Here is a 111,063-nt window from a genome sequence, read left to right on the forward strand (position 1 = left end):
ACGGCACCAGCCTCACGGCGGGCCTCCGGGAACCAGTCTTGGTCGCGCTCGTCCATACGTGCGGCGGCGGTTTCAAGAACGGAGTAGGCCTCGCGGGACTTTTCCTCGCGGTAGTCCTGGAAACGGTTCCACAGGGAGGAGGCCACCTGGACGGTGGTGGACAAAGCGGTGGAGTTCATCGGGAGTGGTTCTCCTTTTCGTAGCGTGTGTTAGGGGAGGAGCGGTGTTATTTCGCTGGGTACTCCCTTTCAGCGTAGTGGCGCTGGCCATGCCCCGCCACTGGGTGTGGGGAGCGCCAAGCAGTACGGCCAAAATAGACAGCTTTGTACGGATCGGGAATATTTTATTCACCTTGGGTTGCGGCTAACGGTGCAGCTGGCCGGGCTGTAAAGGTATGACTAATAGGCAAATGCTTCCCGTCAAAATGGACAGCTTGGTACGTTTTCATCAACAGCAACGATGACTTACCCCGATAACCTGCAGAGGAGGTGACCATGTCCCCGCGACTCTCCGCGTCCGCGCCACTAGACCAAATCAGCGAAGATACACCAAAGCGCCTCGAGCGCACCGCGCTTTCCTTCGAAGTGATCCCGCCGCGTCACGACGCCGATGCCGCCAAAATCGACCGCCTGCTCGCCACGCTGTCCGCGTATAAGCCGGACTACATCGCTGTGACCAGCTCCCAGCGCTCCGGCTGGCTCAAGGGAACCGCAGCCTTCATTGAGAAGATTTCCCGCGATACCGCGATGCGTCCACTGGCTCACCTGGCCTGCACGGCCGGTACTGAGGAGGAGCTCATTGGCTGGATCGACACGCTTGTCGATGCCGGCGTGCGCGGCCTCCTTGCCCTGCGCGGTGACCTCCCCGAGGAGGGCATGCCCGAAGGCCACCTACCGCATGCAGACTCCCTCGTCCGCCTCATCCGCCGCTGGGAATCCGCCCGCGTGGCGCGCTTAGCCGCGGGCCGCTTGGCCGTAGGTGTGGCCTGCTATCCCAACGGCCACGCCGAGTCCGCCACACCGGACGAGGACATCGACGTCCTTTTGGCCAAGCAGCGCCTCGGCGCGGACTTCGCCATTACCCAGCTCTTCTTCGACGCGGAGGACTACGTCCGCTTTGCCCAGCGCGCCCGGCTGGCGGGTGTGCGCATTCCGCTCATCCCCGGGATCATGCCTATGACTAGTCGTGCTCGGGTGGAGCGAATGTGCCAGCTGTCCGGGCTGGATGGGCCGACAAAGGTCCTTGACCGGCTCGCGGCAGCGACCTCACCCGAGGAAGAACAAGAAATAGGCATGCAGATTACAGCCTCATTGGCGCAATCCGTGCTGAACGCCGGCGCCGATGGACTGCACATCTACACGCACAACAATCCTGACATTACGACTGACCTGCTGAATCGAATTGGAGTCACCCCATGACCGCTTCTTTCCCGAAGGCCACAATTGAGGGCTACCCCCGCGTTGGCGCTCACCGCGAACTCAAGCGCGCGCTGGAGTCCTACTGGTCCGGCAAGATTGACGCTGAGACTTTCGAGTCCGCAGCACACTCCCTGCGCCTCGATACCTACGCTCGACTCAAGGAGCTGGGTCTCACCGAGGATTACGCCATCCCGGCCGACGTCGCCTACTACGACCACGTCCTCGAGACCGCGCTGACCGTGGGTGCGGTCGAGGGCGAGAGCCTCGATGACGAGTTCACCCTGGCCCGTGGCAACAAGGACACCGCGCCGCTGGAGATGACCAAGTGGTTCGACACCAACTACCACTACATCGTTCCGGAAATCACCGATGACCAGCCCTTCACCGCCCGTCCGCAGCGAGTGCTGAAGATCGTGGAGGAGGCCCGCGCGGCTGGCCACACCGTGCGCCCGGTCCTCGTCGGACCGGTGACCCTGCTGGCCCTGTCCAAGCAGGCCGAGGGCGCGACCCAGCAGCCGCTCGACCGCCTCGATGAGCTGGTGGAGTCCTACCTCACTGTGCTGGAGCAGCTTGCCGACGCCAACGTGGAGTGGATCCAGTTGGCCGAGCCGGCCCTCGTTGCCGACCTCGTAGCGGCTGACGACGTCACCCTGGCCGCTGCCCTCAGGACCGCTTATGGCCGCATCTTGGGCGCAGAGAAGCGCCCGCAGGTCTACCTGACTTCGCCTTATGGCTCCCTCAACGCTGGCCTCGACGCCATCGCTGAGCTCAAGCCGGAGGCCGCCCAGGTGGATCTCTCCGTGGGCACCTTGGCACTGGACAACTCCTACCTCGAGCGCGTGAAGAAGCTCGCCGAGGCAACCCACCTCGCCGCCGGCCTCATCGACGGCCGTAACGTCTGGGCCGCGAACCTCCGCGACCTGCGCGAGAAGCTCGAGACCCTGGATGAGGGTGTTACCGTAACCACCTCCGTCTCTCTGCAGCACGTCCCGCACACCGTTGAGGCAGAGACCTCCCTGCCGGTCGATGTTGCTACGTGGTTCGCCTTCGCTGACGAGAAAATCCGTGAGGTCGTAGCACTCGCCGCCGGCCCGCTGGACGCCCCGGAGGCCTACGCACAGGCCGACCGCGCTGTGCGTACTCGCGCCGAGTCCGCCCGTACCCACAACCAGGCTGTGCAGGATCGCACCGCGCAATTGCCGGAGGGCCAGGTCCAGCGCCAGCCGGAGTTCGCCGAGCGCACCAAGGCTCAAGAAGCCCTCGGCCTGCCGCAGCTGCCGACCACCACCATCGGTTCCTTCCCGCAGACCTCTGAGATTCGTGCTGCGCGTGCCGCTCACCGTAAGGGCGAGCTGTCGGACGCCGACTACACCGAAGCCCTGCGCAACGAGGTGAAGTCCGTCATCGAACTGCAAGAACGTCTCGGCCTCGACGTCCTCGTCCACGGTGAGCCGGAGCGCAACGACATGGTGCAGTACTTCGCCGAGCTTCTCGACGGCTTCGTCGTCACCGAGAACGGCTGGGTCCAGTCCTACGGCTCTCGCTGCACCCGTCCGCCAATCGTCGTTGGCGACATCTCTCGCCCGAAGGCCATGACTACCGAGTGGGCGAAGTTTGCCCAGTCCCAGTCCGAGAAGCACGTCAAGGGCATGCTTACTGGCCCGGTGACCATCCTGGCCTGGTCCTTCGTGCGCGATGACGTCCACCAGTCTGTCTCCGCGGACCAGCTCGGCGTGGCGCTGGCCGACGAAGTCCGCGACCTCGAGGAAGCTGGCATTGACATCATCCAGATCGACGAGCCCGCCCTGCGCGAGCTGTTGCCGCTGCGCGAGCAGGACCGCAAGGCCTACCTCGACTGGGCAGTTCGTTCCTTCCGCCTCGTAGCACTTGAGGCCAAGCCGACCACTCAGATCCACACGCACCTCTGCTACTCGGAGTTCGGCCAGATTATTGACGCCGTCGCCGGCCTCGACGCCGACGTCACCTCCATCGAGGCCGCCCGTTCCCGCATGGAGCTCCTCGAGGACATCGATGAGAAGTTCCACTCCGAGATCGGCCCGGGCATCTACGACATCCACTCGCCGCGCATCCCGTCCGTGGCGGAGATGGCTGAGCTCATCCGCGCCGCTCTGAAAAACGTGCCGGCCGAGCGCCTGTGGGTCAACCCGGACTGCGGTCTGAAGACCCGCGGTTACGAGGAGACCGAGGCCTCCCTGCGCAACCTGGTCCTCGCCCGCGACGAGGTCCGCTCTAGCCTGTAGGCTCAAATCCTCTGGTTTAAACCTCCGAAGAGGTTTAAACGAAGTTCATCGCCGTGAGCTCACTGAGCGCGGCGATGTCTCCGTTTCCACTCCTATCGAAGTGCAACGCCGTGAGACCCGCCGCCCGTGCGCCCACCACATCGTTGGCGAGCGAATCTCCCACCATGAGAGTGGAGCTGGGCTCCACATTCAAACGGCGACAAGCTTCGAGATAGGCCTCTCGGTGCGGCTTTGGCTTAGTCATCTCCACAGTGGGGAAGAGCTCGATCCCAGGCAGGTCGAGCCCGCCTGCGCGTAGTTTGCTTTCCTGCATGTCCCGCGCACCGTTCGTCAGAATGCCGACGTTGAGACCTAAATCCAAGACGTATTCCAGTGCTTCCCGTGCGCCGTCCACCGCGCACCAGTGCTTCTCGTACGCAGCCAGGTACGTGCCATATTCTGCGAGCGCCTCCTGCTCCGTCATCTCTGGCCGACCGAGAAACTCGCGGCAGCGCTCTACCCGCTGACCTTGGTGGGTGACCTCCCCGCGTTCGTAGGCGGCGAACCATTTCTTTTCTATCTCGGCGAAGCGCTCGTGATGCCCGCCCGGAAGCCAGTCCTCCACCGCCGCATGCATCGCGGCGGTGTGGTCCATAAGGGTGTCATCGAGGTCGAAGAGAACAGCGCGGATCATGCTTGACACACTACGCAGATCGCTGACAGCGTCGCGCCGGAACGACGCGTTGGGCGAAATTTCCATACAATGGCAGGCATGACTCAGAAGACCGCAACTGCAACGATGCACACCAACTACGGTGACATTGTTATCGACCTGTTCGGTAACCACGCACCGGTAACCGTTGAGAACTTCATTGGCCTGGCTAAGGGCGAGAAGGACTACACTACCCAGAACGCAAAGGGCGAGCAGTCCGGCCCGTTCTACGATGGCGCCATTTTCCACCGCGTCATTGACCAGTTCATGATCCAGGGCGGCGACCCGACCGGCACCGGTCGTGGCGGCCCTGGCTACCAGTTCCAGGACGAGTTCCACCCGGAGCTGCAGTTCGACCGTCCGTTCCTGCTGGCCATGGCTAATGCCGGCCCAGGTACCAACGGCTCCCAGTTCTTCATCACCGTGGCGCCGACCCCGCACCTGAACAACCACCACACCATCTTTGGTGAGGTTACCGATGCCGCCTCCCAGGAGGTCGTGTCCAAGATTGCGAAGGTCTCCACCGACCGCATGGACCGCCCGGCTGAGGACGTTGTTATCGAGTCCATCGAGATCGCCTAAGCGCTTTCAGTTTTCAAACCCGAGCCCGCTGCCACAAGATGTGGTGGCGGGCTTGGTGCGTATAAGGAGCTTGTGTGAAGAACTATTTGAAATCAGCACCGGCCACCCTGGTGCTCATGGTGCTGTGCATCGGTGCTTGGTGTGCCACGGCCATTCAAGGCTCGTCCCTCTCTACGCCTTACTATCGCAGCATGCTGGCCCAAGACTGGACGCTGTGGGGCCCTGAAGTGTCCGAGCACCCCACAACTGTCATCACTGCGGGCTTTATGCACCTGGACGCCGGGCACCTCTTGGTCAACATGGTGATGTTGTTCTTTGTGGGCAGGGAAGTAGAACGCGCCCTCGGAAGTGCGCTGTATGTGGCGGCTTATCTCATCTCCATTGTGGGCTCTTCCGCCGCAGTGCTGTGGATGGACTTCGGTACGCCCACGGTGGGCGCCTCTGGTGCTCTCTTCGCGCTCATGGGCTTGCTGATTGGCGTGTACCGCAGCCGCGGTCTGGATCTGCGAGCACCCATCGTCCTCGTGGTGGCCAATGTGATCTACAGCTTCGTGGCGGAGAACGTGTCCGTGTGGGGGCACTTGGGCGGTTTGCTCACAGGTCTGCTGTTGGCACCATTCCTCTTTCGCAAACGCACGTGGCTGCGCTGGCTGGGCATTTGGTTGATCAGTGTCGTGGCGGCCGTGTTGGTGGCGCTGCGAGCTGGGCTTTGGGGATAACTCGGGCGTGTTATCCACCAAAACCTTTGTGCGAAAGAATTCCACATAAGTTATCCACACTGTGGATAACTACATTTTTGTAATTTACCGAACGTGTGCACCAAGATTTGCCCAGATCAGCAGGTGAATCGCGTTCGATTGCAGTTTTTAATCGCCCTGTGGGGAGCGTGAAAACCCTTATCCACAGGCTGTGGACAAGGGTTGTGAAATTCGATTTTCACAGAGTTATCCCCACCCTGTGGATAACTTTGTACCCACCGTGTTAACAGCTCTCCGGTTACGGGGTGGGTGGTGGCAAAAGGCCTCAAAATAGAGAGCGAAAAGGCAGGAGCGTGTACTAGATTCTGAGTACTAGTCGAGCAGAGCGCGGTACTGCTTGCGGGCCTTCATGGAATGAATGATGGTCTCGGTCCCGTCGTCCCAGATAAGAACAACGAGCTCAAGTAATCTCATTGAGCCGTCGAATCCGAGGCGAAGCTCTCGCTGTGGGTTCTCGTCGTCGAGTGGCGCTTTAAAAACACAAGTTGATGTTGCTGCGGTTACGGAATCCTCCGGCTTGATGCCGTGTTTTGTGGCGCTCCGGCGAACCTCCATTTAAATGGCTTTTCTTAGTGCTTCACGGATTGCCTGTGACCTAGACCATCCATGCGCTGTAGCATACTTATCCAGGTCTGCAATTTCATTGGGCGAAAGGCGAATCGAGACAATCTTTGCGGCTTGGTTGTCGCGGGGTTTCCGCCCCCGAGTGCGAAGGGTCTCCACGTCATAACCATTTTCGGCTTCCATTACCCATTCATCAATTTGCTCTTCGCTGATCGGCTGTCCATTGATAGTCTTCATAACCGTAATCGTATTACGAAAAGGGGTTCTGTCGCTAGAGTGAAATTCGGACTAGGAGCCAGCGCCGCCCAGAATCTTGGTCACTAGGTTCAAACGTGTAGTGGCCCCAAAGACGGTGATGAGGCGGGAGACGTGCTTTTTCACGGCGGACTCGGAGTAGCCGGTAGCAGTTGCGATTTCAGAGTTCGAATTACCTGCTAGAAGCAACTTGAGAACGGCAACCTCTGCCTCATGGAGATCGTGGCCCTCAATGGCGGCAGCAACGGGATCGCGTGGGGTGCTGGGTTCACCGATGTAGTCCACCAAGCGATGCATGGCGGCGGGTGCCACGACGGTGCCGCCCTCCACAGCCGAGCGAACAGCCTCGATGATGGAGCGGGGGCGCTGGTTCTTCAAGATGTAGCCAGCACCGCCCGCGCGCAGGATTTTGAGCATCGTGTCATCCGAGTCGAACGCGGTCACCGCCAAGAATGTGGGCGGGTTCGGCGCGGAGTTAAGGTGCTTCAGAAGGGTAATGCCATCCATCTGAGGCATGTGAATATCAGCCAGCACGAGGTCCGGCTTGGTTTCCTCAATCTGGGCCAAGCAATCCGCACCATTGGTGGCCTCACCGACGACCGAGATGTCGTCGGTGGTCTGGAAGTAGACGCGGAAAGTCGAGCGGACGAGCTCGTCATCGTCGACGAGGAAGACCCGAATGCTCATGGGAGATACGTAGTCAGAAGGAACAGGAGCGTGGTCTTAGCCCCCGCACCACCAGCGCTCCGGGCTGGTGGAGCAACGGAAGTGGTCGGCGAATTCGGCGCCGTAAGACCTGTAGAAGGTGAATCCGGTGGACTCGGAAGCGGTGGTGCTTTCGGTGGTTGCGGTAGGTTCAGACGCACCAGCTACTGGTGCGGAGAAAAGGGCCAGCGTTGCGGCGGCCGCGGCGAGGGAAGTGCGCATGTTTTACCTTTAGTATTCAAAGATCGGTGATTACCGGGCCACTTTACTATATTTTTCTCAGGCAGGCAGCAGGAAGCGATAGGCGTGTGACCCACTTATCAGCTTCTTTTCCGCTGCCGAAGGTGCCATGAATCCTCCGCACCCGGCGGGCGATCTCACTCAAACCTAAGCTGGTCGTCATAAATTGACGCGATTGCTGCGAGGCAATGGAAGACGTGATGTGCACATCAATATTCTTAGAAGTGCTGCTGGCTTCGATGGTCACGCGTGATTCGGGTTGGGCGTATTTGAGTATGTTCACGGCGAGTTCGGAAAATACGAGTGAGAGCTTCTGCGGTAGAGCGAGCTGACCCGTTTTTCCTAGCTTGATGTCTGGCTCGCACACAAAGCCATGGCTCGATAGGAAACTCACCATCGTGTCGAGATCTTCTTCCAGCGACTTCACTCCTTGCGTTACGCTTTCATTCTTCATCACACGCAGAAGATCCCGGACTTCACCCATTGCCCGGCGGGCGTCGTCGGCGATAGCTTCCGCGGAGTCAGCTGCGGAAGGATCCGTTTGGGTCAGCGCTAAGGTCTCCGAGCGCATGACCACGGAGGTCAAGGTCGCAGCTACCGAATCGTGAAGGGCAGTCATGAGAGCCTCGCGCTGCTCGGCGGCGCGCTGCTCGGAGGCAAGACGCTGGTCTCGGTTTCTGCGCAGTGCGGCGCCAATGCCGATGGCCACCGCATATAAGAGAAGCGGAAGCGAAAGGTTAAATGGATCGAAGTCAGGGAGATAGTTGTTCGACGGATCTGTAGTGATGAAGTACGTGTACACCACCGCCAGGGGAACTGCCCACAACCAGCGCTTCTGAAACGCCACAATGCCCACAATGACGGGGCTCCACGCTAGGAATAGGAACGACCGCCAGTCGGGGCACCACATGGCGAACGCAAAAAGCGCACCGTACCCGCAGGCCGCCACGAAGGGACGTCGGATAGCCAGCGGCGTCAAGCTGACGCCGAGGCCTGCGAGTAGGAGTGCGCCGGGAGTAAGGAAGTTTTTGTCCACCGTGACGGTGAGCATCACTAAAATGATGCAGCCGACACCGGCGACGCTATAGAACCGCGAGGAGTTCATCGCTTCCGTGTTTCAAGCGTGTAAAACTAACGCCAACCCATCGTCATGAGCAGACCGATGATGGCTAGGCCGAAGCCGATGCCGTAGTTCCACGGACCCAGCTCCTGCATGAACGGGATGGACTCGCCGGCCAGGTAGTTCACCACGAGCCACAGCAGGCCAATAAGCATGAGGCCGAGCATGATGGCGATGTACCACTTCGGGGTGCCCTCAGAGTTGATCTTGACCGGAGTGCGGTTGGTAGCAGAGCTGGAGGACTGTGGGAGTGCGGAGCCCTCCGTCGTGATCTTGGACTTTGGCATTTCTACACCTTTAGGTAGGGGGTTTTAATCTGTGGGATACCTTAGCAGCTACGGCAAAAAGAGCTATTGCGGAATCAACGCGGACGGCTCGAATTCCCAGAAGCGGACGTCGATGGTGGCGTCCTTGCGGATGGCATCGCCGCGCTTGACGGATGCCCACCCAATCTTGTCGCTGTCGATCGGGTTAGACGTAGGAATGCGGTCGCCCACCTCAAGGGTGCCGGACCAGCCCTTCGCACGCAGCGCGGACTCGGCTTCACCCTGAGTGGAGTGCACCAGGTCCGGTGCCTGAATCAGCATGCCGTTAGAGACCTCAACGGTGACCGTGCTGCCCTTGGGGAGCTTTTGACCCTTTTCGGAGACCTTGATGACTTGATTCTCCGGCAGTTCAGAATCCACCGAATTAACGTTCACCTCAAAGTCCATGGAGCTGAGCATCTCGACGGCGCGGTCGCGGTCCATGCCGGACACGTCCGGGACGCTGACATCCTTCTGGCCCTTGGACACCGTGATGTGGACCTTTGAACCCTTGGACAGCTGCGAGCCGCCGGCCGGGTTCTGCGAGATGATTTCGCCCGTAGGTGCATCATCGTTGACCTGCTCGATGTCTTCCTTGAGTTCCAGGGAAGCCTCCTCAAGCGCCTGCGTGGCCTCTTCCACGGTCATACCGGTGAGGTCAGGGACCTCAGTAATCTCCTTACCGGAAGACACTGTCAGCGTGACCGAGGACTTCTTCTGCAGCTCAGAGCCTTCCGCTGGGTTGATACGGATGGCCTTGCCGCGCGGAACGTCAGGACTAGGCTCCTCATTGACTGTGACGAAGAGACCGAGCTTCTCCAGCTCCTCCACGACCTCGTTGCGTGGGCGGTCCTTCACCTGAGGAACGACGACCATGTTGGCGCGCTGCGCGGCTTCGTGCTGTGCCTGCTCACGCTCGCGGGCTTCCTGCTGGGAGCTCTGCCAGAAGTCCCAGGCAAAGTAGCCGACGATGGCGATAAGCGCCGCCGCGAGCAGGGCCGCGAGCCACTTCAAGCCGCCGCCCTCATCGTCTTCGCTCGGCCTTGTCGACGCCACCGGAGCGCGGTGCTGCGCTGATACCGGAGCCACCATCGTGGTCGGGTGATCTTCATCGTTGACGTGCGAGCGTGCCGCCTCCGGCAGCTGGCCCTGCGCCAAACGCTCCAGGTCATCGCCCATTTCCCAGGCGGACTGGTACCGGTCCGCTGGGTGCTTAGCCATGGCAGTGAGCACCACGGCATCGAGGCCAAGGCGCTGCTTGTCCGATAAATCTTCCTCGATGAACTCTGAGGGAGGGGTCGGGTCCTCCTGCACGTGCTGGTAGGCCACCGCGAAGGGAGTCTCGCCCTCAAACGGGGTGCGGCCGGTCACCGTTTCATACATGACGCAGCCGAGGGCGTAGACGTCGGAGCGGGCGTCGGCCGGCTTGCCACGGGCTTGTTCCGGGGAAAGGTATTGCGCGGTGCCAATGACCGCAGAAGTCTGCGTCATCGCGGACGTGGAATCATCGAGGGCCCGGGCGATGCCGAAGTCCATGACCTTCACCTGGCCGGTGTTGGTGAGCATGATGTTCGCCGGCTTGATATCGCGGTGAATAATGCCTGCTTCGTGGGAGGATTGCAGGGCATCTGCCACGGGTTTAAGGACGCGCGCGGCTTCGCCCACCGGCAACGGCCCGTCCTCACGAACGATATCGCGCAGCGTGCGTCCTTGGACGTATTCCATGACGATGTAGGGCACCATCATGCCGTCGACGTCCTTCTCACCGGTGTCGAACACGGCCACGATATTGGGGTGGTTGAGCTTACCGGAATTCTGGGCTTCGCGGCGGAAACGTTCACGGAAGTTGACGTCGCGCGCCATGTCGGGGCGCAGCATTTTGACGGCGACGGTGCGTCCCAAGACGGTGTCTTCAGCCTCGTAGACTTCAGACATGCCGCCGGTGCCGATGGACTGGCGGAGGTGGTACCGATCACTGACCATGGTGGGTTACTGGCCTCCCTGTAGCGCGGATTCTTCGGTGGGGTTGCCCTGTGATTCTAGTTCGGCTGTGGCGGTTGGTCCGTCATTGACCTGCGGTTGTGTCTCCTCAGGTAAGAGTTCTTCGTCTGTGGGTTGCTGCGGGGAGACCTCCTGGGTGGGCGGCGGCAGCACTGAGTGTGTCGTCGTGACGGTGACGGGGGCCGGGGGCTCTTCCTCCACCGTGGTGGTTTCCACGGTGTTGAGGGTAGTCGAGGCCTCAGTGGTGGGCTCCTCCGTGGTCTCCGGCGTGACGGTTTCGGTCACGATGATCTCCGTCGGCTGCTCCGTAGTCGTGGGTGCAGGTTCGCTGGAGTTCTCGGTGAAGAATTTATATCCCGCGAGCCCGATGCCCACGAGCGCAGCGATCGCTACTGCAATGAGCAGGCCGGTGCCGAATCCACCCTTCTTCGTCGGCGGTTCCGCTGTCGGCGGCTGTGTTGCCGGGCGCACCGTCGTGGGGTGGGCCATGTTGCCCAGCATCTCCGTCGAGGCGGAGGGGGAAGGTTCGGCGGCTAGCGGAGCGAGTGCGGCAGATTTCGGCTGCGGCGGGCGCTGGCCCTGGCGCACGGCCGAGATGGCGTTGGTGAACTCATTGCCGTCGGCAAAGCGGGTGTTAGGGTCCTTGCGCAGGGCAAGGCCGATCAGTTCACGCGTGGGCGCGCTTATCGACGTCGACAAGGGCTCCGGCGCCTGACTAATATGCGCCAGCGCTACCGATACCGAGGAATCACCGCTGAAGGGGCGATTGCCGGCGAGCATTTCATAGCCAACCACACCAAGCGAGTACACGTCCGAAGCTGGGCCGACCTCGTAACCTTGGGCCTGCTCCGGCGAGACGTACTGGGCGGTGCCGACCACCATGCCGGTGCGCGTCAGCGGCACGGCGGCGGCGGCCTTGGCGATGCCAAAGTCAGTGATCTTGACCTGCCCGTTTTGGGTAATCATGAGGTTGCCCGGCTTAATATCGCGGTGCACCAGGCCCATGTGGTGGATGACGGACAGGCCGTGGGAAGCCTGCTCCATGACGTCGAGCGTCAGTGTTTCCGGCAGTGCGCCTTCGCGGGCCAGCAGGTCCGCCAAGGATTCACCGCGAATGTATTCCAGGGCCATGAAACAGAAGGTGCGGCCGTTGTCCTCAAGCTCGCGGTAGTCGTAGGTGGCCACGACGTTCTCGGAGTCAATGGACTCTGCCGCCTTGGCCTCGTTGCGGAAGCGCGAGAGGAATTCGTTGTTATCGGAGAATTCCGGACGCAGCACCTTAATGGCTACCTCGCGGTCGTTGTGGACATCATCGGCAAGCCACACGGTGGACATACCGCCGTGGCCGACGATCCACTGCAGCTGGTAGTCCTCACCGATGAGTGCTTGTAGGTGTTCTTTGTTATCAGCGCTGTTCACTACTGCTCACCTCCGTATGCGCGCAGGATGGCGCGTCCAATCGGTCCGGAGACCTGTCCACCAGTAGCGCCTTCTCCCAGGTTGCCGCCGTCCTTGACCACGACGCCGACCGCAATGTCCTTTTCCGGGTCAAAGGCCACGTACCACACGTGCGGGGCAAGGCCCTCACCGTGCTCGGCGGTACCCGTCTTGGAGGCAAAGCCATTGCCGTCATAGCCCCAGGTGGAACGCTCAGAAGCGAACATGAGGTCCGTCAAGGTGTGGGCGGTGTCCTCGTCGATGGCCTCAGCGGCCTGACGTGGTTGAGTCGTGCGAAGCTCATTCATCTGGGCATCGGTGATGCGATTGATGAGGTAGGGCTCCATGCGCTTGCCTTTGTTGGCCACGGTGGCGGCCATGACCGCTGCCTGGAGGGCGGACATGGTGACGTCGCGCTGGCCGATGGCCGATTGGGCGACCTGCGCGCCGTCGCTTAGCTCGCCCAGCGCACCCGAAGAGGTCTCCACACCGAGCGAGTACTTCTCACCCACGCCGAAGCCTTCGGCGTACTTGCGCAGCTCATCGGCACCGATACCTTCGGACATCTCCACGAATGCCGTGTTGCACGAGAGCGCAAACGCGGTCTGGAGCGTGACGCTGTCCGCGCCACCGCAGGCCTGGTTGCCGTAGTTCGTGAGCTCCGTGACGGTATCCGGCAACGTGATAGACGCCGCGCCGGTCAGCGTGGAATTCGGATTGAAACCGTTGTTGAGGCCGGCAGCCGTGGTGATGATCTTAAAAATCGAACCCGGCGGCAGGGTCTCCTGCGTGGCATGGTTGATGAGCGGATTGCCCTCTTGATTCTGCAGCTGATCCCACGTTTCGGCCGCGTTGCCCCCGACGAGGTCGGAGACGTTGAAGCTGGGGCTCGACGCCATAGCCAGTACTTTCCCCGTGGAGGGCTGAATGGCAACGGCCGCGCCTTTGTAGCCTGGCCCGGCCAGCTGGTCATAGGCAGCCTGCTGCAGCGCTGGATCGATGGTGACCTCCACGTTGGCACCCTTCTGCGGCTTGCCGGAGAGCATATCGAGCCAGTTGTGTGCCAGCAGAGAATCATCTTTGCTGTTGAGGATGTCATTCTGCGAGGCTTCCAGCTGGGAGGCGCCGAAGCGCTCCGAGAGGTAGCCGGTGACATCAGCGAAGGCCGGGGAATCGGTGGGGTAGGAGCGCGAGTAATTGCCGTTCTCATCCGCGGTGGACTGCGCCAGAACCGTATCGCCGGCGAAGATCTGGCCGCGCGGGGTAGTGCGCATTTCCAGATAGCCGCGAACGTTCTTGGGATTGTGCGCGTATTTATCCGTCGAAAACGCCTGCACCACCGTGAGGTTCACGAGGAGGACGGCGGTGAGGAGGAGGGCAAAGAGGGAGACGAGGCGAATCGATCTATTCATCGGGTGGTCTCCTGGATGGCGGGGAACATGGACGTATCACTCGGAGCATTCGAGGTGAGCTCTCGCGCTGGGCGACGAGCCGCGTTGGAAATACGCAGCAGCACGGCCAGCAGCATGTAGTTGGCCATGAGCGAGGAGCCGCCGGCGGACATAAACGGCGTGGTCAAACCCGTCATGGGAAGCAGGGCAGAAATACCGCCGGTGACGACGAAAACCTGGACCGCGAGGGTGAGTGCCAAGCCCGAGGCCACCAGCTTGCCATAGGTATCACGGCAGGTCAGCGCCGTGCGGAAACCGCGGGAGACGAGCATGGCAAAGAGGATGAGTACCGCAGCCAGGCCCACCAAACCGAATTCCTCGCCGATACCAGCCAGGATGAAGTCCGAATGCGCCACCGGCACCATGTCCGGATGGCCCTGGCCCAAACCGGAACCAGTAATGCCGCCGGAGGACATGCCAAACAGCGCCTGGGACAGCTGGAAGCCGGTGGTGTCATAGTTGGCCAGCGGGTCAATGAAGTTGGAGAAGCGCTGCTGAATCTTGTCCGAGACCTGGTAGATGCCGAACCCGCCGATGCCCACGAGAATGACACCAATGATGAGCCAGCTCACGCGGTTGGTGGCCATGAAGAGCATGCCGAGCACCGTGCTAAACAGCAGCAATGCCGGGCCGAAGTCATTCGAGATGCCCATAATGACAATGGCGATGCCCCAAATCACGAGGATGGGGGCCAGGTCACGCAGGCGGGGCAGGGACAGACCCAGGAACTTAAAGCCCGCCACGGTGAACAGGGAGCGCTTCTGGGTAAGCAGCATGGCGAAGAACAAGATCAGCAAGATCTTGGAGAATTCGCCCGGCTGGATGGAAAAGGGTCCGAGCCACAACCAAATGCGGGCTTCCACTCCTGGCGGCTGCGGCCATACCAGCGGCAGCGCCAAGAGAATGAGGCCGAGCGCGCCCAAGATATAGGAATAGCGCGTCAGCGAGCGGTGATCCCGCAAAAGAACAAGTACCAGCGCAAAGAGGATAAGACCGACGACGGTCCACATCACCTGTCGCACCGCGAGTTCACCGCCACTGGCCAAGTCAAGGCGCTGCAACATGATAAGCCCCGTGCCGTTGAGCACCGCGACGATAGGCAGCATGATCTGGTCCGCGTAGGGCGCTAAGAAACACAGGAAGAGATGCGCTACAGCGAAGACTCCGATGAAGCCACCGATGAGGTAGAGCACGTCGAGGGTCAGCACGTTGCCTTGGGAGAGCTCGAGGCTCACCAAGGTGATGGCGAAAACTACCGTGGCGAAGACGAGCAGGCCGAACTCAGTTCCACGGGAAAAGAGCTTGCTCACCTACTTCACCTCCCGGCAGTTGCCCTGTGAGGGCTTGTCCGCATCCTTCTTGGCGTCCTTTTTCGCCTCATCCGCGGCGTCTTTGTCCTTATCCTTCGCGGCGTCTTTCGACGTGGCGCACGGCTTCAAGGCCTTCTCCGACAGGCGCGTTAGTTGTGTCTGCACCTCGTCATAGGAGCCTGCGGGCAGGTTGCCCACGGCTGCTCGTTCTGACTCGGGAAGATCCGTGAGCCTAAACGGCGCATACTCGCCTGTGCATTCACCGGTGCTCAGCTTGAGTGAATTGTCCTTGTTCAAGCACGCATGCTGATAGGTGTGGTGCAGGGAGCGGCCAAAGACCTCAAAATCCGCGCCTTGTTGGATGGTGAGGACCTCCTCCTCATCCGTAGTCACGTAATAGTTGCTGGCCAAGTGATTCTTCATCCACAGCCCGCCGCTCACCACAATCACCAACACGAGGACGAGGGAGGCGATAACCTTCCACCCCACCCGGCTGCGTCGCGGCGGCCGCTGCGGCTCATCCTCGGTGACCTCCCGGGGTTTTACCTCAGCGGCTTGTGCTTTTGGGGGCGAGATCAGCTTCGCAGCACGGCTGGCTGAAGAATCCGGATGCGTCGGCTCCGGCACGACGCCTTGGATGGCGCCGACGGTGATGGGGGAGACGTCGTCAAGCTCTGCGTCCACGACCTCCGCCACCACGATGGTGACGTTATCCGGACCGCCTGAACGCAATGCGAGATCGCGCAGCATAATAGCGGCCTCATCCACCGAACCTTGGTTCAGCGCCTGCTCGATGGTCGACGCCGTCACCGGATCCGATAGTCCATCCGAGCACAGCAGGATACGGTCGCCCACCTGGGCATCTAGCGTAAAGAGCGTCGGCTCCACCGGGCGGCCGGTGTAGGCCTTAAGGATCAGAGACTTTTGCGGGTGGGACGAGACATCTGCCGGGTCGAGCTTGCCCTCATCCACAAGTGACTGCACGTAGGTATCATCTTTTGTCACCTGAGAAAGCTTGCCGTCACGCAGGCGGTAGCCGCGGGAATCACCCACGTGGCACACGCCGAACTGAGAGCCATTGAACATCATGGCAGTCAGCGTGGTGCCCATGCCTTCGGTTTCCGGATGCTCATCCACATGGTCGCGGATTGCCGCGTTGGCATCTTCCGCCGCCGCGCCCAGCAGGGCCAGCATGTCGTTATCGCCCGGATCGCGCTCGAGGGGCGCCATGTGCTCCACCATCGTCGTGGACGCGACTTCGCCGGCGGCGTGGCCACCCATGCCGTCGGCAAGCACGAGCAGGTGAGGTCCCGCGTGGGCGGAATCCTCGTTATTGTCGCGGACCAAACCGCGGTCCGTCACTGCAGTAAATTTCAGGCTCAACGTCATGCCATCAACCTCACGGTCGTCCGACCAAGTTTGATATCCGAACCCACGCCAACGCGTTCCGGCTGGTCAATACGGGCACCACCCACGAAGGTGCCGTTGCGGGATTCCAAATCCTCCACAAACCACTCGCTGCCCCGACGGAACAGACGAGCGTGGTGGCCAGAGGAAAAATCATCACCAGTGACAAAATCACAGTCCTGCGCGCGGCCCATCGTACAGTCCTCGAGGGTGCCCAGTTCCATGTGGGAACCGCGCAGGGGACCCTCCACGATGGCGATTTCACGCGGCGCTTCTCGACGCCTCTGTGACCCCTTCACCGGGGCCGATGCCTGGTACACGCCGGCCGCCTTATTGGCGTCGCGGCGCATAGCGTTGAGCGCGACCAGAATAAACAGCCACAACAACACCAGCAGGCCGATGCGCAGCGACAGCAGCACGATCGAGTCCATGGACGGTCCTTACTTTAGGGGGAGTGGGGCTTAGTAATTCTGATTCTCAAGGCCCGTAATGCGGACCTCGATGTGGGAGTGGCCGAGGGTAATCACGTCACCATCAGCCAGCAGCCAGTTGTCAATCGGGGTGTCATTGACCGTGGTGCCGTTGGTGGATTGCAGGTCGACGAGCACAGCGTCCTGACCGTTCCACGTGATCTCAGCGTGCTGGCGGGAGACACCCGTATCCGGCAGGCGCAAGTCTGCGTCGGTGCTTCGGCCGAGGATATTGGAGCCTTCGCGCACGTGGTAGACGCGGGAGGAACCATCCTGCAGCATGAGCGTTACCGCTGGGCCGTGTGGCGTTGGTGCCGGCTCATTCGGGTTCGGCACCATGAAAGCGGTGGTTTTGGCCTCATCGGCGTTGTGCGGCTGGGTCATAGAGTCCTCCTGACCATGGTCGTCGTGGAAAATCGCATCGAATCCGGTTTCCTCTGTGGGCTCGTGGTCCAGGAAGGACGACACGCGCAGCTGGCCTGTACGCAGGCCTGACTCCTCCGCAATCCGCACGATGACCGGCCCCGCGAGGGACCAACCACTGTTGCGAATAAAACGAGTGAGTTGATCAGATAGATCCGTAGGAATATCTCGATTTTGGGAGAGGTTCTCAATGTCCTTGGAGGACACACCGACGGTCATGACGTTGGGGCTGTACAGCTTGCCGTCATCACCGCGGGACAGGTTGTCCTGCGCCTCCTGCTTGAGCAGCTCTTCAATCTCTGCGGGGACGACCTTGCCGCCAAAGACAAAGGCCATGCCGTTGTCCAATCCGCGCTGCAGGGAAGAATCCAGCTTGGCGAGTTTATCTAGCAATGCCATGGGGAAGTGCCGCCCTCCTTTCAAGAGTATTCCAGGGAACTATCTCACTGCGATGGTGGAATACAGCGATATAGCAGCGATCAGTATAGGTGTCTTTCCCCCTCTTAACGTAGACGCGCGCGGCAAAGTTCCCTGTGTATTCAGTAAAAAGCTCGGGTTTGCCAGCGGATTTGTCGATTCATTAGGGCGGCGTGCTAAAGTTAGCTGGTCGCCAAGACATCAATACCCTGCCCGGGTGGCGGAATTGGCAGACGCGCTGGCTTCAGGTGCCAGTGTCCTTATAGGACGTGCGGGTTCAAGTCCCGCCCCGGGCACGCTCAGACGGCCCCGTTCTCTTGTTGAGAGTACGGGGCTGTCGTCGTTTCGGGAAGGCCGGCGTTCAGGTCGTCGTTCACGGTAATTAGCGGCCAGAAATTCGAAATTTTTCGCCCTTATCTACCGTGAACGACAGCGGGTATCCGCAACGTCCCGAGTTCTCCGAGGGACAGGCAGCTGTGCGGGCCAAGATCGTGTCCCGTTTGCGGGCTTTCAACACAATAGCCGGGACCTAGTTCCGGCCTCAGTTGTCGTTAGGTGTTAGCGACACCCACCTAGAACTGCTCCTGAAGGTGCTAGCAGCACCAGCGCTGGGCCTCGCACGAGCATACTCTTAGAGCCCCCCACTTCGGTGTGGGAAGCCACAGAGGATCGATGTCTCGAGACATTGCTTTTCGTTGTATCTGGGCAGTTTTAGCTTCCGGGTTTTCTACCGGATCGATTTGGTGAGACATTGGTGCTGGTTGGACCGGAACGATCTCATGAGACATGCGGAACGATGTCTCCGAACCAGACACCGCCCCGGGCACGCTGTGAAGTCTCGAGACATCGTTCCGGTCGGTGTCTCGAGATTTTCTGTTTTTGGTTGCCCCAGAAACTCGCAATTCGACTCTCTGGGGCGTGTCTCGGAAGCTCAAGGCACCACATGATGTCCGCGTCGTTGTGATCGGCGGAGATCTCCCCGTCCGCCTCAGTCGTCGCCGTGGTGGTCTCGGTCGTCTCTGCGGTAGTCGTCGCAGTGCTGGTGGCCGAGGCGGTGGCGTCGGTGTTGCCTGACTCAGTGGCCTCACCGCAGGCGGCCAGCGCCAGGGTGGAGCCTTTCAGGGTCATATGGGGGCAGTGGAGAGAAAGTGGTGGATCAGTGGGCGGCGGTGGATGCCGGAGTAGGCGTGGTGTGTTCCTCCTTCGACTCGGTCGGAGCCAGGTGAGCCGGATCCAGATCAATGCGGCGCAACAGCTGGGCGTTCAGGGCCACCACGATGGTCGAGGCAGACATCAAGATCGCGCCCACGGCCGGGGACAGCACGAACCCGATCGAGGCGAGCACTCCGGCGGCCAGCGGCACGGCGAGGATGTTGTAGCCAGAGGCCCAGATCAGGTTCTGGATCATCTTGCGGTAGCTGGCCTGGGACAGCTCAATCATCGACAGCACTGCCCGCGGGTCATCGCTGGCTAGGACCACTCCGGCAGATTCCATGGCCACATCCGTGCCGGCACCGATGGCGATACCGACGTCCGCGCGGGTCAGAGCGGGGGCGTCATTGACACCGTCACCGACCATGGCCACGCTCAAACCTCGGTCCTGCAGCTGCGTGACCTTGGTGTCTTTGTCCTGGGGCAGGACCTCGGCGAAGACCTCATCAATGCCTAGGTCCTGACCAACCGCCTGGGCCACCTGCTGGGCGTCGCCGGTGATCATCGCGACCTTCACCCCGCGGTCCTGCAGGGCTTTCACGGCGGCGCGGGATTCGGGGCGGATCTTGTCCTCGACGGCCACCGCACCGATGATCTGACCGTCGCGGACAATATGGAGCACACCGGCCCCACGCCCGGTCCAGGCGCTGGTGGTGTCGGTGAGCTCGGCCGGGGTGGTGAGGTTGAACTCGCGCAGCATGTTCGGCCCGCCCACGAGGATCTCAGCGCCATCGACAGTGGCCCGGACCCCCCGGCCGGAGGCGGCGCTGAAACCAGTTGCACGGATTTGCCGACGGGAGGCCTCGGGATGGGCGGCCGCGGCCGCCACGATGGCGCGGGCCACGGGGTGCTCGCTGTCGGCCTCTGCGGCGGCGGCCAGGGCCAGCAGCTCGCCCTCGGTGACGCCGTCAGCTGTCGCGACACCGGTGACCGCGTGCGCACCCTCGGTCAGGGTGCCGGTTTTGTCGAAGAGCACCACGTCGATGGTGCGCATCCGCTCGAGCGCCATCCGGTCCTTGATGAGCACCCCGGATTTCGCGGCCCGCTCGCTGGAGATCGCAATGACTAGCGGAATCGCCAGGCCCAGGGCATGCGGGCAGGCGATGACCAGCACCGTGACCGTGCGCACCACGGCATCGTCCGGGCTGCCGATAATGGTCCACACCACCGCGGTGATCAGAGCGGAGATCAGCGCGAACCAGAACAACAACGCCGCCGCCCGATCCGCCAGGGCCTGGGCCCGGGAGGAGGACTCCTGGGCGTCGGCAACCATGCGTTGGATCCCGGCCAGGGCGGTGTCCCCGCCGGTAGCCTCCACCCGGATGCGGACGGTGTTGTCGGTGGCCACGGTGCCGGCGACCACCTTGTCACCGGTGTCGCGGAAGACGGGACGGGATTCGCCGGTGATCATTGCCTCATCGAATTCGGCGGCTCCGTCGAGGATGGTTCCGTCGGCCGGCACCCGGGCACCGGCCCTCACCAGCACGACGTCGTCGATGACCAGCTCGGAGATGGCCACGGTGCGGGTGGTCCCGTCGATGACTTTCTCGGCCTCATCTGGCAGCAGGGCAGCCAGCGCGTCAAGCGCGGAGGACGCGGCCCCGAGAGCGGACATCTCCAGCCAGTGGCCCAGCAGCATGATGGTCACCAGCAGGGCCAGCTCCCACCAGAAGTCCAGCTCAAAACCGCCCAGCCCCAGAGTGGTGACCCAGGAGGCGACAAACGCCACGGTGATGGCCATGGCGATCAGGAGCATCATCCTGGGTTGGCGGGATTTCAGTTCTTTCCATCCGCCCTTGAGGAAAGGCGTTCCGCCGTAGACGAAGATGATCGTGCCCAGCACCGGGGGGATCCAGGTGGATCCGGGGAATGCCGGGAGGTGGTAGCCAAGCAGGTTGGCGACCATGGGGCTGAAAGTAACGACGGGAATGGACAGAATCAGCGACCACCAGAAGCGGTCCCGAAACATTGCGGTGCTGTGTCCGGCGTGTTCGCCGTGACCATGAACGTGGTGGTCATCGTCCAGGGCGGAGTGCGGGTGATCGTGGGGCATCGCCTGGCCGTGGGTGTCGGCATCTGCGTGGTGTTCGTGGCTGGCATGATCCGGGTGGTAGGTGTGGTCTGTTTCCGGAGCGGGGTGATCACCATGGTGATCGCCGGAATGGTGGGGAGTGCTCATGACGTTCCTTTCCACTCAACCCGGTCGGGGTCGAGATGATGGGTAAAACTGATCAGGATAAGACGGTGTAGCCGGCGTTCTCGATGGCCCGGCGAACCATCTCCGGAGGTGCGACACCGGTGACCGTGACGGTGGAAACTCCACCAGCAGCGAGATCAATCTGGACGTCGTCGACCTGGGGGAGGGCCTGAAGGGCCTGGGTCACGCTTTTCGCGCAGTGCCCGCAGGTCAGGCCGGTGACCTGGTAGCTAGGGGACGACCCTCCGGCTGACGAGTCGCCGGCGGCAGGGATGGAGGCGGTGTCGGAAGGTGAGGCAGGCCCGCAACAGCTGCAGCCGTGGGAGGCCATCGGCAAGAGGCGGGGCGGGGAGGTGATCATGGGAAAGCTCCTTCGGTTCGGTGGGGTGCGGCGATGCCGCTCTCTAGCGTATACCCCCCTGGGGTATATTTTCAGTATACCCCCTGGGGGTATATTCTCAATGGGTGGAGGGCACGGCCCTCACGAGGGCCGGGTCCTCACCTGCGCCTGTCTCCCGTGTCACTGAAATCTTTTACCAAGGAAGGTTAAATCATGACGAACGCGTTTTCCCGACGACAGTTTCTGCTCGGCGGGCTCGTCCTCGCCGGCACCGGGGCCGTGGCCGCCTGCACCAGCGACCCTGGACCCGCTACCTCGGCACCAGGGCCCTCCCTTCGCCCCACTCCCACCCCCACTGCGCTCGGTGAGCCGACGGTGCGCCGGACACTGACCGCCCGGCCCCTCTCTCTGGATATCGGCGGCATCGAAGCCAAGACGTGGGGATACGTCTCTGACACCGGGGATGCGGCCATTGAGGCCACCGCCGGCGACGTCCTCCAGGTCGATATCACCAATGAACTGCCTGAGAGCACCTCCATCCACTGGCATGGCATCGCACTCCACAACGCAGCCGACGGTGTGCCCGGCATGACCCAGGACCCCATTGAACCTGGCGAGTCTTTCTCCTACGTTTTTGAAGTCCCCCACGGTGGCACCTACTTTTACCATTCCCACACCGGCCTGCAGCTTGATCGCGGCCTCCACGCCCCACTGATCATCCGTGACCCGCAAGACGCTGAGGACCAGGACGTCGAGTGGACCATCGTGCTCGACGACTGGGTCGATGGCATTCAGGGCACTCCCGACGATGAGCTCGACAAGCTCACCGGAATGGGTTCGGGCGACCATAACGGGAGGATGAGAACTGGAGGTCACGGCCATATGATGCACGGCACCCCGGACCGGGTACTGGGCGGGGATGCCGGCGATGTGATGTATCCGCACTACCTCATCAACGGACGTATCCCCCGTGCTCACCGGACCTTCGAGGCTCGCCCGGGCGACAAGGCCCGCCTGCGGTTTATCAACTCCGGCGGTGACACCATCTTCAAGGTGGCCCTCGGTGGTCACCGCATGACCGTCACCCACACCGACGGCTTCCCTGTCCAGCCCTGGGAGACCGAATCGATCTACCTGTCGATGGGCGAGCGTGTCGACGTCGAGGTCATCCTCGGCGACGGCATCTTCCCGCTCACGGCTTTGGCGGTGGGTAAGGACGACCGCGCCTTCGCCGTCATCCGCACCGCCGGCGGCCAGGCCCCCCACCCCGATGTCGACTTCCCCGAGTTGTCGTCCACCGGACTGCTTCTGTCCTCCCTGAAACCAGCAGACCGTGCACTCCTGCCCGAGGGCACATCAGACCGAGAAGTCAGCATCGACCTGGGCGGGCAGATGATGCCGTATGAATGGAGCATTCTCACCGACGGCCAATCCTCCTCCGCGACCGTGCAGGAGGGCCAGCGCCTGCGGATGGTCATGCGCAACAGGACCATGATGCCCCATCCCATGCACATCCACGGCCACACGTGGGCGCTGCCCGGCAGCGGCGGACTACGCAAGGACACCGTCCTTCTCCGCCACGGTGAAACCATGATCGCCGACCTGATCGCTGACAACCCCGGTGAGTGGGCATTTCACTGCCATAACGCCTATCACATGGAAACCGGGATGCTCAGCTCGCTTCGCTACGAGTAACCTCCACAGCAGGGTGGAGTGCCGAGGTGGGCGGGGGTGTCCCCCGAGTAGTGGACACGGCGTTGGTGTCAGGGTTGAGCAGTGTGTGTCAGGAGTCGACGGGATTGAAGTATGCGTCAGCGCGCACGGCAGCAAGTTCAATGATGCGGTCGTAGCGCTTGTTAAAGCCGACGTTTTTGGCGCTATTTACCGTGAGCGTCATTGTTCGTGAGCCGAGTTAGGGAATCGGCACGCTGTGTAGGCGTGCCAGGCCGGTGGTGAGGACCCACACGGAGCCGGTGGCTACGAGTGCGCCGGAGAAGGCGACGGCCGGGGCCACGCCGAGCAGTTGGCCTGCGAAGCCGCCAAGGAGCGCGCCGACCGGCATGATGCCCCATTCCACAAAGCGCATCGTGCCTAGTACGCGGCCGCGAATTTCTTCAGGGGCAAAGGCTTGGCGCAGGCCGGCGGCAAGAGCTTGGCTGGTCATGATGCCCCAGCCGCACAAGCCTGCCCCGAGGTAGATGAGGAGCAGCGGGGTCGTGACGTGGCCAGCAAGCGCCATGCACACCAGTCCCATGGCTGCTATCACCGGGCCACACAGGAGCACCCGTCCAGCGCCCACAGCCTTGGCCAGGTGGTTTGCTGTCAGCGCGCCGGTGGCGCCGAGAAGAGCGATGGCGAGGAAAACCAGCCCGATGCCGATCGTGCTGACGTGCAGCTCACGCGCGAGGAACACCATGAGAACCGAGAAAGCCGCGTTCATACCCAGCGAGACGGCGGCGCCCGTGCCGGTGAGGCCGAGCAAGCGGTTATCGCGAACGACGGAGCTCACGCCGGTTTTTACGTCTTCCCACACGGTGGCGTCGGCGGTGGCGGTAGAGGAATCGGGCCCAATCATGCGGAGGCTGGCGGCGGAGATGAGGTAGGAGAAGGCGTCGATAAGCATGGCGAGGGGCGCACCTACCGTGGAGATAAAGACTCCCACGAGGCCCGGGGCGGTGAGTGAGGCGATGCCGGAGGTGGTCTGCAGCGCGCCGTTGGCCTGCACAAGGTCGCCGTCGTCACCGACGATGTCCGGCATCTGCGCCTGGCAGGCCACGTCAAAGACGAGGTTGCCCAGGCCAACGACGAAAGCGACAAGGCACAGGTGGGTAAACGTGATGCCATCGACAAGGAATGCCACCGGAATCGTGAGAACGGCCAGCGCACGAAGGAGGTCGGAGGCGATCATGAGCGGGCGGCGCCGGCGGCGGTCCACGAGCGATCCGACGAACAGGCCGAAGAGTAGGTAGGGCAGGTTATCCAGGGCGCCGAGGATGCCCATGTGGAGGGGGTTAGAATCAAGAAGCGTGACTGCAATGAGCGGCAGTGCCATGAACGTAACCTGGGAACCGAGTGCGGATATGGCTTGGCCGCCGAGCAGCCAGCGAAACGGGTGCTTCATGTCCCTTCTCCCTTACACTGTAAGTTTCACCTTTTATCGTAGTCCAGCGGCCGCCCAGAAGGAGGTCACGTGTCACAAATCATTACGCGCGATGCCATCGTCGAGGCAGCCATCGCCATTGGTGATGAAAAGGGCCTCGAGCGTGTGTCCATGCGTGCCGTCGCCGGCCGTCTGGGCGTGCAGGCGATGTCCCTCTACCACCACGTGCGCAACAAGGCCGAGCTTCTCGACGCCATCCATGAACACCTCATCCTCGAACTCACCCTCCCCGCGGAGTCCCCAACCTGGGAGGCAGCATTGCGCAGCGCTGCCGGTGCCTACCGCGCCCTTGCCCTGCGCCACCCCAATCTCTTCGTGCTCGTGGCTACCCGTCCGATTTCCACACCGGCGGAAATCGCGCACATCGCGCCGACATTGATGGTCTTCGACGAGGCCGGAATCCCTCCCGAGCAGCAGCTTTTTAGCGTCCAGTCATTCTTCTGCGCGCTCAACGGCTACCTCTTGGCGGAGGTTGCCCCCACGCCCGGCCACCCCGAGGTTCCCGATTCCCCCATCCCCGTTCCACCAGAAGGTGCCCCTTCCGTCTTGACTCTCCTCGCTTCCCTCGACGGCCAGCAGCCTTCTGGCACTGCGGGCGAGAACTTCCTCACCGCTTCCTTCGACACCTTCGTCGATGTCTTCCTCACCGGACTGGCCGAACGCCTAGGTGTGCAGTAGCGCGCTGCGCTTCTGTGGTGCCGCTGATAAAGTAACGCCTTGTGTTCTCAGGTTTCCTCGCATCTGTTCTGTCTGTCCTCACCGCAGTAGCGTCCATGTTCGGCATTAATCACGCTGCCGCCGACGATTCCGGCGCGCGTGAGGTTCTGCAAGCCACGAGCAACATTGACGCGAAGGACGATCGAGTCGCCGCACTGTGGCAGAACGAGTCACGGGAATGCTCGGCAGGCTACATCGGCAATGACTGGTGGCTCACCGCTACGCACTGCTTGGGCCGCAACCTGCGCCTTACCCAGGCAGACGGTGATAGCGCCAAAGTTGTCGCCTCCACCCCGGTGGCGGAGAAGTCAGACATTGCTTTGCTCAAGGCGGAACCCATGGAGGCTGAAGCCTTCGAGCTGCCCAACCGCCCTCTGCGTGTGAACGAAAAGCTCCTCCTCGTGGGCTTCGGCGGGTCCCACACGTTTTCCTCGGAGGCCGTGTCCCGCATTGAGGAGACTGGTGTAACGCACGAAATCGAAGGCCACGAATTTGAGAACCTGCTCAAATCGCACTCTTTGTTCTCCTCACGCTCCTGCAGCGGTGACTCCGGCGCCCCGCTCTACCAGGACACCACGATCTTTGCGGTGCATACCGGCGGTGAAGAGAATGAGTCTTGCGCAGACGGCACGCGCCGCCGCATGTGGCATAGTGAAATCTACCCTCACGTCGCGACGCTCACTGCGCTCATGGAGAGCTATGACGAGGAGGAGGCAGTCGCCCAACGCGAGGAGGCTGAAGCCGAGAGCGTGCGCCAAGCTCGCGCCCAAGAGCGCCGCCAGGCCCCCGCGGAAAAGCCCTCCGAACAGCGCACCGAGCAGCCGAAGAAAGACCGCAGCAGCAGCCTAAGCAACCTCTCTTCCTGGTAATAGCGCCCATACAGCAAGCGCTCAGATTCAGGCGCTAAGCTCGCTCCTTATGAAAAACGGCTTCTTGCAGCGCGCTTTCCTCGCCATCCTCCTCGGCACCGCTGCCCCCATCCCAGCGCACGCTGAGACCATGGAGACCTCAGCTGCACAGGACCTGGGTATAAATGATCCGGACTGCCAACCCACTGGCCCCGTCACCGAACCCGTCGTCCTCCTCCACGGCACGTCGGCAAACTCGGCCGAATGGAATGATCTCATCCCAAAACTCACCGAGCAGGGCATGTGCGTGTGGGCCTTCGACTATGGTGCGGATGACCTGGCCTTCCAAAACGCCTACCCGTACATGAAGGGCATTGCGGATTTAGAGTCCTCCGGGCGTGAAATCGCCCAGCATATCGAGTACATCCGCGGCGTTACCGGGGCAGAGAAAGTAAACCTCGTGGGCTTTTCCCAGGGTGGGCTGCACACGAAGTCGCTCACGCAGCTGTATGGCTCGCCCGATGAGGTGCGCCGCGTGGTCACAGTGGGGGCGAATTTTCACGGGACGACGTGGGGTGGAAGGGCAGCGTCGCTCAGCGCGGCGGCGAAAGTTGCACCTGACGTGACCACGTTCTTTGGCACCACCGCGGGCATCGAGCAGCTGCAGGGTTCGGACTTTATGGAGAAGCTGAACCAGCAGCCGGACACCGCGCCGGGAATCACCTACACGTCCATTTACTCGCCCGTGGACAACACCGTGACTCCGAATGAGACCTCGCAACTGACTGCAGTGCCGGGCGCGGACGTGGCCAACGTGGAGTCAGTGCCGGTTGAGCATGGAAAACTGCCCCATGATCCGCGCGTACACGAGCAGATCGTGTGGGGCTTGACGCGCTCATGACACAGATTCAAGGAGCCATCGACGCGGAAGGGCGGTGCCGGCACTGGCACACGCTTGTCGACGTCGTCGCCAACAAGTGCAGCACCTGTACCGGTTGGTTCGCGTGTTCCTTGTGTCATGCGGAGCTCACCGATCACGAGTTCGGCGCCATGCCGAAAGATGAGCTGTGCGTCATGTGTGGCGCGTGCGGCCATCAGATGACCTTCGCGGAGTATTCGGCATATAAATGCCCCGCGTGCGGGCATGCCTTCAATACTGGTTGCGCGCTGCACGCGGGGACGTATTTTCGCTAGTTGCTTAAGGCAAAAGAGGGGCCAGCGGGGTGCCCTCGACGAGAGTCTTGAGGTACGCCACGATGTCCGGGACGTAGATGGTGAAGGAGCCGAAGGTCACCGGAATCGTCGGGAAAGCATTGTTGGCTGGGGCTGGGGCTTGTGTGCCACCAGATTTGCTGCCATTTCCGTTCTTAGCTGGGGCCGGCTGCTTGTCGTGGGCCGGTGCGCCTTGGTTGTTGCCATTATTATTTGTGGGGGCGGTCTTGTCCCCGCCGCCGTTGTTAGCGGGGGCAGCATTGCCGCCGCCGTTGAGGCCGCAGCGAGCGATGGCCTCGTCGGCGCGGGCGATAGCGTCACGGATTTCGCCGCCGCGCGGGTGGAAGTTCGCAGCAGCAAGGGCCTGGGACTTCTTGCTGTTGTAGTCGGACGGGTTGGTGTAGTACTTCGATGCCTGCTCGCAGGAGATCTGACCAGCCGGCACCTTGGCCAGGTAGTCATCGACCATATCGGCCGAGGCAGCAGGGCTAGCAAGGCCGACGGTGACGGCTGCAGCAGCGGAACACAGGACAAGCTTGTTTCTCATGCGCCACATTGTGCCACACCTTTTACACTTTCGCGCTAGTGCTCCTGCCCCAGGAAGCGATTTACCAGCGAAGAATACGCTTTCACAGTGAGATCTAAGTCTTCTAGGTAGAGGTGCTCATCGTGGCTGTGCAGCTGCGAGTTCGCGCTGGCCATGTCCCGATCCTCCGCATGCAGCGCAAAGCCATAGGCGTTGCCGCCGCGGTGTCGCGCCACGCGCAGATCCGAGCCACCCGTGGCCAACACTGGCAGCACCTTCTTATCGGGGAAGAACTCGTGCGCGGTGTCCTCAATGCAGCGCCACAGCTCAGTATCGGTAGAAGACTGCGTGGCATCCTCAGTAATAAGGTGCTCAATTTCTACTTCGTCGGCCATATCGCCCAGCGCCTCACGCAGGAACTCGTCGAGCTCCTCCTGCGTCTGGCCAGAGAAGGGGCGAATGTCCATCTCCAGGTAGGCGTGGGAGGGCAGAACGTTAATCGCCCCGCCGGCGCGCAGCACGGTCTGGGACATCGTTGTGTGCGAGAACGCATGGGCATAGGCGGCCAAATCACCGAACTTTTCGTAGTCGGTGGCGGTAGCGGAGCCGTCGAGAAGCGCTGCTTCCGTTGCGGGGTCAAAACGGAAGGTCTTGACGAATCCCTGCCACACCTCATCCATCGCGATGGGCGGCTCAGCAGCGGCGATGCGGCGGGCCACCTCGCCAATCTTGACGATGGCAAAATCCTTCCCAAACGGCGTCGAGCCATGGCCGGCATCGCCATGCACGTGCAGGCGGCGCTGGCCCGCACCTTTCTCACCCACGTTGAAGCCCAGCGCGCCGGGCAGGTGGCTGCCGCCGGTCTCCGAGAGGCAGTTGCGCACCGAGTAGGCCTCAGGGTGGTGCTTATCCATCCAGATGGAACCCAGGCCGCCGCGGGCCTCCTCGTCAGCCATGCCGACAAACGCTAAGGTGCCGCCGGGGTTGCCGCGCTTGGCGACGTCCCTCGTTACCGCCGCCATCGTCGCCGTAATAAAAAGCATGTCCACCGCGCCACGGCCGTAGAGCTTGCCGTCCTCAATGACGGCGTCGAAAGGCGGCTTCGTCCACTTCGGCTCGTCCACGGGCACGACATCCGTGTGGCCCATGAGGGTCAGCGGCTCCTTGTCGGGGTCTCCCGGAACGGTCACCACGATGGTCACGCGGCCCGGATGGGACTCGTAGCGCTGAATCTCCACCGCGGTGCCGTCGAAAAACTTCTCCAAGGTGTCGGCGTTGCGGACCTCGTGGCCGGAATCCGGTGTGAGATCGTTAACGCAGGCATTGCGGATGAGTTCCTGAAGAAGGCCGAGGGTGTCGTCGTAGAGAGTCATGGCCATCAAGGGTAGTCCGCGGAAGGAAAAGGCGGAGATTTTCCACAACTTGAACGCCGTTCAAGTAAGGTTTCTGCCATGAGCATCGTAGATATCGCACGCGAGAAGGCCCTCGAGCAGGGTATTGGCCTCAACGAAGAGGAACTCCTTCAGGTCCTCCAGATCCCCGATGAGCAGCTGGAAGAGATCGCTGACATCGCCCACAAGACCCGCCTCAAGTGGTGCGGCCCAGACGTGTCCGTCGAAGGCATCATCTCCATTAAGACGGGCGGCTGCCCGGAGGATTGCCACTTCTGCTCGCAGTCCGGCCTCTTCGAGTCCCCCGTGCGGGCGGCCCGCCTTAACATCCCTGAGTTGGTCGAAGCCGCCAAGAAGACCGCCAAGACCGGCGCGACGGAGTTCTGCATCGTCGCCGCGGTGAAGTCCCCGGACGAGAACCTCTTGAGTCAGGTCGCGGAAGCTATCCCGGCCATCCTCGATGAAGTGGACATCGAGATCTCCTTGTCCCTCGGCACGCTGACCCTGGAGCAGGCGCAGCGTCTCAAGGACATGGGCGCCCAGCGCTACAACCACAACCTGGAGACCTCTAAGTCCTTCTTCCCCAACGTGGTCACGACCCACTCCTGGGAAGAGCGCAAGGAGACCCTTGACAACGTCCGTGCCGTGGGCATGGAGGTCTGCTCGGGCGGCATCATCGGTATGGGTGAGTCCCTCGAGGACCGCGCCGAATTTGCCTACCAGCTGGCCCAGATTGAGCCCTGCGAGGTTCCGATGAACTTCCTCGACCCGCGCCCGGGCACCCCGTTTGCGGATCGCCCGCTCGTCCCGCTCGGTGAGGCGCTGCGCGCGGTGGCCGCCTTCCGTTTGGCCATGCCGTCGGTAACGCTGCGCTTTGCCGGTGGCCGCGAGCTCTCCCTCGGTGACGACGGCACGGAGAAGGGCCTGCTGGGCGGCATCAACGCCATCATCGCCGGCAACTACCTCACTACGCTGGGCAAGCAGATTGAGAAGGACGTCGACATGCTCGGCCGCATCGACCTGCCCATCAAGGCCCTCTAATGGCCGCTTCGCAGGGCGAATCGACGGAGCTTGTGGCCGCCGTCCTCGCCGGGGAGGAGCCGCAGTTCCACCCCAACACTGGCAAGCCGCTCAGTGAGAACTTTCCCCTCCACCCGGCGGCCGCGGCCGGCCTCGACGTGCCACGCTATTGCCAGCTGTGCGGACGCCGCATGGTGGTCCAGGTCCGCCCGGACGGCTGGAGCGCGCGCTGCTCGCGCCACGGCGAGCTTGACTCGGAGGATATCTACGAGGAAACCTTTGGCTAACTAGAGTGGGCGCCATGGATCCCGCCGTCGCCCACGCCCACCAGTCCGCGCTGCGCTCGATTTCCCGCGTTGTCACGGAAATCGCGTCACCTACGCCAGCGGAGCAGGCGCTTGCCGACGTCTCCCGCCAACTCCGCAACGGCAACGTCATGGTCCTCACGGGCGCAGGCGTCTCAACGGAATCCGGTGTGCCGGACTACCGCGGGCCGAAAGGATCGCTCAGCCGCCACCGGCCCATGACGTACCAGGAGTTTCTCCATGATCCGGACGCGTCGCACCGTTATTGGGCCCGCGCCTTCGTTGGCTGGCGCGTCATGCAGGCCGCACGTCCCAACCGCACGCACTATGCGCTGGTGGAACTTGAGCGCGCCGGGCTGCTGACGGGTGTGGTGACCCAGAACGTTGATGGCCTTCACGAGGAGGCAGGTCAGCGCAACCTCATTGCCCTGCACGGCGATATGCAGCAGGTGGTGTGCTTGAGCTGTGGGTATGAGGAAAAGCGAGCGGATTATGATGCCCGCGCGGCCGCGGCCAACCCGGGATTTCTCGAGCGCTGGGTGGTGGACACGGCGGATGTGAACCCGGATGGCGACGTGGCGTTGAGCCAGGAAGCGGTCGCGGAGTTCCGCATGCCCGGCTGTGTGCGCTGCGGCTCGCCGCGGCTCAAGCCAGACGTGGTCTACTTTGGCGAGCCCGTGCCCACGGTGAAGAAGGACGCGGCCTATGAGATGGTGGCGGCCGCCGAGTCTCTGCTGGTTGCTGGGTCCTCACTGGCAGTGATGAGTGGTTTCCGTTTCGTGCTCGAGGCGCAGAAGCAGGGCAAGCGCGTGGCCACCATCAATGGCGGGCCCGGTCGCGCTGACGACCGCGTGGATACCCTGTGGCGCACCCAGGTGGGTCCTGCATTCGATGCGCTTCTCGACGCCCTCGACCTTTAAACGCTTCGTCTGGCCCCTTAGCTCGCCGAAGCTCTAGCTTCGGCGAGCTGATCGAGGTCATCAGAAATCAACTGGCACACCCGTTTATCCATGGGCATGTCCTCGTGCCGAATGAGGGCGCGGCGGTCGATGTCTTGGATAAAGATGTTGCGCACCTTCTGGCCGTTGAGGAAGCACGTGGTGGGAGGGACGACGACGGCGTCGGATCGCGTGGCGATGCACGTGTAGCTCACATCGTCTTCGACCTCGCTGCCGCGATTAGTGGCCTCGACGATGTCGCTGCCGGAGACTTGTTGCATGCCGGCGGGGCCAAACCAGCCGTCGATAAGCGAGCGCACCACGTCTTCTTGGCGCTCGCTGCGGAAAAGGGGACTGGCAATTCCTCCCTGCGTCGTCCCGTGATTCGGGGAGCTAATACACACCAGGTGGTGGACGCGATCCGCACGATCGTGCATCCGCATCCAATACCGCGCAAGCAGCCCGCCCTGCGAATGGCCCACGAGGATGGCCTGTTCTGCCCCGGTAACGGTGAGGACGGCGTCGATGTACGCATCCAGCTGACGTGCCGATTCCTGAATCGGGCCGGTAGCGCGGTTGCCATAATCCGGGGCAAAGACCGCCCAGCCGTTCTCACGCAACAGACCGGCGAGGACCTGCCACACGCCTTTGGTGTCGCACGTTCCGTGGATGAGGATGACAGGCCAGGGTCGTTCGGTCGTGGGGCGCGCGGACCAGTCGTCTTCACACACGCCGCGGGTACGCAATCGGGCACCGAGGGGAAGCGGGGGAGTGGACATGGCGCCACAGTTTACGCCGTGTGCCCTACCGCCAACGGCGGCATAAACGCCGACCGTATGGTTGCCGCGGCCGTCGTGCAAAGAATAATCATTAAGGTATCCTCGCTGTCATGTCTCTCCACCTTGAAGACCAGCTGTGCTTTTCGCTGTACCGAGCCGCGCGTTCGGTGATCCGTTCTTACGCCCCGTTGCTCGAGGAGCTTGGCATCACCTACCAGCAGTACCTCATGCTCATGATCCTGTGGGATAGCGAGGAGCCGGTGACCCTGGAATCCATGGAGAAGCGCCTCCAGCCAGAGTCTGGCACCTTTGAGGGCCTGGTGAAGGGCTTGGAAGAATCCGGTCTCGCCACCGTCGAGAACGGCACGGTCACCATCACTCAAAAGGGTATTGACTTGAAGCCGCGCGCCGTGTGCATCCCAGAGACCATCCTCAACGAGTACCGCAAGTCCGGAGTGGACCTCGTGGAGTTCCGCGAGTCCTTGGAAATCGTGCGCGAAGCCGGTGAGGCTTCCAAGATGGAGTATCCCAACTAGACTGGCCGGCATGACCGACCTGCAGCATGCCCACTCCGTCACCGAGGCGGTTAACCGCCTCTGCGAGCTCTATGAAAGCTCCTGTGAGCTGGCGCGCGAAGCGCTGGCCTCGGGGGACCATGACGCCTACCGCCACGTGGTCTACCCCAAGATCATCGTGCAGGTCCGCGAATGGACCCCCATCGACCGTTCCGAGCCCTTCGGTTACGTGGATCAAGAGGGGCGCTATTCGGCGGTTATTTCTAAACCGTGGCTCATACGCGGCTACCTGCTTGAGCAGCTCACCAGGCTGACCAGCAATTATCCGTGCGATATATACGTGGGCCAGTCGGACGAGCGCATCCCGCCGGAGTACATCCGGGGCGCCGGCCCCTTGCCTGAGAATCGTGGAGAGATTCCCCGCCCTACCTTGGATGCGGTGCATGATGGCATCGTCGACGGCGCGTGGAAGGCTTTCCACGGCAAGGAGAAGCCGCTTTTCCACTTCGGCCCGCAGCGCTTCGACATTGCATGCGCCCGCATTGAGCACTACACGGGCATCGAGGTGAATTCGGTCCAGAAGTACATCCTGTTCACCAACTACGCCATGCACACCACGGAGTTCGTCAAGTTTGGCTTGCGCGAGCTGGCGCGGGAGGATTCGCGCTACACGGCGCTGGTGTTGCCGACAGGTGAGACGATTCATCCTAATGACGCCGTGCTTCTCGACGTCGACGAGCTTACTCTCACCTCGCGCTTCCAGATGCCCCGCTTCGACCTCATCACCGCGGGCGGCGATGGCATCACGATGATCAATATCGGCGTCGGCCCCTCGAATGCGAAGACCATCACGGATTGCCTCGCGGTGCTGCGCCCTGAGGCGTGGATCATGATCGGCCACTGCGCAGGGCTCGATGGCCGCATGCGCATCGGCGACCTCATCCTGGGCAACGCCTACCAGCGCGAGGACCACATCCTCGACGGCATCGTCGCGGCCGGCAACCCGATTCCCGCCATCCCGGAGATCCAGCGCATGCTGGAAGCCTCGGTGGAGGAAGTGTACGGCGAAGATAATTCGCTCATGCGCACCGGAACGGTGCTCTCCACCGATGACCGCAACTGGGAATGGCGCACCTCCCGCGATTTGTGGGAGTGGCTGCGCCACTCCACCGCCGTGGCCGTGGACATGGAATCCTGCACTCTGGCTGCTAACGGCTACCGCTACCGTATCCCGTACGGCACGCTGCTATCCGTGTCCGATCTGCCTTTGCACGCCGTGCCCAAGCTTCCCGCCCAAGCGCAGGCTTTTTACTCCAATTCCAAGGAGGCACACGTGATGTGCGCGGTGCGCGCGGTGGAGGCCTTGGCGGAGAATCCGGAACGCCTGCGCACCCGCAAGTTGCGCCGAACGGTAGCGGAGGTTCCGTTCCGCTGAGGTAGATGATTAAACTGAGGGAAATACAAAATCTGGCGAAGGAGACCTAGACAATGAGCACCCCGGAATGGTGGAACCCGGAACGCGAAAACCTAACGTGGGAGGTCTTCGGCGAGGCTAGCCGCTACCTGTCCCAGGAGATTGTGGATTCGGGCTGGTTTCCGGACCTCATCGTTGGCGTTGCCCGTGGTGGCCTCATCCCGGCCGGAGCCATTGGCTACGCCATCGGCGTGAAGGAAATGGGCGCTATCAACGTGGAGTTCTACACCGATATCGGTGAAACCCTCCCAGAGCCCATCCTGCTCAACCCGCAGCTGGATACGGACTCGCTCAAGGATAAGAAGGTTCTCGTCGTCGATGACGTGGCTGACTCCGGCAAGACCCTCGACCTTGTGGTCAACCTCCTGGAGCAAACGGCCTCCGAGGTCAAGTCCGCCGTTATCTACACCAAGCCCACCACCATCTTCGAGCCGGACTTTTCCTGGAAGAAGACCGACCAGTGGATTAACTTCGCCTGGTCCGTCCTTCCGGTCATCACGCGCGATGGCTCTTACAAGGAAGGTCATTAATGCCAGAAGCCTCCGCCGGAACTTTCCGCGCGGCCTTCACCTCGCCCGCCCGCTTCCGCAAGGAAGTGTTTGGCGGGCTTGCTGTTGCGCTAGCCCTCATTCCGGAAGTCCTAAGTTTCTCCATCCTCGCCGGCCTTGACCCCAAAGTGGGCCTATTCGCCTCCGTCATCATGGCGATGTCGATCGCAATCACCGGTGGCCGCCCCGCCATGGTCTCGGCCGCGGCGGGGTCCGTCGCCGTGGTCATCGCGCCCCTGGCACATGAGCATGGCCTGCACTACGTCCTCGTCACCATCTGGATGGCGGGAATTCTGCAGGTGGTGATGGCGCTGCTGGGCGTCGCTAAGCTCATGCGTTTCATTCCACGCAGCGTCATGTTGGGATTCGTCAACGCCCTGGGCATCCTCATGTTTACCGCGCAGCTGTCCCACCTGTGGAATGTGCCGTGGCTGGTCTATGTGCTCGTGGCGCTGGGCCTGGTCATCATGGTGCTGTGGCCGCGGGTGACGACGGCCGTGCCCGCCCCGCTCGTGGCGATTCTCGTGGTCAGCGTGCTTACCGTGGCGTTCGGCTGGGACGTGCCCGACGTGGCGGACCAGGGCGAGCTGCCTACGTCGCTGCCTGGGTTCATCATCCCGGACGTGCCGTGGACGATGGACACGCTCATGCTGTGTCTGCCCTACGCCCTCGGCGTGGCGCTGGTGGGACTCATGGAGTCCCTGCTCACCGCCAAGCTTGTCGACGACCTCACCGATACCCACTCCGATAAAACCCGCGAATCCGTGGGCCAGGGCATCGGTAATATGCTGGCGGCCGCGATTGGCGGCATGGGCGTGTGCGCGATGATTGGGCAGACCATGATCAACGTCAAGGAATCCCAGGCACGCACGCGCTTGTCGACGTTCCTCGCCGGCGTCTTCCTCCTCATCCTCATGCTCGTGCTGGGCGATACGGTGGGGCGTATTCCTATGGCCGCGCTCGTGGCGGTCATGTTCATGGTGTCGTTCCACACGGTGGATTGGCACTCGGTGCGCACGCTGCGCCGCATGCCGTTGAGTGAGACCGTCGTCATGCTCGTTACGGTGGTGGGAACGTTGGCCACGAATAACTTAGCCGTCGGTGTCATCCTCGGCGTCCTCACCGCCACGGTGGCCTTTGCGCGCCGCGTGGCGCACCTAGTGTCGGTGGAGCTGGAAGGCAACGTCTACACCGTGCGCGGCCAGCTCTTCTTCGCCTCCTCCAATGATCTGGTCTACGCCTTTGATTACACCCTGCCGGTGAAGGAGGTCATCGTGGACTTCAGTCGGGCCGATATTTGGGACGCGTCGACCGTGGCGGTACTCGACTCCGTGGAGAGCAAATACGCTGCGCGCGGGGTCACGGTGTCCTTCCGTGGGCTGGATGTGGCGAATGAGCAACGCTACCGCCGTCTCAGCCAGGGGTTGCGGAAATAGCAGGCGCAGCTTAGGTAAAGCTGTCCCAAAAACTGTTATGACGTGCGAATTTGCTAAAGCTTACCTTGCTAGCGCGGGCGAGGTTTTTCTGTATTGTGGGTAACACCAAAACGCACGAAAGGAATAACTCTCATGGATGAGAAACTGCAAACGCTCCTTAACGCCCAGGTCAACAACGAGCACGGCGCGGCCCTGATTTACACTCAGCTGGCCTACGAGATGGACAATCTGTCCTTCCCGGGAATGCGCGATTGGTTCTTCAAGCAGGCAGAGGAAGAGCGCGAGCACGCGCAGAAGTTTGCTGAGCACCTGCTGGACCGTGGCTACCGCGTCGAGCTGGAGGATATCCAGGTGGGCTCCGTCAAGGCAGCCACCCCGCTCGATGCCTTCGAGGCCTCCCTCGCGCATGAGCAGAAGGTCTCGGAGCAGATCCGGGAGATTGCCCGCACTGCGGATGCCGCTGGCGATCTCGATTCCCGCCCCCTCATCAACTGGTTCCTCGATGAACAGGTGGAGGAAGAGGCCAGCGTGTCTGAGGTTATCGACCAGCTGAAGCTGGTCGGCAACGATGGTTCCGGCCTCCTGCGCATCGATAGCTCGCTGGCAGAACGGTAACGAAGCCATATAGTTTGAACGAATTCTCCCACAGCCCTCGCGGTTGATGGGAGAATTTCTTGTATGACTAACACGCGGCTGATGCTTCTAGGCGGTGCCCTCGCCGGGCTGGCAATGGCACTGGTGGGTGGTATCTGGCTAGCCGCGACTAATGTGGCGCTGGGGACCTTCTTTTTTGCGTTGGCACTCATGTTGGGCCCGTTCCTCGGCGTGGCTCTGTTGGTATGTGCCGCGGCGGCGTCGACCGCGCTGAGCCGCTCTCTGTTTAGCGTCGGAGGATTGTTCTTGGTGGGGGCAATCTCCACCCTGGGCGCGCTGCCGTGGGGCCGCGTGAGTGTCTCGCTGCCGCTCTTCATCGTTGGCACGCTGACTGGTGCGGTGGCGGTGTGGCTACACTGGGCGCATGGCCACTCTGCTCTTCGATCTGTACGGCGTGCTCATGCGCTCAGCCACGCCCGCCGGGCACGCTGAGCTTGAAGAGTACGTCCGCCCGGTCAACCCGGATCACTTTTGGTCCACCTATGAGGAGTTTCGCCCAGCCTATGATGCCGGGCACCTGAGTGATTCGCAGTATTGGGGCCGCATTCGTGCCCTGACGGATCTTGCGCCTTTCGACGTCTCCCAGGCGGTGGAGCTAGATACGGAGCATCTGCTGGAGGCCGACGAAGAGATGGTGGACCTTGTCTTGCGGTTCATCTCGGAGGGCCACAGCGTTGGTATCCTCTCCAACGTTCCCGCGGCATTGGGGGCGAAGATCCGTGCGTCGCAGCCTTGGTTGGAGGAGTGTGCCGCCGTGACGTTGAGCTGTGACATCGGCGTGGCAAAGCCCGACCCGGAGGCCTACTATGTGGCCGTCGATGCCCTCGGCGCCCAAGCCAAGGACACCCATTTCTTCGACGACCGCCTCGATTTCGTTGAGGGCGCGCAGCGCGTGGGCCTCCACGCTCAACTATTCACGGGAATCGATTCGGTGCGTTTTTAACGCGCAACCTGCATGTGGGATCGCCAACGCCGCGGAGGCCCTGTGGGGGAGTCCGCGTGGTGGTGCGTGTCCTTGGTGGCGTCTGGCGGTTTATCCGTCAGGTGGTCCGGCGTTAGCTTGTTGGGCTGCTTGATACGCCGCTTGGGCAGTTATTGGTTCTGCCCAGGGTGGGACGTAGGCCACCTCTCCGCGTAATCGGAAGACGTAGCCGGCTCCGGTGGGTTTCTCCGGGTCATCATCGTTAATACCGTTGTGGTAGGCACACAGCATTGTTAGATTCGGCGGGTCGGTAGTCCCGCCTGCTTTCCACGGCACTAGGTGATGCACGTGGGCATAATCAGCCGGTTTATTACAGCCTTTCCTGGCGCAGGTGGGGTGCTCGGCACTGGCCATGATGCGCTGCTCAAACCCGGCTAGGCGTTTCATGCGGTGCAGCCACACCGGCCCAATCGTGGGGTGGATGAGGGTGACGTAGCCGATCTCAGCAAACTTGTAGTTCAAAAACTGCGTGCCGGTCATCCGGCCACCGTTGGTGAGCTCGAGGATGATGTCATCGCCGCCGCCGGAGATAATCTTGTCGAGCTTGTCTAAGGTTACGACCACGCTGGTGAATACGGCGGGTTTGGTTCCGCCGTGGGACTTGTTGAAGAAGACGTGGTTGGCTGCCTCCAACAGATTGTCCTGGTTGAGAGATTCTAGAACGCCGCGCATCTCGGTGACGGTCATGGGGTCATCGGTAATGGTGAGTGAATGCGGGCCTTCCGAGCGGTAGGTCATGCGTACCCCAGGTTTCGGCACGCGCTTGGGCTTGAGTTCTTTTAAGCGCTTGGCTGCTACGGCTGGGATGTTGTGTGCTGGGGTGCCGGCAAGCTTGAGGCGTAGGTTCCAGGCATGCAGCTGATTTTTCAGCTTCTTGGTGTAGGACTCAATAAGGCTGAGCGTGGCTAAGTCGTGGCGTTGCTCTGCGGCCCGGTGGCGGGCTTGTCGTTGTTTGCCCGTGAATTTCGTGGCGCCGAAGTAAATGTGGTTCAGGCGTGCCAGCTCGGTGGCATCAGCAGGTGAAGCGCCGAGTGCGCGTAAACGTTTCTCGCCTCCTACCGCTTGCTCCACCAACGTGATCCCCGAGTTGCGGTAGGAGAAATAGGTTTCTAAATCCCCCATGGGCCAGAACACTAAAGCACCCTCACCAACCCCGCAACCGGAGAGAAAAACTTTAGGCGGCCTTTGCCTCGCGGCCCAGCTCAAGCGGGACGCGCAACAACGGGTCGAGGGCCACAGCGCGGGTGCAGGCGCGGACAATCTCGGAGGGCGACGGAATCATACGCAGCTCCAACGCCTGGTCGGTGTTCTTCCGCACGGTAGCCGCGAAGAGCTTCGGGGCAGCGGGATCGTCGGAGAACGCGCCTCCCGCCACCACGAGGGTGTCCGGTGCGTGCTCAGCCACGAGGGAGGCGGCGATGGTGCCGAGGGAGCGGGCGCGGTCGTCGAGAAGCGCACGCGCAGATGGGTCCTGCACTGCATCCGGAAGGGACTCCGCACCTACCGCCGTCAACACGGCCTGGGTGGCCAGGGAATCCGGGGCGGTGAGTTCCAGCGAAGTAATCTCATCGCCCACGGTGAGCGCCGCGCCCACAGAGTCATCCGCGTAGAGCACCATGACGGGCTTCTCCGCGCCAAGCTCCGTGGACTGAGTCTCCGAGCCGAGGATGGCGGGGATAACGGAGGATACAACAACCGGAACACCGAACTGGTACTGCAGGCGGCTAGCAATATCCATGCGCTCCCAGCCCAGGTTGTGCGCCGTCACGCGGCCGGATTCGTCCACACTGCCGGACGTGGTCACACCCACGGAGACCAAGCGGCGGTCGAGGCCTGTCATGAGACGGTTCATGCCCGCGATGATGTGCTCGATAACGTCGCCCTCACTCAAACGGAACACGGGCGTTGCCACATCTTCCTCGCAGAGCGTGCGTCCCTTGGTATCGAAGAAAGCGATGCGCGTGAATGCGGTACCCACCGCGATGCCGGCCAGCATCCAGTCATTATCCGCGACCTCCAACGGAACGGTAGGCCTGCCACGGCCGCGGGACTGGGTCAGGTCGGTGCGCTCGCGAATCAGTCCGGCACTTAGAAGTGCAGCGGTGGCGCGGGTAATGGTGGGCTGGGATAGCCCGGTGGCTTCTACCAGCTCACTGCGGGTAACGACGGGGTTGAGTCGAATGATGTGGAGGCACTTCGCCGCAGGGGTACGAGGGCGGGTGAACACGGGGCCAGACTTGATCATGGCGTCAAGTATAAATTCAACAGACCGCATTGTCTAATAGAAATTAGCTTCCACTAGACATCATGGTCTAGGGGCCGGGCTGCGATAGAGTTAAACCCATGGATTCTGTTGCTGTGTATTGCGGCTCAGCCGCCGGACGTTCTGAGGCTTATGCGCAGGCTGCGCGCCACTTGGGGGAGGAGCTTGCACGTCGCGGACTCACCTTGGTCTACGGCGGCGGTGACGTTGGTCTTATGGGCATCGTCGCGGATGCCTGCCTGGCGGCCGGCGGTCACGTCATTGGGGTCATCCCGCAACAGCTCGTTGATGTCGAGCTCTCTCATCAAAACATCACGCAGCTCGAGGTCGTGGACACTATGGCGCAGCGCAAGTCGCGGATGGAGGAGCTCGCGGATGCCTTCGTGTGCCTGCCGGGTGGGGTGGGCACGCTCGAGGAGCTCACGGAGGTCCTCACCATGCAGCAGCTCGGCAACATCGAGGGGCCTGTGGGCCTGGTGGATGTGCAGGGCTTTTGGCAGCCTTTCGTGCACATGTACTCCGCAATGGTGCAGGAGGGCTTTGTCCAACAGCGTTTCCTTGATGCCCTGGTGGTGGAGTCCACACCGGTCGCTGTATTGGAGGCTTTCGGGGCCTGGAGCAATCCCGGCAGCAAGTGGGGCAACAATTAGCTAACAACCTGGCAAAAAGCCGCCGCTGGGTTGGCCGAACCGGGAGGTTTTTCGTTAGACTTCGCCCTTATGAGTTTTGACCAGAACGCAGAGCGCCAGCCGTCGTTGCTGGACGCGTCGTGCGATAACTTCGTTCACGACCTCGCGCAGCTCACACCTACCGATGCCACCGCGTGGGGCATCCCGGGCTTCGATGGGGAGCTCGAGGATTTCTCGCCCGAGTATTACTCCGCCGTCGCGGACCGTACGCGTGAGATGCTGGCGGACCTCGATGCACTCGATGACACCACCGACGAGTCTGATGATGACGATGACTTCGACGAGGTGGATTACGTTACTGCTGAGGTCTTGCGCGATCGTCTCTGCCTGGATCTTGACCTCCACCATGCTGGTGAGGACATCCGCTGCCTCAACAACATTGCCTCCCCAGTGCAGACCATCCGCGACACGCTCATGCTCATGCCGCGCGATACCCCTGAGCAGCTGGACATGTTGCGCTCGCGCTTGTCGAAGGTGCCGGCGTCGTTAAGCGGCTACAAGGAGTCCCTCATCGAGGCGGCGTCGCGTGGCATGGTGGCCCCGCAGCGTCAGATTTCGGAAGTGTTCGTGCAGAGCGAGCGGCTTGCCGACGCCGGCTCCATGCTCGAGGACCTCGGCCTCGACGGTGATTCTGCCGAGGTCACGAAAGCCAAGGAAGCTTTCGGTGAGTTCGCTGACTGGCTCTCCAACGAGCTGCAGCCGCAGGCCCCGTCGCGGGATGCGGTGGGCCGTGAGCGCTACGAGCGCTTCTCCAAGCTCTTCGTCGGCGATGCGGTGGACCTCGATGAGGCCTATGAGTGGGGCCTGGAACAGGTGCGCTCCATCAAGGCAGAGCAGGAGAAGATTGCTCACCAGCTGTACGGTTCGGACGTGACGGTCCGCGCGGCGATGCGCAAGCTCAATGAAGAGGAGCGCTATCAGCTGCACGGTACCGACGCGCTGGTGGAGTGGATGCAGTCCACCGCGGACCGTGTGATTAAGGACCTCAACGGCACCGCGTTCGACATCCCGGAGTCCGTGCGCGACATCGAGTGTTGCATCGATCCGGCCGGTACCGGCGGCATCTTCTACACCTCGCCTTCCGATGACTTCTCCCGCCCGGGCCGCATGTGGTGGTCCGTGCCCGCGGGTCAGGAGCTGTTCCACACCTGGCAGGAGCTGACTACTGTCCACCATGAAGGTGCGCCGGGCCACCACTTGCAGATTGGTGCCGCGCTGACCCAGCCGGACCTGAACCTGTGGCGCCGTGCAGTGACGTGGAACTCCGGCCACGGCGAAGGCTGGGCTCTGTATGCGGAGGCGCTCATGGCGGAGCTGGGCTACATGGATGATCCGGGCTTCCGCATGGGGCTTCTCGACGCCCAACGTTTCCGCGCCGCCCGCGTCGTCGTGGACATCGGACTCCACCTGGGCAAGGCGCTGCCGGATTGCACCGCGTCCGGCGTGTGGGACAAGTCCCATGTCAAGACCTTTATGCGTGAGAACACCGCGATGGATGATGCCAACCTCTCCTTTGAGGTCACTCGCTACCTGGGCTGGCCGGGCCAAGCCCCGTCTTACGCGCTGGGTCAGCGCCTGTGGCAGCAGACTCGCGACGCTGCCGTGGAGCAGGGCATGGAGGTTCGGGACTTCCACTCCCAGGCCCTGGCGCTGGGCTCGGTGCCGATGTCGATCCTGCGCGAGACCATTCTGGATTAAAACCCCAGGTCGAGCACCAGACTCTTGGATTTATCCACACCTGACTCTTGGATTTATCCACTAGTGACTCTGTGATTTATCCATTCTTCGGGCTAAGGTACTTGGTATGTACCTGCCCCGAATCGTTGATGCAGAAGTCGAACGAGGGCTCCGTGTTTCGGGTGCCCTCTTTCTTAAAGGCCCCCGCGCGAGTGGAAAAACTTCCACGGCACGCCAATTTGCCAAGTCTGTTATCCAACTTGACCGAGACTCCCCAGAGGCAAACCTTGCGCGCATGCAGCCGGCATTGGGGCTTGAAGGCGCACGGCCGCGGCTCATTGATGAGTGGCAGGTTGTTCCAGCTATCTGGAATGAGGTGCGCCATGCAGTCGATGACTCGCAGGACAAAGGGCAGTTTCTCCTCACAGGTTCCTCCACGCCAGATGATGATGCTACCCGGCATTCTGGTGCGGGCCGGATTCGTTCCATTCAAATGCGAACATTGAGCTTGGCAGAGCGAGGACTTGGTGCCGAGCACGTCTCACTGGGCTCAATCATTGCGGGCAATCAAGAACCCACCGCTGGGACAGATGCCACCGTGGCTGATTATTCCCGTTGGATCGTTGCTGGTGGTTTCCCGGAGTTCTTTGACCTTGATCCGCTCGACGCGCAGGAAGGGATGGAGTCCTATCTGACAGAAATGAGTGAGCACGACTATCCCGAACTCGGCGGACCACGACGCGATCCGCGCCGTTTTCAGTCGTTCCTTCATGCTTATGCCGGACTGGTTGCCCAACCGGCTACTGCTGCTGCGATTCGCAAACGCATTGGAGAACTCAGTAGCGCTACTTCGACGCCAGCCGCAGAAACTGTGAACCTCATTCACGATTTTGCTACGCGCCTCTTCCTCATTGAGGACCAGCTGGCGTGGTCACCACGTACTCGTTCGAAGACGTCCATGGTTCAAATGCCGAAACGTCACTTAGCCGATCCCGGTTTGGCTGCTGCTTTGTTGGGAACGGGGCCAGACAAACTGCTTGGGGATTTAGAGACTCTAGGCATTCTCTTCGAGGCGCAACTTGTCCACGATCTGCGCGTTTATGCGCAGGCGCTGCGTGCGCGCGGAGTATTCCACTTGAGGGATATGAAGGGGCGCGAAGAAATTGATGCAGTGGTGGAGCTCCGAGACGGTTCGTGGGTAGGGTTTGAAGCGAAGCTTTCTCACAACGAGGTTGATGCTGCGGCGGCACATCTAAAGCGCGTAGCCGCTAAACTCTCTTCGCCACCAGCAGCGCTGATAGTTGTGATTCCGAGTGGGCCGGCTTTCCAACGCCCAGATGGGGTGTGGGTGGTTCCCCTAGCGGCGCTTGCGGAATAGCCCCAGGATCTGGGGCAGGTAGCCGGCGATGACGAGCACGATGATGAGCCGGATAATCTGCACGGCCACGACCGCGGGGCCGGCGCCGCCTTCCGCGGAGAGCGCGAGGACGGTCTCCAGCGCGCCGGGCGAAGTGGCGAGGTACGCCTCGAAATAGGTGATGTCCAGCCACGCGGTGAGTGGCAGGGCGGTGAGCGCGCACACGCCGATGACCACGACGATGAAGAGGATCGTGGCGGGAAGCTGCTTGGCAAAGGACGTGAGTGCTGGCACGGACAGTCCGCCACCGCAGACCCAGCCGATGGACATAAACGCCATGATTTTGAAGACGTAGAGCGGCTCCAAGGTGTGGCCGGCTGGGAGGAACTGCGTAACCAGCACAGTCAAGAGGAGCGGGCCCAACACCGCAGCAGCTGGTAAGCGAGCGAGCTTGCCTAGGTGCTCACCCAGAATCGCAATGGCGATGGTCAACAGCACAATCCACCACGTGGTCTCGCCGTCGATACTCATATCGACGCTCTGGCCCGCGGGGGCGCTCAGAAACGAGACCACCAAGGGGAGGGACACCGACACTGCGAGAAGGCGCAGGTATTGGGTCAGCGCCACATAGCGGTAATCCGCGCCGAGCTCGCTGGCCAGTGCCGGCATGAGCGAGGCGCCGCCCGGCAGCATGGATAAGATACCCGTCTCCCAGGAGATATCTTTCGGCTGCGCGCGGTGCAGAAGCACGCCACCGCTGATGCCGATGAGCACGGTGATCAGTGACATCGTCACCGCTGCCGGCACGAAACCGAGGAGCGTGGAGGCTGGCACGAGCGTGAGCGGGATGCCGGCCATCATTCCGATGAAGCCACGGGCCATGGCGTAGAAGCGGTCATTGACGGCGAGTTCCTTGCCCGTCGTCAAGGCCATGGCTCCCGAGACCACGATGGCACCGAGGATCCAGGCTGCGGGTACGTGAAGGTAGCTAAACAGCGCCCCGAGAGTTGCAGACCCCGGGGCCACGATGAGCCACCTCGCACGAACTGACATGCAATCGAGTTTAATGATGGGCATGGACTTTGGATTGAGCGGTTGGGCAATTCTTACCATGGGCGCTGCTGTGGCCGGGTGGGTAGACGCCGTCATTGGCGGCGGCGGGCTCGTGCTCATTCCGCTCATTCTGGCCGTGGCTCCGCAGCTCGCACCCGCGACGGCGCTGGCAACGAACAAGGTGGCGGCGGTGTCGGGAACGGCGTCGGCGGCCGTTACCTTAGTAAAGAAGGTGCGCCCACCGAAAGGCGAGCTTATTCGCATGGGACTCATCGCGCTCGTGTGCTCCGGCCTTGGCGCGGTGGCAGCCGCGCTCATGGACAAGGACGTCATGCGCCCGGTCATCATCGTGCTCATGGTGGCGGTCGGTATCTTCGTGGCCTTTCGCCCGGACTTCGGCAGCGGCGACGGCCAGGGCCTGCGCGGCGGTTGGCGCACGTGGGCAGCACTGGGCGCTGTGGCGGCCATTGCCTTCTACGACGGCATCTTCGGCCCTGGGACGGGCATGTTCCTCATCATGGCGTTTACCGCCATCTTCTCCCAGAATTTCCTCACCTCAGCGGCGATGGCGAAGGTGGTCAACACGTGTACCAACGTCGGCGCCCTCGTGGTGTTTATCGCGGGCGGCCACGTGGTGTGGGCGCTGGCCCTCGTCCTCGCGGTGGCCAATATTATCGGCGCGCAGCTAGGGGCGCGGACAGTGCTTGGCGGCGGCGCGAAGCTCATCCGCTATGCGCTGCTGGTACTCGTCGTGGTGATGAGCGTGTACCTGTCCTGGCAGCAGTGGGGCTGATTTCTACATTCGGTTCTTCGTCTTCGCCGTAGCCACAGCGTTCCACGGATCTTCTGGCCACGGGTGTTTGGGATAGCGCCCGCGCATGTCGGCACGCACGCCGGCATAAGGCCCAGCCCAGAAGCTCGCTAGGTCATCGGTGACGGCGAGCGGGCGGCCGGCGGGGGAGAGCAGGTGAAACTGTACGCGGTGGCCGCAGTATTCGGGGGATTCGGCCAGGCCGAAGCATTCTTGCAACTTGATGGAGACCACGGGGCGCTCGCCGGACCAGTCGATGCGCGCGTCGCGTCCGGAAGGCACCGGCAAGCGTTCTGGTGCCAGCTCATCGAGGCGGCTAGCCTCGGGCCAGGGCAGGAGGCGTTGCAGTGCTGGGTACATGTCCGGCTTGTGGCCTTCTGCTAGCTCACGTAGTTCTGGCTCGAGCCACTCCAGGCTGGCGCTGGCACTTTCGACGTCCGGCCACGGATCGCCGTAGGCTGCCCGCAGGTGGCGCATACGTTCCCGCAGGTTCTGAGCCTTCTCACTGAACTTAAACAGTTCGAGGCCGTGGCCCGAGTTGCGCAGGGCCGCAACGGCTTCATCTCCGGAGACCTTCACCGGGGTTTCAGAAAGCACAATGGCGCCGGCCGCGCGTACGCGCACGCCGCGGACCTTGGAACCCTCGAGGAAGGCGCGGGTCTCCTCGGTAACGCCGATGATGTCGAGGGCATCCTCTTCCGTAATGGGCTCGGCCGCGCGGATGATGGCGTTGCCGGCATTCGACAGGGAGACCTCGGCGACGGCGAGCCACGGTGAGCCCGCTAGACCGGAATTCAGGAGCCGGGCACGGGTACCACTCGCCAGCAGGTACTCTTTCTCGCCCACGCGTTTGGCCACGAACTCGGGGAAGGCGGTGGCCACGACCACGCCCGGGTCCACCGCGCCCTTGTCGGGCACGAGGCGGGCCAGTCGCTTGGGATCAGAATCATCGAGGCGCGCGATCGTCTTTGCTGCCCCCGCACCATATTTCAGTAGCGCGGCACCCCACCGCGGATGCGTCGGCAACAGCGCGAGCTCCTCGGTGGCGTTGAGGGCACGGAGGGTGCAGTGGGCGTCGGCAAGCGCGGCGTGGGGCGGCTGATCGAGGAGCGGGAAGTCCGGGCCCGCGCCCCAGCAGTCCAGGAAGAGCGCGGCCTGGGTGAGGTCCGCGGAGAGGATCTCCGGGGTGACGTGCGGGGAAAAGTGCTGGTAGTCATCCTGTGAATAACAGCGGATGACGGCGCCCGGCGCCTCACGGCCGGCGCGGCCGGCGCGTTGATCGGCGCTGCTTTTCGACGTCGACACCGTCACCAACCCACTCATCCCGCGCTGCGCATCGCGCTTGGGAACGCGCGCAAGACCCGCGTCGATGACGGTGCGCACGCCCGGCACGGTCAGCGAGGACTCCGCGATGGACGTCGCCACGACGATGCGCTGCTCGGCGGTGTAGAGCGCGGCGTCCTGCTCGTGGGTGGTCTGGCGGCCGTGGAGGGGGAAAACGTTGTGGCCGGCCAGTGCCTCACAGACGAGGTTGACCTCGCGCACGCCGGGCACGAAGACCAGGGTGGACTCGTGCTGTTGGGCCGCGATGTTCGCCACGGCTCGATAGAATTCTCTGTCTCCTGCCGCGCGGCCCGGCAGGGGTTCATAGGAAATATCGAGCGGGTAGGTCACCGCCTCGGTGGAATGAATCGGCGCGCCTCCCATGAGCTGGGAGAAGCGTTGGGCGTCGACAGTCGCGGACATGGCGATGACGCGGAAATCCTCACGGAGCTGGGCCAATTCGAGGCACATGCCGAGGACCAAGTCCGTGTCGAGCTGGCGCTCGTGGACCTCATCAATGGCAACGGCAGCCACTCCTTTGAGCTCCGGATCGCGCAGCAGGCGGCGCAGCAGTACGCCGGGCGTGACGAACTCGACGTCGTGGCCCTTGCGGGAATCACCGCGTACCGCATAACCGATGCGCTGGCCAGACAGCTCCTGCAGGCGGTTGGCCGCCGCGCGTACCGCCACGCGACGCGGCGCGGTGACGAGAACCTTGCCGCAGCCCGCCGCCTGGTTGGCCAGGGCCGGCGGAACGAGCGTGGTCTTACCCGTGCCCGGCGGGGCCTGGACCACAACGTGGCCCTCAGCAGGAAGGGAATCGATGGTCTCCAGGACGGGCAGGCCGCGGCCGACGGTGGCGAGATCAAACATCGAGATCCTGGCGCTCCCACCTATCTTCGTTGTCCTCCAGCTTGCGCACTACACGCCCCGGTGAGCCCAGGACCAGGGACCTATCCGGCACGTCACGGGTCAGCAGCGTGCCTGCGCCTACGACGCAGTTCTTGCCCACGGTGACACCAGGCAGGACCGTGACGTTGGCGCCGAACCAGGTGTTATCACCGATGGTGATAGGTTTAGCTATTTCCCAGCCCTCCGCCCGCATCTCATGATCATTGACGGGGTGGCCCACCGTGATGAGCGAGCAATTTGGCCCCATCATGACGCGGTCTCCCAGCGTCACGGGCGCCTGGGCCAGGATGGTCGCACCAAAGTTGATGAACACCCCTTTGCCAACCGTAACGTTGCGTCCATATTCCAGGTTAAGCGGCGTGTGGAGACCGGGAACTTCGGACTCGGGGGAGAGCAGCGCGCGCAGGATGTCGTGTGCGCGGTCGCGATCGGTGTTCTGCAGCTCGTTGAGTTCCTTGACCAACTGGAATCCGCGATGGTGCTCGGCGCTGACCTCCTCGTTGACGCCGGGCATGAACCATGTCCCGCTAGTCATGCGTTCAAAGGATCCTTCATTGGAGTGAGTCATGGCAACAATCCTATTGTCTCGTCTCACTCGCGGGTGAGAACATCAAGGGCAGCGCGGTGAATGAACACCTTCCCGCGACCCTGTTGGATTTCTTCAAGAATGCCAAGTTCAACTAAGTGGGCCAACCATGTGCTCGCGGTTTGGCGTTTAACGACGCCCATCTCTACCACGTCTGAGATACGGACGTAGGGTTTGATGAGAATCAGTTCGGCCATTTCGAGAGGCTGGCCAATCACACCTGCGGCACGTATTTCGCTCGCGGTGTTCTCTTGGATGGCACGGAGTTGGGTAATCATCGAGGAGGCGTCGTCAGCCGCTGCGTGTACGCCACGAATCATGAAGAGAAGCCAGTCTTCCCATGCTCCCTCGGCCGTTACGGCGTTGAGATAGCGGTAGTAGGCGGCTTTGTTGCCGACGATATAACCGGACAGATACAAGACTGGAAGCTCAAGGAGTTCCTCTTGAATGAGGTGGAGGACATTGAGGATTCGTCCTGTACGTCCATTGCCGTCGTAGAAGGGATGAATCGCCTCAAACTGGTAGTGAAGGAGCGCCATTTTTACTAGCGAATCCACGTCATGACTGGAATAGATATAGTCCTCCCACGCCGCGAGGTGGCCTTCGATAATTTCTTTGCCTTCGGGAGGCGTGTAGAGCCGCTGCTGAGTTACGGGGTTACCAATGAATGTTCCCGGTAGGGAACGCACCTCGGCCTGGGTGTCCAAGAGCGTGCTACAGACAATTTTCGCTGTCTTTTCTGATAACGGACGCTGTGATAGCGAAGATAGGCCTGCATGCAACGCGGAGTTGTAGCGAAGAGCCTCCTTAGTCGCAGGAGAAGGTTCGGCATCGACGTGCCAGGCCGCACGGAACAGTTCGTCATTAGTGGTGACGATGTTTTCGATTTCAGAAGAGGCACGGGCCTCACGGAGTGGAATCGTTGAGGTAATGATTTCCGGATTGGGGATAAGTTGGCATGCTGTTCTCAGCTCAGCGAGCTTTTCCTTGGCGTCGATGATGGCCTTAAGCACAGGTACGGTTTCGACAACGTCTGCGGGAGGGAGGGGAGGAAGATCGTTGTAGGGAATATCTGGATTATAAGTTGCCATGAGAAAAGAATAGACAAGTTTTTCGGACATGTCGATTCTTTCCGAAATTTTAAACATGTCACGGTGACGTGTCGATTGCATCGACATATCGGCGTACGCTCGGTTTAGAAGGTTGATACGTCTACAGAGAAGGTTCGTTCCATGGCAAAAATCGGCATCATTCTTGGCTCTACCCGTGACGATCGCGCCGGGCTGGCCATCGCCCAATGGGTCACTGACCTGGCCCAAGGTCGCGACGTTGACTACGAGCTCATTGACCTCAAGGCTTTCGATGTACCGATTCTCACTTCATCTGTTATCCCCATGGCGGCCAATAAAAACTACGAGGACGAGAAGGTGCAGGCCTGGTCCGATGCGGTTGATGCCTGTGACGCGTATATCTTTGTCACCCCGGAGTACAACCATTCTGTGCCGGGAGCATTCAAGAACGCCGTTGATTCCTTGGGGGCCGAGTGGGTAGCCAAGCCGATTGCGTACGTAGGCTACAGCTTCAGCGGAGGAATCCGTGCGGTGGAGGCGTGGCGCCTCATCATGGCGAACTTCTCCATGACGCAGCTGCGCACCCAGCTCGATATTTCCCTCAATACCGACATGACAGATGGCACCTTCACCCCGGCCGATTTTAAGGCTGAGATTGTGACAAATATCTGCGCGGAGCTGGAAGAAGCCCTATCCTAAAGCGCATGGCAGATACAGCACGCGTCGCGGTCGTTACGGGAGCATCGTCAGGAATTGGGGAGGCCTCGGCACGAGCATTGGCTGCCGACGGCTGGCATGTCGTCGTCGGCGCACGCCGCATCGAGCGCCTAGAGGCCCTGGCCAAGGACATCGGTGGCGAGGCTTATGTGCTGGACGTGACCTCGGACGAGTCCGTCGCGGAATTCGCCTCCCACCTTGACCGTGTAGACCTGTTGGTCAACAACGCCGGCGGCGCGAAGGGCCTGGAACCGCTGGTGGAGACCACCGTGGAAGACTGGCAGTGGATGTACGAGGTCAACGTGTTGGGGACCGTGCGCATGATCCAGGCACTCCTGCCCAAGCTTCAATCCGCGCCTGAGAACTCCGGACTCATCATCAACATGGGTTCCGTGGCCGGCTGGAATGTCTACGAAGGCGGGTCCGGATATAACGCCGCGAAACACGGCGTGCGCGTGATTTCCCGTGCGCTGCGCATCGAGGAACATGGCGTGCGCGTCACCGAGCTCGACCCAGGCCGCGTAGCCACGGAGGAGTTCTCCCTCAACCGTTTCCGCGGTGACCAAGAGCGCGCTGATGCCGTGTACGACGGCGAACTCAACCTCAGCGCGGAGGATATCGCCGAGGCCGTGCGCTGGGTGGCGTCCCTGCCGGAACATGTCAACATTGACACCATGACGATTAAGCCGCGCACACAAAGCTAAAGTACCTGTTTCGCTGCAGGTGAGACGCCTCTTATAGTGGTATGCGTTAGTAGCAATGCATGTGATTTTGGGGGTGTTAGATGGCACTGGGTGCCCTTGCGGCCTTGATGGGAGTGTGGTTCGCGGCGATGGCCTCGCCGGGACCGGATGTGGTGCAGATTATTCGGCTGGGCGCACGGTCCACGCGCGCGGCAGTGTGGGCAGCCATCGGCAGTACCACGGGCTTGGTGGTGTGGACGGTGGCCTCGCTGGCGGGATTGACCGCGCTGATTTCGGCGCATCCTGTCATCCTCGTAGCACTGCAGGTTGCTGGTGGTGGCTATTTGCTGTGGATGGCTTTTTCTGCCATTAGCGGTGGCATTAAGGAGCGTCGGGCGCCCGCGACCGTGGTGGGCACCGACAAGAGCGCTCCACAGCCGCGCGGGTTTACCCCGGACGGGATCATCAAACTCGGAACCGCGTACCGCATGGGCCTGGTCAGTGATCTCTCTAACCCCAAGGTGGTCATTTTCTTCGGCGCTATCTTTGCCAATTTTATTGACCCAGGCATGGGAATTGGCGCCAACGCCCTTGTGGGCTCCGTGCTTATTGTTGAAAGCCTCATGATTTTTGTCGGCGTCGCGCTGTGCACTCGTGCGGTGTCGAAGTGGATGTCGAAGAACTCAGCCAATGTCGACATCTTCAGTGGCGTGGTGTTCGCCCTACTTGGTGTGATCATTTTGGCAGAGGGCATTCGCGGGGTCCTTGCTCTTTAACCACGGTGGCGGCTAGGTATGCTGGTCAGCATGCTAGACGTCTCAATTAGGGGAGAATCCATCAAGCTCGGCCAGTTCCTCAAGCTGGCCTCCTTGGTCGCCACCGGCGGCGAGGCCAAAGAGCTCATCGAGCAGGGCCAGGTCACTGTCAACGGTGAGGTTGTCACGCAGCGTGGGGCCACGCTAGCGCTTGGCGACGTCATCTGCGTCACCGACACCTGCGTCCGCGTTGCCGCCGAGGACGAGGACGATGATTACTTTGATGAAGCCACCGCCGATGATGATTTCGACCCGGAGAAGTGGAGGAATCTCTAATGCCGGCTTTTGAAGCGGAAGTAGGCATGCCCTACGGGATTACCTTGGCCAGCTCTGATGTGAAGGCGTCGGAGAAGTTTTACTCCGCGGTGTTGGGCTGGGAATTTGAGGATGGCATTGCCCGCCTCCAAGGCCTGCCCGTCGCAGAGATAGTCCCGGGCCAAGACACCTGGGCCACCTACTTCCTCTCCCGTGATCTGGAAGCTGATTGCGCCCGAGTGGAGCAGCTCGGTGGAAAGATCTTGGCCTTGGGAGAGCCCTTGGCTCTCGTCCTCGATAACACCGGCGCCGTGTTCGGGCTGGTGCAGCCGGAACTGGACCGCTTCGTGGCCGGCGGCGAGCCGGGTACCCCAGTGTGGCATGAGCTGGCCGTTTCCGAGAACTTCCGCTCCGCCCTGGACTTCTATGGCGAACTTTTTGACTGGGAGATTCGCGGCGATGAGGAGTACGCCCTCGCGGAGGAGGAAGGCGCTGCCTTTGCCGGCTTCTGGAAGGCCGAAGGCCTGCCCAGCTTCTGGCAGACCTACCTGGGCGTGCGGGATGTCGACCGGGCGGCCAGGGCCGCCCTTGATAATGGTGGCGAGGTGATTCGTGAGCCCTATGAGTCTCCCTTCGGCCGCCTGTGCCTCATTGCCGATTCAACCGGTGCGACCCTGACCCTGTGCGAAGTCGAGGACGCCCCCGACGAGCCCATCGAGCTCTAACCGGAGAGCACACGTCACCATGACGACACCTGGGCGTATCGAGGACGTGCGGGCCGTCGTGTGCCGAATTCCGCCCGGTAACGTGTCCACCTACGGTGAGATTGCCAAGGTGGTCGGCGTGGGCGCGCGGTACGTGGGCTGGGTGATGTCGAAGGGCGCAGACCTGCCCTGGTGGCGCGTGGTCAACAGTACGGGCCGCGCCCACACCTCTGCCGCCCACGACCACTGGGATGCGGAAAGGATTCCGCACAACGGTGACCGCGTGCTCCTTGCGGAGTGTGGGTTGGATGCGGAGGATCTGAGGGGCGTCGGCAAGCACGCCCCATAAAAGAAAGGACACGTGATGCGCGCCTGGTTGTTTCTTGGCATCGCCATCCTCAGCGAGGTCATCGCCACGCTCTGCCTCAAGGTCGCGCTAGCGCACCCAGCGGTATACGTCGTGGTAGTGCTGGGATACGTTGCAGCCTTTTCCTCGCTGCACCAGGTGCTGCGCTGCGGCATGCACGTGGGCGCGGCCTACGGAATCTGGGGTGCTACGGGCGTGGTCCTTACTGCGGGATTGTCCGCGCTTTTCTTCGGCGAGCAGCTCACACCCCTCATGCTGGTGGGCATGGGCTGCATCATCGCTGGCGTGGCCTGCGTGGAGATGGGCGGCCGTGAGCCGAAGCCCGAGCTCGTGGAGGTTCAGCCGTGACCTGGCTAGCTCTTGCTATCCTCATTGAAGTGGCGGGCACGTTGGGCCTGCGCATGCTGGCTGTGCACGGCCAGAAGGCGTGGATTGTGTGGGTCGTGGTGGCCTACGTGTCCTCGTATGTATTTCTCTCCCTGGCTTTGCGCGACGGTATGCCACTAGGCGTGGCGTATGGAATCTGGACTGCCTGCGGTGTCGCACTCACCGCACTGGCCTCCTTTGCGCTCTTCCGTGAACCGTTTACGTGGCTCAAAGGACTCGGCGTGGCGCTCATCATCGGGGGAGTACTCCTCGTTGACATGGGATAAACCTCACAATGAGGTCTAGACTCAGCATCGTGCTGACAAAAACTGGAGCCCTTGCGCTTACCCTCACCGCCACTTTTGCCGCGGCGCCGGCTGCCCAGGCACTCACCTTTGACCCAGGAAAAGTCCCGCCGCGCACGCAAATGACCGTCCGCTATGCCGACGGCAACGTGGCGTCCACGCCTAATAGCCACGAGTCCCGTCCCGCTGTGTCCCTAGTCAAGCTGTACCTGGGCATGTGGGTGCTGAAATACGGTGCACCGGAGGACAAAGCCCGCGTGGAGAATATGATCCGTTTCTCTGAGGACGGCACCGCAAGCGACCTAGAGCGCACATACCCCCAGGCTATCCCTGGCATTATTAGCGAATATCAGCTGGGGGAGACCCATCACAATGGATATTGGGGCCAGACTACGACGTCGACGGAGGACCTCGCCCGGTTCCTCGGCGCCATCTCTACGGACCCGGTTGCTGCTCCCATCATGAAGGGCATGTCCACGGCAGCACCCGCTGCATCAGATGGCTACCGCCAAGACTTTGGCACCGCGCAGATTCCCGGCATTCTAGGGACGAAGTTTGGGTGGTCAGATGACCGCCAGGTACATGCCACCGCATCCTTTGGTCCGGGTTACACCGTGGCGGCTAATACCTATGGCTCGCCGGGCGATCTCACTGCGGATGTGCTTGGGGCAGTCGACGTCCCCGCACCGCCGGCCGTACCTGCGCCGCCCGCCCCGCCGACACCGCAGGACCTGCGCGATCGCGCCTGCGAGGAGCTCAAACGCCGTGTACCGGGATCCTCCCACGTGTGCTAATCACAAGAGACTCACCTATGCCCGCGCAGGCTCGCTGCGCCAGGCGAGTGTGAATACGTGTCATCGTTCTTGGCCAGGCGGTGGGCGCGGATGCCCAGGTAGATGACCGTCGGGTACATGATGAGCGCCACGAAGACATACTGAGTGACGAGCTGCCACGTTTCCTCCCACATGTAGTTCCACGCAAAGTGGAGGCAGAAGGAGAAAAACAGCGCGCCCACGCCGATGCCGAGGCGCCACCACCAGGGCTTATGTGCGGCGTAGATGGCCCAGCCAATGCCAAAACCGGCAATGGCCGTGAAGCACATGTGCAGGCACGGCCCGGCCACGAGCCGCAGGCCCCACATCTGGAACATGCCAATCCAGTCTGAGGAGTGGTGCATCAGTGCCCCCATGGCGGAGTACAGGCAGTTTTCTAGGACCTCGAAGCCCCAGCCGACGAGCGCGCCGACGATGAAGCCGTGCCAGGGCCGGTTGAGCTGACGGAAGCTGAGGAGGACGAAAACCACGCCGAGGGCCTTAGCAAATTCCTCCGGGTAAGCACCACCCCAGGACATCATGGATTCCTCCCAGCCTAGGCCCACGGAGAGGTCGGTCAGTGGGGTCGCTGACAGCAGCGCTAAGGTCACGGCAGCACCAGCGCCCCAGAGCACGCTTGCCGACGCCCACCCTTTCCCCGGCCGTGCCCACATCGGACTGCGACTCCACAGGAACAGGCCTAGCGCCAAGAAGGCGAAGCCGATGATGAGACTTACGAGGCCCGGCAGCGGAGCCACGAAGAAAATGCCGAGCAGGTTAAACAGGGAAATAGGTAGGCACAGACCAATGATGATCCACAGGGTGATTCGGAAAATCTTGCTCATCGGAAAGCCTCCATAAACTGCTGGGCAAGGTCGGTCGGGTCACCATCGGAGAACACGATTTGATAATTGAGATCGCCTTTGGCCACGCTGAAGGCGAAGACCGGAATGAAGCCATCTTTTTCAAGGGTAAGAATGCCCCCGACATCTTTAACGTCCTCTTCCCGCGGCATGCCTTCGAAATTGGTTGCGCGCACTGCGCGGCGCAGAGCGAGCTCATCGTCCTCAACGCCTTCGGTGACGTAGGCCTCGACCAAGGTATCGCCGCAGTCCCAGGCCTGGTTGGCCATGGAATCATGGTTCACGCTGCATTTCAGACCGTCGATGGGCTGGCGCCAGTCAGGGTCATCGAGCACCACCTCTTCCATCTCAGGTTCGCGCTCGGGCAAGGCCAAGCTCAGTACAGCGGGCGAACCAAGGACAAGGAGGGTTGCCCCGAGCACGGCGAAGAAAGGTCCCGTCATCTTCGCCGGCGGAAAACGATAAGAAGTCATGCGCACCACACTAACGTGTGCTTCTGGCATAGAGTGGCGTGCATGAAGGATCTGTACCAATTTGTTAACGGCCCGTGGGTTGAATCCCACGTCATTCCGGATGACCGCGGAGTAGATGGCACTTTCCACGCACTGCGTGATGAAGCCGAAGAGCTCGTCCATGACATCGTCAAGGAGGATTCTGGCCGCCCAGGAACCCTCTACGCCTCCCATATGGACACGGAGGGAGTCAATGCTGCGGGTACCGATACACTGGCAGCTGACCTAGACAAGCTAGTCGCCGCTGACCCCGAGGAGCTTGCCCACAACCTCGGTGTGCTCGAGCGCGAAGGCGTGGGTGCGCCGGTGACGTTCTGGGTTGAAAAGGACTCGAACTCTGAAGATGCGGTGGCCTACATTGTCCAGTCCGGCCTGGGCCTGCCCGATGAGGCCTATTATCGCGAGGAGGCCCACGCTGAGGTCCTTGCCGCCTATGAAAAGCACATGGCCGCCATGCTGGGTTTCCTCGACCCGGCTCGCCTGTTTGGCCTCGGTGCAGAAACCGCAGCGACCCGTATCGTGGCCCTAGAAAAGGAGCTTGCGGCCGGCCACTGGGACGTGGTGGCCTCGCGCGATGCGGTGAAGACGTATAACCCGGTGGACGTCGCCAAGCTGCCCAGCATCACCCGCGCCATCCTGAAGGGTGGGGGACTGCCGGAGCACCGCGCGGTGGCAATGATGCCTTCTTATTTTGAGCACCTTGAGGGCCTGTTCACCGCTGGCCGCATGGCGGATTGGCAGCTGTGGGCCACGTGGCACATCCTGCTTTCCCGCGCGCCGTACCTCACTGAGGAGATTGGCCGTAAGAACTTCGAGTTCTACGGCACCGCGCTCTCGGGCGCCACGGAGCAGCGCGATCGCTGGAAGCGCGCCGTGGGCTTGGCGGAGAACATGGTGGGACAGGAGATTGGCAAGGTCTTCGTGGACAAGCACTTCCCGCCGTCCTCCAAATCCGAGATGGATGAGCTGGTGGATTACCTCACCGCCGCCTACCGCGAGCGCATCTCTCAGTTGGAGTGGATGACCCCGGCCACTCGCGAGCGCGCGCTGGAGAAGCTCTCCCAGTTCAAGGCCAAGATCGGCTACCCGGACACGTGGCGTGATTATTCCGACTTGGAGTTTTCCCCCAAGGGCGCGGACCTGGTGGCGAATGTGCGCGCAGGTAGCGCGTGGAACCACGACTACGAGCTGGCCAAGATTGGCAAGCCGGCCGACCGTGATGAGTGGTTCTCCACCCCGCAAACCGTCAACGCCTTCTACAACCCGGTGGTCAATGACATCACCTTCCCGGCTGCTATTCTGCGCCCGCCTTTCTACAACCCAGAGGCAGACGCCGCGGAGAGTTTCGGCGCGATTGGCGCGGTCATCGGCCACGAGATTGGCCACGGCTTCGACGACCAAGGCTCGCAGTACGACGGCCAGGGCAACCTCAACTCTTGGTGGACCGAGGAGGACCGCGCCGCCTTTGAGAAGCTCACCGCCAAGCTCGTGGACCAGTATCAGGGCAAGGTGCCGAAGGTGCTGGAAGGTACCGACTCTGCCGGCGTGAACGGCAGCTTCACCTTGGGTGAGAATATCGGTGACCTGGGCGGACTGGGCATTGCCGTGGTGGCGTACAAGAACTACTGCGTCGATAAGGGCCTCGATATCAATGGCCAGGTCGCGCCGTTCGAAGCGGAGGGCGCCGAGCCGGAGCTGGCGCAGCAGGAGTACACCGGCCTGCAGCGTTTCTTCCTGGCCTGGGCGCGCGTATGGCGCACCGCTATTCGCCCGGAGATGGCCGCCCAGTACCTCGCCATCGATCCGCATTCCCCGGCGGAGTTCCGCTGCAACATCATCGCGGAGAACATCGATGAGTTCTACCAGGCCTTCGACGTCGAAGGCGGCATCGCACCGGAGGAGCGCGTCACTATCTGGTAGTACCCTGGGGTGCCATGAGTGAGTGGACCATCGGCGGTACTGACCGCCAGCTAACGCCGGAACAACAACTGGAACAGCTCTCCTCCTACATGGAGGTGCACTACCCGCTACCGGATTTCCGCCCGCCGTGGGCTGGTGGCGGGTCGCCGGATGCAGATCGCTACTGCGCCCTGCTACCAGATCGCATCGTGCAGGCCTCGATGATGGTCCTAGGCTCTGCTGTCGATCACTCCCTGCCCGGTACCGCTTTCACAGAGGGCGTGACGGAGACTGAAACCGAGGTTGGCGCGGTCTTCACGCCGTCCGATCCCAGCGGCCGGTGGGCCGTATCGCTGCACTCAGGCGGCTGGTGGCGCGGAGACGGCAAAGCACTGGAGATGCAGTGGCGTCCCGAGGTCGCCGCGGCAGCGCAGCTATCCGGAACCACCATCATTGACGTCGATTACCCGCTCGCGCCCGAGCACACCGTGGCGGAGATGGTTCAGTCGGTGCAGGCGGCCGTTGATTACGCCCGCACCCACGGCGCGGAACACGTCACGGTGTGGGGCTATTCCTCTGGCGGCGCGCTGGCGGCGCTCGTGCCTGCCGACGCCCTCCTGCTTACCTTCCCCGACTTCGGCGCGCTGGAAAAGCTACCGGAGGAGATCCGTGGCGACTACAGCCTCGACGAGGAGGCACTGGCCGCCCACTATCCGCGCATCCTTGTCCAGACCGCGCTGCAGGACGAAATCGCCGCGCGCGTTGATATTCCCGGAGCGGAGACCGCCGAGTACGTGTCGACGCACCGAATTTCCACCCCCACGGTGGCCCGTCAGCGCATTAAAGAAACGGCGGACTTTCTCAAGTCCGCCGCCTCAACTTCGTAGCTAGGCCTGTCTAGCTTTTACTGTTCCCACTCGGGGCGAATCTTCATCTCCGAGTTCTTCCATAGCCCGGAGCGCTGGATGATCTCGTGGTTGATATCCGCCTCGATGGGGGCGTCACCCTGGGAGTTCGTGCGCAGCTCGTACTTCTCAATGGAGCCCCAATCGCGTGCCCAATCGTTGTTGAGGTAGCTCGGGATCTCGTAGGAGTAGTTCACTGCCTCCGCCGTGGCCATGGCGCCACCGCCGGAGAAGGACTGGAAGTCCGTGAGGGAGGTTTGCGCGGCGGCGTCGGGAAGAATGCGGAACTGCGGAATCTCCGTCACGCCGGCATAGTGGTCAAAGGTGCGCTGGCACGGGAACTGCAAGGCCACCGACCAGTCCAGCAGAGCCGGGGTACCGGAATCGAACTGCGAGCTAATCGTGGCCAGCTCCGGAACGCGCGGCGGGGTAAAGGCCATCCAATCGTCCTCATCCGTGGAGTCATCGACCGCTACGAGGCGCACCACATTGGCCTCCTCCGGCAGATCCTTGAGGGCGATGCGGAGGTTGCGCCACTTCGGCGTCGCGCCGACGTCGGAAAGCTCGGCTTCACCCGTGTTCGTGACCTTGCCGTTTCTGAGAGTGCCGTATTCCAAGGTGAGTTCAGTACCTTCTTGCTCCACGCCGTTGACGTCATGGTGGTAAATCTTGCCAGCGGCAGACACCGCCAAGACCGGGGTGTTCTCGGACTCTTCCGGCAGGTTATACCACTGCGTCGTGATGGTGGCGGAGGAGCGCTGAGACTCAGAATAGGAACCCATGACCGGGACCTTGGTGTAATCCAGGTTGAAGGGCAGGTGCATCTCCGAACCGTTGACGCCCAAGGTGCCGCGCACACCACCCGCGGAGGAGTCAGTAACTTCAGCGGCCTTCTCCTCGTTCTCCGTGGTCTCAGTGAGCTCTTTCTGCTCGTTGGACGAGGCCGAAGAATCACCGGTGGTGTTTGCAATGGCGCCTACCGACGCCGAGTTGAGGTTCTCCGGCTCGATATCCTCCTTGATCATGTTGGGGCCGAAACCGTAGTTGTCTTCCTTCTTGTTCACGAGCGAGTTCTTGAACTCGCCCTCGACTGGGGTGAGGAAGGCATCGTTGGTGTTGGTCTCCACCAGGGTGGAATCCGCCAAGGAGCACACATTACCGCGCAAAGACGCGAGGTTGCCCTTGCCCACTGAGTAGGAATCCGCCTGGGCTACGTAGCCCTTGGCAAAGGAGGCACAGGAGAAGGCCACGATGAGGATGCAGGCAGCGGCAATCGGAGCGGACATGACGCCGGCCCAGCGCGAAACCTTGGCGGCGGATGCCTTCTCAAACTCCTCGAGGGTGCCGTTGGCCTCGGCCTTGTTCTTGCGGTAATCGTGAACCAGCGACTGGTAGAGGCCAATCGCTAGCACCACCATGCCGATGGCCAGCACCACAGTGTTGGCCTCGATGGCCTTGAACTGCACGGTTCGGTCCCACCACGGGATGCCGAAGGAGGAGACGTACCACCAGGCGTTCCAGCCACCCAGGGAGATCGCCATGAGGAAAATCACCGCGGCGATAGAGAAGGTGCGGGCGCGCGGCGAGCGCATGGCGATCTGGGAAAGAACCACGGAGCCAAGTGCGGCAATAACACCGGCGATGCCTGCATAAATGCCGAAGTGGTGTGTCCACTTCGTCGGGGTAAACATGAGGAAGAATGCCGACAGTGCCATGATGGCGAGCAGGCGCTGGGTAGGACCGACCTCCGCACCAACCACGCGGTGGTTCTTGATGAAGGCGTAAATAATGAGCGCCAAGCAGAAGAGCATGGTGAACATGGCAAAGCGGCGCGTGAGCGAGCCGTCCACGGAAGGTTCAAAGAGCGTGGAATAGCGTACGAACTCCGAGTACCACGGCAGCGAGGGGCCGACCTGGGAGCGCACGCGCGTGGACTCGAGAACCGAGGCCAAAGTTTGATCACCAAAGGCCGCCACCATGACAGCGGTGCCGCTGGCGAGGAACGGGGCGATGAGGGCCAGCCATCCCACCTGCTGTGCCCGTTCGCCCATGATGCGGAAGAGCGCGGGCAGGCACACCAGGAAGATGCCTACAGCCGTCAGACCCGTCGGACCTGCGGCCAGGGTAATGGACGCAACGATGGTGCCCACTGCTGCTGGCAGGAGGCGGCGCGTGGAAATAGCACGCTCAAAGGAAGCCCACGTCACCATAACGCCCAGCGCCACGATGGGCTCAGGGCGGATGCCGTTGTTGTACGGCAGCCAGAAGGCCAGGAACATGAACGCGGCGGTCCAGTGCGCCAAGCGCCTGTCGTTAACGCGGCCTCCGAAGCGCGGCAGCATTTCACGCGAGAGGATGAACCAAATGATCAGCGCCGAAATGAGGGAGGGCAGGCGCACGATGATAGAGGCGCTGGAGAGCTGGGAAAGCCACGCCACGAGGTCATAGTAGGGCGCGCCAAACGGCGCCTCGGGGACGCCGTACCAGCGGTAGTAGTTCGCCATATAGGTCGCGTGATCCGAGACTCGGCCCATGGTGAGGATGAAGCCATCGTCAGAGGTATTGGAACCGAAGATGTACCACCAACCGAGGATGGCGGCCACGACGCCATCCAGCGGGCGGATCTGCTTCCACGTCTCCGGCATGAAACCATGGCGCTTGCCATCGAGGCGGTCAATGCGCCACAGGCACACCAGGCTGACCACGACCATGGCCAAGCCCAGCCACATGGCGATGAGCTTGATCACTGTGGGCGAGGACGTGAATCGGGAGTTAACCTCCACGTGGATGCGCAGGTCGTTTCCAAGTTCCTGGAGGTTGCCCGGAGTGTCATCAATTTCGGTGTAGACGCCGGTGACCTGCGGGCGCATGTCCTCGTCAGAGGTGGTTGTGTGCTTGCCCACGGTGACGGTGGTGCCGTCCTCTGTGGCATTGATGCTGAGGGTGGCGTCGTCAGGCAGCTTCGCCACCTGCTCAGGGGTAAGTGAGAACAGCACCTCGTCGAGGCTGGTGACGGAAAGCCCATCCTCGCCGGCGCGGACGAACATGCCGCGGTTGGAGGCCTTCTTCGACTCTGGCGGAATGGTGCCGTAGAGCAGGTCTTGGCCTTCGCGGAGCTTATCGACGGCCGCCAGGGGGATCTCTGCCTCAATCTCCTCTGGCGCCACAGAGATGAGTGGTGCGTTGATGGACTGCAGGGAGTTCTGCTGAGGCCAATCGAAGGAGGACTGGGTCTGGTTCACCGGCAGCAGCGGCGTGGCCACAAAGCACAGAAAGCCGATGAGACCGGCGATGATGGCGGTGAGCCGCAACGACTGCGGGGCTGAGGTTTTCCTATCTGACACGGCGATCAGTGTACGTCACTGCCTCGCCGTATTGAGAAATGCTGTTATGTACGCGCCGCCACAACGAAGGGGCCAATTTGGGTTAATTCCCAACCCTTTTCAAAAACCTCGGGGTTGAAGAACACCGCACGGTAGCGCACGTTGGGTTGGTTCGGGTAGATATCCTCCGCCAAGTGCGTCTTGTATCCGTCCCCGGGTTCTTCCACATCACCGCGGAAGATGAGGACATCGGGTGCGCGCCAGGGCGAGGAATCGAGAGACGCCGCAAACTCATCGGGCGTCTGCTCCCAGGATCCCTTCGCCCAATCCTCAATCTGCAGGTTACGGGTGGTGAACTCACCGAGCGGGTTGGCGTAGTGGCTGGTGAAGGCGTTGAACCCGTAGTAAGGGTTGTAGGCCATGAAGAGTTTTTCGTCGGTGAGTACGACGGTGTCGTTAGCCTCGTAGCCCTGAGCGTCGATGAACTCTCGAATCTTGCCATAGTTAGCAGCGGAATCGCTGGTGTAGCGATCCGCGCGCTCGCCGTAACCATCCGTGTCGGTATAGGCATGATCGAGGGCTGATTCGTTGGTGGCAGGGATCTGCTGGGCATAGTAGACACCGCCCATGCCCAAGATAATGGCGAAGGCTACCGTGACTCGCTTGCTCGTGGTACCGATCATGTGTGCTGGGTAGAGGCTAGGCAGCCCCATCAACCGGACATCCGCGAGCGCGAGGATGCCGGCAGTGGTGAAGAGAAGTACCACGACGATTTCGAGGCGGAAGCCCAACAACGTGTGACCAGCCAGGGTCATGACCATGGAGGCCACAGTCCACAGGTAAGTACCTACGAGTGCGGTGCTCAGTGAACGCAGGTCCGGCTCATCGATGCGCAAAACCAAATACACCAGTCCAATAAGGCTGAGCATGCCGATGACCGATAGTGATAGGAAAGGCGCAGGAATCTGGGTCCCTTCCTCCGGAAGGTAGTGCTGCGCGGCGGATTCCAAAGGACTGGTGGCCTGCAGGACACCAAGGATATAGGGAGTCCAGGCGATGGCCGCTACGGCCAAGGAACCGACGGCGATGGCGGCGAGATGCACGAGGGGAGTCCAGGTTCGCTCTGATACACAGATGACGAGGGCGATGAGGGTGACGATAGTCAGCGACACCGCGCCGGTGTACAGCGTGTAGAAGCACGCGGAGATACCCAGGTAGAGGGCAATAGCGAGCGTTGCGAACCAGGATCCGTCGAAAGCACGGGAACACAGGAGGGCGACCGCAGGCACGCCCATGGCGATGACCGCGGAATAAGGCTCCTCGGCACCCAGAGTGAGTGTCACCGCGGTAGTGGTCAGCGCGATAGCGGTGGCCACGGGTAGGGACTTGACCAAACGCTGCCACAGGGGAACAAGGATGCATCCGGCTACTGCCAGCGAGATGAGTCCCCACGGCTGGTAGACCTCCCAGCCAGGCATATTGAGAAGATTTGCCAGACGGCCGCCCATCCAGAACCAGCCCAAGGGATAGAACGTGGGCAGCCCCTCGTAGTTCATGTCCGCATAGGAGCTGGCCTCGGCGGCACGGGTCAGGAACTGGGTGCGGAAGACTTGGTCCACCTGGACGCCATCAAGCCACAGGCGCGATGCCGAGAGCGGCAGGCCGATGGTGGCGAGGGTCAGCAGGGCGGGCGAGATGTAGCACAGCGCAATCGTGAGCCACGAGCGCCAGCGCGGGCGTTGGGTGCCATTGTGCTCGTCAAAGAGCCACCACACGCACAGCGCGCCGACGAGTCCGACGGTCAGCACCGTTCCCGTCGTGCTGAGAGCACGAGTGACCATGGAGGTGCTAAACGCGGGCAAAGAGACCGTCTTGAACGCAAAAAAGCCAAGGAGCGTGATGAGGCCGCCGCCAAGAGCGGCGGCGGCGATACCCACAAGGCTGGCGCGACGCGAAAGACGGTCAGCGTCATATTCCATGGCGGGGGACATGGCAGAGGACTCAGTCATGCTTCAAGTCTCCCACACGCCACGGACTTAGCGGAACTTTAGAACGGCAGCTTTCGGAAGATTGCCTGCGGGATGAACTTGAAGCCCAAAGACACGTACTCGAAGAGCGGGTGTACGTAGATGGACTGCTTGCCATCCAACACAGCCTTGACGGTGGCCTTGGCCACGTCAGAGACGTTAACGGTCAGCGGTGCTTCGCCAGCTTCGGCGGACATCTTCGTACGCACCTGGCCCGGGCGGACCACGAGCACCTTGGCGCCGGAGCCGCGCAGGGCCTCGCCCAGGTTGATGAAGAAGCCATCGACGCCGGCCTTGGAGGCACCGTAGACAAAGTTGGAGCGGCGCACGCGCATACCTGCGACGGAAGACAGTGCCACGATGGTGCCGTGACCCTGCTCCTTGAACTTCTGCCCCAACAGCACACCGAGGGAGACCGGTGCGGTGTAGTTGGTCTGCGCAGACGCCACGGCCTTGGCCTGGTCCTGCCACAGTTCTTCCTGGTCACCGAGGGTACCGAAGGCGATGATGGCGACGTCCACATCGCCACGCTCAAACGCGCGCTTGACGACGTCCCCGTGGCCCTCGAAATCAGTCGCGTCAAAGTCGATGACCTCGACGTCGCCACCGCGGGACTCGATGGTTGCGCGGGCATCCGCGATACGCGGTGAGTCGGTACGAGCCGCCAGAGTGACCTTGGCCGGGCCGCGCTCGAGGAATTCTTCGACGATGCCCAAGCCGATTTCGGAGGTTCCGCCGAGAAGGAGGATGTGTTGTGCTTGGCCTACTGCATTCAGCATGAGGTGGTTCCTTTCTAGTGCAGCTCGAGGCGGCGGGACATATCGGAGGCAAAGACGCCGGTCGGGTCAATCTCGTTGCGGGTCTTGAGCCAGCCTTCCATGCCTGGGTACATCTTATGGAACTTCTCCGCCGAGGTGCGGGACTCCTTGGCCAAGTAGAGGCGGCCGCCAAACTCCATGACGCGGTCATCCAGATCGTCGAGGAAAGCACCCAGGCCCGGCTTGATGGGGAAGTCCACGCAGACGTTCCAGCCCGGCATCGGGTAAGACAGCGGAGCCTTGTTACCCGGGCCGAAGAGCTTAAACACGTTCAGGGCAGAGTAGTGACCGGACTTCTGCATGTCGCGGATGATGTCCTTGAAGGGCTCGACGGCGTCGGTCGGCACCACAAACTGGTACTGCAGGAAGCCGTTGGATCCGTAGCCACGGTTCCACTCGCCGATGAGATCCAGCGGCTGGTAGAACTGCGTGAGGTTCTTGACCTGGTTACGCGCCGGGGAACCCATGAGGTAGTAAGCCTCACCGATGGCCATGAGGGACAGCTTGTTCATGGTGAAGTTCGGGAAGATATCCGGAACGGTCATCAGCTGCGGGGCGTTGAACTTCAGCGGATCCTTCGCCAGCTTCGGGGCGAGCTCTTCCAGCTGTGCCAGCGTGGCCAGGGAACCACGGGAAATGGTGGAGCGGCCCAGCTTCGGCTCTGGGGAGATGACGTCGAACCAGGCAGAGGAATACGTGTAGTTGTGCTCCGAACCATCGGAGTGGAAGGCCACGGTCTCATCAAGATTGCTCGTGCGGTCGGTATCCGCGATGAAGTAGGCGGTCTCCGTCTTGGTCATCTTGATCTTGGCGCGCAGGATGATGCCGGTCAGGCCCATGCCACCGACGGTGGCCCAGAAGAGCTCGCCTGCCGGATCCTCATCCGAGCCTTCCGGGGTCAGATGCAGGACGCGGCCATCGGCAACGAGCAGCTCCATGGAGACGACGTGGTTGCCGAAGGAACCTGCAGAGTGATGGTTCTTGCCGTGGATGTCCGGGCCAATTGCACCGCCGATGGTGACCTGGCGGGTACCGGGAAGAACAGGAACCCACAGGCCGTAGGGAAGGGCAGCCTTCATGAGCTGGTCCAGGGTGACGCCGCCGTCAACGTCAACGATGCCCGACTCCGGATCGATGGAGTGGATGTTGTTGAGGGCCTGCATATCGATGACGAGGCCGCCGCCGTTCTGGGCGGGGTCACCGTAGGAGCGGCCCATGCCACGAGCGATGACACCGCGGCGCAGGTGGGATGGTTTATCGGCGTTGTCCTCAGCAACCTGGGCAACGGCGGTCTTGATGACGTCCACATCCGGCGTGGACAAGACATGAGCGGTCGACGGCGCAGTGCGGCCCCAACCGTACAGGGACTTCTCAGTAGTATGCAGTTCCATCTCTTCTTCTTTTGACTCGATGTGATGGGTCGATTATCCACCCTACATAGCAACAGAGGCATATGGCGTGAGGGAAAACGTGAGATTAGGTACACATACAAAACTAACCGGACAGGCGTACTGTCCGATTGCGCCCGTTTGGGTACAGGCTACGAGTCTAGGAATACGGACTTAGTAAAGGTCCATGATGTCTCGGATCTCCTTGGGCAGTTCCTCTTGGCTCGTGATCTCCGGTCCCTCATACTCGCGGAGGATCTCGTATACCCGCGTCCGCGAGGCAGAATCGAGGATTGGCAGCTCTTCGGCGATGAGCCTGGTCATGAAACCGTCGAGAGGCAATGCGGTGTGCTCGGTGGCCAGAAAGTGGCCGTGGCGCTTATCGTCCTCAGCGCGGTCGTCGTGAGCCGCGCGCTGCGCCGGGGTGAGGTGCTCTTTCTTGGAGGAGTACATGCACGGTAGCCTACCGTCCGCCTAAAGTAGGGCGGTATGACTTCTCCCAAGACCGATAATTACGCGCTGGATGACACCCTCGCTGGACGTATTACTCAAGCCGCGGCCGTGGGCATCATGACCGCGTTTCCTGATTGGATCAAGAACAAGACCGCTTTGGTCTGCGCTTATGTGCTGTCCTTCCTCGGGTTCGGTGCGCTTGTAGCCTACGTCAACGCGGAGAGCCACGAGGACCAACCGGAGCCGGAGACTCCCGACGTCCCCGTGTGGGCCATCCCGGTTGCCTTCGGCATTCTGGTGCTTGGCGGCTGGCTTACCATCAAAACTCAGAAGAGCCTCGTGGGCTTCATTCGCCGCCGCGGAGTGTCCAAGCCATGGACTGTGTGGGGCGCCATCGGTGCTGCGCTCGTCTTCGTTCTGAGCGAGCTGGAGGCGCGCGAGAACGCCGCCCGCAACTAAAAATGCGTATGGTGGGGCCCATGAGCTCAAAGGTCACAGATCTGGCGCAGGTCCGCGCCGATCGTGGCGACGCCGCTCGCACCCTGCTCTGCCAGGTCTCCAACGTTCGCGCCGATGCCGAAGTGCACCGGCAGATTGGTTTCTCTGACGCGTTAACGCTCACCGAGCTTCACCACATCCTCGAAGTGTGCTTTGGCCTGCCGGAAGAAAATTCTCCGTGGCACTTCTTCGAACACCACGACGCCCGCGGCGAGCGCATTGATCCACATCACACCGTGCGCGAATTTCTCCGCCGCGAAGGCGAGCAGATGGATTATGCCTGGGGGCTGTGGGACTTCGAGGTTGTTGTGGTCGAGACCTACCCGCGCGATGGCGGCACCCCTGAGGCTCTCTGCGTGGGCGGCTCTGGTTCTTTCCACACGCCGTTTGATCTCACCGCTGTTAATGCGGAACTCACGGGTCAAGAAACCATCGACGAGGTCCTCGAACTTGTCGTCGCCCCTGTCCGCGCGCTCATTGAGCGCACCCGGCTCTACGACTTCGTCCCGCTCCTCCAAGCGCTAGACCTGCATCGCGACATAGCCGTCGATGCCCCCACACTTAGCCAATTGCGCACGTTGCCACGTGAGGTCACCAACGAGGGCACGGATGCCTTCTGGTCTATGGCTCTGGCGCTGTCCTGTATGGGCGGCCGTGAGCTGACGGATTCCGTTGTGGAAACGTCGATGGCGGCGCTGGGCTGGGTCGATGATAATGGCGAGGAGCTTCGCGGCCCTGAGATCCGTGACTTGTGCTCTGCATCCCTTGACGTCTTGGCGTCCTTAGGAGCCTATGGCGTGAATGCCGCCGCGCCGGTAGATCGCTTGGACATTTACCGTGCCCTTGTGCGCGGGTAGAGTATTCGGCCGTGACTAAACCAACCTCGACCGGTGACTCCACTCTGAAGACGCAGCTCGTCCGCTTCGTCTCCGTCGGTGTCTTCACCGCAGCCATTGATTATGGCCTCACCTTATTCCTTACTTATCTCGGCCTGCACCGTTCGCTTGCCAAGGCCATCGGCTGGGTCTTTGGCACCATCGCAGCCTACGTGGCTAATGCTCGGTGGACCTTTGGCGCACAGGTTTCCGGCCGTACCGCCGGTGCAGTGGGCATGCTCTATCTATCCACCTTCGCGGTGCAGAACTTCCTCTACTGGGTGCTCAACGCTCCTCTTATTAGCGTGGGCTTTGAGGGTGCCCTCAAAGACACCATTGCTTTCGTCATCGCGCAGGGCGTGGCAACGGTGACCAACTTCGCTATTCAGCGCGTATTCATTTTCAAGGGCAAGTAAACTCCCTGCTATGCCCACTCGCGCCGAACGCCTCTCCCAGTCGAATTCCCTGCATGCGCAGGGCGCGAAGTTCGCTATCACGGGAGCAATCGCCGCGGTTATCGACGTCTCCATTACCTGGCTCTTCCAAATCGGCTTGGACTTGTTTGGCGATGTGGTGTCTCGCACCATCGGTTTTTCCGTCGGCACCCTCGTGGCGTACTTGCTTAATCGGCGGTGGACCTTCAACGCGAATGCGTCGAAGCGTCGCTTTGCGGCCGTTATCGCTACCTACGCCATGACTTATGCGATCAATATCCTTCTGTATCGCTGGGCGTTTCCCTTCTTCGACCACAACCTGGAATGGCCCTCCTCGTGGGCGCTAGCCGTGGCTTTCGTCATTGCGCAGGGAACGGCGACAATTATCAACTTCCTTGTGCAGCGCTGGGTCATTTTCCGCAGCACGCGGAAATCCTTTGAAGTGGACTAAAGCGGGGTTTAGGGGCGGCGGAAGTCTTCCTTGCGGCCACGGTTGTGCAGGCGCAGCCACTCCATAAAGCCCTTGACATCATGCTGCTGGACAAGGAAAAACCAGCCAAAGCGCGCGAACTCCTGTGGCAGGAGCTTGCGCATTCCGCGCTGCCACAGCAGGTAGCCGCGGTTGCGGTAAGTGAAGAAGCGCTTGAACTCGCCTTCCGGGTACTGAGTGTGCATTTTTCCACCGAGGATGGGCTTGAACTCATCGGAGCCGTCCGGGTGGAGGTAGCTCGTGGTCAGCGCGGTGCCGAAGCTCAAGCCTGAGTTGACCAGGCGGCGGTGGTACTCCACTTCATCGCCGCGGATGAATAGGCGGTAGTCCGGCACACCGATGATCTCCATGGCCTCAGCGGAGATCAGCGCGCCATTGAAGAGGGAGGCGATGCCGGGGAGAAAATCACCTTCGAGCTCGCTCATGTAGCGCCGCCACACTAGACCCTGGCGCAGTGGGAAAGCCAGTTTGGCGGGCTCGTTGATGTTGCACACGGCGGGGGAGACCTCGTGCAGGCTGTTTTCTTCCGCGACGCGGTAGAGCTCCTCCAGCACGTGGTGGTCGGCAGGACGGCCGTCATCATCCGCGCACCACACCGCGTCTGCACCCAGGGCGAGTGCGGTGAGGAAGCCCAGCGCGAAGCCGCCCGCGCCGCCGAGGTTGGTTTCGGAAGGCACGTAGACGGCGCGTTTGCCGGCCAGTTCGTGGAGTAAATCCTCCACGGCTTGTTCCGCGCCGTTATCCACCACGATGACCCACTGCACCGGATGCGTCTGGTTCACCACCTGCTCAAGGGAAGCGCGCAGCAGCTCCACGCGCTGGTGGGTGACGATCACAGCGGCCGTCGTTCCGGCCTGGGACAAGGTGGCAGTCATGCGCTCCATTGTGCCACCCGTGCTGAGTTATACGATGTTGCCATGACCGTGAGAAGCGTTGAAGATATGTGGGCTCCATTCAAACTCACTGTGCGGGTCGGCAAGCTGACGCTGCGGGTTCTGCGCGACAGTGACATTGCCGCTATCCATGGCGTTACCGCTGCTGAAATTTTTGGTGAGCCGCTTCCGGAGTACACGTTCCCGTGGTTGAACGAGAAACCTGATCCGAGCTTTCGGTGGGCGCATCGAGCACAGATGTCCCCGGAAGAATGGTCGCTCGACTTCGGAGTGCATCTTGATGGTGAGATCATCGGCTCGGTGGATCTGCGGGCGCAGGATTTCTCCGATAACCATGAGGTCGAAACAGGTTCGTGGATCTACCACCGCCTTCAGGGCCGCGGCATTGGTACGCAGATCCGTCATGCCGCTGCAGTCTTCTGCTTTGAGTACTTGGGTGCATGCCAGCTGCGCTCCGAGTGGGAGCCGGGAAATGAAGCTTCCCAGGCGGTATCACGCAAGCTGGGCTACACCATCGAAGGCAACAAGGCAGTGCTGCGCAAAGAGGATTACCAGCCGGGGCCGGAAGTGACTGTCAGTGGCATGACCGAGGAGCTGGGTGCGATGCTCGGGGTGAGGTGCCCTAAGTGACGAAAGTTTGGTCAGCCATTCGCTGAGGGCCGGCAAGATTGGCAGCTAGGGCAGTAGGAACAGCGAGGATTTCGTGAAAACAAGTGAATAGTTGCCTGTTTTCACGGAAACTTAGGCGTTCTCCTCGTTATCGAAGCGCTTGCGCAGATCGCGAACATACTCGCCAACCTCGGGCCCCTCGTACTCGCCCACGACGTCGGAGACCTCGCCCACCGACCGAATCTGACCGTGGTCGATCCACAGCGCGGTATCGCACAGCTGCGCCAAGAAGTCATTGGAGTGGGAAGCAAAAACCAGGATGCCGGAGCGCTTCACCAGGTCCTGGAGGCGCACGCGGGCCTTGGCCATGAAGGCGGCATCGACGGCGCCAATGCCTTCGTCGAGAAGCAGGATCTCCGGCTCAATGGAGGTCACCACGCCCAGCGCCAGGCGCACGCGCATACCCGTGGAGTAGGTGCGCAGCGGCATGGAGAGGTAATCACCCAGCTCAGAGAACTCGGCAATCTCATCCATCTTGGCCTTCATCTGCTTGATGGTCTGGCCCAAGAAGAGGCCGCGGATGATGATGTTGTCGTAGCCGGAGACCTCCGGGTCCATGCCCACGCCCAAGTCGAAGACGGGAGCCACGCGCCCGCGCACATCGGCCGCGCCGCGAGTCGGCTCATAGATGCCGGAGAGCAGGCGCAGCAGAGTGGTTTTACCCGCGCCGTTGTGGCCAACGAGCCCCACGCGGTCACCTTCGCGCAGGTGGAGGTTGATGTCTTTAAGTGCTTCAACCATGACCACGTTCTGGTCATTCTTGCCAATGGAGCCACCAGCGGTGGAGAGCATTGCCTTCTTCAGCGAACGGGACTTGGCATCAAAGATGGGAAAGTCCACGCAAGCGTTATACGTATCAATGGAAACCATGGACAATCCTTTCTAGACCCAGTAGGAGACGCGGAAGCGCCACTGACGCATGGCCAAACCGGAAATGAGCAGGCCGACGACGGTGCAGCCCATGACGATGAACCAGTGATAGGCCGGCACGTGCACACCGATGAGCGGGCCACGGACAATCTCCATGTAGTGATACAGCGGGTTGAGCTCCGCAATACGCGCACGGCTCGCCACGGCTTCGCCCTGTTCTTTGAGCGTGCTCGTCATCCACACGATCGGCGTGACGTAAAAGAGCAGCTGTGTCAGAGCCTCCAGTAGCGGGGCGACGTCACGGAAACGAGTGGCGATGATGCCGAAGAACATGGCGACCCACACGCCGTTGACCAGCAGGAGTGCAAAGGCTGGGATACACAGGAAGAACTCCCAGCCCAGGCTGCGCGGGAAGATAATGATGAGCAGCAGCCAAATGATGAGGTTGTGGCCCAAGAAGAGGGTCTGCCGCCACACTAGGCGGTAGACGTGGACCGAAAGTGGCGCAGGCAGCTGCTTAATCAGACCCTCGTTTTCAATGAAGACGGTGGCGCCTTCCTTGATGGCACCCGAGATGAAGTTCCACATGATCAGGCCCACGGTCACGTGGGGCAGGAACTCCGCCACTGGGATCTGGAAGAGCATGGAGTACAGCAGGCCCAGGGCCGCGGCCATGACACCGGTGGCGATGGTGATCCAGAAAGGACCCAGTACCGAGCGGCGGTAGCGCTGCTTGATGTCTTGGATGCCCAGCTTGAACCACAGCTCGCGCTGGCGAGCGCCTTGCAACAGGTCGGCGAAGGCCGCCGACATGGTCATGGAACGCGAGGCAGGCTCCTCGCCGGGTGCAGGCGCGGAGGTCATGCGGGCGACGTCGTCACGCAGGTTTTTCTTGTCTTGCACGCCCTTCACCCTAGCGCGCACGTCCGCCAAACACCTACACACACGCCCGCCACCTGCGAAAACATCGACGAGCTGGGAAAATCTCGGGTTAGGAAAGATTTACGTGGGGAGTATAGAGTAGGGAGTCGATCGGACGATATGAGAAAGGGCCGCAGCATGACGCAGCAGTATGACGTCGCCAGTGTGCGAGGTCTTTACACTGGGCTGTCCGATGGCTGGACCTACCTCAACGCGCATGCCGCGCCGCAGATTGCGGAGCGCGTGGCGTCGGGCGTGGCCCGTTCCTTCCGCACGTCCGCCACGGTGAAGCCGCAGGAGGACACCGTGGGCGCGCACTCGGCTCGCCGCGCGCCGGGCGAATTGCTGGCGGATGATATGTATTCCTCCGCGCGCCGAGCCGTGGCCGATCTCACGGGTGCGACGGCAGACCGGGTCATCCTCGGCCCGTCCCTGCCGGTGCTCTACCAGTCCCTGGCGGCAGCGTTGCGTCCGCTTGTACGCCGCCAGTCCTCAGTGGTGCTCTCGCGCCTCGACCCCCCAGAGCTTTCCAGGGCATTCGCGCATCTAGACGCAGACATCCGCTGGGCGCAGCCAGACCTGGGCACGGGTGAGCTGCCGGCGTTCCAGTACGCCGAGTTGGTCGATGGTTCCACGCGGTTCGTGGCCTTCCCCGCCGCGCATGAGCTGCTGGGCACGGTCACGCCGACGGCGGACATTATTGATGCGGTCCATGAGCGTTCCCGAGCCTGGGCGCTTGTCGACGTCTCCTCGATCACCCCCTACCGCCGCATCGAATTCGACTCTGTGGGTGCGGATATTCTCGGCGTGGACCTAGGCACACTGGGCGGGCCGCAGTTGGCGGCTCTGGTCTTCCGTGATACCGCGATGTTCCGCCGCCTCGATGACCTCGTGGTAGGCCCGGTCTCGCCGGGCCTAGCCGGTGGCGTGGGGCCGCTGGCGGATCACCTCGCTGCCCTGGCCGGCGGCGAACGCGGTTCGCGCCGCGTGCGCCTGGGGCGCTCGCTCGATGCACTGTCGTCCTACATGGAGGAGCTCTGCGGTGATCTCTATAGCCTGCTGGGCACCCTGCCGGCAGTCCACATCTTGGGCGTAACAGGCGAGGCGGCTGCCGATGCCTCCGATGACCGCCTCCCGCGGCTTACCTTCGCCGTGCGCGACGTACCCGCGGACGTGATTCACCGCCGCCTCTTCGACAATGGTTTGGTGACTACCATCGCTCCGCACACCCCCTTGCTCACGGAGATGGGCGTGGACGAGGTCGGCGGCGCCGTGACAGTCTCTCTAAGCCCTTTCAGCACGTACCAGGACATCGAGCACCTGACTCGCGTCGTGGCCTCCTTGGCCTAGAACCTCAACGAGGGAGTCTAGACCTCGAGGACGAGTTTGCCCGTGACCTCGCCGGAGTCGAGGGCTTTGTGGGCTTCGGCGGCGTCGGCAAGCGCAAAAGTGCGATGCAGGTGGTGCTTGACACTGCCATCTTCCAGCCACGGCCAGACATTCTTGACGGTGTCGGCGATGATGGCAGCCTTGCCCTCCAACGAGCGGGAGCGCAGCGTGGTGCCATGTAGGGTCAGACGTTTGCTCAGCAGGATAGCCATGTTGAGCTCGGCTTTTGTTCCGCCCTGCATGCCGATAGTGACCATGTGGCCGCCCTGCGCCAGCGCAATGAGGTTTTTCTTGAGGTACTTCGCGCCCATGATGTCGAGGATGACATCACACTGGTTCTTCAGTTCCTCGGCGAAATCCTGCTCGTTGTAGTTGATGAGAATGTCCGCGCCGAGTTCCTTGCAGGTCTCGAGCTTCTCATCGGAACCAGCCGTGACGGCGACGGTGGCGCCCAGTTTCTTCGCCACCTGGATAGCGAAGGTGCCGATACCGCCCGCGCCGCCGTGGATGAGGATGGTCTGGCCTTTGCTAAGGCCGGCTTCCATGGCGATGTTGGACCAGACCGTGCAGGCCACCTCGATGACGGATGCGGCCTCGGCAAAGGAATAGCCGGTGGGGATGGGCAGTAGCTGGCCTTCGGGCACGGCCACGTACTCGGCATAGCCGCCGCCGGCGAGCAGCGCGCCGACCTTGGAGCCCACCTCGACGTCGGTGGTGCCCGCGTCGACGACTTCGCCGGCAACTTCGAGGCCGATAATCTCCGAAGCGCCTGGCGGCGGTGGGTAGTGCCCGCAGGCCTGGAGCAGGTCGGCGCGGTTTACGCCGGCGGCTTTGACCTTAACGAGGACTTCGCCGTCGTGGAGTTGAGGTTTGTCGGTGTCTCCCAGCTCCAGCGAGCTCGGGTCTTCCGGATTGGTCTGAATGATGGCTTTCATGCCACACCACCGTACTTAAATCCAATCATCCTCGACGAGGAAGGCGTTGACCGTAATAGCAGCAGCATTGGCCTGGCCCATGGCCATCGCCACCTGTGCGCCTGGATTGACCACGTTGCCCACCGCCCAGACGCGCGGGTGGCTGGTGGCACCGGTGAGATCAGCCTCGATCAGGCTGCCGCCCATCGCCGGCGGCGGGCTGTGGCGCTTGAGGTTGAGGTCAGCGAGGAACTCATCGTGGGGGCGGGGAATGGGCATGTAAAACAGTGCATCGACGGCATGCTCGTCGTTTTCCAGCAGGACTTTTCCGTCTTGGAAGGCGGTGACGGGGCCGTCGATAAGCGCAATGCCCCGCCGGGTCAGATCGGCGCGCTGTTCGTCGGTGAATTCCATACCATTGGTGAAGAAGGTGATGTCTTTCGACCACTGGCGCAGAACCGCGGCATGGTGGAAGGAGAACTCGCCGATGTAGAGCACGCCGAGCTTCTTGTCCGCCACCTCGTATCCGTGGCAGTAGGGGCAGTGGAGGACCGTATTTCCCCAGTTTTCTTGCAGGCCCGGGATAGCTGGGTGCTCGTCGTCCACGCCGCTGGCGACGATGATAGAGCGGGCAGCGATGGTCTCACCGTTGCTCAACGTGGCGGTGAGCGTGCGGTCATTATCGGTGACGGAATCCACAGTGGCGTTCACGATTTGTGCGCCATAGCTGCGCAGCTGTTCCTTGCCGCGCTCCTGGAACTCAAGCGGTGGTGTGCCCTCGAGGGCAATGACACCGTGGATTTCGTGGGCAAAGCGGTTGCGGGGAGTGGAGGAATCAACAACAAGGACGCTGCGGCGGGCGCGGACCATGACCAGGGCTGCCTGCAGGCCGGCCGCGCCACCGCCGATGATGAGGGTATCTACTGTCTGCATGGTCCCGAGTAAACCAGAGGAGGACGTGTGCGGCAATGGTTTTCAGTAAGTGGTGTCGGGTGCTTTGCTCAACCCTGACTTGGCTCAAGTTAGTGCCGAAGGGTTGGGGTGTGGTGGGAATCCGTCAACATGCGGCATCGGGCAGAAAAGCGAATGCGGCCCGTCGAAGGATGGCGCCATGTGTATCCTTTGGATGTCGTTGAGCCTCTAAGGAGCAAGAAAGTAGCATGACCTACCCCTCCACCGTCTCTAAGGTGGGCATCCGATCGCGTGCCCTGCGTTTCGCACCGCGCCGCTCGGACTGGTCCCGCGCGACGATCGGGCGCGACCTCTCTGCCGGCCTCATGGTGGCCCTCGTCGCACTCCCGCTGGCGCTCGGCTTCGGCGTCGCGTCTGGTGTCGGCGCGGCAGCCGGAATTACGACGGCCATCGTCGCGGGCATCCTGTCCGCAGTCTTCGGCGGTAGCAACGTCCAGGTAAGCGGCCCGACCGGCGCAATGACCGTCGTGTTAATCCCCATCGTGGCCGACCATGGTGCCGATGGGGTGCTCGTCGTTGGCGTGCTGGCGGGGCTCATGCTGCTCTTGCTGGCATTCACCGGCGCTGGCCGCGCGATGAAATACATGCCGTTGCCTGTCGTCGAAGGTTTCACAGCCGGTATTGCGGTGATCATCGCCCTCCAACAGCTACCTGCAGCACTCGGTGTTGACGTGGACGGCGAGAAGGTCCTTGGGTTGGCGTGGGACGCAATCAAAGCTTGGTTAGATGCCCCGGCATGGCAGGCACCCTTTATGACCCTCGCGGTGGCGGCCGGAATCGTGGTTGCTGCCCGCATTCGTAGTGGCTTTCCCGCGGCGCTGGTCTTGGTAGCTGCCGCGACGGCCATCAACATGCTGGCAGACAGTAACCTGAAGACAATCGGCTACATCCCGTCGACGTTGCCTGCTCCGCGCTGGCCGCAAATCCCGTGGGAGCACCTGGATTCCTTGCTGCTGGCGGCGGTCGCCGTCGCAGCGCTCGGAGCATTGGAATCGTTGCTGTCAGCGACGGTTGCCGACGCAATGACTGTCGGCGACCGGCACGATCCTGACCGCGAGCTCTTTGGGCAGGGCGTGGCCAACGTCGTCGCGCCCCTGTTCGGCGGGATCCCCGCAACAGCCGCGATCGCCCGAACTGCCGTCAACGTGCGGGCCGGCGCCGGTACGCGCCTGGCAGCGGTGTTCCATTCGCTGCTTTTGCTCGTCGCAGTGCTCGTCGCGGCCCGGTGGGTGGGCGAGATTCCTCTCGCTGCGCTTGCCGGCGTGCTTATCGCCACTGCGATCCAGATGATCCACCCGCGGAACATCCGCTCGGTGATACGCGCCACCAAGGGTGACGGGGCTACCCTGCTCATCACGGCTGCCGCCACCGTCGTGTTCGACCTTGTCGTCGCCGTGCTCATCGGCCTTGTAATAGCGGGCTTCTTCGCGCTGCGCGATACCGCCCGCACTGCGGTGTTAGAAGCTGCCCCGCTGGAGACAGGAGACCACCGCGACAAGGAACGCGAACTCCTCGACGAGCACATCGCCGCCTTCCGCTTGGAAGGCCCACTCTTCTTTGGCGCAGCGCACGATTTCCTCCTGGGGCTCGCTGATGTCTCGTCGGTCAAGGTTGTCGTGCTTCGCATGCGCTACGTCACGACGATTGACGCCACTGGCGCCCAGATGCTCGCCGACACGATCGGGCGCCTTGAACGTAACAGCACCCGGGTCCTACTCTCAGCCACGAAGCCCGAACATGTTCCGGTGTTGCGCGAACTCGGCGTATTCGACCAGCTTGCGCACGAGAATCACGTTTTTGACGACACTCTCGACGCCATCGCCCACGCCCGGCTGCATGTCTCGCGCATTCAGCATGAGGAGTCGGATGGCGCACCCGCGGCGTCGCAAAGTAATCAGCACGACGAGTAGCACTGGCGAACCTGCGGTTGTGAGGCCATTATCGGTGACGTGTTGAGCCGAATTCTTCTCCGGCGACGGAGTCTAGTACTCTGAACGTGTTGCGCGCGGTGCATGCTGACGCGTGACGAGGAGGCGTGGCAGAGCGGCCGAATGCACTGGTCTTGAAAACCAGCGTGGGGAAACTCACCGCGGGTTCAAATCCCGCCGCCTCCGCCAACTGTTTTTGGGGGTCATTTGTAGCGGCTTTGCTCCTGTCCCATGCGGCTGTAACGAAGCTCAGAACGCATCCAGCCAGTAGGAATCCGCTAATTTGCAGGTGGGTGGCCGAGTTTCCGCCGCCGCCAGCCACGACGAGGAAAATCGAAAATGCAATCGCGACAAGGCAGTGGATGACCAACCGGCTATGCGCTCCAAGGTGGCATTGCGGCCAAGCTTTCTCGATAGCCCAGCTCACTGCTGCGAGAATGGCATAAAAAGTTATCCCGGCTAATGCGCCTGGAACTAGGTAGAGCATGGGGTCTTCTCCTCTCGGGGGAATAATGGTTGTGGTTAGGTGAGACCGAGTTCTTTTTTAAGGTCTTCATGTGAAATCTCTACGGACTCTCCTCGGGCACTCTCTGCGGCTTGAATATCTTCGCGATCTTCTAGTGCTTCAACTGCGCGGGCGAAAAACGAAGGAGAGACGACAAAAGCGCGAACACGGCTTCCACGACTAGTGATGGCGACGGGTGTGTGCTGTGCCTCGTCAAGAAATTGGCTTTGGGATTGGCGGAATTGGCTGGACGCCACTGACATCGTTTTCATACTGAAAATGTACATCTTGTACATTTTGGTGGGCAAGGGCCGCGGGATTTCTGGTTGCTACTCGTCTTTGCCATCGATCCGCCCCGCCAGGATGCGAGGCAGCGCCTCCGCTGCGGTGGCGGTGACCACCACGCTGGCAAGCGGTGAAAGGTCCGTGGGCTGCGGGGTGACTTCCACGATGGGGATGCCGCGCACGTGGGCAATCTGTGGCAGGCCGGCGGCGGGGTAGACCACGCCGGAGGTACCCACGATGAGCAGCGCGTCCGCGGTGGACATGCGGTGCTCGGCCTCGGCCCATTCGTCGTCGGGCAGGGCTTCGCCGAACCACACCACGCCCGGGCGCACGAGCCCGCCGCACACGGGGCACTCGGGCGGAGTGATGCTTTCGACCGGTTCCTTCGGCAGCGCAATGTCCTCGCCATATGGCGCATCGCAGTCAGTGCAGCGGAAGGCGAACAAGGAGCCGTGCAGGTGGACCACGTCCTGGCTACCGGCGCGCTCGTGCAGGTTATCGATGTTTTGCGTGGTCACCGTCATGTCGCGTGCGGCGGCAATTGCGCGGTGCCCGGCGTTGGGCGCGGCCCGCTGCGCCAGCTGGGCGCGCCACAGGTACCAGGCGAACATGGGCTTTGGTTCATTACGCCATGCGCTTATCGACGCCATCGCCACCGGATCCACGTTCTCCCAGATGCCTGTCTGCGCATCGCGGTACGTGGCGATGCCGCTGTCCGCGCTCATACCCGCGCCGGTGAAAACTTCGACGTGGGTGGCATCAGAAAGAATCGAGTGCGCGCGCTCAAACAGGTGCTCCATGCATCTAGAGTACGGCGATGAGCACGCAGAACGCTATGGATGCGCCAAGGGCAATGCCCATGCGCCATAGGTAGCGCCGGCCTGGTTCGTGCGCGGTGTTGATCTGCAGCTTCGAAGGATTCGTGGAAAAGACTGCCATGCACATGGGGTCTGTGGGTTCGTTATAGATGCCCATGCCACCGGCAAAGCGGAGTGCTTTGTTACGAGTCTGTTCATCATGATCGGTGGGTATGGCTTTCACGGACCTTTGAACCGATAGCGTGAAGCGGATGACCCCGATCATGACGAACAGGAAGAAGCCCACCCATGCGGTTACGAGAAGAAGGCCCGAGAACGGGATGTCCGGTACCACCGTGCAGACCGCGGTGAGGCACACGCAGGTCGTCATGGCGAACACTGTCTGGGCGATGAACGTGGCGGTCTTTTCGGTGAGAAGCTCCGCGCGCTGGGCGGTGGCCTCGGAGAAAGGAATCGCTGACTCCGCCGGAACCTGTGTTGTCTTTCGCGCCAGCGAGATCGGCGGCACGCACAACGGCAGCGCGATGGCGAACACCACGCCGATCCACACCAGGACCGTTGCGTTGACGAAAGACTTGGGCTCGAAGCGGTCCGGGTGGCCCGAGACATCGAAGTGGACCGGGATGGGATCGGGGACCGAGTCCCAGCGCAGCAGCATGTACACCAGCGTGAGAGCGCACACGATAGCGGTGGCGACGTAATAGTGGCGGATCCTCATGGCAGTGAGCTTACAAGGCATGCGGATGGGGCCTTTTGCAAGATGCCATGTGGGGTGGAGGATGAGCAAAGATTTGGGCTAAGGGGTGTTGTGGTCTTGCCAGGCGTCGATGCCGCCGCGCAGTGAATAGACGTTGCTGAAGCCGCGGGCGCACAGGGCGTCGACTGCTTGCGCGGAGTAGAAGACGGTGACACCTGCAGCGGTAGCGCTATGGTGCACATCAGGGTCGTTGCGTTGAGGAAAGACTTCGGATCGAAGCGGTCTGGGATGGGACCTGGGACCGAGTCCCGGCGCTGCAATTTTACCCCTGGCGTGAGAGCATACACAGCAGTGGTGGCGACGTAATACTGGCGGGTCCGCATGGCGGTGAGCTTTCAAGGCGACGGGCTGAGTTTTCCGCGTTACATGGTCTGGGGTGAGCAGGTAGAGTCGAGTCTAAGCTGACGAAGAACCGGAAAGGACAGTAGCCGGCAATGGAACCTTATGTTGGAATTGTCGTGATGGAGCTTGCTAAAAAGTCCAATTCACCTGCCCAAAGCTTCTTCCGCGAGGACTTTTACATTGTGTATGCGGAGTCGGACGAGAAGGCCCGAGAGCGCGTCGAGTCCATGGCGAATGAGCAGGCTGATGGTGTGGACGTGAAGGTACGGCACATCGTGGATGTCGCGCCAGCTCTCTATGGTTATGTAGACCGCGATTGCGATCTTTACTCGCGGCACTTTGCGAACCTAGAGGACTATGAGCGTTTCGAGATGAAGCTCGGCGGAACTGACCCGCTGGCTGATTAATCGTAGACTTCGCGTCGGTGACCTAGGTCAACAACGGTGATCGCGACCGTGTTTTCGTATATTGGCGCGATAACGCGGTAGTCCCCGACTCGCCAGCGCCACAGACCGGATTAATCTCTCATGAGACCCTTGCCGCTCGAGCGCGGCTCTTCGAGTTCTGCCACTTTGCGAAGAAACCTGCTGACTCTCTTCTGCGTTGGCTTGTCTAACTTTCGGAAGGCCTTCGCACCGCGCGGCGTGAAGCTAATCTTCCACGCCACATTCAGCCTCTAGTTCTTCAAGAGAAATGGTCTCCAGATCGCCTCGGTGGGCGGCCGCGGCCTCGGTCTCGAGCTCGGAAATGTGTTCTTGCCAGGCGTCGATGCCGCCGCGCAGCGAGTAGACGTTGCTGAAGCCACGGGCGCGCAAGGCCTCGACGGCCTGGGCGGAGCGCAGGCCGCTGGCGCAGTAGAGGACGGCGAGGTCCTCAGAGTTTAGGGGCGGGTTGTGGCCAGCGAGGATCTCATCGAGCGGAAGGTGCTGCGAGCCGGGGATAAGGGAGGTGGCGCGTTCGGGAGCGGTGCGGACGTCGATGAGCGTGGCGTCCTCAGGGATCTCGCGGACGTCGGTGGGGTTGTCGGGGCGTGCCGGGGTGGCGCCGCCTGCGCGCACGGGGATGTATTCCCAGGTCCCGGCGAGGGAATCGTAGTAGCCCAGCGTGCCGATGAGCGGGGTGCCGATACCTGTGAGGAGCTTAAGCGCCTCCACCGCCAAGGCGGAGCCGGCCACACCGACGACCGGGCCCATCACGCCGGCCTGCGAGCAGGAAGGCACCTGCGGGTCGGTGGGGAAGAGGTCCTCGTAGACCGGGCCGTGGCCGGAGTGGAAGACGGTGAGCTGCGCGTCATAACCCAGGAGTGACGCCCACACGTGCGGAATGCCCAGCTCATGGGCGGCCCAGGAGGCTAGGTGGCGGGAGTAGAAGTTATCGGTGCCGTCGATGATGAGGTCGGCGCCGCGCAGTTGCGCCAGGGCGGTGTCAGGTGTGAGGCGCGAGAACTGCTCGACGGTGCACTCGGGGTTGAGGGCGTTCAAGGCCGCGGCGGCGGATTCGGTTTTGGGCTGGCCTACGGTCGCTGTGCTGTGGATGACTTGGCGGTGCAGGTTGGAGAGGGAGACGAGGTCGTCGTCGAAAAGCAGGATGCGCCCCACGCCCGCGCCTGCGAGATAGAGCAGGGCAGGCGAGCCCAGGCCGCCGGCGCCGATGACCGCGACTGTGGAAGCGCGAAGCCGTTGCTGAGTGGAGGTTCCCCAGAGGGTTTCCTGGCGTGCGTAGCGTGAGCTCATTCTGAAGTTCTCCGAGCTTTTCGTGGGCTTGCCTTGATTTCAATAACTCTTTGTGGCGGGATTCTGAATCCAAATCTCCCTGGCACTCTCAAGGCGTCACAACTCCATAGTTAAGAGCTACTTAACCCTTATGTACCCTTTTTGATAGATGCACCAATTTGGCCACAGTACCCGCATGAGTGCTGTGGCCAAATTTTGGAAGACAGTTTAGCAAGATCCTATCACTCTTTATCAAGCGATTAATAGGCTGCTAGCTCCACTTAAAATACCGATCATGCCGCTGATTGACGGAAGACTATATGGTTATTGGGCCAGAAAAAGTAGCAGATAGCTAGGAACACCACGACTATTCGCCCAACCAAGCTAGGGAAGAAAGCTGTAATAGCTATCGTTGCAGCAAAGAGGAAAATGGAACGCACGCGATGCATCCAAGGAGATCCCGCTTTTTCACCCATGATCATGGAGATACCAAAAAGGATTACTCCCAATATTGAATAGATCCACAAATATTCAGAATTGAAAAAGTGTTCAACTCCATATTTCTCAATAATATCCGAGGGGAATATAGTAACAAAAGCCCACAGAGTTTCTGGAAAGCGAATAAACTTTGGATCTTTATCCATCCGCATTAGTCATCCTCAATCTCTACGGTAATTGGCGGAAATATCCACTTAGAGTACCAGGTAATACCTTTACCCTGCGCGACCGCCCCTGTGATTTTAGCAGCAAGATCGACAAAGTAAGCTTCTCCAAGAAGACCGGCAGCGCCAGCAATAGCAGCTCCGATCGGCCCGCCTGATACAGCACCCCAAGCTAATAATGCCGCCTCAAGAGCAGCTGGCCCTTCCATTGCCGCTGCTTCTGTGGCGAACGCGGATTAACTGTCCCACTTGGCCGTGAATCCAGGCATCTCAAACCACGCCGAATGCTGACAGTGCGTACAGCGGTTCATTCCAGGCCTACCCAGGTGGTGGTGTCATCGGTGTGAAGCTGCTCTTTCCAGATGGGGACTTCCGCCTTGACGCGGTCGGCGCAGGTCGAGGCGGCCTCGAAGGCGTCCTTGCGGTGCGCGGAGGCGGCCGCGACGATGAAGGCGGACTCGCCGATTTCCAGTGCTCCAGTGCGATGCGCGCACCACAGGCGCACGGCAGGGAAGGCGGCGGCGACGTCAGCCGCGACGCGTTCGATCTCTTCTTGGGCGCTGGGATGCGCGGTGTAGGTGAGGAGTTTGACCCCGCGGCCGGAGTCGTGGTTGCGCACGATGCCGTCGAATAAAACGACGGCGCCGGTTTCAGCGGTGGCGATGTCCGGGGCGGAGATGGGCTCAGCGCTGATGCGGGCGCCGAGTAAGCCGAAGTTAGTGCTCATGAAGGCCTTCCAACTGGTTGATGATGTGGTTAAGCACCGGTTCGAGGACCGCGCAGCCGTCTTTGGCAGCACCCGTGGAGCCGGGCAGGGCCATGGCGAAGGTTTTGTGCGATACGCCAGCAACGGTACGCGAGAGCGCCGCGGTGGGGATGCCGACGGAGTGCGCGTAGAAGGCATGGGCCAGGCCGGGGAGCTCGCGCTCAAGGTGTGGGGTGAGCGCTTCGACGGTGCGGTCATCCGGTGTGATGCCAGTGCCGCCGGAAGTGAGGATAACCGAAGGGGCATCGGCAAAAGCGCGGGAGAGGGCGGCGTCGATGTCGGCGTCCGCGACGACGACAGGCTCCGGGGTATCGAAGCCCTGTTCACGGAGGAAGTTCACCAAGATGGGGCCGGAACGGTCCTCGTACTCGCCGGCGGCGGCGCGGGTCGAGGCAACGATGACGAGTGCGCGGCGGGTCATGAGAGCGGGAACACCTCCACGAGGTCGCCGGCTGAAAGCTGCGTGTTAGCCGGGATACGGATGAGGGTAGTAGCGCCGATGGCCTGGGACATCAGGTGGGAGCTGGTGCCGCCGAGGAAGGAGGCAGTTGCTGTGCCATCGGAAATACTGATAATTCCGCGGCGGAACTGCTCGCGGTTGTTGAGTCCATCCGTGGGTTCCACCAGGTGTGCGTGGAAAGGAGCCGGCGTGTGGCCAAGGACGGGTGCCAGGTAGAGGCGGAAGCTCACCAGCGTGGAGATGGGGTTGCCGGGGAAGCAGACCACGGGGATGTCGCCAAGGCGGGACAGGCCCTGCGGGCCGCCGGGCTGCTGCGCCACGTGGCCGAACCAGCCATCCTCTTCAAAGATTTGGCGGATGACCTCGAATTTTCCGTGAGAGATGCCGCCGGAAGTAACGATGACATCGGGGCGATGGGTAATGACTGCTTCGGCGAGGTCCGCGCGCAGGGCAGAAGGATCGTCGTTCGTGCGCACGAAGCCAGCCACGTCGATGCCATACTGCCTGGCCAAAGCTGCGAGCATCGGTGCATTGGAATCGGGGATGGTGGCCTCGCCTTCGCCACCGATTTCTGCGCCGCCGGTGCAGATAAGGATGCGGGCGGGCGCGAAGGCGAGGACCTCGGTCAGGCCTTGGGAGGCGAGGGTGGCGATGGAGGGGGCGTCGAGAAGCGCGTGCTCATTGATGAGGGTTGTGCCGGCCTTGACATCGGAGCCCGCGCGGCGGATGAACTGCTCAGGAGCTGCCGGCACAGTGACCGTGGCGCCTTCTTCCGGGAAGTGTGGGGGCTCGCAGTGCTCGACGGGGACGATGGTGGCGGTGCCTTCAGGGATTTTCGCCCCGGTCATAATCGGCACGGCTACGCCGTCTGTCAGCTCACCAGGAACGTCCCCCGCCGCGATAGTGCGGCCGACGGTGAAGGTGCCGCCGTCACATGTGGGAAGCGCATAGCCATCCATCTGCGAATTATCGAAAGGCGGAAGGTCCTGCTCCGCACGGTACGTCGCGGCGGCGCGGCGGCCGAAGGCGCTGGTTAGGGGAGTGGAGACCGCGCGAGGCTGCGGAAGGGCCGCGCGAACGGCGGCGAAGTGCTCCTCATAGGTGCGCATTGGGTTCCTTCCTGTCACGGAGGCTGGCATAGTGGCAACTATGGTTGATATACATTACTTTGCCGCAGCCCGCGCCGCCGCGGGGCGCGCGCAGGACACAGCGCAGGCGGCGACGCTGGGGGAGTTGCTCGAAGTGTTGCGTGCTCGGCATACCGGCAGCACCGAGGCTGGCATGAGCTTTGCGGAGGTGCTGGAGCGTTGCACCTTCCTGGTAGATGGCGCGAGCGCTACCGAGGACGCCGTGCTTTCCGACGCCTCCCGCGTCGATGTCCTCCCACCCTTCGCTGGTGGTTAGTTTCGGCTGCGCAGCGGGCTGGTGAAGAAGTTCACCACGCCGGAGACAATCGCGAGCACAACCGCGCCGATGATGGCAGCACCCCAGCCGTCGATGACGAGTGAATCCATCAGCGCGCTGACGAGGAGCAGGACCGCGCCGTTGATGACGAGCGCGAAGAGGCCCAGGGTGAGGCAGGTCAGCGGTGCGCCGAGGAAGCGGAGCACCGGGGTGACGACCTCGTTGACGATGATGAAGACCGCCGCGATGAGCAGGAAACTCTGGGTTCTAGCAGGAACGATGTCGATTCCGGGGACAATCGCTACCACGGCCCAGAAGGCCACCGCGACGGCAATGACGTTGAGTGCAAAATTGATAAATGTCTTCACAACTGCACTCTAGCGCGGAAACTACTCCTCTGCAGCGAAGGCAGCGTCCCACGCCTTAAGCAGGACGTCGGTTTCCTCAGCTGTGGTCACGGTTACGCGCACTCCCTCGGGAAAGGCGCGGACGAGGACGTCCTTCTCCGCGAGCTGTGCAGCGACTTCCTGCGGGGATCCCAACTTCGCAATGGTGTCTGCCGCGAACCAGATGTGGTTGGCCTGGGATTCCGGTACGCCAAAGTCCGCGAAGTGCTCCACTAGGCGGTCACGCTGCTCCACGGTTTCGTCGGTGCGCTCACGCAGCTTCTTCTGGGCGGCCAACGAAGCCACAGCACCTGCCTGCGCGATGGAGTTCACGGAGAACGGGATGGACACCTTGCTCAGCGCCTCGATGATCTCGGCGTTGCCGAAGGCATAGCCCAAGCGGACACCGGCCAGGCCATAGGCCTTGGAGAAGGTGCGCAGGCCAATGATGTTGTCGTGGGTGTGGACATAGTCGGTGGCCAGCGGGACGGCGTCGTTGCGGTTGTACTCGATGTAAGCCTCATCGAGCGCCACGATGACGTCCTTCGGGACCTTGGCTAGGAAGGCGTCGAATTCTTCCTTGGTGATGATGGAGCCGGTGGGGTTATTGGGGTTGCACACGAAGATCAGGCGGGTCTTGTCCGTGATGGCAGCCGCCATGGCTTCCAAGTCCACGCGGTGATCCGCGGTGAGCGGGACCTTGACCGGGGTAGCGCCCACGACCTGCGCGAAGATGGGATAAGCCTCGAAGGAGCGCCACGGGAAGACAATCTCATCACCGGGCACCGAGGTGATCTGTACCAGCTGCTGGCAGATGGCGGAGGAACCCGCACCGGTGGTGACCTGTTCCGGGGTGACGCCGAGGTTTTCGGCGAGTGCCTTGCGGATTTCCACCGCTCCCATATCCGGGTAGCGGTTGACGTGAGCGGCAGCAGCCTCCATGGCCTTGAGCGCGCCGGGCAGCGGCTCCTGAGTTGCCTCATTGGAGGAGAGCTTCAAGGCGTGCTCGGCGTTCTTTCCGGGAACGTAGGCAGGTAGGGAGGAAAGGTCTGGTCGAATCATGTTCTCCACCTTAGGCGTTGCGGGGGCCACGAGGCCCGAAGTCGAAGTCAGCGGTCTGCGGCCCGAAGGCCTGAAGTCCCTTCGGCGCGTCGAAAGGATCGAGGCGCACCTCAAGGAAGGCACCGCGCTCCGGATGAGCGGCGATGTCCTCCAAGGCCTGCGCCAGCTCGCCCTCGGTCGAGGCCACGTAGGACTCCATCGTGGTGTCCTTCATGAAGGCCTTAGGCAGTGCGGTGTAGTCCCACATCTGAATCTCGTTGTATTCGCGTTCCATACCCAGGATGTAGCGCTCGATGGTGTATCCATCATTGTTGACCAGCACGATGATGGGCTTGAGGTCCTGGCGCAGGATGGTGGACAGCTCCTGCGCGGTGAGCTGGAAGGAGCCATCACCGATGAAGAGGACGTGGCGACGCTCCGGGTTGGCCAGCTGCGAGCCGAGCACGCAGGGCAGGGTAAAGCCGATGGAACCCCAGATGGTGGAGTTAATGTACTGCACGCCCTCGGGCATGCGCTGCTGGCCCAAGCCAATATTGGAGGTGCCGGCTTCAGCGATGACCACGTCATCTTCCTGGATGAAGCCGAGCATCTGCGGCCAGATGCGCTCCTGAGTCAGCGGGGCATCCGGGTTCGGCTCGAAGGGCTCGGGCTCGAAGGCTGCGCTTGGCGACGTCTCGGCTTCCGGGATGCGGTCGAGGAGGACGTCGAGAAGCTCCAGCGTATTGATGCCCACGAAGAACTCACCGTCGGCGTTGACGTGCTGGTCGCCGAAGTTGTAGACGCGAGCATCAGCCAGGTTGTGGGTGAAGGAACCGGAGTTGACCTCGATGAAGCGTGGGTTCGTGGTGACCAGGAAGTCGGACTTTTCGATGCGCTCCTGCACACCCGGCGCCGATGCTGCGCCGTTATAGGTGCCGATGAACAGCGGGTGGCGCTCAGACAAGATGGCCTTGCCGGAGGAAAGCTGGGAGTAAGGCAGCTGGGCTTTGTCGATGATGGCGCGGAGCTTCTCCGTAAAACCGTGGCGGTTGGTGTCCTGATCGATGAGGATGATCGGGTCCTCGGCCTTAGCAAGGTGCTCCAGCACGTAATCCGCGGCGGCGTTGAGGCGCTCCGGATCGGAGGGGGCGAGCTCGGTGGAGAAAGGCTCGTCGGGGACCTCGATGGTCAGGTGAGTGATATCGGAAGGAATCTGGATGTGCACCGGGCGCTTTTCGCGCAGGCAGGTGTGCAGGGCGCGGTCGAATTCCTCGACCACGTTCATGGGGGACACACGCGTGGCCACTTCGGTGAAGGGTGCGAAGGAATCCAGCATGTTGGCAAAGTCGCCGTCGGCAAGCGAGTGGTGCAGGTTCCAGCGGAATTCCGTGGCGTACTGGGGTGGTGCGCCGGCGAGGGATACCAGCGGGACGTGCTCAGCGCGGGCACCAGCGATGCCGTTGAGCGCGGAAAGCTCGCCCACGCCATAGGTGGTGAGCAGGCAGCCTACGCCGCGTTGGCGGGCATACCCGTCGGCGGCATAGGCGGCATTGAGCTCGTTGCAGGCACCGACGAAGCGGATGCCCTCAGCGGCCTCAATCTGCTCGAGGAAGCTCAGGTTGAAGTCACCGGGCACGCCGATGATTTCGGTAATGCCGATGGCCTTGAGTCGGTCCAGGATGAAATCACCAATGGTGGTCTGCATGGAGGGAAGTCCTTTTCTTCTTTAATTACTTAGTGCGGGCGTCGTGGCGCTTCTTGCCCAGCCAGATGAGGGCCAAGGTCACAATCCAACAGGGTAGGACAATCGCGCCGGTGCGGTAGTCCGGCAGCATGAACATCAAAGCGATGACGAGAGCGAAGAAGCCCAAGCACAGGTAGTTAGCGATGGGGTAGAGGGGCGCGCGGAAAGCGGCATCCGGGCAGCGCTTGCGGAAGTTCAGGTGCGCTACGGCAATGGCGGACCAGGAGATGAGCTCCGCGCCCACGATGATGGCGAGGAGAACCAGCAGGATCTTCCCCTCGAAGAGGAAGTTGAGCAACACCGCCGAGCCCATGAGTAGGGAGTTGAAGAGCAAGGCGCGAACCGGCACGCCCTTGGCGCTGACGGAATCGAAGAAGGGAGGAGCTTGGCCGCCGCGGGAGAGATCCCGCAGCATACGCGCACCAGAGAAGGTCATGGTGTTGAACACGGAGACGGCCGCGACCAGCACGATGAGGTTGAGGCCCGTGGCGGCGGCCGTAATGCCCAGGGTGCTCAGCGCGCGCACGAAGGGCGAGGTAGACGTATCGAGTTCGTTCCATGGAGCGAGCAGCACGATGATGCCGATGCCGCCGACGTAGAAGATGAGGATGCGCCAGATGACGTTGTTGATGGCCTTGGGCAGGCTCTTGGCGGGATCTTGCGCCTCGCCCGCGGCGGTGCCGATGGAGATGATGCCGCCGAAGGAGAAAATCACCGCGACGAGGGAGAAGAGCACACCGGCGATACCATTCGGAAAGAAGCCGCCGTGCTCAGTGATATTGCTCAAGCCCAGGGCCGGCTCCGGGGTGAGGCCAAAGACGATGGCCGCGCCGACGATGATCATGAGGATGAGCGCAGCGACCTTAATGAGGGAAAGCCAGAATTCTGCCTCGGCGAAGGCACCGACGTGCACCAAATTGATGGCGGTGACGATAACGAGCGCGACGAGGGCGGTGAGCCAGTGCGGGATTCCTGGGAACCAGAAATCCATGATGGTGCCGGCGGCGGTGAGCTCCACCATGCCGACGACGATGGTGGTAAACCACCAGTTCCAGCCGGTGACAAAGCCGGCGATGGGCCCGATGTATTCGCGGGCATACGCGCTAAAGGAACCGGCGACGGGGTGCTCCACGGCCATCTCGCCGAGCATGCGCATGATGAGGAAGATGATGAAGCCGCCGATGGCATAGGCGGCGATAACACCTGGGCCGGCCTCCTGGATGGAGGCGCCGGAGCCCAAGAAGAGGCCCGTGCCGATGCACGAGCCGAAGGCGATCATCTGCAGGTGGCGCGACTTCATGCCGCGCTGCAGGCCGTCGTCTGCACTGGCGTTGTCGCTGGCGACAACGTCCTGTGCCCTGACGGATTTGTTGGTTGTGGTCATGTAGACGCCCTTCATGAACGTATATCTGTGACGTGAGTCATTGAACTGTAGGAGATTATTACGTACCACAGTTTTGTTTGTCATCAGACAATATTCGTAAGTATCTTTGACATATGTCAAAAGTGACACCCCCGCAGCTGACGAGCATCCAAGATATCGTCGACGAATGCGCCCAGATCCTGCAGCGCTCCGTTGAGGTGACTACCCCCGCCATCGCGGTGATTGCCGCCAGTGCGCAGATCGGTGCCATCGATAAGAACCGCGCCGCTTCCATCCTTAACCGCACCCCGCCCCCGGAGCCCATCCCGTGGATGCTGAGTTTCGGCATTCAGGAGGCGACCCTACCGGTACGCCTGCCCGCCAACCCGCGCTATGACATGCTGCCCCGCGTGGTCATTCCCTTGCGTCACGAGGACGGGCTGGTGGGCTACCTGTGGATTATTGATGAGCCCGCGCTGGGCGACGCCCCCTTGGCCCGTCTGGATTCGTTGCTTGCGCCCCTGGCCAGGCTTATCGACGAACGCGATGCTCCCCTCGCCGCCCGCGCCCAACAGCTCGGCGAGTTGGCCCGCGAGGTGCTCACCGGTGATCCAGCCGCGCTGGCGGGTGCGCGGGAGCGCGATCTTTTGCCTAACGATGGTGAGTTGACCGTGCATCGCGTGCTGGTGGAGGGCGATCAGCGCGCGGTAGCCGTGGAACTTGCCCGCCCACTGGCGCGCCGGCCTTTCTTGGTGGCGGATTCCCACGATTCCCTCGTGCTTGTCGAGTGCCGCCGCGATGACAAGGACACCGAGGCCCTCATGGAGGAGCTACAGAGTGCTGCGCTCGTCGCCGGCGCCGAGGTGGTCGCCCGCGGCTCGGCACCGACGGCCCCGCTGGCGCGACTCATGGCGGACGTGGCCAAGCTCTGCGGCCAGGATTCGTTGCGCTGGGAGGAGGCCGGCGCGTGGCGGCTGCTGCGTGGGTGGGAGCTGACCCCAGCAACGGTGGTGGAGATGAGCCCCGATGCCGCCGTGCTTCTCGACGTCCCCCGCAACTCCTATTGGCACACTCTGCTGACCTATTTTGAGCATTCCCGCAACGTCTCTGCGACCGCCGCTGCGCTCTACATTCATCGCGCCACGCTGCACTACCGCCTAGACCGCGTGCGTGAGATTCTCGGGCCTGGCGTGCTGGATGATGGCTGGCGCTGCGCGGCTCTCTACGTTGCCCTTAAGCTGCATGCGGCGCTTCAGGGAAAGAATAGGGAAGCCCCATTTTGTCCCTAGGGGAAGCGCTCAGGTAGAGTGATGGACGATTCATTGCGAATCGCTGGAGACGTGCCAGAGCGGCCGAATGGGGCTCCCTGCTAAGGAGTTGACTTACTTGCGTAGGTCCGGAGGTTCAAATCCTCTCGTCTCCGCAAAATTCAAGTCTCGAGACATCGTTCCGGTGGTGTCTCGAGACTTTACGTTTTCGGAGCCGGCATTCAGGCTAAGGCCACATTCACGGTAGATAAGGGCCAGAAATTTGAAATTTTTCGCCCTTATTCACCGTGAACGACAGCGACAGGTGTGTGAAACCAAGGACTGTGGGCTGGAGCCCGAATATCGGGTAGCCGCAACGTCACGGATACTCCTCAGGGCAGGCAACTGTGCGGGCCGAGATTGTGCCCCGTATGCGGACTTTGAACACGATAACTGAGACTTAGTTCCGACCTCAGCTGTTGCTTATAGGTTGAGACACAGTTCTAGAACTGCTCCTGAAAGCGCTAGAAGCAGCAGAGCTGGGCCTCACACGGGCCTATCTTCAGCAGCCGTCGCTTCGGTGCGGAAAGTCGCAGAGGTTCGATGTCTCCGAACCAGACACTCTCGTCGCCGCAAACTCCAGAACCCGACTCATCGTTTCACCGGTGGTTCGGGATTGTACGTTTTCAGTCGCTTCGTATGCCGGTAGCCTGTGAGCGGAGAACTTAGAATGAAGGCACTGAGCTTAATCCGTGCTGGCTGGGAGCGTCATGGAGTTACTAAAAGGGCCAATTTGGGATGTGGAAAGTGACGCGAGCATCGATCCCGATGAAAACTTTGTCCGAATTCGCCTGCATGAAGAAAGCGTTGTAGCTGAATTTACAATTGCTGAGCTGTGCAGTTTCTTTGGAATTAATGGTTACGATTGCCTGCAGCGACAATTCAAGGCTTGGTATGACTTGAATGCTTTCGCGTGGGATTCAGAAGATAAAGTCCACTGTGAACAAATCCCTTTCTCCGGATACTTTGTTCTCGCCAAAATTCATGAGTGCTATTCCCCGCAGCCACTTCCCGAAGCAACGAACGGCGTGGTGAAGTGGGGGATGAAAAAGAAGTAATTATCGGGCGAATGTGCTTGATGGCGAAATAGGGCAGGGCAGTTCCGAAGAATCATTGGTCGCCTAGTTCAATACTAGTGTCAGGACGAGTACGCCGGTCGAGAGCGCGAGCATGCCTAAGCAGTTGATCCAGAATTCACTGCCGAGGAAGTGGGCGCGGACATGGGCTGCTGCTGCGAGGCTCGTGATGACAATGAGCGCCCACCACCAGTCTTTGGGGAGTTTGACGCCGCTGAGGCAGGCTTGAGAAGTGATGGCCCGGATGCTCGGGGGAGGCTGCTAGGCCAGCGCAGGGAAGACGCGGTCACGCAACAGATGCGCAAGCTCGCGGTCGGGTGCTGCTGGGTCGACCCAGGCGGTGTCGCCGATCTCGGCGGCGGCATGGGGTTCGTCGGTGGTGACGGTGCGCGTGCAGGTGAAGATGGTGCCGACGACGACTTCGCCCGGTTCGTTGGCGGCGGGGGCGTCGAAGGTGCCGAGTTTGTTGAGGCTCTCGGCGTCGAGGGTGAGGCCTACTTCTTCGGCGACTTCGCGCAGGGCGGCGTCGACAAGCGCCTCGCCCGCTTCAGGCTTGCCGCCGGGCAGTTGATATTTGGTTGAGGATTTTTTGCGCACGGTGAGCACGCGGCCTTGCGGGTTGCGGATGACGACGGCTGCGACTTCAATCATGGCCGCCGATTGTAGTGCCCACGTTTACAGCATTCCTGGGCAGGGGAATGTTGACGGTGTTTATATGTCGAGACAAGTTTGCTTCTCGTGTTAAAGGTTTTTGTTTCGGCAAACCATATCAACCTTTAATTGTTAATCATGGAAATTACTTTATGGGTTTCGGCAGGTTAGAGACTTGAGGCTCAAGAGGGTACACTCCCTTCAGTGCGCCAAAGTTGGAAAATTTTTATCAGAGATGTAGCCAGGCTTGGCCGCGTCCCTAGGGCGTGGATCATCCTCATCGGACTCGTCATCACTCCCGCGTTGTATTCATGGGTAAACATCGCGGCGTTTCGTGACCCCTACGGCCATACCCAAAACATCAAGGTGGCCGTGGTCAACGAGGATAAAGGTGCATCCAACGAGCTGACCGGAAAAGTTGATGTCGGCAGCGAAGTCATTGAGAAATTACGGAACAATGACCAGCTTGGCTGGCAATTCCTTGACGCTGAAGAAGCTGACAAAGCCCTGCTCAAGGGAGATGTCTATGCGGCGGTAACCATTCCGGAAGATTTCAGTGAGAACCTCGTGGGCATGCTTGATGGCACGTTCGCTAAGCCTCAGCTGGTCTACCGCGTTAATGAGAAGAATAACGCTATCGCCGTGAAGATTACGGATACCGGCGCTAAAGGTCTTGACAAGCAGATTACGGCTGCCTTCAAGGAACAGGTAGCAACCGTTGCCGCGGAGAACGTCAAGGACACCGGCACGGACTTTGAAAGCAAAGTCACCCGTGCGATGAACAACACCAGCTCTGCCTTTGGCGAGACCGCGCAAGAGATCGACGGCAACCGCCAGAGTCTCGCGCGTATCCAGGGCAAGCTGGATGATGCTGCGGCGTCTATGTCCGGTGCCAAGTCCACGGTGGCTGATGTGAGCACCGCGCTGGGCGACGCCCAGCAGGCCCTCACCGAAATCTCCTCCCTCGTCGACCAAGCACAAGGTGGCATCGGTGACTTCACTGACCAGACCACCGACGCGTTCGTCAATGGTGCCAGTGCCGTGGCTGACGGCACTGCCCAAGCACAGGAATCCATCGCGGATGTGACCGCAGGTCTGAACCAGGCTGGTGACCGCTTCGATTACGCGACGCAGCGAGCCAACACCGCCATCGACGCGAGTGCCGAGTCGATTGCTCAGCTCAAGGCGTTGCGTGATTCATCGACGCTGTCCCCGCAGGTGGCCAAAGAAATCGATGACGCCATCCAGCGTCTTGAGGAGGGTAACGAGTCTAACCGCCGTCTCGTTGGAAACCTGGGTGCACTGAGCAAGGACACCCAAACCGCCGCGCAGGACGTGCAGGCCAGTGCTGATGCCATCAACCAGGCCGCCGCTGACACCAAGGCAACATCGCAGACCCTGCGCGACACCGTCACCACCGCCATCCCGGAGATTAACCGCGCGATGAGCGGCCTGAGCTCCACGGCGAGTGCTTTGAGCGCCACCCTGGAAGCCCAGAAGGGCACGATGCAGGAGGCCGATGGCCTTCTTGACGGTGTGGCACAGCAGCTGCGTGCTACGAAGGACACGTTGTCCGACTTTGACACCAACCTGGCTGCCTTGCAGGACAGCCTGCGCAGTGTTCAGGGCGACGTGCGCTCGCTGAAGGCCGCGATGAATTCCCAGGTGGTCGAAGACATCACGGGCCTCAACGCCGATGAAATTGGCCATTTCTTCGCCGAGCCCATCGAGCTCAAGTCCGAAACCGTCTACCCGGTGGACTCGTACGGTTCCGCCATGGCTGCGCTGTTTACCAACCTTTCGCTATGGATCGGCGCTTTCGTGCTCATGGTGATTTTCCGCGTCGAGGTGGATAAGGAAGGTTTCCACCGTGTCACGGTGGGCCAGGCCTACTTGGGCCGCTTTCTGCTCATGGCCGCGATGGTTATTATCCAAGCCGTCACCGTCACCGTTGGTGACGTACTCATCGGTGTCCAGACCGTCAACGCCCCAGCATTTGTCATCACTGGCGTGCTCATTGGTTTGACATACTTGAGCATTATTTATGCGCTGTCGACTTCCCTGGGCCACCTCGGCCGCGGCCTCTGCGTGGTCTTGGCCATCATCCAGATCCCAGGCGCTTCCGGCTTGTACCCCATCGAACTGCTGCCGGGTTTCTTCCACGCCATTTACCCGTTGTTGCCGTTTACCTATGGCATCGACGCCATGCGTGAAACCATCGGTGGTTTCTACGGAACCCACTACTTCCAGTACATGGGCGTTCTCGCCTTCATGTTCCTCCTGTTCTTCGTGTGCGGTCTTGTTCTGCGCAAGGCACTCGCGCACTTCAACGTCATCTTCAACCGCGAGCTGCGCGATACCGAGCTCTTTGACTATGAAAACGTGCAGGTCGTGGGTTCTGGTTACCGTATCGCGGATGTCATTCAGGCGCTGGATAGCCGCAGTGGCCTGAAGAAGGACTTGGACCGCCGAGCACACAATTGGGGCTACTGGCTCAAGCTGGTGGCCATTGCAGGCATCGTCGGCGTGGTCATCCTCATCGTGGTCTCCGGCCTTCTCCCCGCACAGAAGCCGCTGCTGCTTGCTATCTGGACTGCCTGGTGCCTCCTTGTTATCGCTGCCGCGGTAACGCTGGAGTATCTGCGCATCAGCTTGAAGCAATCGGCAGAGCTGGTCACTTTGGATGAGGACGAGATTAAACACCCAGCTCGTGCTGGTGTAGACAGCGGCGTAGACAGCACGGAGGGAGAGAACTAATGCGCGGAACACTGGATCTTTACCTCAATGACATGCGCACCGCTTGCCGCAATGTCATGAGCGCAGTCATGCTCGTTGGCCTTGTTGTTATTCCTATGCTCTTCACGTGGTTCAACGTGCTGGCCAGCTGGAATCCTTTTGATAACACCAGCGATCTCAAAGTGGCGGTGGCTAGTAAGGACACCGGCTACGAGAGCGATCTTCTGCCGGTGCCCATCAACGTGGGTAACCAGGTTCTCAACCAGTTGCGTGCGAATGATCAGCTCGACTGGGTCGTGACCACTTCTGATGAGGCCGTTGAAGGTACGAAATCCGGCGAATACTACGCCGCTATTGTGCTGCCCGAAAGCTTCAGCACCGATATGTTGACCTTCTATACCGACGGTTCGGAACCAGCGAAGCTCTCCTTCTATATGAATGAGAAGAAGAACGCTTTGGCGCCGAAGATCACGGGTCAAGGTGCGGAAGGCGTGTCCGCCCAGGTGGCGGAAGCATTTACCGAGACCGTCGGTGATGTCTCCTTCGACATCGTGGCGTCCCTCTCAGAGTTTCTGAACCAGGGTGACACCAAGGCTGTGCTGGATCGTATGCAGGCCCGGGCGGAGGGCGTGCAGACTCAGCTCGACATGGGCGCGCGCACGGCACGTTCCCTGGCCGGCCTTGTGGAAACGGCCGTGCCGCTCATGGAGAGTGCGCAACGTATCGCAGGCGCAGCGGATCTGGAGCTGCCGGAGATCCAGTCCACGTCGTTGAATGTCTCCACCGAGGCACTGCAACAATCCCTCGACGCCACGAGCGCCAGCTATGACGTGGTGCGCGAGCGCATTAATGCGCTTTTCGACGACGCCTCCGCCAGTCGTGCCGACCGCGTCGCCGCCCTCAACACCTGGGCAGACCAGGTAGAAGGCACTATTGCCCAGTATCAGAACCTGCATGGCCACGTCGAGGCCCTGCCGTTGCCGGCCAATGAGAAAGACAAGGCGCTGAGCCGCATCGAGGATGCCATTGACTCCGAGCGTGCCCTGCATGCTCGTCTTGAAGCAGCGGCCAACGCCCCGGAACCGACGAAGCCGGACTTGTCCGCTCTCGATGATGCGAAGGCCTCCGTGGAGGCGATTTCTACCTCCGGACTGCGCGAGTCCCTCTCCAGCCTGCAGGACTCTCTTGCTCGTGTGGGCCAGGATCTCGATACCGCGCAGACTCCCGTCACTATCGATTCCTCCTCGCTTACGGACGCCCAAGAAGCGGTGCAGCGCCTGGCTTCTGGACTGCAGGACAAGGCAAACAAGTTCGCGGATCTGAAAAAGGATATCGATGCAGCCGCGGAGTCCGGTGACCTGAAGAAGCTCGCGGACATCGTCGGCTCCGATCCAGAGGCGCTGGCACATGCGATTGCGGCCCCTGTGGACGTCGATAGGCAGCCAGTCTTCCCCGTCACCAGCTTCGGTGCGGGTATGACCCCGATGTACACGGCGCTGGCGCTGTGGGTCGGTGCCCTACTGACCGCAGTGAGCATTCGCACCGACGTGACCGACAAGGATAAGTACTCACCGATGCAGCGCTTCTTCGGGCGCTTCGGTATCTTCGCCACGGTTGGCCTCGTGCAGTCGACCATGCTGATTTTGGGCCTCATTTTCTTCGTCGAGATTGAGCCCGCGCACCCCTTCCTCATGCTGTTTACTGGGTGGGCCAGCTCGTTGATTTTCATGCTGATCTGTTACACATTCGTCGTGTCTTTCGCTAACGCGGGCAAGGCACTGGCGGTGCTTATGCTGGTCATTCAGGTCTCGTCCTCAGGCGGCGCCTATCCGCTTCAGGTACTGCCGGAGTGGTTCCAAAACATCAGTCCCTGGCTGCCGGCGACGTACACCATCCGCGCCTTCCGTGCGGCCATCGCCGGCACGTACCACGGAGATTTCTGGCTGGCCATTCTCTGTCTGCTGCTCTTCGCTCTACCGATGTTGGTGCTGGGAGTGGTCTTCCACAAGCCTCTGGAGAAGTTCACCAACGGCTGGGTAGAGACTCTGGAGAAAACCAAGCTAATGTAGCCCCCTGCCCGCAGCCAACGCAGGTGCCATAAATGAGCAGAATATTCACAGCAAACGTGTCTTTTCCCTCCGGACATTGAGGGCTAGGGTTGTAAGGCGTGATTCGCGGTCAATTTCTGGGCCCTGCTCGGCTCACTGCCGCGGGCTTTATCCTGCTCATTTTGGCGGGAACGGTGCTGCTTATGCTTCCGGTGTCCGCCAATGTGCCACATTGGACGCCTTTCCTTCCAGCATTATTTACGGCCACGTCCGCTGTGTCCCTGACGGGCCTAGTGGTGGAGGACACCGCTACCTATTGGACTCCCTTCGGCCAAACCGTCATTATCGTGCTTATCCAGCTCGGTGGCTTGGGCATCATGAGCTTGGCCTCCTTGTCCGGCATGTTGCTGACGGGGCGCATTAGTTTCTCCGCGCGGCGCACTTCTGCGGCGGAAGGCCGGCCGGTTGCCCCCGGCGGTGTGCGCCGTGCGCTGCTTCTTACCATTGCATTAACGCTGGTCTGCGAGGCCCTCGTGGCTGTGTTCATCGGCGTGCGCCTAGCTACTGCCCACGACGTCTCCCCGAAACGTGCCGTGTGGGAGGGCATCTTCCACGCTATCTCGGCCTTCAACAACGCTGGTTTTAGTACCTACTCCGATAGCCTTGTCTCTTTTGCCGCCGACGGGTGGATTCTCATCCCCTTGGCGCTGGCGCTCATCACCGGTGGTTTGGGCTATCCCATGTTGGCGGAATTCGTTCGCCGAGTTCGTGGGCGCTGGACTCGCTGGCGTGGCGGTAACCCACGCATTCACCGTATGTCGATGACCGCTCGGATGACGCTGACAGCTACGGCACTGCTCTTGGCTGGCGGTACGGTGTTCTTTTTTGTCTCCGAAGGATCCGGGGTGCTTCAGGGGATGCCGTTGGGGCAGAGACTCCTCAATGCTTTCTTCTTGAGTGCGTCGCCCCGAACCGCAGGTTTCAATGCCATCGATTACGGCGAGGCCCACCCCATCACGCTCATGTTCACCGACATCCTCATGTTCATTGGTGGCGGCTCAGCCGGTACGGCCGGCGGTATCAAGGTGACGACTGCCTGCGTTCTCGCCGCGGCGATGACTTCAGAATTTTTGGGACGGGAAGATACCTCCATCGGTCACCGCCGCCTGCCACTGTCGACGTTCCGTCAAGCCTTGGCGCTGACCGCGGCCGGAATGATCGTCGTGTCACTGGGCGTGGCGACACTGCGCATGTGGGACCCGGAGTTCACATCGGACCAGATCACCTTCGAAGTCATGTCCGCCTTCGCCACGGTGGGTTTGTCCACAGGTATTACCGCCAGCCTGTCTGCGCCATCGCAGATTATGCTGTGCCTCATCATGTATGTCGGTCGCGTGGGTCCCACTACCTTTGTGGCGGCACTGGCCGCCAGGACCATCAGCCGACGCTTCCGCTACCCCGAAGAAAGGCCCTTCATTGGCTAACTTGTTTAGCGCCCTACGGCGCGAGAAAAACTCCATCAACATCCCACCTGTCGTCGTCATCGGTCTGGGCCGCTTTGGTGCTTCCCTGGCCAAGGAGCTTATGGAACACGGTGTCGAGGTGCTCGGCATCGATGCAGACGAGAAGTTTGTGCGTGAACACGCAGCCTATCTCACGGAGGTCGTCACCGCCGATAGCACCGACTCCGAAGCTCTGCGCCAGCTGGGAGTCGATGAGGTGGAGCGGGTCGTCTTGGGCATTGGAACGGACTTGGAAGCCTCTATTCTTACCGCCTCGAACTTGGTTGAGTTGGGGATCAAGGACATTTGGGCCAAGGCTGATTCCGATGCCCACGCCCGCATCTTGACGCAAATTGGCGTGCAGCACGTCATCCGTCCGGAGCGCGACACGGGTCGCCGTGTGGCCCACCTGTTGGGCGGCCGTTTCGAGGACTTTGCGGAAATCGCCGTGGACTATGGCGTGACGGTGATGAGCCCGCCGGCGTCGGCAAGCGCAGGCCCTGTTGACCTGCAGAAGGTGTGGGAGGAGCACCACGTGCAGCTCATCTCTCGCTGCGCGGGGCCGGGGCAGTGGCGCCCGCTTGCCGACGCCACCCAACTCACCCCCCGCGACCTCATCGCCGTCGCCGGCAGTCCCGCGGACTTGGAAGCCTTCTCGCAGTCCTAGGGAGGATGCCTCGCACTGTGGAACGGGGCGCGGGGCGCTACAGTGGCGCGTATGACGAAGGCACGTTTTCCGAGCTCGGTGTATGGCTCGGGCGAGGAACCCGATCCGCGTTTCAGCATGGCCAATGAACGCACGTTCCTGGCCTGGATCCGTACTTCGCTGGCCTTTATCGCAGGTGGTGTGGCTCTGGAGACCTTTGAGCTGCCGCTGAACACCACGCTGACTCGCGTCGTTTCCGTCATTATGTTGCTCGTGGCTATCGTGCTGCCAGCCGTGGCGTGGCTGCATTGGGGTGCGTCCGAACGGGCGATGCGCCATTCCCGCCCGCTGCCGGCTAGCCCCGCATTAGCGCTGGTGGTGGCCGTGGTGACCGTTATTGGCGTCATGATTCTGGCGGGCGAGCTGTTAGCGTGAATGAGCTTTTTGATCCCGGCCTCCAGCCTGAGCGCACCCGCCTGGCGTGGCAGCGCACGGGACTTGCGGGCCTTGTAGCAGGTCTGCTCGTTGTGCGTAGTGTGGCACCCTGGGCTGCCGTGATCGTAGGCGGCGTGACCGCCGTTGTGCTCTGGCTGGCCACTACCAAGCTGCGCCGAGCCGATGACGTCCTTTCGCGCGCCGCGCCCCTTCCCGGTGCCGCGGCTCTCGCTGCGGTCACCGTGGCCACGATGCTCTTGGGAGCGGTGGCTTTCGTCGCGGTCTGGTAGTTTCAGGCGCTCCCAGCGGGGAGAGGGTGGAGGGAACTGGAGTACAGATTCCTGAGCGACTAGGGGCAATTTCATGGCGCAAGCGGGGGTAAAAACCGGAAAGCCTTTGTTGGAAGTCTGTGGCCTCGATAACCTAAACGTGTAGGCCCATTCGGCGATCCCTATCACTCTCTCTCGACTGAATGGGGGCTGGTTAACCAGGAAAAGGAGGGGGCACATGACTACCCCACACACTCACGTCTCAACCGCGCACACAGAGGGTGAGGACGATCGCGGTGTCGACCGCAAAGACTGGCGCCGCATGGCCATTGGCCTCATTGTCGGTCTCGCATTGGCCATTCTCGTGTGGTTCATCTTCCCCAGCAACGCAGTCGACACGGTATTGGAATCCCCCGGCGCCAAGGATGACGTCGAATACACGCAGAGCGCCTTGCGTGCCGTCGCCGCGGTGACCATTCTGATGGGCGTGTGGTGGATGACGGAGGCCATTCCGTTGGCCGCTACGGCACTGTTGCCGTTGGTTATCTTCCCGCTAGCTGGTGTGGGTGCCATCAAGGAAGTCGGTGCACCGTATGCCTCCGCCACTATCTTCCTGTTCATGGGCGGCTTCCTTATTGCCCTTGCGCTGCAGCGCTGGAACCTTCACCGCCGCCTTGCACTGTACGTGGTGAAGCTGATTGGTACCTCGCCCAAGCGTCTTATTTTGGGCTTTATGGTGGCTACTGGCTTCTTGTCCATGTGGGTCTCTAACACTGCAACCGCCGTGGTTATGCTGCCGATTGGTACGTCAGTGCTGGCGCTGACTGCGGAGACCGTTGGTGGTTGGGATAAGCAGAAGAAGTTCGCCACTGCTCTCATGCTTGGTATCGCGTACTCGGCGTCCATCGGCTCGCTGGGCACACTTATCGGCACCCCGCCGAATGCCTTCCTCAATGCGTATATGGCGGATACCTGGGATGTGACCCTCGGCTTTGGTCGCTGGATGGCTGTAGGTGTGCCGCTGGCCGCTATTTTCCTTCTCATCGCGTGGTTCCTGCTCATCACCATTTTTCAGCCGGAGATGAAGGAGATTCCGGGTGGGCGCGAGCTTATTGATGAGGAAATTGAGGCCCTCGGCCCGTGGACCCGCCCCCAAATCATGACGGGGATTATCTTCCTGCTCGCCGCCGCTTCCTGGGTGACCCTGCCGCTCGTGCTTAAGGAATTCGACAACTACGATGACGCCATCGTGGGTATTGCAGCCGGTATTCTGCTTTTCATCTTGCCGGCGGACAACGAGCGCCGTATCCGCCTCCTGGACTGGGAGACGGCGAACGAGATGCCGTGGGACGTGCTCCTTTTGTTTGGTGGTGGCCTATCGCTTTCGGCAATGTTCAATCAGTCCGGCCTGTCCCTATGGATTGGTGAGATGGCTAAGGGGCTTAGCGTCCTGCCGGTCGTACTCATCGTGGCTGCCGTGGCTGCGCTGGTGCTCTTCCTTACGGAAATCACTTCTAACACCGCAACTGCCGCGACCTTCATTCCGATCATGGGCGGCGTCGCGGTGGGCGTGGGCCTGACTGCTGACGGTGACGTCAACGTCCTCCTCCTCACCATCCCGGTGGCGCTCGCGGCAACGTGTGCATTCATGTTGCCGGTGGCTACCCCGCCGAACGCCATTGCGTACGGCTCTGGCTACGTCAAGATTGGTGAAATGATTAAGGGCGGTCTGGGTCTCAATATCATCGGCATCTTCCTCATTACCCTGACCGTTTACCTGCTGGCGGTGCCTATCTTCGGCCTCGCGGTCTAGCTGGCGCAGCCACCCCTTGATGAAAAACGATATCATTACGGGATGGCTACACCTGTTACCGTGCTGTCCGGATTTTTAGGCAGCGGCAAAACCACTGTTCTTAACCACCTGTTGGCCAACCGCGAGGGGCGCAAGCTGGCAGTTGTGGTTAATGACTTCTCCGAGGTCAACATCGATGCCGCCCTCGTCGCCGGCGAGGGCCATCTTGAACGCGGCGAAGACCGCTTCGTTGAGCTCTCCAACGGCTGCATCTGTTGCACGTTGCGCGAGGATCTCATTGAGTCCGTCGGCAAGCTGGCTCGTTCCGGCCGGTTCGACCAGATTGTCATCGAGTCCACCGGCATTTCTGAGCCCATGCCTGTCGCTGCCACTTTCGAGTGGGAATTTGAAGATGGGACCACGCTTGCCGACGCCGCCCCCATCGACACCATGGTCTCCCTCGTGGACGCCTCCACGTTTCTGGCTAATCTTCGCCGCGGCCGCAGCCTGGTCTCTGAGAATATCGAGGCCACGCCTGACGACGACCGCACCATCGCCGACCTCCTCGTGGACCAGGTCGAATTCGCCGATCTCATCCTCATCACCAAGACGGACCTAGTGGAGGCCGCCGAAACGGAACGCGTCATCGCCACCGTGCGTGCCATGAACCCCCGTGCTCGCGTCGTGCCCGTGACCAACGGGGTTATCGACCCCGCGCTGGTCCTCGACGCCCACCTCTATGACACCGCCACCGCCGCGACCTATCACGGCTACGCGGAAGAGCTGGCGAATCCGCACACCCCCGAGACCGAGGAATATGGCATCTCCTCCGTGGTCTTCCGCGCTGACCGGCCCTTTAACCGTGAGCGCCTGCTCAAGGCCTTGCGCGACAGCACCGGCCTGGTGCGTTCGAAGGGTTTTGCTGGATTGATACCGATCTGCGCGTAGCTCACGCTTGGCAGCAGGCCGGCCCCAACCTGCAGATCATCCCAGCCTCCCTGTGGGCAGCCAATGGTGTTACGCCAGGCACCGAACTCGTGCTCATCGGTATCGACTTCGATCATGAATCCACCCTCAGGGCCTTCCGCAACGCCGTGCTGTCCGACGCCGAAGTGGCCGACCTCGTTTAGTCCCTCATAAAGGTGAACACGGGGTGAATTGCTATACCCATTCGCGAGGATAAAAACATGCATTGACATCGGGATTTGTCAGTTTTCTGGCGTGTGGGTATAGTTATTCCTCGTTGCACAGCAGCGCGCGCATTACAGCGTCACGCACTGCAAGCCAACGGACTGCGCCCGTAGCTCAACGGATAGAGCATCTGACTACGGATCAGAAGGTTGGGGGTTCGAATCCCTCCGGGCGCACCAAATTTTTTAGCCCCTAGCTGCACAAACAGCTAGGGGCTTCGTCGTTTGAATATGATCGCAGGGCCAGGTATTTCGGGTTGACTGCACACGATCGAGTTTTCTGACATAGTGGGGCACCTAAACGAAACCTCGATTAAAGGAGTTTGTTAATGACTAGCGCATTGTTCGTTGTCAGTGCAGCAGACGGATGGCCCCTCAAGGACGGATCTGTTCATCCCACTGGTTACTGGGCTGAGGAGCTTGCCGTTCCACACCGACTGTTTAGCGACGCCGGCTGGGACATCACCATCGCCACGCCCAATGCAGTAGCGCCGACGGTGGATGAGGGAAGCCTCGGCGAGGGCGCCGGTGATCCGAAAGAGCTTGAGGAGATTCGCGCCTATCTTGAGTCCATCAAGGACGAACTCGATAATCCGAAGCCGCTCGCTGACGTTAACGAGGAAGACTATGACCTTGTCTTTTACCCGGGTGGCCATGGTCCCATGGAAGACTTGGCTGTCGACGCCGTCTCTGGTGCACTGTTGACGCAGCGTCTTGCCGCCGGCAAGCCCTTGGCACTGCTGTGCCACGCGCCCGCTGCGCTCTTGGCGGCGAAGAACGATGATGGCACCAATGCCTTCGCCGGTAAGAACGTCACGGCTTTCTCCAACACGGAGGAAGAAACCGCGGGTCTCGCAGAGAACGCGAAGTGGCTCCTGGAAAGCGAGCTTGTCAACGCCGGCGTCAAGTACGACAAGGCAGCAGAGGACTGGAGCTCCCACGTCGTTGTGGACGGCAACCTCTACACCGGCCAGAACCCGCAGTCTTCGGCTGAGCTGGCAAAGCGTATCCTCGCGGACCTGGGCAAGTAGGCACCGAGAAATGATAGAGCGAGGATCGCACAGCAGACCCCGTTATAGGCGGCTAACATGGTGTCCATGATTAAAGCGATCCTCTCCGCTATCCTGCTATTTGTCTCCTCGCTGTTTTCTAGCGCGGGCTCCTCGGAGCTGGCGGGGAGTTCGGAGGCATGGGGGGTGGGCGTCGCCCAGCACGGCATGATTGCCCACGCGCCTGCAGGCCTGGTCGAGGCAAGCGATGAGCAGATGGAGCACATTACGGCCCTTAGATGGAGGTCTGAGGTGAAGCCGGAATATTTCTCCCTGAATTTCCAGAATCAGACGATTTCGCTGCCGTGTAATAGCGGCGAATTCGCCTTGTCTGGTAGCGAGGTGGAGCTCGGCGGCGTGACGGAAAAGGCCTGTTCCGGAGGAAAGGTTGACCTTCCCTTCATTGTGTTCCTATCCGAACCGGCGAAGGTAATGGTGGATTCGGATGTCTCCGCAACGCCCGAGCGCATCTACCTTGTGAACGGGGACCAAGCCATCGCACTCACTCGCTGAGACGCACATCGCGTAGCGCTGAGTGAAACGCAGAGCTGAAAACGAAGACAAACAAGACTAGGCAGCACCGTTAGTCAGGCTTTAGACGTCAATCACCGGTTGAGAAGTGCCAAAGATAGCGCGGTGTGACTTGCCAGCACGGGCCAGCTATGCGTCAAACAGAGGCGATCGATTGACTATCGTTTCGAAACGACTGCCTGCAGCTTTTCCTCTAAGTAATTGCTCCGCTCTTCAAGCGCACCAATCATTGTTATCAGCGATAGGGCCAATCGATCGGAGCTGATGGTCCCGTCCTCGTTGGGGTACTGCTCGGACAGAGCTTCCAAGCGCTGTATGAAGGTGGCGGTGATTGGGAATTGGGAAGAATCTATGTCAGACGCGGCCTGCTTTAATAGCTGCAGTATGGCATTATTGCTGGTAGAATTCATTTTTTGGTTCTGGGAGGAACTTTAAAAGTAAACGCGAAATTTATCGGAGCGGCTGCCCTGTCGATGGCAACTGTAGCAGGTGCTTCGCCCGTTGCGCAGGCAGCTACTGTCGAGGTGCCAGTGGGAACCATTGCAGTAGGGGGCCATCGGTAGCCAAGTCGTTTCCTTAGATGACCCCGAGGAAACACTGGTGCCTACGGGAATACGAAGCTAGGTTCAGCGGCATTGGAGTATGCGTACCAACCAATAAAGGAACGTGGCTGTTGTCTGTTAAGTGGCGTGGCTAAAGCAGAGATATGGCTACTGCGATCGGTAATAAAGCGTAACGCCGCAGCGCATCTACCTTGTGAACGGGGACCAAGCCATCGCACTCACTCGCTGAGACGCACATCACGCAGCGTTGAGTGAAACGCAGAGCTGAAAAGCGGCACAAATGTAAAGACCGGCCAGAGCTATTGGTCGGTCTTTAGACGTTTTCTACTGCAAGGAGATGAATAGGTGTCAGCGCGTGCCCGAATAGTGGGCCTCGATATTGCTCGTTCCTTGGCCATCATCGGGATGATTATTCTGCACATGGCCAACCTGGTGTGGAGCGCCAAAGTGGTGCTCTCCGGGTTGCCGGCGGCGGGCTTTGCCATCATTGCAGGTACCACGATGATGATTCTTGCCCGCGATTACTCGCTGCGAGTTTTCCTCAAGCTGGTTGCCCGCGGACTGATAGTCATGCTCATCGGCGTGGCCTTGCTTCCCGTCGGCGGTGAGATTCAGGTGGTGCTCGTGGTCATGGGCGCGGCCATGGCTCTCACCGCCTGGGTGCCGCCACTGGCCACCGGCTGGAAGGTCCTGCTCTTTGCGCTGGCTACTGCGGGCGCCACGGTGCTCTACGCGCCCTATACCCTCCCGCAGGTCTACCCCCTCGTGGCGTTCCTGGCGTACATGGTGGCGGGCATGCTGCTTTACGACGTCTACCTCACCCGCCCCACCCGCACCCAAACCATTTCGACCGCGGTGGCTGCCGTTGTCGCCGGCATCGGCCTGTGGCAGCGCTTCAACCCGGAAATCCCTGGCTGGCTGCGTTTCACCGGGCATACGGGTGTGCTTGGTGAAATCCTTCTTTCCGTGGCGGTTACTGCAGTGGTGCTGCACCTGTGCCTGATCATTGGCCGACAGCTGCCGCGCTTGACCTTCCCCTTCGCGGCATTGGGCTCGATGTCGTTGACCATTTATATCCTGCACATTCTCACCGCACGCTATTGGCAAGCGCACGTTTCGCTGCACAACACCATTGCAGCCGTGGGCTTTGTGCTCGCTTTCCTGGTGCTGAGCGCGCTGTGGAAAAAGTTCTTCGGAAAAGGTCCGGCTGAGAGGGTCGTGGCTTGGGCAATCAAGGAGGTGGCCGCGTAATGGTGGCACGAAAAATAACTGCTGTTCTGGCAAGCTCGGTGGTCGTGGGGCTAGGCGCTGCGCCGGCCATGGCCTTGGAATTCGCCCAACCCGCACCTCAGTCGGAGGAAAGCGCTGCCGTAGCTGCGCTGCGCATGGGCAAGATCGGAAACTTCGGCGATTGCACCGGCACGCTGGTGGCCGAGCAGTGGGTGCTCACCGCCCGCCACTGCTTGGAGTCCGTCAACAACGAAGGCACGCAGGCACGTTTTGGTGACCGCGTCTACGACGCTGACTCGTGGGCGGTATCGCCAACGATCGATGCGGGCCTCATCCATCTCACCGAACCCGTCAAGGGCATCAAGCCCGCCAAGCTCGCGGATGCGGTCCCCACTGCTGGCGAGAAAGGCCGCTTCTACGGTTGGAGCAGCAGCTCCCGGATGGCCCGCAAAGGCCAGCTGCCGATGGCCGAGATGGAAGTCGGCGAACTACTGTCTGGCGGCACCCCACCGGCGAGCCCTGACGAGTCGGGCGAGAAAATGACGCCGGTGGCGCCAGGCGAGTCCGGCGCCGCGGCACCTGGTGGAGTGGCGACTGCGCCGAAGGATTCCGGTGCCATGGCTCCTGGCGGCATGGCCGTTCCTGCACCGAACGGACCTGGCGGAATGGCCGCTCCCGCCCCTGGCTCGTCCGACGCTCCCCAGGTGATGAAGGGCGGCGAGATGCCAGACATCACTTCGGGCCCAGGTGGCGCGGAAAGCATCCCAGCTGGCGAGCTTGGGGGAGTGGGGCCGATGATTGCCGCTGCCATCATGGACGTGAAGTCCCTCAATGGTGAGGGCATGCAGGGCGGCGATTCGGGCGGACCGTTCTTCGTCGATGGTCGCCTCGTCGGCGTGGCCACGGCTGGCACGTCGAATGCGGACCCAGATCTGCCTTCCCCTACCGCGGCGATTACTTCCGTGGTCGAAGTCCGCGACTGGATCGAGGACATCACCAGTGGTCGGGATACCGACGGCGTTCTCAACGCCGATAATTCCCCGGCGCCGCCGACAACGATGCAGGTCAGTGCCCCGGTTGCATGGCCGGCGGGTGTTGCCGCGGTAGTCGGACTTATCGCGATTGCCATCTTCTCGCGCCTGCTCAACCGCAAGTCTGTCGCTGAGCGGGGTACCAACTAGGCTGAATCTCCATGAAGGAGAAACTCGTTCCGTGTCTGATCGCTGGTGCCATCCTTGGCCTAGTTCTGTGGCTGGCCTCCGGCATGCTGTGGCTACTGCCGGTAGGCCTAGCAGCCGGCCTGGCGGGATACCCGCTCCTCGGCATGACGCGCGACGAGTCCCAAGCCCGCAAGCGCCGCGACGACACCTTCCGCGACTAAACGCCCCGCGCACCGCTGCACGCCGCCCCGCCGCACGCCGCTCCACTCCACCGCGCACGTCACTTCACAGTCCGGCATCACATGGCATCCTGCAAAAGGCATCCGCTAGAAGGCGTCTTTGGGGCTAAAAACGCCATGTGCACGACCGACAAGGCGTTTTCAGGCGGGAAAACGCCTTTTGGCTAATGCCATCTGCGCGATGCCTTCTGGGAACCGCCCACATGGCTGGGCGCTCTAAAAAGGTTGCAGTCAGAAGTCTCTAGTCAGAAGGTTCCTTTGAGGGCAAGCCGCTTGGGGGTAAACAAACCTTCTGACTAGAACCCTATGAGGGGAACCCTGTGAGAAGCCGCTGACCAAGAGTTGAAGAAGAAGCCCACCAGCTGGCTAGAAGATCTCGATGCGCCCACCCAAGGATTCCGTCTGGCGCAACTGCGCTACCCAATTCGGTGCACCTGGGTGCAGGCGCAGCACCGGGCGGGAAGAAATCTTGACCGGAGAAACGGATTCCTTACGAGCGCCGGATCGGGCTTCGATGCGGGTGCGGGCTCTGTAGCCGGCGTCGGCAAGCTCGGCGATGGAAGGCTCATCTGAAGCCAGCGAGTCACGGGCAGACTGCATCAACTCAATCGCCTCATCCAAAGCAGTGACCAGGGCAGTCGCGTTGGTCTCGCACATCTGGCGAACCAGGTCCGGGCGGGTACCGGCCACGCGCGTGCCGTCCTTGAAGGAGCCAGCCGCCAGGGACTGCGCCAGGATGCCGCCATTATCGCCCACTACCGCGAGGGTCTCTGCCAGCACGTGCGGCAGATGAGAAATGCGAGCAACCGCAGCATCGTGGTTCGCCACGCGCACCGGCACGGCCTCCGCGTGGACCATCTGCGTCATGCGGACAACATCAGCGAAAATATTCTCCCACTCGGTCGGGATACGTTCGCCGCGCGCGTCGCACTCGGCGGCGTAGTCATAAGTAATAACCCAGGCAGCGCGGTTGAACAGGCCGGTCTGCGAGTTCTCCCAGCCGGACTTGGACGTACCCGCCATGGGGTGGCCACCCACGTAGCGTGGGTGCATGTTGCGGTCAACGACGAGCTGGCGGATTTCGGTCTTCACCGAGACGACGTCCGTAAAACCACAGCTCGGGGCGTGTTCCTGGATAGTGTCAAGAACCGAGGCAACCGCATCCATGGGCACCGCGATAACGATGAGCGCCTTGTCTTCCTCCGCGCGGCGAAGAATGGCGGGGAGGTCATCGGTGACGTCAAAGCCCTGCTTCACAGCAATGCGGGCACCGGACGTGGAGTGGTTGTAGCCGTACACCGGATGGTTGCTTGCGGCGAGGTCACGCAGCAGGGAACCACCAATGAGGCCGAGGCCGATAATGCAGACGGGGCGTTGAACATCTTGAGAACTCACGGTGACAATTGTGGCACAACCCGACTAATCTGACGAGGTATGAGCCACGACGATCTCTCTTTTTCCATCACCGTTGCCCGCAGCGAGCACGGATGGGTGATTCGCCCCTTCGAGGATGACTTCACTAACGTCAACACCTCCATTAAGGCGGTGCGCAACCTGCGTTCCGAGGGTGCGGCCTTTGCGCTGTTGTGCGTGGAGGATGACTATTTCGTCGTCGTGCGCCCGGTGCCGGGGGATGTGCGCATGCTGCTTTCCGACGCCACCTATGCCGCCGAAGACGACTTCGCCGCGGATTTCCTCGACCTGCGCGATATTGATATCCCGGATTTGGACGAAGACGAGTGGGAGGAAGCCGATCCCTACGGCGATGGCGACTTCGACATCTTCGCGGACCTCGGCCTCGATGAGGACCAAGTGGGCTACATCATTGACAACGATGAGGACTGGCCTTCCGATATGCTCCTGCGCATCGCCGGCGAGCTGGGCTTTGGTGATGAGCTGGAGGATTTCATCGACGGCCTCGACTCGGATGACTCTTAAGCCGGCGGAAGGGCTGGTGCGCGCGGAGGTCCGCATGCGCCGCGCCATAGAGGTGGCGCGCACCACGCCGGTGGGAGATATCCCGGTGGGTGCCGTGCTGTACGACGCCTCCGGTAACGAACTCGCCACCGGCGTTAACCGCCGCGAGCAACTCAATGACCCCACCGCGCACGCAGAGGTAGAAGCAATCCGCCAGGCGGTGCGCGTGCACGGCGATGGCTGGCGGCTGGAGGGCTGCGAGCTGGTTGTCACCTTGGAGCCCTGCGCGATGTGCGCGGGCGCGATTCAAGCTTCCCGGGTGGCCTCGGTGGTCTTTGGCGCTTTTGAGCCGAAGACGGGGGCATGCGGCTCGCTTGTCGACGTCCTCCGCGCCCCCGGCGCCCTCCACGTGCCCGAGGTACGCGGTGGAGTGCTGGAGGAAGAGTGCGCGGAGCTGCTCACGGGCTTCTTCGAGGGTCTGCGCGGCAGTGGCGCTTAACCCTGAGTTGGGACGTGGTCTCGGATCCACCTTCCGATTCGCGTGTAGGCTGGGTGTCCCACGTGAGAGAAGTAGAGAGTAAGGAGAAAATCATGGGTGATTT

At 61.4% G+C, this 111,063-nt stretch carries 117 protein-coding genes, 4 tRNA genes and 1 pseudogene (2 of these 122 only partly in view); 65 read left to right on the top strand and 57 right to left on the bottom strand.

Annotated elements, in window-relative coordinates; genetic code table 11:
* A protein-coding gene (locus tag I6J26_RS06070) for a hypothetical protein (RefSeq protein WP_115020897.1) crosses the window boundary here: on the bottom strand, window positions 1–179 show its start. 709 nt of this gene lie to the left of the window's left edge; the window shows 179 of its 888 coding nt (coding positions 1–179); the start codon lies at window positions 177–179; its stop codon lies off the left edge, out of view.
* A gap of 315 nt (window positions 180–494) precedes the next feature.
* Here I6J26_RS06070 and I6J26_RS06075 point away from each other — a divergent pair, with 315 nt between their 5' ends.
* A complete protein-coding gene (locus I6J26_RS06075; protein WP_115020899.1) occupies window positions 495–1,418 on the top strand; it encodes a methylenetetrahydrofolate reductase in 924 nt (307 codons plus the stop codon).
* Complete coding sequence (gene metE / locus I6J26_RS06080; RefSeq protein WP_115020902.1) at window positions 1,415–3,679, top strand: 5-methyltetrahydropteroyltriglutamate--homocysteine S-methyltransferase; 2,265 nt, start codon at window positions 1,415–1,417, stop codon at window positions 3,677–3,679. The genes I6J26_RS06075 and metE overlap by 4 nt, the downstream gene beginning before the upstream one ends.
* A gap of 34 nt (window positions 3,680–3,713) precedes the next feature.
* Here the strand turns inward: metE and I6J26_RS06085 are convergent, their stop codons facing one another.
* On the bottom strand, window positions 3,714–4,352 hold the full coding sequence (locus I6J26_RS06085) for an HAD family hydrolase (RefSeq protein ID WP_115020904.1): 639 nt from the start codon (window positions 4,350–4,352) through the stop codon (window positions 3,714–3,716).
* A 69-nt stretch (window positions 4,353–4,421) separates the two neighbouring features.
* On the opposite strand from I6J26_RS06085, the gene I6J26_RS06090 reads away from it, so the two are divergent.
* A complete protein-coding gene (locus tag I6J26_RS06090) occupies window positions 4,422–4,952 on the top strand; it encodes a peptidylprolyl isomerase (protein ID WP_039672975.1) in 531 nt (176 codons plus the stop codon).
* A gap of 74 nt (window positions 4,953–5,026) precedes the next feature.
* Window positions 5,027–5,671: a rhomboid family intramembrane serine protease gene (locus I6J26_RS06095; RefSeq protein WP_115020906.1), complete on the top strand. Its 645-nt coding sequence runs from the start codon at window positions 5,027–5,029 to the stop codon at window positions 5,669–5,671.
* A 351-nt stretch (window positions 5,672–6,022) separates the two neighbouring features.
* Here I6J26_RS06095 and I6J26_RS06100 read toward each other — a convergent pair whose 3' ends face one another.
* The 13 genes from I6J26_RS06100 to I6J26_RS06160 form a co-directional block, all read right to left on the bottom strand.
* Window positions 6,023–6,265 carry a hypothetical protein gene (locus I6J26_RS06100; RefSeq protein WP_039672984.1) on the bottom strand — a complete coding sequence of 81 codons (243 nt, stop codon included), beginning with the start codon at window positions 6,263–6,265 and terminating at the stop codon, window positions 6,023–6,025.
* Window positions 6,266–6,511 carry a ribbon-helix-helix domain-containing protein gene (locus tag I6J26_RS06105; protein WP_070669452.1) on the bottom strand — a complete coding sequence of 82 codons (246 nt, stop codon included), beginning with the start codon at window positions 6,509–6,511 and terminating at the stop codon, window positions 6,266–6,268.
* 51 nt (window positions 6,512–6,562) lie between these two features.
* Complete coding sequence (locus I6J26_RS06110) at window positions 6,563–7,216, bottom strand: response regulator (RefSeq protein ID WP_115020908.1); 654 nt, start codon at window positions 7,214–7,216, stop codon at window positions 6,563–6,565.
* Between the two features lie 36 nt (window positions 7,217–7,252).
* Window positions 7,253–7,456 (bottom strand): hypothetical protein, encoded by a 204-nt coding sequence (locus I6J26_RS06115; protein WP_115020910.1) that lies wholly within the window; start codon window positions 7,454–7,456, stop codon window positions 7,253–7,255.
* A 46-nt stretch (window positions 7,457–7,502) separates the two neighbouring features.
* Window positions 7,503–8,579: a sensor histidine kinase gene (locus I6J26_RS06120; protein WP_115020913.1), complete on the bottom strand. Its 1,077-nt coding sequence runs from the start codon at window positions 8,577–8,579 to the stop codon at window positions 7,503–7,505.
* 26 nt (window positions 8,580–8,605) lie between these two features.
* A complete protein-coding gene (crgA, locus tag I6J26_RS06125; RefSeq protein ID WP_070523252.1) occupies window positions 8,606–8,881 on the bottom strand; it encodes a cell division protein CrgA in 276 nt (91 codons plus the stop codon).
* 63 nt (window positions 8,882–8,944) lie between these two features.
* On the bottom strand, window positions 8,945–10,882 hold the full coding sequence (pknB, locus tag I6J26_RS06130; RefSeq protein WP_115020914.1) for a Stk1 family PASTA domain-containing Ser/Thr kinase: 1,938 nt from the start codon (window positions 10,880–10,882) through the stop codon (window positions 8,945–8,947).
* Window positions 10,883–10,888: 6 nt separating this feature from the next.
* Window positions 10,889–12,319, bottom strand: coding sequence for a serine/threonine-protein kinase (locus I6J26_RS06135; RefSeq protein ID WP_115020915.1), 1,431 nt, complete (start codon window positions 12,317–12,319; stop codon window positions 10,889–10,891).
* Window positions 12,319–13,749 (bottom strand): penicillin-binding transpeptidase domain-containing protein, encoded by a 1,431-nt coding sequence (locus I6J26_RS06140; protein ID WP_115020916.1) that lies wholly within the window; start codon window positions 13,747–13,749, stop codon window positions 12,319–12,321. The genes I6J26_RS06135 and I6J26_RS06140 overlap by 1 nt, the downstream gene beginning before the upstream one ends.
* Window positions 13,746–15,098: an FtsW/RodA/SpoVE family cell cycle protein gene (locus I6J26_RS06145; RefSeq protein WP_115020917.1), complete on the bottom strand. Its 1,353-nt coding sequence runs from the start codon at window positions 15,096–15,098 to the stop codon at window positions 13,746–13,748. Before I6J26_RS06145 ends, I6J26_RS06140 begins: the two co-directional genes overlap by 4 nt.
* Window positions 15,099–16,487, bottom strand: a complete 1,389-nt coding sequence (locus I6J26_RS06150; RefSeq protein ID WP_115020918.1) for a PP2C family protein-serine/threonine phosphatase — start codon at window positions 16,485–16,487, stop codon at window positions 15,099–15,101.
* Window positions 16,484–16,936 carry an FHA domain-containing protein FhaB/FipA gene (locus I6J26_RS06155; RefSeq protein ID WP_039673007.1) on the bottom strand — a complete coding sequence of 151 codons (453 nt, stop codon included), beginning with the start codon at window positions 16,934–16,936 and terminating at the stop codon, window positions 16,484–16,486. Before I6J26_RS06155 ends, I6J26_RS06150 begins: the two co-directional genes overlap by 4 nt.
* A gap of 30 nt (window positions 16,937–16,966) precedes the next feature.
* Entirely contained in the window at window positions 16,967–17,797 is an 831-nt protein-coding gene (locus tag I6J26_RS06160; RefSeq protein ID WP_115020919.1) for a DUF3662 and FHA domain-containing protein, read from the bottom strand.
* A 229-nt stretch (window positions 17,798–18,026) separates the two neighbouring features.
* Between I6J26_RS06160 and I6J26_RS06165 the strand changes: the two genes are divergently transcribed.
* Window positions 18,027–18,111: transfer RNA gene (locus tag I6J26_RS06165), tRNA-Leu, on the top strand.
* 860 nt (window positions 18,112–18,971) lie between these two features.
* On the opposite strand, the gene I6J26_RS06170 is transcribed toward I6J26_RS06165, so the two are convergent.
* Together I6J26_RS06170 and I6J26_RS06175 are read right to left on the bottom strand one after the other, a co-directional pair.
* Window positions 18,972–21,206, bottom strand: a complete 2,235-nt coding sequence (locus tag I6J26_RS06170) for a copper-translocating P-type ATPase (protein WP_115020920.1) — start codon at window positions 21,204–21,206, stop codon at window positions 18,972–18,974.
* Window positions 21,207–21,258: 52 nt separating this feature from the next.
* Window positions 21,259–21,585: a heavy-metal-associated domain-containing protein gene (locus I6J26_RS06175; RefSeq protein WP_115020921.1), complete on the bottom strand. Its 327-nt coding sequence runs from the start codon at window positions 21,583–21,585 to the stop codon at window positions 21,259–21,261.
* A gap of 192 nt (window positions 21,586–21,777) precedes the next feature.
* Here I6J26_RS06175 and I6J26_RS06180 point away from each other — a divergent pair, with 192 nt between their 5' ends.
* Window positions 21,778–23,259, top strand: a complete 1,482-nt coding sequence (locus I6J26_RS06180) for a multicopper oxidase family protein (RefSeq protein ID WP_115020922.1) — start codon at window positions 21,778–21,780, stop codon at window positions 23,257–23,259.
* Window positions 23,260–23,476: 217 nt separating this feature from the next.
* Here the strand turns inward: I6J26_RS06180 and I6J26_RS06190 are convergent, their stop codons facing one another.
* On the bottom strand, window positions 23,477–24,685 hold the full coding sequence (locus I6J26_RS06190; protein ID WP_115020923.1) for an MFS transporter: 1,209 nt from the start codon (window positions 24,683–24,685) through the stop codon (window positions 23,477–23,479).
* A 69-nt stretch (window positions 24,686–24,754) separates the two neighbouring features.
* On the opposite strand from I6J26_RS06190, the gene I6J26_RS06195 reads away from it, so the two are divergent.
* The 4 genes from I6J26_RS06195 to I6J26_RS06210 are packed head-to-tail and all read left to right on the top strand — an operon-like array spanning window position 24,755 to window position 27,483.
* The gene (locus tag I6J26_RS06195) at window positions 24,755–25,402 is read left to right on the top strand and encodes a TetR/AcrR family transcriptional regulator (protein WP_115020924.1); all 648 of its coding nucleotides are present in this window, start codon (window positions 24,755–24,757) and stop codon (window positions 25,400–25,402) included.
* Between the two features lie 41 nt (window positions 25,403–25,443).
* Window positions 25,444–26,310 carry a trypsin-like serine protease gene (locus I6J26_RS06200; protein WP_115020925.1) on the top strand — a complete coding sequence of 289 codons (867 nt, stop codon included), beginning with the start codon at window positions 25,444–25,446 and terminating at the stop codon, window positions 26,308–26,310.
* Window positions 26,311–26,359: 49 nt separating this feature from the next.
* Window positions 26,360–27,190, top strand: a complete 831-nt coding sequence (locus I6J26_RS06205) for an esterase/lipase family protein (RefSeq protein WP_115020926.1) — start codon at window positions 26,360–26,362, stop codon at window positions 27,188–27,190.
* Complete coding sequence (locus I6J26_RS06210; RefSeq protein WP_115024191.1) at window positions 27,187–27,483, top strand: CHY zinc finger protein; 297 nt, start codon at window positions 27,187–27,189, stop codon at window positions 27,481–27,483. The genes I6J26_RS06205 and I6J26_RS06210 overlap by 4 nt, the downstream gene beginning before the upstream one ends.
* Before the next feature lie 4 nt (window positions 27,484–27,487).
* Here the strand turns inward: I6J26_RS06210 and I6J26_RS06215 are convergent, their stop codons facing one another.
* Both I6J26_RS06215 and I6J26_RS06220 read right to left on the bottom strand, forming a co-directional pair.
* Window positions 27,488–28,048, bottom strand: a complete 561-nt coding sequence (locus I6J26_RS06215; RefSeq protein WP_239121857.1) for a hypothetical protein — start codon at window positions 28,046–28,048, stop codon at window positions 27,488–27,490.
* 35 nt (window positions 28,049–28,083) lie between these two features.
* Entirely contained in the window at window positions 28,084–29,400 is a 1,317-nt protein-coding gene (locus I6J26_RS06220) for a M20/M25/M40 family metallo-hydrolase (RefSeq protein WP_115020928.1), read from the bottom strand.
* 78 nt (window positions 29,401–29,478) lie between these two features.
* On the opposite strand from I6J26_RS06220, the gene bioB reads away from it, so the two are divergent.
* Genes bioB through I6J26_RS06235 form a run of 3 tightly spaced genes read left to right on the top strand, consistent with a single transcriptional unit; the run spans window position 29,479 to window position 31,663 of the window.
* Window positions 29,479–30,459, top strand: coding sequence for a biotin synthase BioB (bioB, locus tag I6J26_RS06225; protein WP_039673030.1), 981 nt, complete (start codon window positions 29,479–29,481; stop codon window positions 30,457–30,459).
* The gene (locus I6J26_RS06230) at window positions 30,459–30,725 is read left to right on the top strand and encodes a hypothetical protein (RefSeq protein WP_039673032.1); all 267 of its coding nucleotides are present in this window, start codon (window positions 30,459–30,461) and stop codon (window positions 30,723–30,725) included. Before bioB ends, I6J26_RS06230 begins: the two co-directional genes overlap by 1 nt.
* Before the next feature lie 14 nt (window positions 30,726–30,739).
* Complete coding sequence (locus tag I6J26_RS06235) at window positions 30,740–31,663, top strand: Sir2 family NAD-dependent protein deacetylase (RefSeq protein WP_115024193.1); 924 nt, start codon at window positions 30,740–30,742, stop codon at window positions 31,661–31,663.
* Window positions 31,664–31,680: 17 nt separating this feature from the next.
* Here the strand turns inward: I6J26_RS06235 and I6J26_RS06240 are convergent, their stop codons facing one another.
* Window positions 31,681–32,460 (bottom strand): esterase/lipase family protein, encoded by a 780-nt coding sequence (locus I6J26_RS06240; RefSeq protein ID WP_115020929.1) that lies wholly within the window; start codon window positions 32,458–32,460, stop codon window positions 31,681–31,683.
* 110 nt (window positions 32,461–32,570) lie between these two features.
* Here I6J26_RS06240 and I6J26_RS06245 point away from each other — a divergent pair, with 110 nt between their 5' ends.
* The 7 genes from I6J26_RS06245 to I6J26_RS06275 all read left to right on the top strand — a co-directional run bounded on the left by I6J26_RS06245 (window position 32,571) and on the right by I6J26_RS06275 (window position 38,030).
* A complete protein-coding gene (locus tag I6J26_RS06245) occupies window positions 32,571–32,996 on the top strand; it encodes a MarR family winged helix-turn-helix transcriptional regulator (RefSeq protein ID WP_115020930.1) in 426 nt (141 codons plus the stop codon).
* A gap of 10 nt (window positions 32,997–33,006) precedes the next feature.
* On the top strand, window positions 33,007–34,410 hold the full coding sequence (gene amn / locus I6J26_RS06250; protein WP_115020931.1) for an AMP nucleosidase: 1,404 nt from the start codon (window positions 33,007–33,009) through the stop codon (window positions 34,408–34,410).
* Window positions 34,411–34,463: 53 nt separating this feature from the next.
* Entirely contained in the window at window positions 34,464–34,979 is a 516-nt protein-coding gene (locus tag I6J26_RS06255; protein WP_039673041.1) for a phosphoribosyltransferase, read from the top strand.
* Window positions 34,979–36,433, top strand: coding sequence for a SulP family inorganic anion transporter (locus I6J26_RS06260; protein WP_115020932.1), 1,455 nt, complete (start codon window positions 34,979–34,981; stop codon window positions 36,431–36,433). Before I6J26_RS06255 ends, I6J26_RS06260 begins: the two co-directional genes overlap by 1 nt.
* 132 nt (window positions 36,434–36,565) lie before the next feature.
* Window positions 36,566–37,048: a ferritin gene (locus I6J26_RS06265; protein ID WP_070671713.1), complete on the top strand. Its 483-nt coding sequence runs from the start codon at window positions 36,566–36,568 to the stop codon at window positions 37,046–37,048.
* 63 nt (window positions 37,049–37,111) lie between these two features.
* Window positions 37,112–37,519, top strand: a complete 408-nt coding sequence (locus I6J26_RS06270; RefSeq protein WP_039673047.1) for a hypothetical protein — start codon at window positions 37,112–37,114, stop codon at window positions 37,517–37,519.
* Window positions 37,452–38,030, top strand: coding sequence for an HAD-IA family hydrolase (locus I6J26_RS06275; protein ID WP_115020933.1), 579 nt, complete (start codon window positions 37,452–37,454; stop codon window positions 38,028–38,030). Before I6J26_RS06270 ends, I6J26_RS06275 begins: the two co-directional genes overlap by 68 nt.
* Window positions 38,031–38,120: 90 nt before the next feature.
* Here the strand turns inward: I6J26_RS06275 and I6J26_RS06280 are convergent, their stop codons facing one another.
* On the bottom strand, window positions 38,121–39,191 hold the full coding sequence (locus tag I6J26_RS06280; protein WP_239121858.1) for an HNH endonuclease signature motif containing protein: 1,071 nt from the start codon (window positions 39,189–39,191) through the stop codon (window positions 38,121–38,123).
* Window positions 39,192–39,243: 52 nt separating this feature from the next.
* A complete protein-coding gene (locus I6J26_RS06285; protein WP_115020935.1) occupies window positions 39,244–40,314 on the bottom strand; it encodes an ROK family transcriptional regulator in 1,071 nt (356 codons plus the stop codon).
* Between the two features lie 98 nt (window positions 40,315–40,412).
* On the opposite strand from I6J26_RS06285, the gene I6J26_RS06290 reads away from it, so the two are divergent.
* The 3 genes from I6J26_RS06290 to I6J26_RS06300 all read left to right on the top strand — a co-directional run bounded on the left by I6J26_RS06290 (window position 40,413) and on the right by I6J26_RS06300 (window position 44,076).
* Window positions 40,413–40,982 (top strand): TIGR00730 family Rossman fold protein, encoded by a 570-nt coding sequence (locus tag I6J26_RS06290; protein WP_115020936.1) that lies wholly within the window; start codon window positions 40,413–40,415, stop codon window positions 40,980–40,982.
* 69 nt (window positions 40,983–41,051) lie between these two features.
* Window positions 41,052–42,719, top strand: coding sequence for a DUF885 domain-containing protein (locus I6J26_RS06295; protein WP_115020937.1), 1,668 nt, complete (start codon window positions 41,052–41,054; stop codon window positions 42,717–42,719).
* 106 nt (window positions 42,720–42,825) lie between these two features.
* Window positions 42,826–44,076, top strand: a complete 1,251-nt coding sequence (locus tag I6J26_RS06300) for an ATP-binding protein (protein ID WP_115020938.1) — start codon at window positions 42,826–42,828, stop codon at window positions 44,074–44,076.
* On the opposite strand, the gene I6J26_RS06305 is transcribed toward I6J26_RS06300, so the two are convergent.
* Window positions 44,056–45,108 carry an AbrB family transcriptional regulator gene (locus I6J26_RS06305; RefSeq protein WP_239121733.1) on the bottom strand — a complete coding sequence of 351 codons (1,053 nt, stop codon included), beginning with the start codon at window positions 45,106–45,108 and terminating at the stop codon, window positions 44,056–44,058. The genes I6J26_RS06300 and I6J26_RS06305 overlap by 21 nt on opposite strands.
* 22 nt (window positions 45,109–45,130) lie before the next feature.
* On the opposite strand from I6J26_RS06305, the gene I6J26_RS06310 reads away from it, so the two are divergent.
* Window positions 45,131–45,901, top strand: coding sequence for a TSUP family transporter (locus I6J26_RS06310; RefSeq protein ID WP_071409590.1), 771 nt, complete (start codon window positions 45,131–45,133; stop codon window positions 45,899–45,901).
* A gap of 3 nt (window positions 45,902–45,904) precedes the next feature.
* Here the strand turns inward: I6J26_RS06310 and I6J26_RS06315 are convergent, their stop codons facing one another.
* The 3 genes from I6J26_RS06315 to I6J26_RS06325 are packed head-to-tail and all read right to left on the bottom strand — an operon-like array spanning window position 45,905 to window position 49,831.
* On the bottom strand, window positions 45,905–48,115 hold the full coding sequence (locus I6J26_RS06315; protein WP_115020940.1) for an ATP-dependent RNA helicase: 2,211 nt from the start codon (window positions 48,113–48,115) through the stop codon (window positions 45,905–45,907).
* Window positions 48,108–48,722, bottom strand: coding sequence for a sugar O-acetyltransferase (locus tag I6J26_RS06320; protein WP_115020941.1), 615 nt, complete (start codon window positions 48,720–48,722; stop codon window positions 48,108–48,110). Before I6J26_RS06320 ends, I6J26_RS06315 begins: the two co-directional genes overlap by 8 nt.
* Window positions 48,723–48,745: 23 nt before the next feature.
* Window positions 48,746–49,831: a Fic family protein gene (locus I6J26_RS06325; RefSeq protein WP_239121734.1), complete on the bottom strand. Its 1,086-nt coding sequence runs from the start codon at window positions 49,829–49,831 to the stop codon at window positions 48,746–48,748.
* Window positions 49,832–49,972: 141 nt separating this feature from the next.
* Between I6J26_RS06325 and I6J26_RS06330 the strand changes: the two genes are divergently transcribed.
* From I6J26_RS06330 to I6J26_RS06370, 9 genes are all read left to right on the top strand, one after another.
* Entirely contained in the window at window positions 49,973–50,509 is a 537-nt protein-coding gene (locus I6J26_RS06330) for an NADPH-dependent FMN reductase (protein ID WP_115020943.1), read from the top strand.
* 5 nt (window positions 50,510–50,514) lie between these two features.
* Window positions 50,515–51,231 carry an SDR family oxidoreductase gene (locus tag I6J26_RS06335; protein WP_115020944.1) on the top strand — a complete coding sequence of 239 codons (717 nt, stop codon included), beginning with the start codon at window positions 50,515–50,517 and terminating at the stop codon, window positions 51,229–51,231.
* 80 nt (window positions 51,232–51,311) lie between these two features.
* On the top strand, window positions 51,312–51,986 hold the full coding sequence (locus tag I6J26_RS06340) for a LysE family translocator (RefSeq protein WP_115020945.1): 675 nt from the start codon (window positions 51,312–51,314) through the stop codon (window positions 51,984–51,986).
* Between the two features lie 30 nt (window positions 51,987–52,016).
* On the top strand, window positions 52,017–52,301 hold the full coding sequence (locus I6J26_RS06345) for an RNA-binding S4 domain-containing protein (RefSeq protein WP_039673291.1): 285 nt from the start codon (window positions 52,017–52,019) through the stop codon (window positions 52,299–52,301).
* A complete protein-coding gene (locus I6J26_RS06350; protein ID WP_115020946.1) occupies window positions 52,301–53,005 on the top strand; it encodes a VOC family protein in 705 nt (234 codons plus the stop codon). The genes I6J26_RS06345 and I6J26_RS06350 overlap by 1 nt, the downstream gene beginning before the upstream one ends.
* A 19-nt stretch (window positions 53,006–53,024) precedes the next feature.
* Window positions 53,025–53,333, top strand: coding sequence for an MGMT family protein (locus I6J26_RS06355; RefSeq protein ID WP_115020947.1), 309 nt, complete (start codon window positions 53,025–53,027; stop codon window positions 53,331–53,333).
* Window positions 53,334–53,348: 15 nt separating this feature from the next.
* Window positions 53,349–53,699 carry a DMT family transporter gene (locus I6J26_RS06360; RefSeq protein ID WP_115020948.1) on the top strand — a complete coding sequence of 117 codons (351 nt, stop codon included), beginning with the start codon at window positions 53,349–53,351 and terminating at the stop codon, window positions 53,697–53,699.
* The gene (locus tag I6J26_RS06365; RefSeq protein ID WP_115020949.1) at window positions 53,696–54,004 is read left to right on the top strand and encodes a DMT family transporter; all 309 of its coding nucleotides are present in this window, start codon (window positions 53,696–53,698) and stop codon (window positions 54,002–54,004) included. The genes I6J26_RS06360 and I6J26_RS06365 overlap by 4 nt, the downstream gene beginning before the upstream one ends.
* Window positions 54,005–54,033: 29 nt before the next feature.
* Entirely contained in the window at window positions 54,034–54,816 is a 783-nt protein-coding gene (locus I6J26_RS06370) for a hypothetical protein (RefSeq protein ID WP_239121735.1), read from the top strand.
* An 11-nt stretch (window positions 54,817–54,827) separates the two neighbouring features.
* Here the strand turns inward: I6J26_RS06370 and I6J26_RS06375 are convergent, their stop codons facing one another.
* Window positions 54,828–55,679: a PrsW family intramembrane metalloprotease gene (locus tag I6J26_RS06375; protein ID WP_115020950.1), complete on the bottom strand. Its 852-nt coding sequence runs from the start codon at window positions 55,677–55,679 to the stop codon at window positions 54,828–54,830.
* Window positions 55,676–56,170 carry a hypothetical protein gene (locus I6J26_RS06380; protein WP_070670954.1) on the bottom strand — a complete coding sequence of 165 codons (495 nt, stop codon included), beginning with the start codon at window positions 56,168–56,170 and terminating at the stop codon, window positions 55,676–55,678. Before I6J26_RS06380 ends, I6J26_RS06375 begins: the two co-directional genes overlap by 4 nt.
* Before the next feature lie 42 nt (window positions 56,171–56,212).
* On the opposite strand from I6J26_RS06380, the gene I6J26_RS06385 reads away from it, so the two are divergent.
* Window positions 56,213–58,129, top strand: a complete 1,917-nt coding sequence (locus tag I6J26_RS06385; RefSeq protein ID WP_115020951.1) for a M13 family metallopeptidase — start codon at window positions 56,213–56,215, stop codon at window positions 58,127–58,129.
* Window positions 58,130–58,143: 14 nt separating this feature from the next.
* Window positions 58,144–58,995, top strand: coding sequence for an alpha/beta hydrolase (locus tag I6J26_RS06390; RefSeq protein ID WP_115020952.1), 852 nt, complete (start codon window positions 58,144–58,146; stop codon window positions 58,993–58,995).
* 17 nt (window positions 58,996–59,012) lie between these two features.
* On the opposite strand, the gene I6J26_RS06395 is transcribed toward I6J26_RS06390, so the two are convergent.
* The 5 genes from I6J26_RS06395 to I6J26_RS06415 form a co-directional block, all read right to left on the bottom strand.
* Complete coding sequence (locus I6J26_RS06395; RefSeq protein ID WP_115020953.1) at window positions 59,013–62,357, bottom strand: arabinosyltransferase domain-containing protein; 3,345 nt, start codon at window positions 62,355–62,357, stop codon at window positions 59,013–59,015.
* Between the two features lie 44 nt (window positions 62,358–62,401).
* Window positions 62,402–64,345 (bottom strand): galactan 5-O-arabinofuranosyltransferase, encoded by a 1,944-nt coding sequence (locus I6J26_RS06400; RefSeq protein WP_115020954.1) that lies wholly within the window; start codon window positions 64,343–64,345, stop codon window positions 62,402–62,404.
* A gap of 38 nt (window positions 64,346–64,383) precedes the next feature.
* On the bottom strand, window positions 64,384–65,142 hold the full coding sequence (locus I6J26_RS06405) for a decaprenylphospho-beta-D-erythro-pentofuranosid-2-ulose 2-reductase (RefSeq protein ID WP_115020955.1): 759 nt from the start codon (window positions 65,140–65,142) through the stop codon (window positions 64,384–64,386).
* Window positions 65,143–65,156: 14 nt separating this feature from the next.
* On the bottom strand, window positions 65,157–66,572 hold the full coding sequence (locus tag I6J26_RS06410) for an FAD-binding oxidoreductase (RefSeq protein ID WP_115020956.1): 1,416 nt from the start codon (window positions 66,570–66,572) through the stop codon (window positions 65,157–65,159).
* 171 nt (window positions 66,573–66,743) lie between these two features.
* Window positions 66,744–67,022 carry a hypothetical protein gene (locus tag I6J26_RS06415; protein WP_115020957.1) on the bottom strand — a complete coding sequence of 93 codons (279 nt, stop codon included), beginning with the start codon at window positions 67,020–67,022 and terminating at the stop codon, window positions 66,744–66,746.
* Window positions 67,023–67,058: 36 nt separating this feature from the next.
* On the opposite strand from I6J26_RS06415, the gene I6J26_RS06420 reads away from it, so the two are divergent.
* From I6J26_RS06420 to I6J26_RS06435, 4 genes are read left to right on the top strand one after another with little or no spacing between them, the layout of a single operon-like run.
* On the top strand, window positions 67,059–67,481 hold the full coding sequence (locus tag I6J26_RS06420) for a hypothetical protein (protein WP_115020958.1): 423 nt from the start codon (window positions 67,059–67,061) through the stop codon (window positions 67,479–67,481).
* Window positions 67,482–67,501: 20 nt separating this feature from the next.
* Entirely contained in the window at window positions 67,502–68,377 is an 876-nt protein-coding gene (locus tag I6J26_RS06425; RefSeq protein WP_115020959.1) for a hypothetical protein, read from the top strand.
* A 44-nt stretch (window positions 68,378–68,421) separates the two neighbouring features.
* Window positions 68,422–68,811, top strand: coding sequence for a GtrA family protein (locus tag I6J26_RS06430; protein ID WP_115024198.1), 390 nt, complete (start codon window positions 68,422–68,424; stop codon window positions 68,809–68,811).
* A 10-nt stretch (window positions 68,812–68,821) separates the two neighbouring features.
* Window positions 68,822–69,280, top strand: a complete 459-nt coding sequence (locus tag I6J26_RS06435) for a GtrA family protein (protein WP_115020960.1) — start codon at window positions 68,822–68,824, stop codon at window positions 69,278–69,280.
* Between the two features lie 8 nt (window positions 69,281–69,288).
* Here I6J26_RS06435 and glfT1 read toward each other — a convergent pair whose 3' ends face one another.
* Entirely contained in the window at window positions 69,289–70,203 is a 915-nt protein-coding gene (glfT1, locus tag I6J26_RS06440; protein ID WP_181815320.1) for a galactofuranosyltransferase GlfT1, read from the bottom strand.
* A 33-nt stretch (window positions 70,204–70,236) separates the two neighbouring features.
* Here glfT1 and I6J26_RS06445 point away from each other — a divergent pair, with 33 nt between their 5' ends.
* Window positions 70,237–70,842, top strand: coding sequence for a GNAT family N-acetyltransferase (locus I6J26_RS06445; protein WP_115020962.1), 606 nt, complete (start codon window positions 70,237–70,239; stop codon window positions 70,840–70,842).
* A 111-nt stretch (window positions 70,843–70,953) separates the two neighbouring features.
* On the opposite strand, the gene wzt is transcribed toward I6J26_RS06445, so the two are convergent.
* Complete coding sequence (gene wzt, locus I6J26_RS06450) at window positions 70,954–71,751, bottom strand: galactan export ABC transporter ATP-binding subunit Wzt/RfbE (RefSeq protein ID WP_115020963.1); 798 nt, start codon at window positions 71,749–71,751, stop codon at window positions 70,954–70,956.
* Between the two features lie 12 nt (window positions 71,752–71,763).
* A complete protein-coding gene (wzm, locus tag I6J26_RS06455) occupies window positions 71,764–72,615 on the bottom strand; it encodes a galactan export ABC transporter permease subunit Wzm/RfbD (RefSeq protein ID WP_115024201.1) in 852 nt (283 codons plus the stop codon).
* Window positions 72,616–72,810: 195 nt separating this feature from the next.
* Here wzm and I6J26_RS06460 point away from each other — a divergent pair, with 195 nt between their 5' ends.
* Window positions 72,811–74,022, top strand: coding sequence for an aminotransferase class V-fold PLP-dependent enzyme (locus I6J26_RS06460; protein ID WP_115020964.1), 1,212 nt, complete (start codon window positions 72,811–72,813; stop codon window positions 74,020–74,022).
* Window positions 74,023–74,039: 17 nt separating this feature from the next.
* Here the strand turns inward: I6J26_RS06460 and I6J26_RS06465 are convergent, their stop codons facing one another.
* Window positions 74,040–74,996 (bottom strand): NAD(P)H-quinone oxidoreductase, encoded by a 957-nt coding sequence (locus tag I6J26_RS06465; RefSeq protein WP_115020965.1) that lies wholly within the window; start codon window positions 74,994–74,996, stop codon window positions 74,040–74,042.
* A 15-nt stretch (window positions 74,997–75,011) separates the two neighbouring features.
* Complete coding sequence (locus I6J26_RS06470; protein ID WP_115020966.1) at window positions 75,012–75,908, bottom strand: NAD(P)/FAD-dependent oxidoreductase; 897 nt, start codon at window positions 75,906–75,908, stop codon at window positions 75,012–75,014.
* Between the two features lie 227 nt (window positions 75,909–76,135).
* On the opposite strand from I6J26_RS06470, the gene I6J26_RS06475 reads away from it, so the two are divergent.
* Both I6J26_RS06475 and I6J26_RS06480 read left to right on the top strand, forming a co-directional pair.
* On the top strand, window positions 76,136–77,857 hold the full coding sequence (locus I6J26_RS06475) for a SulP family inorganic anion transporter (RefSeq protein WP_115020967.1): 1,722 nt from the start codon (window positions 76,136–76,138) through the stop codon (window positions 77,855–77,857).
* A 119-nt stretch (window positions 77,858–77,976) separates the two neighbouring features.
* Window positions 77,977–78,064: transfer RNA gene (locus tag I6J26_RS06480), tRNA-Ser, on the top strand.
* Between the two features lie 333 nt (window positions 78,065–78,397).
* Here the strand turns inward: I6J26_RS06480 and I6J26_RS06485 are convergent.
* The 4 genes from I6J26_RS06485 to I6J26_RS06500 all read right to left on the bottom strand — a co-directional run bounded on the left by I6J26_RS06485 (window position 78,398) and on the right by I6J26_RS06500 (window position 80,420).
* The gene (locus I6J26_RS06485) at window positions 78,398–78,667 is read right to left on the bottom strand and encodes a type II toxin-antitoxin system Phd/YefM family antitoxin (RefSeq protein WP_239121736.1); all 270 of its coding nucleotides are present in this window, start codon (window positions 78,665–78,667) and stop codon (window positions 78,398–78,400) included.
* Between the two features lie 42 nt (window positions 78,668–78,709).
* Entirely contained in the window at window positions 78,710–79,465 is a 756-nt protein-coding gene (locus I6J26_RS06490) for an NAD-dependent deacylase (RefSeq protein WP_115020968.1), read from the bottom strand.
* A gap of 4 nt (window positions 79,466–79,469) precedes the next feature.
* A complete protein-coding gene (locus tag I6J26_RS06495; RefSeq protein WP_115024203.1) occupies window positions 79,470–80,201 on the bottom strand; it encodes a DUF1648 domain-containing protein in 732 nt (243 codons plus the stop codon).
* 78 nt (window positions 80,202–80,279) lie between these two features.
* Window positions 80,280–80,420 carry a rhodanese-like domain-containing protein gene (locus I6J26_RS06500; RefSeq protein WP_181815321.1) on the bottom strand — a complete coding sequence of 47 codons (141 nt, stop codon included), beginning with the start codon at window positions 80,418–80,420 and terminating at the stop codon, window positions 80,280–80,282.
* A gap of 254 nt (window positions 80,421–80,674) precedes the next feature.
* On the opposite strand from I6J26_RS06500, the gene I6J26_RS06505 reads away from it, so the two are divergent.
* Window positions 80,675–80,989 carry a DUF4288 domain-containing protein gene (locus I6J26_RS06505; RefSeq protein WP_070670858.1) on the top strand — a complete coding sequence of 105 codons (315 nt, stop codon included), beginning with the start codon at window positions 80,675–80,677 and terminating at the stop codon, window positions 80,987–80,989.
* On the opposite strand, the gene I6J26_RS13000 is transcribed toward I6J26_RS06505, so the two are convergent.
* The 7 genes from I6J26_RS13000 to I6J26_RS06535 form a co-directional block, all read right to left on the bottom strand.
* Window positions 80,986–81,093, bottom strand: coding sequence for a type II toxin-antitoxin system RelE family toxin (locus I6J26_RS13000; RefSeq protein WP_343215974.1), 108 nt, complete (start codon window positions 81,091–81,093; stop codon window positions 80,986–80,988). The two genes, I6J26_RS06505 and I6J26_RS13000, sit on opposite strands and share 4 nt — an antisense overlap.
* A 139-nt stretch (window positions 81,094–81,232) precedes the next feature.
* Window positions 81,233–82,315, bottom strand: a complete 1,083-nt coding sequence (locus I6J26_RS06510) for a ThiF family adenylyltransferase (protein ID WP_239121737.1) — start codon at window positions 82,313–82,315, stop codon at window positions 81,233–81,235.
* Window positions 82,316–82,587: 272 nt separating this feature from the next.
* Window positions 82,588–82,938, bottom strand: coding sequence for a hypothetical protein (locus I6J26_RS06515; RefSeq protein WP_147279299.1), 351 nt, complete (start codon window positions 82,936–82,938; stop codon window positions 82,588–82,590).
* 5 nt (window positions 82,939–82,943) lie between these two features.
* The gene (locus tag I6J26_RS06520; protein WP_115020970.1) at window positions 82,944–83,165 is read right to left on the bottom strand and encodes a hypothetical protein; all 222 of its coding nucleotides are present in this window, start codon (window positions 83,163–83,165) and stop codon (window positions 82,944–82,946) included.
* A gap of 98 nt (window positions 83,166–83,263) precedes the next feature.
* Complete coding sequence (locus I6J26_RS06525) at window positions 83,264–83,683, bottom strand: molybdenum cofactor biosynthesis protein MoaE (RefSeq protein ID WP_115020971.1); 420 nt, start codon at window positions 83,681–83,683, stop codon at window positions 83,264–83,266.
* Window positions 83,673–84,143 carry a MogA/MoaB family molybdenum cofactor biosynthesis protein gene (locus tag I6J26_RS06530; protein WP_115020972.1) on the bottom strand — a complete coding sequence of 157 codons (471 nt, stop codon included), beginning with the start codon at window positions 84,141–84,143 and terminating at the stop codon, window positions 83,673–83,675. Before I6J26_RS06530 ends, I6J26_RS06525 begins: the two co-directional genes overlap by 11 nt.
* A complete protein-coding gene (locus I6J26_RS06535; RefSeq protein ID WP_115020973.1) occupies window positions 84,140–85,291 on the bottom strand; it encodes a molybdopterin molybdotransferase MoeA in 1,152 nt (383 codons plus the stop codon). The genes I6J26_RS06530 and I6J26_RS06535 overlap by 4 nt, the downstream gene beginning before the upstream one ends.
* A gap of 40 nt (window positions 85,292–85,331) precedes the next feature.
* Between I6J26_RS06535 and I6J26_RS06540 the strand changes: the two genes are divergently transcribed.
* Window positions 85,332–85,586, top strand: coding sequence for a MoaD/ThiS family protein (locus I6J26_RS06540; protein ID WP_115020974.1), 255 nt, complete (start codon window positions 85,332–85,334; stop codon window positions 85,584–85,586).
* On the opposite strand, the gene I6J26_RS06545 is transcribed toward I6J26_RS06540, so the two are convergent.
* The 4 genes from I6J26_RS06545 to I6J26_RS06560 are packed head-to-tail and all read right to left on the bottom strand — an operon-like array spanning window position 85,583 to window position 90,141.
* Window positions 85,583–85,954 (bottom strand): phage holin family protein, encoded by a 372-nt coding sequence (locus I6J26_RS06545; RefSeq protein WP_115020975.1) that lies wholly within the window; start codon window positions 85,952–85,954, stop codon window positions 85,583–85,585. The genes I6J26_RS06540 and I6J26_RS06545 overlap by 4 nt on opposite strands.
* A gap of 21 nt (window positions 85,955–85,975) precedes the next feature.
* Window positions 85,976–87,034 (bottom strand): histidinol-phosphate transaminase, encoded by a 1,059-nt coding sequence (hisC, locus tag I6J26_RS06550; RefSeq protein ID WP_115020976.1) that lies wholly within the window; start codon window positions 87,032–87,034, stop codon window positions 85,976–85,978.
* Window positions 87,035–87,044: 10 nt separating this feature from the next.
* Complete coding sequence (locus tag I6J26_RS06555; protein ID WP_115020977.1) at window positions 87,045–88,718, bottom strand: alpha-keto acid decarboxylase family protein; 1,674 nt, start codon at window positions 88,716–88,718, stop codon at window positions 87,045–87,047.
* A 25-nt stretch (window positions 88,719–88,743) separates the two neighbouring features.
* Window positions 88,744–90,141: an amino acid permease gene (locus I6J26_RS06560; protein ID WP_239121738.1), complete on the bottom strand. Its 1,398-nt coding sequence runs from the start codon at window positions 90,139–90,141 to the stop codon at window positions 88,744–88,746.
* A gap of 113 nt (window positions 90,142–90,254) precedes the next feature.
* Between I6J26_RS06560 and I6J26_RS06565 the strand changes: the two genes are divergently transcribed.
* From I6J26_RS06565 to I6J26_RS06575, 3 genes are all read left to right on the top strand, one after another.
* On the top strand, window positions 90,255–91,409 hold the full coding sequence (locus I6J26_RS06565) for a PucR family transcriptional regulator (RefSeq protein WP_115020979.1): 1,155 nt from the start codon (window positions 90,255–90,257) through the stop codon (window positions 91,407–91,409).
* A gap of 45 nt (window positions 91,410–91,454) precedes the next feature.
* Window positions 91,455–91,543, top strand: a tRNA-Ser gene (locus I6J26_RS06570).
* A 594-nt stretch (window positions 91,544–92,137) separates the two neighbouring features.
* Window positions 92,138–92,485: a hypothetical protein gene (locus I6J26_RS06575; protein ID WP_147279300.1), complete on the top strand. Its 348-nt coding sequence runs from the start codon at window positions 92,138–92,140 to the stop codon at window positions 92,483–92,485.
* A gap of 63 nt (window positions 92,486–92,548) precedes the next feature.
* On the opposite strand, the gene I6J26_RS12900 is transcribed toward I6J26_RS06575, so the two are convergent.
* Entirely contained in the window at window positions 92,549–92,749 is a 201-nt protein-coding gene (locus tag I6J26_RS12900; protein WP_115024205.1) for a hypothetical protein, read from the bottom strand.
* Between the two features lie 15 nt (window positions 92,750–92,764).
* Window positions 92,765–93,154 carry an NUDIX hydrolase gene (locus I6J26_RS06580; protein WP_115020981.1) on the bottom strand — a complete coding sequence of 130 codons (390 nt, stop codon included), beginning with the start codon at window positions 93,152–93,154 and terminating at the stop codon, window positions 92,765–92,767.
* 204 nt (window positions 93,155–93,358) lie between these two features.
* Here I6J26_RS06580 and I6J26_RS06585 point away from each other — a divergent pair, with 204 nt between their 5' ends.
* The 14 genes and pseudogenes from I6J26_RS06585 (at window position 93,359) to I6J26_RS06650 (ending at window position 108,526) form a co-directional block, all read left to right on the top strand.
* Window positions 93,359–95,911: a YhgE/Pip domain-containing protein gene (locus I6J26_RS06585; RefSeq protein WP_115020982.1), complete on the top strand. Its 2,553-nt coding sequence runs from the start codon at window positions 93,359–93,361 to the stop codon at window positions 95,909–95,911.
* On the top strand, window positions 95,911–97,959 hold the full coding sequence (locus I6J26_RS06590; RefSeq protein ID WP_115020983.1) for a YhgE/Pip domain-containing protein: 2,049 nt from the start codon (window positions 95,911–95,913) through the stop codon (window positions 97,957–97,959). Before I6J26_RS06585 ends, I6J26_RS06590 begins: the two co-directional genes overlap by 1 nt.
* Window positions 97,960–98,057: 98 nt before the next feature.
* The gene (locus I6J26_RS06595; protein ID WP_115020984.1) at window positions 98,058–99,422 is read left to right on the top strand and encodes a TrkH family potassium uptake protein; all 1,365 of its coding nucleotides are present in this window, start codon (window positions 98,058–98,060) and stop codon (window positions 99,420–99,422) included.
* Complete coding sequence (locus tag I6J26_RS06600; protein ID WP_181815322.1) at window positions 99,415–100,107, top strand: potassium channel family protein; 693 nt, start codon at window positions 99,415–99,417, stop codon at window positions 100,105–100,107. The genes I6J26_RS06595 and I6J26_RS06600 overlap by 8 nt, the downstream gene beginning before the upstream one ends.
* Before the next feature lie 51 nt (window positions 100,108–100,158).
* Window positions 100,159–100,521 (top strand): YidH family protein, encoded by a 363-nt coding sequence (locus I6J26_RS06605; RefSeq protein WP_115020985.1) that lies wholly within the window; start codon window positions 100,159–100,161, stop codon window positions 100,519–100,521.
* Window positions 100,518–100,811: a DUF202 domain-containing protein gene (locus I6J26_RS06610; RefSeq protein WP_115020986.1), complete on the top strand. Its 294-nt coding sequence runs from the start codon at window positions 100,518–100,520 to the stop codon at window positions 100,809–100,811. Before I6J26_RS06605 ends, I6J26_RS06610 begins: the two co-directional genes overlap by 4 nt.
* 217 nt (window positions 100,812–101,028) lie before the next feature.
* The gene (locus I6J26_RS06615; RefSeq protein WP_115020987.1) at window positions 101,029–102,603 is read left to right on the top strand and encodes an SLC13 family permease; all 1,575 of its coding nucleotides are present in this window, start codon (window positions 101,029–101,031) and stop codon (window positions 102,601–102,603) included.
* A gap of 42 nt (window positions 102,604–102,645) precedes the next feature.
* Window positions 102,646–103,712: pseudogene (locus tag I6J26_RS06620) on the top strand (GTP-binding protein).
* Between the two features lie 164 nt (window positions 103,713–103,876).
* Window positions 103,877–103,952 (top strand) — tRNA-Arg (locus tag I6J26_RS06625).
* Window positions 103,953–104,101: 149 nt separating this feature from the next.
* A complete protein-coding gene (locus I6J26_RS06630) occupies window positions 104,102–104,803 on the top strand; it encodes a type 1 glutamine amidotransferase domain-containing protein (RefSeq protein ID WP_102234693.1) in 702 nt (233 codons plus the stop codon).
* Window positions 104,804–104,869: 66 nt separating this feature from the next.
* A complete protein-coding gene (locus tag I6J26_RS06635) occupies window positions 104,870–105,334 on the top strand; it encodes a hypothetical protein (RefSeq protein WP_147279301.1) in 465 nt (154 codons plus the stop codon).
* A gap of 926 nt (window positions 105,335–106,260) precedes the next feature.
* Window positions 106,261–107,166, top strand: coding sequence for an acyltransferase family protein (locus I6J26_RS06640; protein WP_115020990.1), 906 nt, complete (start codon window positions 106,261–106,263; stop codon window positions 107,164–107,166).
* Entirely contained in the window at window positions 107,166–108,326 is a 1,161-nt protein-coding gene (locus tag I6J26_RS06645; RefSeq protein ID WP_115020991.1) for a trypsin-like serine protease, read from the top strand. Before I6J26_RS06640 ends, I6J26_RS06645 begins: the two co-directional genes overlap by 1 nt.
* A gap of 11 nt (window positions 108,327–108,337) precedes the next feature.
* The gene (locus I6J26_RS06650) at window positions 108,338–108,526 is read left to right on the top strand and encodes a hypothetical protein (protein ID WP_115020992.1); all 189 of its coding nucleotides are present in this window, start codon (window positions 108,338–108,340) and stop codon (window positions 108,524–108,526) included.
* A gap of 384 nt (window positions 108,527–108,910) precedes the next feature.
* Here the strand turns inward: I6J26_RS06650 and I6J26_RS06655 are convergent, their stop codons facing one another.
* Window positions 108,911–109,939 carry a prephenate dehydrogenase gene (locus tag I6J26_RS06655; RefSeq protein WP_115020993.1) on the bottom strand — a complete coding sequence of 343 codons (1,029 nt, stop codon included), beginning with the start codon at window positions 109,937–109,939 and terminating at the stop codon, window positions 108,911–108,913.
* 39 nt (window positions 109,940–109,978) lie between these two features.
* Here I6J26_RS06655 and I6J26_RS06660 point away from each other — a divergent pair, with 39 nt between their 5' ends.
* From I6J26_RS06660 to I6J26_RS06670, 3 genes are all read left to right on the top strand, one after another.
* Window positions 109,979–110,482 (top strand): tRNA adenosine deaminase-associated protein, encoded by a 504-nt coding sequence (locus I6J26_RS06660; RefSeq protein ID WP_115020994.1) that lies wholly within the window; start codon window positions 109,979–109,981, stop codon window positions 110,480–110,482.
* 34 nt (window positions 110,483–110,516) lie between these two features.
* Window positions 110,517–110,960 carry a nucleoside deaminase gene (locus I6J26_RS06665; RefSeq protein ID WP_115024209.1) on the top strand — a complete coding sequence of 148 codons (444 nt, stop codon included), beginning with the start codon at window positions 110,517–110,519 and terminating at the stop codon, window positions 110,958–110,960.
* A gap of 92 nt (window positions 110,961–111,052) precedes the next feature.
* Window positions 111,053–111,063: the beginning of a CsbD family protein gene (locus tag I6J26_RS06670; protein WP_070538445.1), read on the top strand. It continues 187 nt past the right edge of the window; 11 of the gene's 198 nt are visible here — the first part of the coding sequence; the start codon lies at window positions 111,053–111,055; its stop codon lies beyond the right edge, outside the window.

Source organism: Corynebacterium minutissimum (assembly GCF_016889765.1).
Classification (GTDB): domain Bacteria; phylum Actinomycetota; class Actinomycetes; order Mycobacteriales; family Mycobacteriaceae; genus Corynebacterium; species Corynebacterium minutissimum_B.

Coding starts and splice junctions, on each gene's coding strand:
- I6J26_RS06075 (WP_115020899.1), top strand. CDS start 495: ATGTCCCCGCGACTCTCCGCGTCCGCGCCACTAGACCAAATCAGCGAA.
- metE (WP_115020902.1), top strand. CDS start 1,415: ATGACCGCTTCTTTCCCGAAGGCCACAATTGAGGGCTACCCCCGCGTT.
- I6J26_RS06085 (WP_115020904.1), bottom strand. CDS start 4,352: ATGATCCGCGCTGTTCTCTTCGACCTCGATGACACCCTTATGGACCAC.
- I6J26_RS06090 (WP_039672975.1), top strand. CDS start 4,422: ATGGCAGGCATGACTCAGAAGACCGCAACTGCAACGATGCACACCAAC.
- I6J26_RS06100 (WP_039672984.1), bottom strand. CDS start 6,265: ATGGAGGTTCGCCGGAGCGCCACAAAACACGGCATCAAGCCGGAGGAT.
- I6J26_RS06105 (WP_070669452.1), bottom strand. CDS start 6,511: ATGAAGACTATCAATGGACAGCCGATCAGCGAAGAGCAAATTGATGAA.
- I6J26_RS06110 (WP_115020908.1), bottom strand. CDS start 7,216: ATGAGCATTCGGGTCTTCCTCGTCGACGATGACGAGCTCGTCCGCTCG.
- I6J26_RS06115 (WP_115020910.1), bottom strand. CDS start 7,456: ATGCGCACTTCCCTCGCCGCGGCCGCCGCAACGCTGGCCCTTTTCTCC.
- I6J26_RS06120 (WP_115020913.1), bottom strand. CDS start 8,579: ATGAACTCCTCGCGGTTCTATAGCGTCGCCGGTGTCGGCTGCATCATT.
- crgA (WP_070523252.1), bottom strand. CDS start 8,881: ATGCCAAAGTCCAAGATCACGACGGAGGGCTCCGCACTCCCACAGTCC.
- pknB (WP_115020914.1), bottom strand. CDS start 10,882: ATGGTCAGTGATCGGTACCACCTCCGCCAGTCCATCGGCACCGGCGGC.
- I6J26_RS06140 (WP_115020916.1), bottom strand. CDS start 13,749: ATGAATAGATCGATTCGCCTCGTCTCCCTCTTTGCCCTCCTCCTCACC.
- I6J26_RS06150 (WP_115020918.1), bottom strand. CDS start 16,487: ATGACGTTGAGCCTGAAATTTACTGCAGTGACGGACCGCGGTTTGGTC.
- I6J26_RS06155 (WP_039673007.1), bottom strand. CDS start 16,936: ATGGACTCGATCGTGCTGCTGTCGCTGCGCATCGGCCTGCTGGTGTTG.
- I6J26_RS06160 (WP_115020919.1), bottom strand. CDS start 17,797: ATGGCATTGCTAGATAAACTCGCCAAGCTGGATTCTTCCCTGCAGCGC.
- I6J26_RS06170 (WP_115020920.1), bottom strand. CDS start 21,206: ATGAGCACTCCCCACCATTCCGGCGATCACCATGGTGATCACCCCGCT.
- I6J26_RS06175 (WP_115020921.1), bottom strand. CDS start 21,585: ATGATCACCTCCCCGCCCCGCCTCTTGCCGATGGCCTCCCACGGCTGC.
- I6J26_RS06180 (WP_115020922.1), top strand. CDS start 21,778: ATGACGAACGCGTTTTCCCGACGACAGTTTCTGCTCGGCGGGCTCGTC.
- I6J26_RS06190 (WP_115020923.1), bottom strand. CDS start 24,685: ATGAAGCACCCGTTTCGCTGGCTGCTCGGCGGCCAAGCCATATCCGCA.
- I6J26_RS06205 (WP_115020926.1), top strand. CDS start 26,360: ATGAAAAACGGCTTCTTGCAGCGCGCTTTCCTCGCCATCCTCCTCGGC.
- I6J26_RS06210 (WP_115024191.1), top strand. CDS start 27,187: ATGACACAGATTCAAGGAGCCATCGACGCGGAAGGGCGGTGCCGGCAC.
- I6J26_RS06215 (WP_239121857.1), bottom strand. CDS start 28,048: ATGAGAAACAAGCTTGTCCTGTGTTCCGCTGCTGCAGCCGTCACCGTC.
- I6J26_RS06220 (WP_115020928.1), bottom strand. CDS start 29,400: ATGACTCTCTACGACGACACCCTCGGCCTTCTTCAGGAACTCATCCGC.
- bioB (WP_039673030.1), top strand. CDS start 29,479: ATGAGCATCGTAGATATCGCACGCGAGAAGGCCCTCGAGCAGGGTATT.
- I6J26_RS06230 (WP_039673032.1), top strand. CDS start 30,459: ATGGCCGCTTCGCAGGGCGAATCGACGGAGCTTGTGGCCGCCGTCCTC.
- I6J26_RS06235 (WP_115024193.1), top strand. CDS start 30,740: ATGGATCCCGCCGTCGCCCACGCCCACCAGTCCGCGCTGCGCTCGATT.
- I6J26_RS06240 (WP_115020929.1), bottom strand. CDS start 32,460: ATGTCCACTCCCCCGCTTCCCCTCGGTGCCCGATTGCGTACCCGCGGC.
- I6J26_RS06245 (WP_115020930.1), top strand. CDS start 32,571: ATGTCTCTCCACCTTGAAGACCAGCTGTGCTTTTCGCTGTACCGAGCC.
- amn (WP_115020931.1), top strand. CDS start 33,007: ATGACCGACCTGCAGCATGCCCACTCCGTCACCGAGGCGGTTAACCGC.
- I6J26_RS06255 (WP_039673041.1), top strand. CDS start 34,464: ATGAGCACCCCGGAATGGTGGAACCCGGAACGCGAAAACCTAACGTGG.
- I6J26_RS06260 (WP_115020932.1), top strand. CDS start 34,979: ATGCCAGAAGCCTCCGCCGGAACTTTCCGCGCGGCCTTCACCTCGCCC.
- I6J26_RS06265 (WP_070671713.1), top strand. CDS start 36,566: ATGGATGAGAAACTGCAAACGCTCCTTAACGCCCAGGTCAACAACGAG.
- I6J26_RS06270 (WP_039673047.1), top strand. CDS start 37,112: ATGACTAACACGCGGCTGATGCTTCTAGGCGGTGCCCTCGCCGGGCTG.
- I6J26_RS06275 (WP_115020933.1), top strand. CDS start 37,452: ATGGCCACTCTGCTCTTCGATCTGTACGGCGTGCTCATGCGCTCAGCC.
- I6J26_RS06280 (WP_239121858.1), bottom strand. CDS start 39,191: ATGGGGGATTTAGAAACCTATTTCTCCTACCGCAACTCGGGGATCACG.
- I6J26_RS06285 (WP_115020935.1), bottom strand. CDS start 40,314: ATGATCAAGTCTGGCCCCGTGTTCACCCGCCCTCGTACCCCTGCGGCG.
- I6J26_RS06290 (WP_115020936.1), top strand. CDS start 40,413: ATGGATTCTGTTGCTGTGTATTGCGGCTCAGCCGCCGGACGTTCTGAG.
- I6J26_RS06295 (WP_115020937.1), top strand. CDS start 41,052: ATGAGTTTTGACCAGAACGCAGAGCGCCAGCCGTCGTTGCTGGACGCG.
- I6J26_RS06300 (WP_115020938.1), top strand. CDS start 42,826: ATGTACCTGCCCCGAATCGTTGATGCAGAAGTCGAACGAGGGCTCCGT.
- I6J26_RS06305 (WP_239121733.1), bottom strand. CDS start 45,108: ATGTCAGTTCGTGCGAGGTGGCTCATCGTGGCCCCGGGGTCTGCAACT.
- I6J26_RS06310 (WP_071409590.1), top strand. CDS start 45,131: ATGGACTTTGGATTGAGCGGTTGGGCAATTCTTACCATGGGCGCTGCT.
- I6J26_RS06315 (WP_115020940.1), bottom strand. CDS start 48,115: ATGTTTGATCTCGCCACCGTCGGCCGCGGCCTGCCCGTCCTGGAGACC.
- I6J26_RS06320 (WP_115020941.1), bottom strand. CDS start 48,722: ATGACTCACTCCAATGAAGGATCCTTTGAACGCATGACTAGCGGGACA.
- I6J26_RS06325 (WP_239121734.1), bottom strand. CDS start 49,831: ATGGCAACTTATAATCCAGATATTCCCTACAACGATCTTCCTCCCCTC.
- I6J26_RS06330 (WP_115020943.1), top strand. CDS start 49,973: ATGGCAAAAATCGGCATCATTCTTGGCTCTACCCGTGACGATCGCGCC.
- I6J26_RS06335 (WP_115020944.1), top strand. CDS start 50,515: ATGGCAGATACAGCACGCGTCGCGGTCGTTACGGGAGCATCGTCAGGA.
- I6J26_RS06340 (WP_115020945.1), top strand. CDS start 51,312: ATGGCACTGGGTGCCCTTGCGGCCTTGATGGGAGTGTGGTTCGCGGCG.
- I6J26_RS06345 (WP_039673291.1), top strand. CDS start 52,017: ATGCTAGACGTCTCAATTAGGGGAGAATCCATCAAGCTCGGCCAGTTC.
- I6J26_RS06350 (WP_115020946.1), top strand. CDS start 52,301: ATGCCGGCTTTTGAAGCGGAAGTAGGCATGCCCTACGGGATTACCTTG.
- I6J26_RS06355 (WP_115020947.1), top strand. CDS start 53,025: ATGACGACACCTGGGCGTATCGAGGACGTGCGGGCCGTCGTGTGCCGA.
- I6J26_RS06360 (WP_115020948.1), top strand. CDS start 53,349: ATGCGCGCCTGGTTGTTTCTTGGCATCGCCATCCTCAGCGAGGTCATC.
- I6J26_RS06375 (WP_115020950.1), bottom strand. CDS start 55,679: ATGAGCAAGATTTTCCGAATCACCCTGTGGATCATCATTGGTCTGTGC.
- I6J26_RS06380 (WP_070670954.1), bottom strand. CDS start 56,170: ATGACTTCTTATCGTTTTCCGCCGGCGAAGATGACGGGACCTTTCTTC.
- I6J26_RS06385 (WP_115020951.1), top strand. CDS start 56,213: ATGAAGGATCTGTACCAATTTGTTAACGGCCCGTGGGTTGAATCCCAC.
- I6J26_RS06390 (WP_115020952.1), top strand. CDS start 58,144: ATGAGTGAGTGGACCATCGGCGGTACTGACCGCCAGCTAACGCCGGAA.
- I6J26_RS06400 (WP_115020954.1), bottom strand. CDS start 64,345: ATGACTGAGTCCTCTGCCATGTCCCCCGCCATGGAATATGACGCTGAC.
- I6J26_RS06405 (WP_115020955.1), bottom strand. CDS start 65,142: ATGCTGAATGCAGTAGGCCAAGCACAACACATCCTCCTTCTCGGCGGA.
- I6J26_RS06410 (WP_115020956.1), bottom strand. CDS start 66,572: ATGGAACTGCATACTACTGAGAAGTCCCTGTACGGTTGGGGCCGCACT.
- I6J26_RS06415 (WP_115020957.1), bottom strand. CDS start 67,022: ATGTACTCCTCCAAGAAAGAGCACCTCACCCCGGCGCAGCGCGCGGCT.
- I6J26_RS06420 (WP_115020958.1), top strand. CDS start 67,059: ATGACTTCTCCCAAGACCGATAATTACGCGCTGGATGACACCCTCGCT.
- I6J26_RS06425 (WP_115020959.1), top strand. CDS start 67,502: ATGAGCTCAAAGGTCACAGATCTGGCGCAGGTCCGCGCCGATCGTGGC.
- I6J26_RS06435 (WP_115020960.1), top strand. CDS start 68,822: ATGCCCACTCGCGCCGAACGCCTCTCCCAGTCGAATTCCCTGCATGCG.
- glfT1 (WP_181815320.1), bottom strand. CDS start 70,203: ATGGAGCGCATGACTGCCACCTTGTCCCAGGCCGGAACGACGGCCGCT.
- I6J26_RS06445 (WP_115020962.1), top strand. CDS start 70,237: ATGACCGTGAGAAGCGTTGAAGATATGTGGGCTCCATTCAAACTCACT.
- wzt (WP_115020963.1), bottom strand. CDS start 71,751: ATGGTTTCCATTGATACGTATAACGCTTGCGTGGACTTTCCCATCTTT.
- wzm (WP_115024201.1), bottom strand. CDS start 72,615: ATGACCTCCGCGCCTGCACCCGGCGAGGAGCCTGCCTCGCGTTCCATG.
- I6J26_RS06460 (WP_115020964.1), top strand. CDS start 72,811: ATGACGCAGCAGTATGACGTCGCCAGTGTGCGAGGTCTTTACACTGGG.
- I6J26_RS06465 (WP_115020965.1), bottom strand. CDS start 74,996: ATGAAAGCCATCATTCAGACCAATCCGGAAGACCCGAGCTCGCTGGAG.
- I6J26_RS06470 (WP_115020966.1), bottom strand. CDS start 75,908: ATGCAGACAGTAGATACCCTCATCATCGGCGGTGGCGCGGCCGGCCTG.
- I6J26_RS06475 (WP_115020967.1), top strand. CDS start 76,136: ATGACCTACCCCTCCACCGTCTCTAAGGTGGGCATCCGATCGCGTGCC.
- I6J26_RS06485 (WP_239121736.1), bottom strand. CDS start 78,667: ATGTACATTTTCAGTATGAAAACGATGTCAGTGGCGTCCAGCCAATTC.
- I6J26_RS06490 (WP_115020968.1), bottom strand. CDS start 79,465: ATGGAGCACCTGTTTGAGCGCGCGCACTCGATTCTTTCTGATGCCACC.
- I6J26_RS06495 (WP_115024203.1), bottom strand. CDS start 80,201: ATGAGGATCCGCCACTATTACGTCGCCACCGCTATCGTGTGCGCTCTC.
- I6J26_RS06505 (WP_070670858.1), top strand. CDS start 80,675: ATGGAACCTTATGTTGGAATTGTCGTGATGGAGCTTGCTAAAAAGTCC.
- I6J26_RS06510 (WP_239121737.1), bottom strand. CDS start 82,315: ATGAGCTCACGCTACGCACGCCAGGAAACCCTCTGGGGAACCTCCACT.
- I6J26_RS06515 (WP_147279299.1), bottom strand. CDS start 82,938: ATGGATAAAGATCCAAAGTTTATTCGCTTTCCAGAAACTCTGTGGGCT.
- I6J26_RS06520 (WP_115020970.1), bottom strand. CDS start 83,165: ATGGAAGGGCCAGCTGCTCTTGAGGCGGCATTATTAGCTTGGGGTGCT.
- I6J26_RS06525 (WP_115020971.1), bottom strand. CDS start 83,683: ATGAGCACTAACTTCGGCTTACTCGGCGCCCGCATCAGCGCTGAGCCC.
- I6J26_RS06530 (WP_115020972.1), bottom strand. CDS start 84,143: ATGACCCGCCGCGCACTCGTCATCGTTGCCTCGACCCGCGCCGCCGCC.
- I6J26_RS06535 (WP_115020973.1), bottom strand. CDS start 85,291: ATGCGCACCTATGAGGAGCACTTCGCCGCCGTTCGCGCGGCCCTTCCG.
- I6J26_RS06540 (WP_115020974.1), top strand. CDS start 85,332: ATGGTTGATATACATTACTTTGCCGCAGCCCGCGCCGCCGCGGGGCGC.
- hisC (WP_115020976.1), bottom strand. CDS start 87,034: ATGATTCGACCAGACCTTTCCTCCCTACCTGCCTACGTTCCCGGAAAG.
- I6J26_RS06555 (WP_115020977.1), bottom strand. CDS start 88,718: ATGCAGACCACCATTGGTGATTTCATCCTGGACCGACTCAAGGCCATC.
- I6J26_RS06560 (WP_239121738.1), bottom strand. CDS start 90,141: ATGACCACAACCAACAAATCCGTCAGGGCACAGGACGTTGTCGCCAGC.
- I6J26_RS06565 (WP_115020979.1), top strand. CDS start 90,255: ATGTCAAAAGTGACACCCCCGCAGCTGACGAGCATCCAAGATATCGTC.
- I6J26_RS06575 (WP_147279300.1), top strand. CDS start 92,138: ATGGAGTTACTAAAAGGGCCAATTTGGGATGTGGAAAGTGACGCGAGC.
- I6J26_RS06580 (WP_115020981.1), bottom strand. CDS start 93,154: ATGATTGAAGTCGCAGCCGTCGTCATCCGCAACCCGCAAGGCCGCGTG.
- I6J26_RS06590 (WP_115020983.1), top strand. CDS start 95,911: ATGCGCGGAACACTGGATCTTTACCTCAATGACATGCGCACCGCTTGC.
- I6J26_RS06605 (WP_115020985.1), top strand. CDS start 100,159: ATGACGAAGGCACGTTTTCCGAGCTCGGTGTATGGCTCGGGCGAGGAA.
- I6J26_RS06615 (WP_115020987.1), top strand. CDS start 101,029: ATGACTACCCCACACACTCACGTCTCAACCGCGCACACAGAGGGTGAG.
- I6J26_RS06630 (WP_102234693.1), top strand. CDS start 104,102: ATGACTAGCGCATTGTTCGTTGTCAGTGCAGCAGACGGATGGCCCCTC.
- I6J26_RS06635 (WP_147279301.1), top strand. CDS start 104,870: ATGATTAAAGCGATCCTCTCCGCTATCCTGCTATTTGTCTCCTCGCTG.
- I6J26_RS06645 (WP_115020991.1), top strand. CDS start 107,166: ATGGTGGCACGAAAAATAACTGCTGTTCTGGCAAGCTCGGTGGTCGTG.
- I6J26_RS06650 (WP_115020992.1), top strand. CDS start 108,338: ATGAAGGAGAAACTCGTTCCGTGTCTGATCGCTGGTGCCATCCTTGGC.
- I6J26_RS06660 (WP_115020994.1), top strand. CDS start 109,979: ATGAGCCACGACGATCTCTCTTTTTCCATCACCGTTGCCCGCAGCGAG.
- I6J26_RS06665 (WP_115024209.1), top strand. CDS start 110,517: ATGCGCCGCGCCATAGAGGTGGCGCGCACCACGCCGGTGGGAGATATC.